General features: G+C 37.9%; 78 protein-coding genes, 1 tRNA gene, 2 rRNA genes and 2 pseudogenes. 43 read left to right on the plus strand and 40 right to left on the minus strand.

Annotated features, from left to right (window positions below; genetic code table 11):
- Both GWI68_RS12015 and rrf read left to right on the plus strand, forming a co-directional pair.
- Positions 1-1,169: ribosomal RNA gene (locus GWI68_RS12015) — 23S ribosomal RNA — on the plus strand; the annotation flags it as partial.
- A 119-nt stretch (positions 1,170-1,288) separates the two neighbouring features.
- A 5S ribosomal RNA gene (rrf, locus tag GWI68_RS12020) occupies positions 1,289-1,404 on the plus strand.
- A 377-nt stretch (positions 1,405-1,781) separates the two neighbouring features.
- Here the strand turns inward: rrf and GWI68_RS12025 are convergent.
- The 4 genes from GWI68_RS12025 to acs all read right to left on the minus strand — a co-directional run bounded on the left by GWI68_RS12025 (position 1,782) and on the right by acs (position 7,848).
- A complete protein-coding gene (locus GWI68_RS12025) occupies positions 1,782-3,365 on the minus strand; it encodes a phosphoethanolamine transferase (protein WP_166540429.1) in 1,584 nt (527 codons plus the stop codon).
- Between the two features lie 404 nt (positions 3,366-3,769).
- A complete protein-coding gene (locus GWI68_RS12030) occupies positions 3,770-5,425 on the minus strand; it encodes a cation acetate symporter (protein ID WP_166540430.1) in 1,656 nt (551 codons plus the stop codon).
- Complete coding sequence (locus GWI68_RS12035) at positions 5,422-5,733, minus strand: DUF485 domain-containing protein (RefSeq protein ID WP_109410228.1); 312 nt, start codon at positions 5,731-5,733, stop codon at positions 5,422-5,424. The genes GWI68_RS12030 and GWI68_RS12035 overlap by 4 nt, the downstream gene beginning before the upstream one ends.
- Before the next feature lie 156 nt (positions 5,734-5,889).
- The gene (gene acs / locus GWI68_RS12040) at positions 5,890-7,848 is read right to left on the minus strand and encodes an acetate--CoA ligase (protein WP_166540431.1); all 1,959 of its coding nucleotides are present in this window, start codon (positions 7,846-7,848) and stop codon (positions 5,890-5,892) included.
- A gap of 372 nt (positions 7,849-8,220) precedes the next feature.
- On the opposite strand from acs, the gene sodA reads away from it, so the two are divergent.
- Positions 8,221-8,844: a superoxide dismutase [Mn] gene (gene sodA / locus GWI68_RS12045; protein WP_166540432.1), complete on the plus strand. Its 624-nt coding sequence runs from the start codon at positions 8,221-8,223 to the stop codon at positions 8,842-8,844.
- Positions 8,845-8,952: 108 nt separating this feature from the next.
- Entirely contained in the window at positions 8,953-9,627 is a 675-nt protein-coding gene (yiiM, locus tag GWI68_RS12050) for a 6-hydroxyaminopurine reductase (protein WP_166540433.1), read from the plus strand.
- 54 nt (positions 9,628-9,681) lie between these two features.
- Here yiiM and trpS read toward each other — a convergent pair whose 3' ends face one another.
- The 11 genes from trpS to GWI68_RS12105 form a co-directional block, all read right to left on the minus strand.
- Positions 9,682-10,710: a tryptophan--tRNA ligase gene (gene trpS / locus GWI68_RS12055; RefSeq protein ID WP_166540434.1), complete on the minus strand. Its 1,029-nt coding sequence runs from the start codon at positions 10,708-10,710 to the stop codon at positions 9,682-9,684.
- 7 nt (positions 10,711-10,717) lie between these two features.
- Positions 10,718-11,422, minus strand: a complete 705-nt coding sequence (locus GWI68_RS12060; protein WP_109409936.1) for a phosphoglycolate phosphatase — start codon at positions 11,420-11,422, stop codon at positions 10,718-10,720.
- Entirely contained in the window at positions 11,422-12,093 is a 672-nt protein-coding gene (gene rpe, locus GWI68_RS12065; RefSeq protein WP_006534381.1) for a ribulose-phosphate 3-epimerase, read from the minus strand. The genes GWI68_RS12060 and rpe overlap by 1 nt, the downstream gene beginning before the upstream one ends.
- 44 nt (positions 12,094-12,137) lie before the next feature.
- A complete protein-coding gene (gene dam / locus GWI68_RS12070) occupies positions 12,138-12,953 on the minus strand; it encodes an adenine-specific DNA-methyltransferase (RefSeq protein ID WP_166540435.1) in 816 nt (271 codons plus the stop codon).
- Positions 12,954-13,035: 82 nt separating this feature from the next.
- Positions 13,036-13,977 carry an SPOR domain-containing protein gene (locus tag GWI68_RS12075; RefSeq protein ID WP_166540436.1) on the minus strand — a complete coding sequence of 314 codons (942 nt, stop codon included), beginning with the start codon at positions 13,975-13,977 and terminating at the stop codon, positions 13,036-13,038.
- Between the two features lie 170 nt (positions 13,978-14,147).
- Positions 14,148-15,242, minus strand: coding sequence for a 3-dehydroquinate synthase (gene aroB / locus GWI68_RS12080; RefSeq protein ID WP_166540437.1), 1,095 nt, complete (start codon positions 15,240-15,242; stop codon positions 14,148-14,150).
- Positions 15,243-15,292: 50 nt separating this feature from the next.
- Entirely contained in the window at positions 15,293-15,814 is a 522-nt protein-coding gene (gene aroK, locus GWI68_RS12085) for a shikimate kinase AroK (protein ID WP_036914409.1), read from the minus strand.
- Between the two features lie 580 nt (positions 15,815-16,394).
- Positions 16,395-17,501 carry a type IV pilus secretin PilQ gene (gene pilQ / locus GWI68_RS12090; RefSeq protein ID WP_166540438.1) on the minus strand — a complete coding sequence of 369 codons (1,107 nt, stop codon included), beginning with the start codon at positions 17,499-17,501 and terminating at the stop codon, positions 16,395-16,397.
- The gene (locus GWI68_RS12095) at positions 17,498-18,028 is read right to left on the minus strand and encodes a hypothetical protein (RefSeq protein WP_166540439.1); all 531 of its coding nucleotides are present in this window, start codon (positions 18,026-18,028) and stop codon (positions 17,498-17,500) included. The genes pilQ and GWI68_RS12095 overlap by 4 nt, the downstream gene beginning before the upstream one ends.
- Positions 18,025-18,597, minus strand: coding sequence for a fimbrial assembly protein (locus tag GWI68_RS12100; RefSeq protein WP_166540440.1), 573 nt, complete (start codon positions 18,595-18,597; stop codon positions 18,025-18,027). The genes GWI68_RS12095 and GWI68_RS12100 overlap by 4 nt, the downstream gene beginning before the upstream one ends.
- A complete protein-coding gene (locus GWI68_RS12105; protein WP_166540441.1) occupies positions 18,585-19,409 on the minus strand; it encodes a hypothetical protein in 825 nt (274 codons plus the stop codon). Before GWI68_RS12105 ends, GWI68_RS12100 begins: the two co-directional genes overlap by 13 nt.
- Positions 19,410-19,524: 115 nt before the next feature.
- Here GWI68_RS12105 and mrcA point away from each other — a divergent pair, with 115 nt between their 5' ends.
- Positions 19,525-22,059: a peptidoglycan glycosyltransferase/peptidoglycan DD-transpeptidase MrcA gene (gene mrcA, locus GWI68_RS12110; RefSeq protein ID WP_166540442.1), complete on the plus strand. Its 2,535-nt coding sequence runs from the start codon at positions 19,525-19,527 to the stop codon at positions 22,057-22,059.
- 46 nt (positions 22,060-22,105) lie between these two features.
- Here the strand turns inward: mrcA and nudE are convergent, their stop codons facing one another.
- Positions 22,106-22,654 carry an ADP compounds hydrolase NudE gene (nudE, locus tag GWI68_RS12115; RefSeq protein ID WP_166540443.1) on the minus strand — a complete coding sequence of 183 codons (549 nt, stop codon included), beginning with the start codon at positions 22,652-22,654 and terminating at the stop codon, positions 22,106-22,108.
- Between the two features lie 353 nt (positions 22,655-23,007).
- On the opposite strand from nudE, the gene umoB reads away from it, so the two are divergent.
- From umoB to pckA, 4 genes are all read left to right on the plus strand, one after another.
- A complete protein-coding gene (gene umoB / locus GWI68_RS12120; protein WP_166540444.1) occupies positions 23,008-25,116 on the plus strand; it encodes a flagellar biogenesis regulator UmoB in 2,109 nt (702 codons plus the stop codon).
- A 72-nt stretch (positions 25,117-25,188) separates the two neighbouring features.
- The gene (gene hslR / locus GWI68_RS12125) at positions 25,189-25,602 is read left to right on the plus strand and encodes a ribosome-associated heat shock protein Hsp15 (RefSeq protein ID WP_166540445.1); all 414 of its coding nucleotides are present in this window, start codon (positions 25,189-25,191) and stop codon (positions 25,600-25,602) included.
- 26 nt (positions 25,603-25,628) lie between these two features.
- Complete coding sequence (hslO, locus tag GWI68_RS12130; protein WP_166540446.1) at positions 25,629-26,513, plus strand: Hsp33 family molecular chaperone HslO; 885 nt, start codon at positions 25,629-25,631, stop codon at positions 26,511-26,513.
- 204 nt (positions 26,514-26,717) lie between these two features.
- Positions 26,718-28,337 (plus strand): phosphoenolpyruvate carboxykinase (ATP), encoded by a 1,620-nt coding sequence (pckA, locus tag GWI68_RS12135; protein ID WP_109409949.1) that lies wholly within the window; start codon positions 26,718-26,720, stop codon positions 28,335-28,337.
- A gap of 177 nt (positions 28,338-28,514) precedes the next feature.
- On the opposite strand, the gene GWI68_RS12140 is transcribed toward pckA, so the two are convergent.
- Both GWI68_RS12140 and GWI68_RS12145 read right to left on the minus strand, forming a co-directional pair.
- The gene (locus GWI68_RS12140; RefSeq protein WP_166540447.1) at positions 28,515-29,216 is read right to left on the minus strand and encodes a pirin family protein; all 702 of its coding nucleotides are present in this window, start codon (positions 29,214-29,216) and stop codon (positions 28,515-28,517) included.
- Between the two features lie 603 nt (positions 29,217-29,819).
- Positions 29,820-31,034 carry an NAD(P)/FAD-dependent oxidoreductase gene (locus tag GWI68_RS12145; protein WP_166540448.1) on the minus strand — a complete coding sequence of 405 codons (1,215 nt, stop codon included), beginning with the start codon at positions 31,032-31,034 and terminating at the stop codon, positions 29,820-29,822.
- A 309-nt stretch (positions 31,035-31,343) separates the two neighbouring features.
- Here GWI68_RS12145 and pitA point away from each other — a divergent pair, with 309 nt between their 5' ends.
- A complete protein-coding gene (pitA, locus tag GWI68_RS12150; protein WP_109409952.1) occupies positions 31,344-32,843 on the plus strand; it encodes an inorganic phosphate transporter PitA in 1,500 nt (499 codons plus the stop codon).
- Positions 32,844-32,912: 69 nt separating this feature from the next.
- Here pitA and uspB read toward each other — a convergent pair whose 3' ends face one another.
- Complete coding sequence (gene uspB / locus GWI68_RS12155) at positions 32,913-33,245, minus strand: universal stress protein UspB (protein ID WP_072068946.1); 333 nt, start codon at positions 33,243-33,245, stop codon at positions 32,913-32,915.
- A 405-nt stretch (positions 33,246-33,650) separates the two neighbouring features.
- On the opposite strand from uspB, the gene uspA reads away from it, so the two are divergent.
- Together uspA and gdhA are read left to right on the plus strand one after the other, a co-directional pair.
- Positions 33,651-34,085: a universal stress protein UspA gene (uspA, locus tag GWI68_RS12160; protein WP_072068945.1), complete on the plus strand. Its 435-nt coding sequence runs from the start codon at positions 33,651-33,653 to the stop codon at positions 34,083-34,085.
- Between the two features lie 252 nt (positions 34,086-34,337).
- Positions 34,338-35,678, plus strand: a complete 1,341-nt coding sequence (gdhA, locus tag GWI68_RS12165) for an NADP-specific glutamate dehydrogenase (RefSeq protein WP_166540449.1) — start codon at positions 34,338-34,340, stop codon at positions 35,676-35,678.
- Between the two features lie 74 nt (positions 35,679-35,752).
- On the opposite strand, the gene rsmJ is transcribed toward gdhA, so the two are convergent.
- Both rsmJ and prlC read right to left on the minus strand, forming a co-directional pair.
- Complete coding sequence (gene rsmJ, locus GWI68_RS12170) at positions 35,753-36,499, minus strand: 16S rRNA (guanine(1516)-N(2))-methyltransferase RsmJ (protein WP_166540450.1); 747 nt, start codon at positions 36,497-36,499, stop codon at positions 35,753-35,755.
- A 3-nt stretch (positions 36,500-36,502) separates the two neighbouring features.
- Entirely contained in the window at positions 36,503-38,545 is a 2,043-nt protein-coding gene (gene prlC, locus GWI68_RS12175) for an oligopeptidase A (RefSeq protein ID WP_166540451.1), read from the minus strand.
- Between the two features lie 241 nt (positions 38,546-38,786).
- Here prlC and GWI68_RS12180 point away from each other — a divergent pair.
- A tRNA-Sec gene (locus tag GWI68_RS12180) sits at positions 38,787-38,881 on the plus strand.
- 289 nt (positions 38,882-39,170) lie between these two features.
- Here GWI68_RS12180 and GWI68_RS12185 read toward each other — a convergent pair.
- Both GWI68_RS12185 and yajD read right to left on the minus strand, forming a co-directional pair.
- A complete protein-coding gene (locus GWI68_RS12185) occupies positions 39,171-39,542 on the minus strand; it encodes a YibL family ribosome-associated protein (protein WP_166540452.1) in 372 nt (123 codons plus the stop codon).
- A gap of 110 nt (positions 39,543-39,652) precedes the next feature.
- The gene (gene yajD, locus GWI68_RS12190; protein ID WP_006534437.1) at positions 39,653-40,000 is read right to left on the minus strand and encodes an HNH nuclease YajD; all 348 of its coding nucleotides are present in this window, start codon (positions 39,998-40,000) and stop codon (positions 39,653-39,655) included.
- Positions 40,001-40,275: 275 nt separating this feature from the next.
- Here yajD and GWI68_RS12195 point away from each other — a divergent pair, with 275 nt between their 5' ends.
- Together GWI68_RS12195 and GWI68_RS12200 are read left to right on the plus strand one after the other, a co-directional pair.
- Positions 40,276-40,809 carry a DUF2058 domain-containing protein gene (locus GWI68_RS12195; protein WP_166540453.1) on the plus strand — a complete coding sequence of 178 codons (534 nt, stop codon included), beginning with the start codon at positions 40,276-40,278 and terminating at the stop codon, positions 40,807-40,809.
- Between the two features lie 99 nt (positions 40,810-40,908).
- Positions 40,909-41,391, plus strand: coding sequence for a cold shock domain-containing protein (locus tag GWI68_RS12200; RefSeq protein ID WP_166540454.1), 483 nt, complete (start codon positions 40,909-40,911; stop codon positions 41,389-41,391).
- A gap of 10 nt (positions 41,392-41,401) precedes the next feature.
- Here the strand turns inward: GWI68_RS12200 and GWI68_RS12205 are convergent, their stop codons facing one another.
- Positions 41,402-42,118: an RluA family pseudouridine synthase gene (locus tag GWI68_RS12205; protein ID WP_166540455.1), complete on the minus strand. Its 717-nt coding sequence runs from the start codon at positions 42,116-42,118 to the stop codon at positions 41,402-41,404.
- A gap of 124 nt (positions 42,119-42,242) precedes the next feature.
- Between GWI68_RS12205 and GWI68_RS12210 the strand changes: the two genes are divergently transcribed.
- The 7 genes from GWI68_RS12210 to GWI68_RS12240 all read left to right on the plus strand — a co-directional run bounded on the left by GWI68_RS12210 (position 42,243) and on the right by GWI68_RS12240 (position 49,205).
- Positions 42,243-42,488 (plus strand): DUF2543 family protein, encoded by a 246-nt coding sequence (locus tag GWI68_RS12210; RefSeq protein ID WP_166540456.1) that lies wholly within the window; start codon positions 42,243-42,245, stop codon positions 42,486-42,488.
- A 197-nt stretch (positions 42,489-42,685) separates the two neighbouring features.
- Positions 42,686-43,426, plus strand: a complete 741-nt coding sequence (locus GWI68_RS12215; protein WP_166540457.1) for a MurR/RpiR family transcriptional regulator — start codon at positions 42,686-42,688, stop codon at positions 43,424-43,426.
- A gap of 328 nt (positions 43,427-43,754) precedes the next feature.
- A complete protein-coding gene (locus GWI68_RS12220; RefSeq protein WP_166540458.1) occupies positions 43,755-45,311 on the plus strand; it encodes a PTS transporter subunit EIIC in 1,557 nt (518 codons plus the stop codon).
- A gap of 11 nt (positions 45,312-45,322) precedes the next feature.
- Complete coding sequence (locus tag GWI68_RS12225) at positions 45,323-46,693, plus strand: adenylosuccinate lyase family protein (RefSeq protein WP_165126445.1); 1,371 nt, start codon at positions 45,323-45,325, stop codon at positions 46,691-46,693.
- A 251-nt stretch (positions 46,694-46,944) separates the two neighbouring features.
- Positions 46,945-47,781 carry a 5-dehydro-4-deoxy-D-glucuronate isomerase gene (gene kduI, locus GWI68_RS12230; protein WP_166540459.1) on the plus strand — a complete coding sequence of 279 codons (837 nt, stop codon included), beginning with the start codon at positions 46,945-46,947 and terminating at the stop codon, positions 47,779-47,781.
- A gap of 83 nt (positions 47,782-47,864) precedes the next feature.
- Positions 47,865-48,626 (plus strand): 2-dehydro-3-deoxy-D-gluconate 5-dehydrogenase KduD, encoded by a 762-nt coding sequence (gene kduD / locus GWI68_RS12235; protein ID WP_166540460.1) that lies wholly within the window; start codon positions 47,865-47,867, stop codon positions 48,624-48,626.
- A gap of 66 nt (positions 48,627-48,692) precedes the next feature.
- The gene (locus GWI68_RS12240) at positions 48,693-49,205 is read left to right on the plus strand and encodes a YgjV family protein (RefSeq protein ID WP_166540461.1); all 513 of its coding nucleotides are present in this window, start codon (positions 48,693-48,695) and stop codon (positions 49,203-49,205) included.
- Positions 49,206-49,320: 115 nt separating this feature from the next.
- Here the strand turns inward: GWI68_RS12240 and kdgR are convergent, their stop codons facing one another.
- Positions 49,321-50,142, minus strand: a complete 822-nt coding sequence (kdgR, locus tag GWI68_RS12245; protein WP_088494232.1) for a DNA-binding transcriptional regulator KdgR — start codon at positions 50,140-50,142, stop codon at positions 49,321-49,323.
- A 422-nt stretch (positions 50,143-50,564) separates the two neighbouring features.
- On the opposite strand from kdgR, the pseudogene GWI68_RS20440 reads away from it, so the two are divergent.
- The 6 genes and pseudogenes from GWI68_RS20440 to GWI68_RS12275 form a co-directional block, all read left to right on the plus strand.
- Positions 50,565-51,479 (plus strand): annotated as a pseudogene (locus GWI68_RS20440) (sugar kinase); the annotation flags it as partial.
- Between the two features lie 45 nt (positions 51,480-51,524).
- Positions 51,525-52,145 (plus strand): bifunctional 4-hydroxy-2-oxoglutarate aldolase/2-dehydro-3-deoxy-phosphogluconate aldolase, encoded by a 621-nt coding sequence (locus GWI68_RS20445; RefSeq protein WP_166540488.1) that lies wholly within the window; start codon positions 51,525-51,527, stop codon positions 52,143-52,145.
- Between the two features lie 34 nt (positions 52,146-52,179).
- Entirely contained in the window at positions 52,180-52,653 is a 474-nt protein-coding gene (locus GWI68_RS12260; RefSeq protein ID WP_166540462.1) for a YhcH/YjgK/YiaL family protein, read from the plus strand.
- A 340-nt stretch (positions 52,654-52,993) separates the two neighbouring features.
- A complete protein-coding gene (locus GWI68_RS12265) occupies positions 52,994-54,004 on the plus strand; it encodes a TRAP transporter substrate-binding protein (RefSeq protein WP_166540463.1) in 1,011 nt (336 codons plus the stop codon).
- A gap of 52 nt (positions 54,005-54,056) precedes the next feature.
- Complete coding sequence (locus GWI68_RS12270) at positions 54,057-54,617, plus strand: TRAP transporter small permease (RefSeq protein WP_166540464.1); 561 nt, start codon at positions 54,057-54,059, stop codon at positions 54,615-54,617.
- A 2-nt stretch (positions 54,618-54,619) separates the two neighbouring features.
- On the plus strand, positions 54,620-55,927 hold the full coding sequence (locus GWI68_RS12275) for a TRAP transporter large permease (RefSeq protein WP_166540465.1): 1,308 nt from the start codon (positions 54,620-54,622) through the stop codon (positions 55,925-55,927).
- A gap of 151 nt (positions 55,928-56,078) precedes the next feature.
- Here the strand turns inward: GWI68_RS12275 and GWI68_RS12280 are convergent, their stop codons facing one another.
- Positions 56,079-57,395 (minus strand): sodium-dependent transporter, encoded by a 1,317-nt coding sequence (locus tag GWI68_RS12280; RefSeq protein WP_166540466.1) that lies wholly within the window; start codon positions 57,393-57,395, stop codon positions 56,079-56,081.
- 617 nt (positions 57,396-58,012) lie between these two features.
- Here GWI68_RS12280 and fdhF point away from each other — a divergent pair.
- Positions 58,013-60,181 (plus strand): formate dehydrogenase subunit alpha, encoded by a 2,169-nt coding sequence (gene fdhF / locus GWI68_RS12285; protein ID WP_166540467.1) that lies wholly within the window; start codon positions 58,013-58,015, stop codon positions 60,179-60,181.
- An 86-nt stretch (positions 60,182-60,267) separates the two neighbouring features.
- On the opposite strand, the gene fdoI is transcribed toward fdhF, so the two are convergent.
- From fdoI to fdnG, 3 genes are read right to left on the minus strand one after another with little or no spacing between them, the layout of a single operon-like run.
- The gene (fdoI, locus tag GWI68_RS12290; RefSeq protein ID WP_166540489.1) at positions 60,268-60,927 is read right to left on the minus strand and encodes a formate dehydrogenase cytochrome b556 subunit; all 660 of its coding nucleotides are present in this window, start codon (positions 60,925-60,927) and stop codon (positions 60,268-60,270) included.
- The gene (gene fdxH / locus GWI68_RS12295) at positions 60,924-61,853 is read right to left on the minus strand and encodes a formate dehydrogenase subunit beta (RefSeq protein WP_166540468.1); all 930 of its coding nucleotides are present in this window, start codon (positions 61,851-61,853) and stop codon (positions 60,924-60,926) included. Before fdxH ends, fdoI begins: the two co-directional genes overlap by 4 nt.
- A 10-nt stretch (positions 61,854-61,863) precedes the next feature.
- Positions 61,864-64,911 (minus strand): formate dehydrogenase-N subunit alpha, encoded by a 3,048-nt coding sequence (fdnG, locus tag GWI68_RS12300; RefSeq protein ID WP_166540469.1) that lies wholly within the window; start codon positions 64,909-64,911, stop codon positions 61,864-61,866.
- 743 nt (positions 64,912-65,654) lie between these two features.
- On the opposite strand from fdnG, the gene vgrG reads away from it, so the two are divergent.
- From vgrG to GWI68_RS12340, 8 genes are all read left to right on the plus strand, one after another.
- Positions 65,655-68,375 carry a type VI secretion system tip protein VgrG gene (vgrG, locus tag GWI68_RS12305; protein WP_166540470.1) on the plus strand — a complete coding sequence of 907 codons (2,721 nt, stop codon included), beginning with the start codon at positions 65,655-65,657 and terminating at the stop codon, positions 68,373-68,375.
- Between the two features lie 13 nt (positions 68,376-68,388).
- Positions 68,389-70,191: a phospholipase D-like domain-containing protein gene (locus GWI68_RS12310; RefSeq protein ID WP_166540471.1), complete on the plus strand. Its 1,803-nt coding sequence runs from the start codon at positions 68,389-68,391 to the stop codon at positions 70,189-70,191.
- Positions 70,192-70,271: 80 nt separating this feature from the next.
- Positions 70,272-71,123, plus strand: coding sequence for a DUF6396 domain-containing protein (locus tag GWI68_RS12315; RefSeq protein WP_243733379.1), 852 nt, complete (start codon positions 70,272-70,274; stop codon positions 71,121-71,123).
- A gap of 2 nt (positions 71,124-71,125) precedes the next feature.
- A complete protein-coding gene (locus GWI68_RS12320; protein ID WP_208105184.1) occupies positions 71,126-72,088 on the plus strand; it encodes a DUF6396 domain-containing protein in 963 nt (320 codons plus the stop codon).
- 50 nt (positions 72,089-72,138) lie between these two features.
- Entirely contained in the window at positions 72,139-72,399 is a 261-nt protein-coding gene (locus GWI68_RS12325; RefSeq protein ID WP_166540473.1) for a PAAR domain-containing protein, read from the plus strand.
- Positions 72,400-73,542 (plus strand): hypothetical protein, encoded by a 1,143-nt coding sequence (locus GWI68_RS12330; protein WP_166540474.1) that lies wholly within the window; start codon positions 72,400-72,402, stop codon positions 73,540-73,542.
- Positions 73,543-73,644: 102 nt separating this feature from the next.
- The gene (locus tag GWI68_RS12335; protein ID WP_166540475.1) at positions 73,645-74,361 is read left to right on the plus strand and encodes a hypothetical protein; all 717 of its coding nucleotides are present in this window, start codon (positions 73,645-73,647) and stop codon (positions 74,359-74,361) included.
- Positions 74,362-74,463: 102 nt separating this feature from the next.
- Complete coding sequence (locus GWI68_RS12340; protein ID WP_166540476.1) at positions 74,464-76,443, plus strand: acyltransferase family protein; 1,980 nt, start codon at positions 74,464-74,466, stop codon at positions 76,441-76,443.
- Positions 76,444-76,567: 124 nt separating this feature from the next.
- Here the strand turns inward: GWI68_RS12340 and GWI68_RS12345 are convergent, their stop codons facing one another.
- Positions 76,568-76,744: a DNA cytosine methyltransferase gene (locus GWI68_RS12345; RefSeq protein ID WP_109395992.1), complete on the minus strand. Its 177-nt coding sequence runs from the start codon at positions 76,742-76,744 to the stop codon at positions 76,568-76,570.
- Between the two features lie 150 nt (positions 76,745-76,894).
- On the opposite strand from GWI68_RS12345, the pseudogene GWI68_RS20450 reads away from it, so the two are divergent.
- Positions 76,895-77,236: pseudogene (locus GWI68_RS20450) on the plus strand (DUF3427 domain-containing protein); the annotation flags it as partial.
- Between the two features lie 144 nt (positions 77,237-77,380).
- Positions 77,381-77,806, plus strand: coding sequence for a DUF3883 domain-containing protein (locus GWI68_RS20455; RefSeq protein WP_347877530.1), 426 nt, complete (start codon positions 77,381-77,383; stop codon positions 77,804-77,806).
- Positions 77,807-78,014: 208 nt separating this feature from the next.
- Here GWI68_RS20455 and GWI68_RS12355 read toward each other — a convergent pair whose 3' ends face one another.
- The 3 genes from GWI68_RS12355 to GWI68_RS12365 are packed head-to-tail and all read right to left on the minus strand — an operon-like array spanning position 78,015 to position 80,850.
- The gene (locus GWI68_RS12355; RefSeq protein WP_166540478.1) at positions 78,015-78,728 is read right to left on the minus strand and encodes an MgtC/SapB family protein; all 714 of its coding nucleotides are present in this window, start codon (positions 78,726-78,728) and stop codon (positions 78,015-78,017) included.
- 39 nt (positions 78,729-78,767) lie between these two features.
- Positions 78,768-80,015: an MFS transporter gene (locus GWI68_RS12360; protein WP_166540479.1), complete on the minus strand. Its 1,248-nt coding sequence runs from the start codon at positions 80,013-80,015 to the stop codon at positions 78,768-78,770.
- Positions 80,016-80,028: 13 nt separating this feature from the next.
- A complete protein-coding gene (locus GWI68_RS12365; protein ID WP_109409988.1) occupies positions 80,029-80,850 on the minus strand; it encodes an MBL fold metallo-hydrolase in 822 nt (273 codons plus the stop codon).
- Between the two features lie 345 nt (positions 80,851-81,195).
- On the opposite strand from GWI68_RS12365, the gene GWI68_RS12370 reads away from it, so the two are divergent.
- Positions 81,196-83,403 carry an extracellular solute-binding protein gene (locus tag GWI68_RS12370; RefSeq protein ID WP_166540480.1) on the plus strand — a complete coding sequence of 736 codons (2,208 nt, stop codon included), beginning with the start codon at positions 81,196-81,198 and terminating at the stop codon, positions 83,401-83,403.
- A 58-nt stretch (positions 83,404-83,461) separates the two neighbouring features.
- Here GWI68_RS12370 and ytfE read toward each other — a convergent pair whose 3' ends face one another.
- From ytfE to norV, 3 genes are all read right to left on the minus strand, one after another.
- Positions 83,462-84,124: an iron-sulfur cluster repair protein YtfE gene (gene ytfE / locus GWI68_RS12375; RefSeq protein WP_099659227.1), complete on the minus strand. Its 663-nt coding sequence runs from the start codon at positions 84,122-84,124 to the stop codon at positions 83,462-83,464.
- Positions 84,125-84,456: 332 nt separating this feature from the next.
- A complete protein-coding gene (norW, locus tag GWI68_RS12380; protein WP_166540481.1) occupies positions 84,457-85,611 on the minus strand; it encodes an NADH:flavorubredoxin reductase NorW in 1,155 nt (384 codons plus the stop codon).
- On the minus strand, positions 85,608-87,056 hold the full coding sequence (norV, locus tag GWI68_RS12385; RefSeq protein ID WP_166540482.1) for an anaerobic nitric oxide reductase flavorubredoxin: 1,449 nt from the start codon (positions 87,054-87,056) through the stop codon (positions 85,608-85,610). The genes norW and norV overlap by 4 nt, the downstream gene beginning before the upstream one ends.
- A 190-nt stretch (positions 87,057-87,246) precedes the next feature.
- Between norV and norR the strand changes: the two genes are divergently transcribed.
- Positions 87,247-88,761, plus strand: coding sequence for a nitric oxide reductase transcriptional regulator NorR (norR, locus tag GWI68_RS12390; protein ID WP_166540483.1), 1,515 nt, complete (start codon positions 87,247-87,249; stop codon positions 88,759-88,761).
- A gap of 102 nt (positions 88,762-88,863) precedes the next feature.
- Here the strand turns inward: norR and dmsD are convergent, their stop codons facing one another.
- The 4 genes from dmsD to GWI68_RS12410 all read right to left on the minus strand — a co-directional run bounded on the left by dmsD (position 88,864) and on the right by GWI68_RS12410 (position 93,468).
- On the minus strand, positions 88,864-89,433 hold the full coding sequence (gene dmsD / locus GWI68_RS12395; protein ID WP_109410213.1) for a Tat proofreading chaperone DmsD: 570 nt from the start codon (positions 89,431-89,433) through the stop codon (positions 88,864-88,866).
- 80 nt (positions 89,434-89,513) lie between these two features.
- Complete coding sequence (locus GWI68_RS12400; protein ID WP_166540484.1) at positions 89,514-90,413, minus strand: DmsC/YnfH family molybdoenzyme membrane anchor subunit; 900 nt, start codon at positions 90,411-90,413, stop codon at positions 89,514-89,516.
- Complete coding sequence (locus GWI68_RS12405; protein WP_166540485.1) at positions 90,410-91,051, minus strand: DMSO/selenate family reductase complex B subunit; 642 nt, start codon at positions 91,049-91,051, stop codon at positions 90,410-90,412. The genes GWI68_RS12400 and GWI68_RS12405 overlap by 4 nt, the downstream gene beginning before the upstream one ends.
- The gene (locus GWI68_RS12410; protein WP_166540486.1) at positions 91,048-93,468 is read right to left on the minus strand and encodes a DMSO/selenate family reductase complex A subunit; all 2,421 of its coding nucleotides are present in this window, start codon (positions 93,466-93,468) and stop codon (positions 91,048-91,050) included. Before GWI68_RS12410 ends, GWI68_RS12405 begins: the two co-directional genes overlap by 4 nt.
- 447 nt (positions 93,469-93,915) lie before the next feature.
- On the opposite strand from GWI68_RS12410, the gene GWI68_RS12415 reads away from it, so the two are divergent.
- Together GWI68_RS12415 and GWI68_RS12420 are read left to right on the plus strand one after the other, a co-directional pair.
- Positions 93,916-94,701 (plus strand): helix-turn-helix transcriptional regulator, encoded by a 786-nt coding sequence (locus tag GWI68_RS12415; RefSeq protein ID WP_088495979.1) that lies wholly within the window; start codon positions 93,916-93,918, stop codon positions 94,699-94,701.
- A 1,095-nt stretch (positions 94,702-95,796) separates the two neighbouring features.
- On the plus strand, positions 95,797-96,644 hold an 848-nt coding region (locus tag GWI68_RS12420; protein WP_166540487.1), incomplete at its 3' end, for a hypothetical protein.

The following is a 96,644-nucleotide window of genomic DNA, read 5'->3' on the forward strand; positions in this document are numbered from 1 at the left end:
GAGCCGAAGCCAGTCGAAGATACCAGCTGGCTGCAACTGTTTATTAAAAACACAGCACTGTGCAAACACGAAAGTGGACGTATACGGTGTGACGCCTGCCCGGTGCTGGAAGGTTAATTGATGGGGTTATCCTTAGGGAGAAGCTCTTGATCGAAGCCCCAGTAAACGGCGGCCGTAACTATAACGGTCCTAAGGTAGCGAAATTCCTTGTCGGGTAAGTTCCGACCTGCACGAATGGCGTAATGATGGCCAGGCTGTCTCCACCCGAGACTCAGTGAAATTGAACTCGCTGTGAAGATGCAGTGTACCCGCGGCAAGACGGAAAGACCCCGTGAACCTTTACTATAGCTTGACACTGAACATTGAGCCTTGATGTGTAGGATAGGTGGGAGACTATGAAATGTGGACGCCAGTCTGCATGGAGTCAACCTTGAAATACCACCCTTTAACGTTTGATGTTCTAACCTAGGTCCATAATCTGGATCGGGGACCGTGTCTGGTGGGTAGTTTGACTGGGGCGGTCTCCTCCTAAAGAGTAACGGAGGAGCACGAAGGTTGGCTAAGCATGGTCGGACATCATGCGGTTAGTGCAAAGGCATAAGCCAGCTTGACTGTGAGAGTGACGGCTCGAGCAGGTACGAAAGTAGGTCTTAGTGATCCGGTGGTTCTGAATGGAAGGGCCATCGCTCAACGGATAAAAGGTACTCCGGGGATAACAGGCTGATACCGCCCAAGAGTTCATATCGACGGCGGTGTTTGGCACCTCGATGTCGGCTCATCACATCCTGGGGCTGAAGTAGGTCCCAAGGGTATGGCTGTTCGCCATTTAAAGTGGTACGCGAGCTGGGTTTAGAACGTCGTGAGACAGTTCGGTCCCTATCTGCCGTGGGCGTTGGAAGATTGAGAGGGGTTGCTCCTAGTACGAGAGGACCGGAGTGAACGCACCACTGGTGTTCGGGTTGTCATGCCAATGGCATTGCCCGGTAGCTAAGTGCGGAAGAGATAACCGCTGAAAGCATCTAAGCGGGAAACTTGCCTCGAGATGAGTCTTCCCTGTCACCTTGAGTGACCTAAAGGAACGTTTAAGACTAAGACGTTGATAGGCTGGGTGTGTAAGCGTAGCGATACGTTGAGCTAACCAGTACTAATGAACCGTGAGGCTTAACCTGACAACACCGAAGGTGTTTTGTCTGAGAGACAAAGAGTAGATGAAGTAAGCTTGTTTAAGATTGAATATTGCTGGTTATTGCGTAGAGATACAAAATAACGGGTGATTAAACAGAATTTGCTTGGCGGCCATAGCGCAACGGTCCCACCTGATCCCATGCCGAACTCAGAAGTGAAACGTTGTAGCGCCGATGGTAGTGTGGGGTCTCCCCATGTGAGAGTAGGGAACTGCCAGGCATTAAATAAGACGAGAAAGCCAACCCAATGGGTTGGCTTTTTTGCGTTTGGAGTTTTTTATATAGCTTATATGCTAGTCGATAATTCATTGAATTTAATAATCGATATATAGAAAAAAATAAAGCTAAAAATGTTGTTACATTCCTCAATTGATCTTTAAAATAGCCACTCTTAACGCCATTAAATCCTATTTATGGCATTCAATTAGTAAGATCATCACCGTATCAAGCATCTAATATTACTTAATTTGATACCTAGAGTTATTCTTTTCTGTTTTTATTATCTCAAACAGATCTTATTAGAAATAGATAATGAAGGTATAAACACACTCTTTATTATTAAGTGTATTTCTTATTTAGATATTTTTGATGAGGATATTATTGAGGTTCCTGCTCTTCTGAACTTAATAAATCATAGTTTAAGAGGTTTTTATTCCCATCAATAACCATTATTGGTGATTTCGGCTGATAGCATTCTTTTAATGGTGAATAACATTTTTTTGGTGAGTTATGTTCTATACCAAGCCAACTACTTAATAGCCAATAGTTATTTACCGTCGAATAAGGCTCATTCAACGCTTCATCATTAATAACAGGTTTAATAGATGATGAGCTATACCAAATGAACAAAGGAATGTCGTAAGCTTCTTTACGCGGTGTATTTACACCATGATGATAACGAATCTCTCTATTCTTATCGAGGCGCTGTAAAGCATGATCTGCAAAGTAGAGAATAGATGCGGGTTTATCTTTTACTTTTTCAATAATGTTATTAATTAATTTATCTGTATAAGCGATAGAGCTGTCATAACAATTATCATCTTCTTGTTGTGTGAATTTTTTAAAATCTTGATTTGGAAATCGGTTACAAGCAGGTTCATGACTACCATAAGTATGCAAAATAATAAATTTTTTCTGTGTAGATGGTTCATTGAGTGCTTTATCTAAATAAGGAAGTAGTTCTTCATCATAACCAATAAAATCATTCCACTTTTTATTCTGTGCCATATTTGCAATGACCGAGATTACACTTGTTTTTTGATTCCCTTCCCCTTGGTTACTTAGCCAATAAGTTTTAAATCCAGCATGATTAGCAAGGGAAACAATATTATCAGCGTAATGATTTTTATCCTGTAACTGCTCTAACCCTATATTTGAGAGAGAAATTGGTACAGAAAGAATGGTTACTGGGGCTGGAGAGTAAACATTCTTAAAAAGAATTAGATTGTTTTTCTCTTTCATTAAATTTGGAGTTGTATCATGAGGATAACCATAAATACCTAAATGGTCACGCCGAACAGATTCCCCAATAATAAGAATATAAATATCTGTATTATTATCTTTTTTACTATATTGATAATTAACTTTTTGAGAAGCTATTCTTTTTATTTGACGATTTTCATGAAACGTTCTAACCAGTGCTGCTGCATTATAAAAAGGTGTATTTAAAAGAGTATATTCAGAGATTAATTTAGTATTGTTATCATTTCTTAATGCTAGGTTTTTATATATAGGAATAATTGCTATTAATATAACGATTGCAATAACACTATTTATTGTGGTTTTTAAATGAGAAAATCGAGCGCTTTTATGGATAAGAAAATAATAAATAGAGAAGCTACATATATAAAATAACACGTAATATTTATTATAAGAAAGCATACCAACAGTCTCACTGCCGTTAGTATTTATAAACGTTTCTGCGATAGAAGAGGAAAATGCAATGTCGTGTTCACGATAGAAAAATAGAGAAATAGACAGATTTAAAGACCATAGCGCGCTAATTATAAATGTTACTATTTTTCCCAGAATTGAACGATAAATTCCACTACACATCAGCATAAGTAGCCAACCAATGAGAACAATATAAATCTTTTGTTCTATATACAACGTTGAGCCACCAAGTATTGCTGGTGTTATAGATAAAAGAAATAAAAGTGTGTAATAAGTTAGTCGAGACATAATCTATTTAAAACTGTCACCTCTTCTTATGTAGAACAAAAAGTTAACCATTTACCTTTTGACAATACAAGGCTTGTTTGACTGAAATGTGTCTGAATTTGGTATTATTACGACTTTTCTAGCTTTTTTGTATTATAAATAAAGTTATAAAGTGAATAAATAATAATGATTTTATTTGTAATGTATTGATTTTATTTTGTTTTTATTTTCTTTTGTGATAAGGAGCTAATAAACAGCAAGTTATTAAAATAAACGTATAGATATGTATTTAAAAATTAGATTTATTCTAAATAAGTAAAGGGGATAAATATATTTGGATTGTATAGCAATAAAATAAAAGTGCCCTTCTTTATTATAAAAGAATGAGCACTTTTATCGTAAATTATCAGTGGGTTTTATGACTCTTAGTGATCTTTGCCTTGTTCAATTCCTAAGCCAATTTGAGAGCGAATAAATTGTGCTTGAAACTTCACTTTTTCTTGCTCACCTAAAGATGATTTATCTGTAATTGAAAAAAACCATGAAACAACAAAAGCAACTACCATTGAAAATAATGCTGGATATTCATAAGGATAGATAGGTTTTTCATGACCTAAAATGCTGACCCAAATTGTTGGCCCTAAGATCATTAATGTTACGGCTATTAATAAACCAGACCATCCCCCAGCTACAGCGCCACGTGTTGTTAGTCCTTTCCAATACATTGATAGCAAAATGATTGGGAAGTTACAGCTTGCGGCTATTGAGAAAGCGAGTCCTACCATAAAGGCAATGTTTTGCTTTTCAAATAGTATCCCTAAACCTATAGCGACTATCCCCAATATTACAACAGTTACTTTAGATACATTAAGCTCTTTACGTTCATCTGCATGACCATTTTTAATTACGTTAGCATAAAGATCATGAGAAACCGCGGAAGCACCAGCTAAAGTCAACCCTGCAACAACAGCTAATATAGTGGCAAAAGCAACCGCAGAGATAAAACCAAGGAAGAAATTACCCCCAACAGCATCAGCAAGATGAACTGCTGCCATGTTTGTGCCACCAATTAGAGCGCCAGCGGCATCTTTGAACACAGGATTAGGGCTAACGAGTAGGATAGCGCCGAAACCAATGATAAAAGTAAGAATATAGAAATAGCCGATAAAACCTGTTGCATAGAAGACACTCTTACGGGCTTCTTTGGCATCACTAACTGTAAAGAAGCGCATGATGATATGAGGGAGCCCTGCGGTACCAAACATTAATGCAAGACCTAAAGAAAGTGCAGAAATAGGATCAGAGACTAAGCCTCCTGGGCTCATAATTGAGGAGCCTTTTGAATGCACATTTACAGCTTCTTTAAATAAAGTGTTGAAATTAAAATCTACCGTTTTCATGACCATAACAGCCATAAAACTTGCACTAGCGAGTAATAAAATAGCTTTGATGATTTGTACCCAAGTCGTTGCTAACATGCCACCAAATAACACATACAACACCATGAGAATACCAACGAGTACCACAGCAATATGATAGTTCAAGCCAAAAAGTAGCTCGATTAGCTTTCCTGCGCCGACCATTTGTGCAATCAGATAAAGAGCCACCACTACTAAAGAGCCTATAGCAGAGAGTGTTCTAATCGGTTTAGGGCTTAATCGGTAAGAAACAACATCAGCAAAGGTATAACGTCCTAAATTACGTAAACGTTCAGCAATAATAAAAAGAATAATCGGCCAGCCGATGAGGAATCCTATTGAATAAATCAGACCATCGTAACCAGAAGTATAAACGAGAGCGGAAATCCCTAAAAAGGATGCTGCTGACATAAAATCGCCTGCAATAGCCATCCCATTTTGAAATCCTGTTATTTTTCCTCCAGCTGTATAATAGTCTGAACGTGAACGAGTACGTTTAGAGGCCCAATAAGTGATATAAAGTGTTAATCCAACAAATATCAGAAACATAATAATAGCCTGAATATTCATCGGTTGTTTCTCACCACCTTCTGTTATTGCAGCAGCATAAACAACGGTTGAAGAGAGGAGAAATAGGCTTATTGTGTAGAGTAATTTGCTCATTTTTCTACCTCTTCAATAATCTCGTTTGTCAGTTTGTCGAACACTGTATTGGCTTTTACAACGTAAATACCAGTTAATAAAAATGAAGCAATAATTAACCCGATGCCAATAGGAATACCTCGTGTAATGTAGCTACCCTCATACAAGGGAGTTCCTAGCCATTGTGGATAGAAGGCGATAAGTAAGATAAATGAAACATACATAACGAGTGTAATAATTGAAAGTGTCCATGAAAAACGACTACGTTTTTTAACCAGTTCTTTAAAGCGAGGGTTATTTTCTATCTCTTGATAAATATTGGCATTCATCAGAGTTCTCCTCTATATAATTGTTTGGTTGATCACTTGATTTAGAGGCTTAAATCCCCCGCATTCCATGATTTTCAGGTAAGAGAGCTTAGCAAAGGCATTTTCATGCCTTTGCATTGTCGTATCACGTTTTTAAATGACAGTTATATTGCTGTGTTAAGCAGTAAGTGATAGAGACTGTTTTTCTTCTAACAGTTTCTCTACAACACCTGGATCGGCGAGTGTTGAGGTATCTCCGAGGTTAGTTGTGTCACCAGAGGCAATTTTACGCAAGATACGGCGCATAATTTTCCCCGAGCGCGTTTTGGGTAAAGAATCTGTCCAGTGAAGAATATCTGGTGTTGCAATTGGTCCTATTTCTTTACGTACCCAGTTACGGACTTCTGTATAAAGCTCAGGCGTTGGCTCTTCACCATGATTTAACGTGACATAAGCATAAATAGCCTGTCCTTTAATATTATGAGGAATACCCACTACTGCGGCTTCCGCAATCTTAGGGTGAGCGACGAGGGCAGATTCTATTTCTGCTGTTCCTAAACGGTGGCCTGAAATATTCAAGACATCATCAACACGTCCTGTTATCCAGTAATCACCATCTTCATCACGGCGAGCACCATCACCAGAGAAATACATACCTTTAAAGGTTGAGAAGTAAGTTTGTTCAAACCGATCGTGATCACCAAAAAGTGTTCTTGCTTGACCTGGCCAAGAATCAGTAATCACTAAGTTACCTTCACAAGCTCCTTGTTGTACTTCTCCCATATTGTCGACAATAGCAGGTTGAACGCCGAAGAAAGGGCGTGTTGCTGAACCTGGTTTTAGATCCATAGCTCCCGGCAATGGAGTTATCATGAAACCACCGGTTTCTGTTTGCCACCATGTATCAACAATCGGGCATTGGCTACGTCCCATTTTCTGATAGAACCATTCCCAAGCTTCCGGATTAATAGGTTCACCTACAGAGCCAAGAATGCGTAGAGAGGTGCGTTGAGTACCTTCAATCGCTTTATCGCCTTCAGCCATTAACGCACGAATTGCGGTAGGGGCTGTGTAGAGAATATTGATTTGGTGCTTATCAACGATTTGAGCCATACGGTTAACTGCTGGGTAATTAGGTACACCTTCAAACATGACTGTTGTTGCACCATTTGATAGCGGGCCATACAGTAAGTAGCTATGCCCTGTTACCCAACCTACGTCAGCAGTACACCAATAAATATCACCTTCATGATAATCAAAGGTGTATTTAAACGTCATTGAAGCATAAACAAGATAGCCTCCAGTGGTATGTAACACACCTTTAGGTTTACCTGTTGAACCCGATGTGTACAGAATAAAGAGTGGATCTTCAGCATCCATAACTTCTACATCACACTCAGTACTTACACCTTGAATAATTTCATCCCACCAAATATCACGACCTTCAATCCATTGTTCTGTATTTCCTGTTCGGCGAAGTATAACAACATGATTAATCGGCGGAATATCCGCGTGATTTAATGCATCATCGACATTTTTCTTTAGAGGGATAGCACGGCCTGCGCGCAAGCCTTCATCAGCAGTGATAACTAATTTGGCTTTCGAATCAATGATACGACCAGCAACGGCTTCTGGTGAGAAACCACCAAAAATAACAGAGTGGATTGCACCAATACGAGTACAAGCGAGCATAGCAACTGCTGCTTCAGGTACCATCGGCATATAAATCGCCACAACATCGCCTTTTTTAATTCCTAGATTTTTTAATACATTAGCGAATTGGCAAACATCTTGGTGGAGTTGTCGGTAAGTGATTTTTTTCGACTCATTAGGTGAGTCACCTTCCCAAATAATTGCAGTTTGATCACCCCGTGTTTTAAGGTGGCGATCAAGGCAGTTTTGGCTGATGTTTAGCTGTCCATCTTCAAACCAGCGAATGCGTACGTGGCCTGGGTCAAATGAAGTGTTTTTTACCACAGTATATGGTTTTATCCAGTCAACAATCTTCCCTTTATCTGCCCAAAAGGCCTCAGGGTTTTTGATAGATAATTCATAGTCTTTTTGGTATTGCTCTTTATTGATCAGGGCATGTTCTGCAATGCTTGCAGGAATATGATGTTGGTTTATTTTTGTCATAATAGTTCTCCTCACTATTGTTAATACTATGTCAAAAAGTCGTTAACAAAAGAGGGGGGATTAAAATTGTTTCTTTTTTGCGCAGAAGATCACGAATTAATGGAAATGCTTTTCATGGAATGTTCAATTAGTGCTAAAGCAAGCTGTGCATTATTTAGCTGTATTTATCTTGTTTAATAGAATTATTATTTAATAAAAGGCTTTTAAATTAAAACAATATACTGTGAAAATTAATTAACGAGTGCTGAATAAAAAAACCACAAAAATAATATGGATATGATAATGATTTTCATTAACGTTTTTTTCACTATAATGAAATGAAAAGATAAATCACATGATGTGATCCAAGATAAAACAGCACTGGAGATTAATATGAGCTATACATTACCTGCACTGCCTTATGCTTATGATGCGTTAGAACCTCATTTTGATGAGCGTACAATGGAAATTCACCATACTAAGCATCATCAAACTTATGTAAATAATACCAATACTGCATTAGAAAAATTACCTGAACTTGCTGGCTTAGATATTGATGAGCTAGTTAAAAACCTTCATAAAGTGCCTGCAGATCAACGTACATTCTTACGTAATAATGCGGGTGGCCACTCAAATCACTCTTTATTTTGGAAAGGTTTAAAATTAGGAACTCAATTACAAGGTTCACTAAAAGAGGCGATTGAACGCGATTTTGGTAGTGTTGATGCTTTTAAAGAGTTATTTGAAAAAGCAGCAGCTAGCCGTTTTGGTTCAGGCTGGGCATGGCTGGTATTAAAAGAGGATGGTAAGTTAGCCGTTGTTTCTACAGCCAACCAAGATAGCCCATTAATGGGTGAAGAGTTAGCTGGTGCATCTGGCTATCCAATTGTTGGATTAGATGTGTGGGAACATGCTTATTATTTGAAATATCAAAACCGTCGCCCTGATTATATCAAAGCGTTCTGGTCAGTTGTGAACTGGGATGAAGCGCAAAAACGTTTTCAAAGCAAAGCATAATTGAATTGATAATTTCTGTTCTATTTTAAATGCCGACAATTGTCGGCATTGTTTATTTTGAACACTCTCTTTACTATGGGTCATTGTTTTCTGTTTAGGTAGTGAGCCATGCGTTATTTTCCTAGTGTTTTTATCGGCAACATCACAACAACATCTAATGGATTTACCAGTGCGATCACTAAAAGGCTGGTGGATGGTCATATCAAACTCACTTCGCTGGGATTAGAAGGTGATGAGCAAGCAGAAAAGAGTTTTCACGGTGGCCCTGATCGCGCACTTTGTCACTATCCTAAAGAACACTATCGTTATTGGGCTGAGCAATTCCCACAATTGACTGATTTTCTTCATGCTCCAGCATTTGGTGAAAATATCTCAACAACCGGCATGACTGAAGAAAATGTTTTTATTGGTGATATTTACCAATGGGGAAATGCTTTTATCCAAGTCACACAACCTCGCTCTCCTTGCTATAAACTTAATACAGTGACTGAAGTCAGTAACTTTTCGCAAATTATGCAAGATAGTGGCTATTGTGGTTGGTTATATCGTGTTGTGAGTACAGGAGAAACAGGTAGTCATCATCCTCTTGTCTTGGTTTCAAGAAACAGTGATGTCTCTGTTAAAGAGGCGATTTCAATTGCTTTTCATATGCCCTTTGATGAAGAACTTTATCGTCGTCTATTAAGTGCCGCAGGGTTATCTGCGAGTTGGAGTAAGACTATGCAGTTAAGAATGCAAAATCAAACCATTGAGAGTTTTAATCGGCGGTTATTTAAAGAATAAAAAAAAACACCTCTCTAAAAATAGGAGAGGTGTTTTTTATGTATTAAAAGAAAATCACGGATGAGCAATAAACCCGATTGCGTTATAAACCTTGTCTAAGGTTGCTTGAGCGCGAGCTTTAGCTTTATCTGCACCTTCTTTCATTATTTTATTAAGCAGAGCATCATCATTACGGAATGTGTTAAATCGTTCTTGAATGTTGGTTAGCATTTCAGAGACCGCATCTGCGACAGCGCCTTTTAGATGACCGTACATTTGGCCTTCAAATTCAGCTTCTAATTCAGGAATAGTTTTACCTGTTACACCCGCTAAAATATCCAATAAGTTAGATACACCCGCTTTATTTTCAAGATCGTAAATAACACGAGGTGGCTCTTCTGAGTCAGTCATTGCACGTTTGATTTTTTTAGCTGCCGCTTTTGGATCTTCAAGCAATGCGATAACGTTATTACGGTTATCATCAGACTTAGACATCTTTTTAGTTGGATCTTGTAATGCCATAACACGCGCACCACCTTTTGGAATAAAAGGATCTGGTACAGTGAAGATATCGCCATAAATAGCGTTAAAACGCTGAGCAATATCACGACTTAATTCAAGATGTTGTTTTTGGTCAATACCAACAGGAACTTGATTTGTTTGATAAATAAGAATATCTGCTGCCATTAATACAGGATAATCAAATAATCCGGCGTTAATATTTTCAGCATGACGGGCTGATTTATCTTTAAATTGAGTCATACGGCTCAATTCACCAAAATAGGTGTAACAATTGAGTGCCCAGCTTAATTGAGCATGTTGTGGAACATGTGACTGAACAAAAATGGTGCTTTTTTCTGGATCAATACCGCAAGCAAGATAGAGTGCCAGCGTATCTAGCGTTCTTTTTCTTAATTCTTTTGGATCTTGACGAACTGTAATGGCGTGCTGGTCAACGATACAGTAAATGCAGTCATAATCATCTTGCATTTGTACCCATTGACGTAATGCACCCATATAGTTTCCGATAGTTAACTCACCAGAAGGCTGTGCACCACTGAATACAATTGGTTTTTTTGCCTTTTTTTCTACTGAAGTCGTCATGTTAGTTCTATTCCACAGTTGTCATTGGCGTGATGTCGAGGATTGAAAGCAAATCAGCAAAATTATCAAGAGTATAATCAGGTTTGCTATCTGCGATAGATACGCCGTAGTTATAGCCATAGGTTAAACCTACGCAAGGGCATTGTGCCTCTTGTGCTGCAATAATATCGTTGCGAGAATCCCCAACAAAAAGGAGTTCTTCCTTTTTAACACCAAATGTACCCATTGTTAAATATAATGGTGCTGGATGCGGTTTTTTTTCTTTAACATCGTCTCCTCCTAGCACTAAGGAAAAATACTTATCAATTTCCAGTTGCTGTAATAGTGGAGCGATAAATGGTGACGGTTTATTGGTGACGATACCTAATGGAATATTATGTGAAGCTAATACTTCAAGCGTTTCTTTAACGTGCGGGAATAAATCACTGCCTGTTTTGACGGAAGTTGCATAATGTTCATCAAAAAGATCACGCATCTCTTTTAATAAGGTTTCAGTGACATCCTCAACGCCAGCATTATGCAAAGCACGCGTAAGTAGCATATCAACGCCATTACCCACCCAGATAGTGACGTTATGTTTTCCAGCAGGAGGAAAGCCTTTTGCTTTTAATGCGTAATCTGTTGCTTCTGTAAGCCCTACTGCGCTGTCGGTGAGTGTGCCATCGAGATCAAAGGCGATAGCACGGATACCTTTGAGTTTTTTATCTGTCATTACGATACCTTCTTTAATTCACGGCGCATATTGTCGATAACATGTTTATAGTCAGGCTGATTGAAAATAGCAGAGCCAGCAACAAACATATCTGCACCCGCTTGGGCAATTTCAGCAATATTATCGACTTTGACACCGCCATCAATTTCTAAACGAATGTCATAACCACCATCATCAATCATCTTACGAACTTGGCGTAATTTATCGAGAGTGTTAGGAATAAATGATTGGCCACCAAAACCTGGGTTAACAGACATCAGCAGGATAAGATCTAATTTATCCATAACATAGTCGAGATAGTTTAATGGGGTTGCTGGATTAAGCACTAAGCCTGCTTTACAACCACAATCTTTGATTAATTGAATGGTACGGTCAACGTGGTCACTGGCTTCTGCATGAAATGAAATATAAGTTGCGCCTGCTTCTGCAAAATCAGGGATGATGCGATCAACGGGCTTTACCATTAAATGAACATCAATAGGTGCAGTAATTCCATAGTTACGTAAGGCTTTGCATATCGGTGCGCCAAACGTCAGATTTGGAACATAATGGTTATCCATGACATCAAAGTGGACAACGTCAGCACCCGCAGCAAGTACTTTTTCAGTATCTTCACCAAGGCGTGCAAAATCAGCAGATAAAATAGAAGGGGCAATCAGAAAATCTTTCATCGCATTCTCCTGACAACACTCCCATTGTCGGGAGGTGTTAACGATTATTTATATAAGGCAAGTAATTCGTTCACTTTGCTACGACCAAGTGTGTTGCTACTGATTGTTCTTCTGACTTTCACACTGTGTAGCTCTTTTGCGTCTACATACCACTCTTTTGTTAACGCAGTCTCATGATTTGATATTAACACGGGTATCTGTCTCTCGTAAGCCAGCATTGAGGCAAGTTGAGCCAGATGTTCCTGCTCTTGAAAACTAAAGCTATTTGTATGGTATGACGTGAAATTTGCAGTTGGTGATAATGGCGCATAAGGCGGATCACAATAAATGACGGCACCTTTTTCTGCATTTGTCATGGTTGATGAATAGCTTTGGCAAACAAATTTAGCTTTTTGCGCTTTTTCAGAAAACCAAATTAACTCTGTTTCAGGAAAATAAGGTTTTTTGTAACGGCCAAAAGGGACGTTATATTCACCTTTGGAATTATAACGACATAACCCATTGTAGCAATGACGGTTAAGATAGAGAAATAGAACACTACGCTGATAAGGATCAGTTGAGCGATTAAACTCTTGTCGTAGTTGATAAAATTCCTCTGCGATATTCATTTGAGGGGTAAATAACAAGCGAGCATCCTTCATAAATTTTTCAGGATGTCGCTTTACCGTATTATAGAGATGAATTAGATCACTATTTATGTCGGCAAGAATATATGAATCGTATTCTGTATTTAAAAAAACAGAACCAGCACCCATAAAAGGTTCAATTAAACAGTTACCTTCAGGCAGATGACGTTTAATGTCATCTACCAAAGGATACTTACCACCAGCCCATTTTAGGAATGCGCGCTTTTTTTTCATGCCGTCCAAATTTCTCAATCGTTTCAGAGTCGCCGATTGTACTCTGTTTCAGACAGCATATCAGCGGTGAACCTCGTCTTAATTATTTTTTTAGATCCTGATGAACATGTTTCATCGGTCTAACCCAAGGTTGTTTCGCTTGTACCGGTGCAGGTAATGAAGAAACAGCCTGTTTAGCTTCGCTTATATTACGATAGTTACCATAGATGAGTACATACCAAGGGTTACCATTACGCTGAGTTTTATAGATAGCGTAGTTTCCATTGAGGTTCTTTTTAGCGAAAGCTTCTAAGGTATCTTGGCGACTTGCACCACTTAATTGCAATGTATAATTTGAAGCTGGAATAGAACTTAAATTGCCAGCAGATAATGAGCCTGAAACAACCGGTTTAGTAGCGGGTTTAGATTGTGTTGTTGCTGGAGGTGTTACCGGCTTTGTTGGCGGTGTTTTTACTTCAGCAGGTTTTTGTACTGGTTGCACTGGCTTGGTTGCTGGTGGCTGTGTCGCTGGCTGTACTGGTTTTGGTTGTTGTGAATTTAATTGCTGCTGTTGACCAGTCACTTGGTTTATACCTGCTTGTTGTTGATTTAAAGAATCAACAATATCACCAGGGATCTCAACACGTTGACCTTGTGAATCAATCATAGGTGGTAAATTTTGTGAAGGGGGTGTCACTGATTGGATTTCTTGTCCAGAAATAGCTTGAGGTGTTGATGGCTGACCATTTTCTGTAGGTGTAACGGATGACGGTTGTTGAGACAGATCGATATTTCTTTCTGTTCCAGTTGGTGACGTAGGTTCAGTTGTTTCTGGTGATTTTAATGCAGAGCTGATTGCAATAATTAACAGAATAAGCACTAGGACACCTACACCAATCATCATCTGTTGACGGGATACAGAGAAGCGTGCATTTTTTAATGGGTTGCTACGAGGTCGGTTGGTTCGACGTTCAGGTCTATCCGATGTATCAGGTTTGAGTGAATTATCACCCTTAATTTCATTATCAGGTTTGAACTCGTCCATTATGCCCTCCGTCAGAGCGTCAAAAAGCGAAAAATATTCTATTCAGCCTTAGCCATTACCTCATAGTATAAGGATGAAACGCTTTTTCTGAAACGTTGCATTTGACAATATTAACCAGAATTATCCTTAAGTAGGCATTCTGGTTTACTTCTAGTCAGGTAATGGGGAGCTTAATTTGCATTAATGCAAGATGTTATCGCTTTGTGGACTTGTTCGCGAGAAATATCCGCACGTAATTCAGATTGACCGATGCCTTTTGGTAAAACGAGGTGCAGTTTGCCACCAGAAACCTTTTTATCTCTCATCATATGAGGTAAATAGTCATCAGGTGTCATTTCTACAGGGCCATTGACGGGGAGATTTGCTTTCTCAAGTAATTGAATAACACGTTGTGTTTCTTCTTCGGTAAATTGACCAAGGGCTTGAGAGGTTCTTGCCGCCATTACCATACCTGCTGCAACCGCTTCACCATGCAACCAAACACCATATCCCATATGAGCTTCAATAGCGTGCCCATAAGTATGGCCTAGATTGAGTAATGCACGTAAGCCACTGGTTTCTTTTTCATCTGCGGCGACAACTTCAGCTTTTAGCTCACAGCAACGACGGATGCAAAAAGCCATAGCTTTAGGGTCAAGCGCCAAAAGTTTATCAATATTATTTTCAAGCCAGATAAAGAAGTCTTTATCTAAAATGATGCCATATTTTATAACTTCAGCTAAACCAGATGAAAGTTCACGAGGTGGTAATGTGGCAAGGCAATCGAGATCAATGATGACAGAAGCTGGTTGGTAAAAAGCACCAATCATATTCTTGCCAAGAGGGTGATTAACTGCTGTTTTTCCGCCAACAGATGAATCAACTTGTGATAACAACGTAGTAGGAACTTGGATAAAGCGAACACCACGTTGGTAACTTGCTGCCGCAAAACCAGTTAGATCACCAATAACACCTCCGCCTAATGCGATAAGTGTCGTATCTCGATTGTGATTTTTTTCTAATAATGCAGTAAAGACATCGTTCATGATTTCAAGCGATTTATATTGTTCGCCATCAGGTAAAATCACGCTATCAACCAAAACACCTTGTTTTTTTAAGGTGTTTGTTACCTTTTCTAAATAGAGAGGAGCAAGCGTTACATTCGTAACTATCATAACTTGCTGCCCTGATTTTAATGGTAAAAAGGTATCAGGTTGATGAAAAAGGCCAGAAGCAATGGTAATGGGATAGCTTCTTTCACCTAATGTGACAGTGATTTTTTCCATAACAGTGGCCTTCTTCTTATTGTCTTTACTTAACCTTATAAATAGTTGAATTAGTTTTGTTCTAATAATTCAATTATTTGATTGGCTACAATTTTTGCACTCTGATCATCAGTATGAATTGTGATGTCAGCAATCTCTTCATAAAGAGGATTACGTTCTTCAGCTAATGTCTCTAGGACATCACGCACAGGTTCAACACCTTGCAATAAAGGACGTTTTTTATCACGTTGGGTTCGAGCGAGTTGCTTTTCAATGTTTGTTTCTAAATAAACAACCACACCACGTGCAGATAGTCTGTTACGGGTTTCTCGCGATTTCACCGAACCGCCACCTGTAGCAAGTACAATGCCTTGCTTTTCAGTGAGTTCGTTGATTATTTTCTCTTCTCGTTGACGGAAGCCTTCTTCGCCTTCTACATCAAATACCCAACCTACATCCGCACCTGTACGCCGCTCAATTTCCTGATCGGAATCATAAAACTCCATACTAAGTTGTTGAGCTAACTGACGACCAATAGTGCTTTTGCCGGCACCCATAGGCCCAACCAGAAAGATATTACGTTTCTCTGCCATGTTTTTGGTATTACTAAGATATTCGTTAATGATAACCCGCCCCGCCAAATTCATTCAGCGACGGGACCTAAACTGAAATTTATGAGTGTTTATCTAATTCACACCTGATAACATTTGTTATCTACTCTCATAATAAGACTGAGTTCTTTCAGTAGATCGCTATAAAATAACCACATGCTGTTGCAAACAACAACATAGGATAAAAATCCCTTTGCCTACAGTACATAACAAAAACTACTAAAAAAAGTAATCATCTTTGTTGGCAACGCGAAGATTCTAACACAATTTAGTCGGAAAACCGCATCTGATAATATTGTCTTTTTCGTCATCAAGCGATCAATATTACATATAAAAAGCCCTACCTCCAAGAATAGAGGAAGTGCATAAAATGTATCCGTATTATCATTGTGATGTTTCAGGTCCACTCAAATTAGCTAACCCTTGTAAGCTAAATCGTCCTCATCGTCAAATCTATAAATACTGATTATAAGAAAAAACAATGAATAACTCTCAGTTTAATCCTAGTAATAAATGGGTAACTCTTTGTATTTTGATGAAAAAATTTTTATCACATAAAAAGTTAGATTAATTTGGGTGTAATAAAAATAACCAATTCATGGCGACTGTGCTGATCTCTTTTATGGCTAAAAAGTACCCCTAATAATGGGATAGATGATAATAAAGGGATTTTTGCTGTATGCTCTTGCTGCTTTTGTTGAAATATTCCTCCTAACATAATGGTTTCTCCATCATTAATCGTGACTTCTGTACTGATCTCTTGCTTGTCGATAGAAAGGTGTTCACTACCACCTTGAACAAGGGCGATACCAGGTGTGTTTTGACTGATTTTAAGTATTAACCTTATTTTTTTATTTCTCTGAATAATTGGGGTGACTTCCATCCCTAATACAGCCTCCTTAAATTGAACACGAGTGGTTTCATTATCTCGGCTGACATAGGGAATTTCCGTTCCTTGTTTTATTGAGGCCGTTTTCTCATGAGCCGCTGTTAGTCTTGGACTTGCAATAATTGATAGCTGTTTTTCTTGTTCTAATGCACTTAACTCAAGTTCTAATAGGCGACCATTAATCCTAGCGATATTAAAGGCAATATAGTGAAGTGGGTTTTTGGTATTTTGATGAAGTGATAATGCAGACAGTGAAGGTATTGATAAAGCAGAGTTAGGAGATGTCGGCGTAGTACTAGGTATTGTTGATATTGCTTCAGTATTTGTAGTTTTTAATGCTTGCAAGCCCCATTGGGTACCTAATTCATTTAACGCTTCTTGACTGCTGCTGACGATATGCGCCGTGATATGAACTTGTTGTTGTGGAGTATCTTTTAATTTTAGCCAATCTGCGATTTCAGAAAGTGCTTTGTCATTATCGACAATTGAAAGACTATTAGAGTCACTATCAGCAATAACCCGGCCTTGTTTACTCAATAATGGGATTGCATAAGTGCTAAGTTGCTTCGCTAATGTATCTGCATCAGCATAATTTAACGGATAAAGTCGATGGTGTAATTGTTCAGTTTGCTGTGTGTCTGTCCATGGTTCTTCAGTGGGTGTTGGTAGTGTCTTTTCATGATTAATGACATCAGGAACGTCAGGGAAGAATGGATCTCTCAAGTGAGCAAAAACACAAGTTGTCATGCATAGCATCATAAAGAAAACCAATATTTTCATGATATGCCACCTTGTTCTAATGAGAGTCCTTTTAGTGCCATCAATGTGATTTGAACAGAAAGTAACTCTGTTTTTATTGGAATAATATTGAGCGAGATAAGTAATAGTCCTGTTTGATTAAGGTGTTCGAGTAAAGTTAACAAGCGTGTATAAGACAAATTAAAAGTGAGCTTATATAACGAATTAGGGGCTTTTTCCCAAGTTTCAGGGATGAAATGATAAGTAATAAGTAGGTGTTGTAGTTGTTCAGGGGTTGATGGATTATTTAATGAAATATGATAATCAGCTTGTTGTGCAATAAGTGATTCAAGTGATGGTGGCGTCTCTAACATCTTTTGATAATGATGAATACGAGAGAGCCTTTGGGTTGTTTCCACTTGTTGTTGAGTTATTTCTTGCTGATAACCAGTATAAATAAAGAAGTAGTAAAGTAGAAAAATAGTAAAAGGGATTGTTAAGCTCAGTAATGTTATTTGCCACATTGCGAGAGAAACTACAAATTGTAACCATTGCACATTTATCTTCATGGTACTTCCTCGACATCTTTTTTATTCCACGGTTCGTCGATTTCCCATTTTCCTGTTAAATGCACTTCAGTATAGGACGGGGAGATTTTGCTTTGTTGTAAATAATCCAATGATAGGGTGGCAAGAATGGGATGGTGTTTAAAATGGGTTATAAAAGAGAGCGATTGTGTTTTGGGTAAAATAAGATCCAAAGAGTGGCGATTATCAGTATCAGAATAATGACTTATCCATACAGAAGCTGGGAGATAAGCTTCAATAGCCTGAAAAAAACGTATGTAATGTAAATAACGTAACCAATTTTTATAATAAAGCGAATAGCGCTGAGAGTATAAGTTGGTTTGTTTTTTCTGTTGTTGATAAATGTTGAATTGTTCGAACAAATCCTGTTCTTGTTGCTGTATTTGAATGTGTAATGCTGAGGTGGTATCTCGCTTTTGCACTAAGTGATAGGTGTAATAACCGCAAATTATCAGTGTGATAGTGATAAAAGCTAATGTTTGATAACCCCATATTGAGATTTTTTTTCTAAATAAATTGTGGCGCCAAGGTAGATAATTTACTTGATACATGATTTCTCCCAAGGGCGTAATGCTAAACCAAGAGCGATCAAAGAAAGTGTGTTTTCTCTTGTATTTGGTTGAAATAAATAATGGGAAAAGTCAGGCCAAAGAGGCATTGAATGGCTAAAATGTGTCGCATTATCGCCAGCAAAATAGCATTGTTCTTTAGACCAATTGTATTTCTCTATTAACTGATAAATAGCGGTTTGTTGTTCTTGCTGGTCTTGATAAGGAAGCGTGCCGTAATGGGGCATTTCATCATCAGATGAAACCCAAAATAGCGAGTTGTTTTTACAGTAAATAAGTTTGTTTTTAGGTGAGATATTAAGGTAAGTGGCTAAATAGCGTAGTGCACACGCGGGCAAATCTATCGCAGAGAGTGTTAAGTTTATTTGGGAAAATAAGGTTATGTACTTATCTAATACGATCTTATGACACAAATGAATAGCGAGTTTGCCGTTATTTTGCCGATAGTCAAAATTAACAGGGTTTTTTGTATTTTGTGTGTAAGATGTGGCTCGTAATTGTGCTAACCGATAACATGCTGCCGATGTAAGGGAAATAAGCAGTGGTAGTGGGATAGTCTGATAGCTTTCATAAATATCGGGTAATGAGAGAGTAATATTGTTAATAAAAGGGAGATCCTTGCGCCAGTTTATTAAGATATTTCTTAATTTTGTATCATCTGCATCGTCATTGAGAGGTAAAGGGAATTGCCAAAATGCGCTGATCTTCCATTGTTTATTCTGCTGAAATACCAAAACAGCATTGATATGATGAGTGTTAATTTCAATACCAATCTGGTAATTGTGTGTTTCCATAAATGATATCCATATCTATTGATGAGTAATTGCCTATTTTCAAAGAGGCGTTACCTTTATACTACGCACTGTTTGTTTATAAACCGCCCAATTCACACTACATGGGAAATTTAAGGTGAAGTTCTTAAAATATTTTTTCATCTTCGTTTTTGCTTGCATAATTTTGGGAGCAGCCTCGATATACGGTATGTATAAGTATGTTGAGCCTCAGTTACCCGATGTCGCGACATTAAAAGATGTTCGTTTACAAACCCCTATGCAGGTTTTGAGTGCAGACGGAGAATTAATCGCGCAATACGGCGAAAAACGTCGTTTACCGCTAACACTAGAGGAAATGCCTCCTCAATTAATTAATGCTTTTATCGCAACCGAAGATACCCGTTTTCGTGAGCATCACGGTATCGACCCCATTGGGATCTCGCGTGCGGTAGTTGTCGCATTAACATCAGGACAAGCTTCTCAAGGTGCAAGTACCATTACGCAACAGTTAGCACGAAATTTCTTTTTAACACCTGAGAAGAAATTAATGCGAAAAGTTAAAGAAGCCTTTTTGGCTATTCGCATTGAAAAAGAGTTAACCAAAGATGAAATTTTAGCACTGTATTTAAATAAAATTTATCTGGGTAACCGTGCTTATGGCGTGGGGGCTGCGGCTTATGTTTACTTTGGTAAAAGTGTGCATGATCTTAGCCTTAATGAAATGGCAGTCATTGCTGGTTTACCTAAAGCACCTTCTACACTAAATCCACTCTATTCTTACGATCGTGCCTTAAAACGCCGTAATGTTGTGTTACTGCGTATGTATGAAGAGAATTACATCACTCGTGCACAATATGAAAGTGCTAGAGCTGAGCCTATTGTGGCGAAATATCATGCACCTCAAATTGATTTTTCCGCCCCATACCTCACTGAAATGGTGAGAATGGAGATGTATGAGCGCTATGGTGAAAATGCTTATACTGATGGCTATAAAATTTACACTACTGTTATTCGTAAAGATCAATTAGCAGCAGAAAAAGCCTTACGCGACAATGTGATTGATTATGATATGCGCCATGGCTATCGCGGTGCTCAAGAAGTTCTTTGGAGTGAAGGGCAAACGCCTTGGGATAATGATGCGATCAGTAAGAAATTAAAAGAAATTCAAACTTATGGGCCATTGATTCCAGCCGTTGTGTTATCTGCAGATGCTAAAGAAGCGAAAGTGGTTTTAAAGAATGGCGATAACATTACCTTAGATTTAAAAGCAGTTCGTTGGGCTCGTAAGTTTATTTCAGATACTGCTCAAGGCGCGACACCAACAAAAGTTGATGCAGTAGTTAATGTTGGTGAGCAAATCTGGGTTCGTCAAAATAATGATAACAATTGGGTATTAGCGCAGCTTCCAGGTGTTAATGCAGCATTTGTTGCATTGAATCCTCTAAATGGTGGGATTATTGCCCTTGTCGGGGGATTTGATTTTGAAATCAGTAAATTTAATCGTGTTTCGCAATCATTACGCCAAGTAGGTTCGAATATTAAACCTTTCTTGTATGCTGCCGCATTAGATAAAGGCTTAACTTTGTCTACCTTACTTAATGACTTACCTATTAGTCGTTGGGATGCGGGGGCTGGTACTGATTGGCGACCTAAAAATTCACCACCAACTTACGCAGGTCCTATCCGTTTACGTCAAGGATTAGGTCAATCTAAAAACGTGGTGATGGTACGTGCAATGCGCGCAATGGGTGTGGATTATGCTGCTGATTATCTCTTACGTTTTGGTTTCCCTAATCAAAATATCGATAGAACAGAATCTTTAGCATTAGGATCACCATCATTTACACCAATGCAAATGGTACGTGGTTTTGCTGTAATGGCGAATGGTGGATATTTAATTGAACCTTACTATATCCAACGTATTGAAAATGCAGAAGGTGAAGTGCTGTTTACTGCAGAGCCAAAAGTAGCATGTCCAGACTGTACAGATATACCGGTTATTTACGGCGACACCATGCGTTCTATCGCTCTATCTGATGACTATATGGAAAACGTTGCTCAATCTAATAAATCACAGCCTGTGGATGCAGCTCCTGAAATTGAATTAGAACAAGCTCCGTTAGCAGAGACTGTTAAAGAAAGCCCTTACGCACCACACGTTATCAGCACACCACTGGCTTACTTAATGCATGATGCATTAAGAACAAACCTTGTGGGTGAGCCCGGATGGTCTGGTACAGGTTGGCGAGCCGTTCGTGATCTAAAACGCCAAGATATTGGTGGTAAAACAGGAACAACCAACAGTTCTAAAGATGCATGGTTCTCGGGTTATGGTGCGAATATTGTTGGTACCGCTTGGATTGGCTTTGATGATAGTAGCCGTAACTTAGGACGTACCGCGGCCAGTGGTGGTGAAGCAGGTGCTAAAACAGCGCAACCTATTTGGAATGACTTTATGAAAGTCGCACTTGATGGTGTGCCTGTGAATATGATGCCAGCACCAAAAGGTGTTGTTGCTGTTCAAATAGATAGAAGAACGGGCAAACTCGCCGGTGATGGTCCTTCAATGAAAGAGTATTTTATTGAGGGTACACAACCTACAGAAAGAGCAAAAAGCGAAGTGGGAACACAGATTTTTGAGGATAATGGCGAATCTAACGAATTATTCTAATTAATCGATAAAAACCGGATGTAAAAATCCGGTTTTTATTATCTATTTATTTACTCAGTAAATAGCGCTGCGCGAGAAAGAGGGCACTGACACTACGTGCTTCAGTAAAATCGGGATGATCCAGTAAGTCCATCATTTTAGCGATAGGCCAACGTACTTGAATTAGTGGTTCAGGTTCATCGCCTTCCAGTTGTTCAGGGTAAAGATCATGGGCAATGACGATATTCATTTTGCTGGAAAAATAAGAAGGAGCCATAGAAAGCTTTGCTATTTCTGTTAAAGAGTGGGCACCATAACCAATTTCTTCTTTGAGTTCTCGGTTTGCTGCTTGTAAAGCATTTTCGCCAGGATCAATGGCGCCTTTAGGAAAACCGAAGTCATAATTTTCGATACCGACAGCGTATTCACGAATAAGGATAAGGTTGTCATCAATGATCGGAACAATCATAACGGCTTCACGGTTTGCTGGTTTCATGCGTTCATAAATGCGTTTTTCCCCGTTACTGAACTCCAGATTAACGGATTGGATCTGAAATAATCGAGAACGGGCGATGTTATCAATGTTTAATATATTGGGTTTTTTAAGTTCTTTCATAACAGCCCCTGGCAGAATAGAGATTAACCTGAATTTAACACATTAATGACAAAATAAATCTAACAATTAGATTTAGCTTTTAAGTGAAAATTGAGTACACTCCGCTACTAAACCTAGTTATTTATTGATTTTTTGAGAATATTATTATTTATTGATCCGCTATTTTACCTGAAGATAGCGTTGTTAGTGGATATAAAATTGATAAGATAAATAAATTATAACGCGCCGACAAAAATATAATCTATTGTATTTAAATAAAAAATAGAACAAAAGAATAGGAATTGCCTTATGTTAGGCAGGGTTTTAAATTTGGTATTGTTACTACGCAGCATCAGTATAAGCATGGGGAAAAAATGAGATTATCAGTCATTATATTGGCTATCTTGATGATAAGCCTATTTATAATGGCCGCCTTTCTATTCTTTAAAAGAAGGCGGCTTGATGACTCACATCATCTCCCATCTCTTGCCAAACCAACGTATCGTAAGCTCACTTCAGATGACTATGGGCTTATTAGTGATTATTTATCTTATTTTGGTACGTCTGATTTTTCTTCTGGATATTCATTACAAAACTTCCCCGAAATGCCAATTAAAGGCGAAGTCGTTACGACATTAAGAAATATCGTTAACCGTTTTGCTGGCTCATCGGAAGGGTTAAATCATTGGCGTTACTATATTGATGCTGTAGAAATTCATATTCCCCCGCTGCTTGTTCCTTATCTTCAACAAGAAAATGTCCTCGATGTTGTGTGTACGCCATCTATCCCCATCGTAATTGGTGTTAATGGACATTTTTTAAAAGATGAAAAAATTCATTTTTCTGCGCTGAGTTTAAAGCAACTTTCTGAACCTATCTTGGCAAATGGTTCATCCACGATCCAAAAGAATGAAGGTGATGCTGCTCACCTCCTGCAAATTAGAGAAGAGACTAACGAAGAATACCGATTACATAACTCATCTGGCTTTTGGGATGGTTCTTTTGTTTGTATAGGGCTTACATTATGGTTAACGGCCCTAATGATGCCTCAGGTTTTTCTTCCTTGGATCTTAGCGATAGGAAGCTCATTTCTTGCCATCGGTATTTTCCTTATTCACAATCCTTTGATTAAACCTCGTAAGCAAGAAGTCCATTGTTTTAAAGGACGTTTAAAACGCTGGGGGCTTTTCGGCAATTTTGATCATGGGCAGGTGAAAAATGTTTCTTTAGGGGGTATTGATCTTATTTATCCACCTCATTGGGAGCCTTATATTCAAGGTGATATTGATAAAGTCACCTATTTAGAAATGTATCCTAGTCATCATGTTATAAAGCAAGGAAGTTATCTTTCATTACATGACGAAGAAAAAAATTATCCTTATAAACGGTACATTAAAAATATTATTTTCGTTTTTTGGAGCTTATTTATTATTGGCATGTTGTATCTTTATCAGCCACTTTCTCTTTCAATGAAACTCAGTTTTTCATGGCTTAAAGATACAGAACCTCATTTAGTCACTAATTTTACCGAATTGGAAACAACCGATTTGCATGTTGGAGATATTATTCAGGCGAAAGGGGTGGGTATGTGTTATATGCCACCTAATCTATCAAGTAAGAATAATAAAACCATTTTTGCACCTTTTGATTGTTCGGGCATTTACTGGAATAACAGCAATCCAATGCCAATGCCTGAGTCGAGCACAATCGAAAAAGCAGCTGCTTTATTACATATGGTTGAAGAGCAGCTTCATCCCGTTTCTAATAACCGAGTTAACCCAAGTTTAGGTCAAGCCATTACTAAATCAGGAATGAATCTTTTAGATAATTTCGATGGTATTGTGTTGAAAACACAGGATTTATGCCCACGAGAAAATGAATGTATCCGCTTGAAAATGGCGTTAGTTAACTTGAGTAACGTTAATGACTGGAGTGTATTAGTTCAACGTGCTGAGAGTGGTAAACTAACAGGCACCAATGTTTTATTACGTGCAGTAAGTGCGGAGGCCTTGGAAAAGCTTATCGACACCACCACATCTTCTTTTATCTATCGAGAAATAGATAAAGCCGCAATACTGTTAAATAGTCCGCCACCAGGTGGTGTGCTATTAATCAGTGATGAAAGAAAACAGCTCGTTGATTACGCGTCAAACTCAAACTCAGTGTTTGAACCCACGCCGTTAGAACAGTGGCGGGAGTTACAACGTTTATCCGATATTTTATTGCATACCCCTTTTGATACGGGTGGAGTAATAACAGGCATGGTTGTTGATGCTAATGGTACGTTACAGATATTTTTACATAGCCTACCTGATTCAATGACAATGTTATATTACATCGGTAATACGTTATTATTGTTTCTTGCTATCGGGTTCTTAGTATTGAACCTCTTTCTTATCATCCGGCGTCGGCGACAAAACAACCAACGCATGAATAAAATCAGTCTCTATTATGAGCACTGTTTTTATCGCCCTCCTCAGTAAGTCCCTTGTTGTGGAAGGCTATGTGTTTTCACTATCGCCTTCATAAAAGAAGTTGAAGTTAAGGAGAAAGGGATGAGTCAACCATCACCAGAAAGTGGTGTCCGCTTAGATAAATGGCTTTGGGCTGCGCGTTTTTATAAAACGCGTGCCATTGCTCGCACAATGATTGAAGGTGGCAAAGTTCATTACAATGGTGTGAGAGGCAAGCCAAGTAAAATCGTTGAAGAAGGCGCAGAAATACGTCTACGACAAGGTAATGATGAACGGACAGTAACCATTCTAATGGTAAGTTCACAGCGACAAGGTGCTACACAAGCACAAACACTCTATTGTGAAACACTAGAGAGTATTGTGAAAAGAGAAAAAATTGCTCTTGCGAGAAAAATGAATGCGTTAACAATGCCTCATCCAGAACGTCGCCCTGATAAAAAGGAAAGACGCACCTTACTTCGCTTCAAACAGACAAATTTACAAGAATCGGATTAACCGATTCCCTGAAATGAGAGAACGTTATGTCTAAAAAAGACTCTTTATCACGTTTTTTATTTGAAAAAAACGCGGTACGTGGTGAATTGGTCAATGTGACTGAAACCTATCAATCAATGCTTGAAAATCACCATTATCCTGAGCCAGTTCAATGTCTTCTAGGTGATTTGCTGGTGGCAACGAGTTTGTTAACAGCAACGCTTAAATTTGAAGGAGATATTACTGTTCAAATACAAGGCGATGGCCCAGTACGATTGGCTGTTATCAATGGTAATAACAATCAACAAATGCGCGGTGTTGCGCGTGTGGATGATGATGTAAAGGCTGGAAGTACATTAAAAGAGATGATCGGGAATGGTTTTATGGTCATCACAGTAACACCAGAGAAATGTGAACGTTATCAAGGTATTGTTGCCCTTGATGGTGAAACTATTGAAGCTTGTATTGATAACTATTTTAAGCAATCAGAACAGTTACCAACTCGCGTATTTATTCGTAGTGGTATGCAAGCGGGTAAGCCTGCGGCTGCAGGAATGTTATTACAAGTATTACCAGCATCAGAAGAGTTCACGGCAGAACATACGGCGGAACATTTTGAATTACTTACACAATTAACTCACACCATTAAGGCTGAAGAGTTATTTACGCTGGATACTAAAGAGATCTTACATCGTTTATATCACGAAGAAGATGTTACTCTTTATGAGCCTCAAGCTGTTGAATTTCATTGTACTTGTTCGCGTGAACGCTGTGAAAATACATTAGTAACATTGTCTAAAGAAGATGTGAACCACCTGTTGCAAGAACAGGGCAATATCGATATGGAATGTGAGTATTGTGGAACTCATTATATCTTTACAGAGAATGATATTAATAATATCAATAAGTTAAATGAATCAGAATTGCACTGATTCGATTTAGCAAGGTGACTTTATCAAAAGGACGCTATTTTGCGTCCTTTTTTATTCAACAATTTTTCTGTAGTTTTGTGCATTAGCTCTCGTTCTTAACATAAAAAAATTATAAATTTTCAAAATATTGATAACAATCGCTGTTAATTACTCGTAACACCCTAATATTGCTCGTAGAAAGGTCTATTTATCAGGAGCGAAACTATGAGCGTTAAAGGTCTTACCCCTAAGGATCTCCAGCAGTACGGTATTAAGGACACAAGTGAAATCATTTATAACCCAAGCTATGAGCTGTTATTTAATGAAGAAACCCAGCCTGGATTAACAGGTTATGAACGAGGCACATTAACCTCGTTAGGCGCTATTGCCGTTGATACAGGTATATTTACTGGACGTTCTCCGAAAGATAAATACATTGTTCGTGATGATGTTACTCGTGACACGGTATGGTGGGCTGATCAGGGAAAAGGTAAAAATGATAATAAGCCACTCTCACAAGAAGTGTGGTCTGACTTAAAATCATTGGTAACCAATCAGCTATCAGGCAAACGTTTGTTTGTTGTTGATGCATTTTGTGGTGCGAATGCGGACACTCGTTTAAAAGTACGTTTTATCACGGAAGTTGCTTGGCAAGCCCATTTTGTTAAAAATATGTTTATTCGTCCTGAACAAGAAGAGCTGGAAAATTTCACACCAGACTTCATTGTGATGAACGGAGCGAAATGTACAAATCCAAATTGGAAGGAACAAGGACTTAATTCTGAGAACTTCGTTGCTTTCAATTTAACTGAACGCATTCAGTTAATCGGGGGTACTTGGTACGGTGGCGAGATGAAGAAAGGTATGTTCTCTATGATGAACTACTTCCTTCCTCTTAAAGGTATGGCTTCTATGCACTGTTCCGCAAACGTTGGCGAAAGTGGTGATGTGGCTATTTTCTTTGGCTTATCCGGTACAGGTAAAACAACCCTTTCAACAGATCCTAAGCGTAAGCTAATTGGTGATGATGAGCATGGTTGGGACGATGACGGTGTGTTTAACTTTGAAGGGGGTTGTTATGCGAAAACGATCCACTTATCAAAAGAAGCAGAGCCTGATATCTATGGTGCAATTAAACGTGACGCACTATTAGAAAACGTGGTTGTGTTATCGGATGGTTCTGTTGATTTCGACGATGGCTCAAAAACAGAAAATACCCGTGTTTCTTACCCGATTTATCATATCGATAATATTGTTAAACCTGTTTCTAAAGCGGGTCACGCTAAGAAAGTGATTTTCTTAACAGCAGATGCTTTTGGTGTGTTACCTCCTGTTTCACGTTTAACGCCGGAACAAACGCAATATCACTTCTTATCTGGCTTTACCGCTAAGCTTGCAGGAACAGAACGTGGTGTAACAGAGCCAACACCTACATTCTCAGCTTGTTTTGGTGCGGCATTCTTATCTCTGCACCCAACACAATACGCTGAAGTATTAGTAAAACGTATGCAAGCATCTGGTGCAAAAGCCTATCTGGTTAATACCGGTTGGAACGGCACAGGTAAACGTATCTCAATTAAAGATACTCGCGCTATTATTGATGCGATCTTAAATGGTGACATTGATAAAGCACCAATGAAAACATTACCTGTGTTTGATTTGGAGATCCCAACAGCACTACCAGGCGTTAACAGTGAAATTTTAGATCCTCGTGATACTTATGCTGATAAAGCGCAATGGGATGTAAAAGCAGACGATCTCGCTGATCGTTTTGTGAAGAACTTCGATAAATATACAGATACTCCAGCAGGTCAAGCACTGACAAAAGTTGGACCAAAACGTTAATTTTTTAAAGCATTAATAAAAACACCAAATTCATAGGATATGATTTTGGTGTTTTTTTATTTGAGATATTAGAGATAAAAAAAATCCCTGAAATGCGAGAATATTTCAGGGAGTAAAAAGGAAATAAAGTGAAACTATCTATTAGAGAAAAAGTGGCTTTAGAGGGTGATAACCCAACTATGCTTTTACAGGAGGCAAATCAAACAATAAAACCTCACTGTCTTCATCACCAACAAAATGGATCATATCTTCATCAGCAATAGCTACACCATCACTGGTGGTCGCAATTATGTCATTAATGGCTATTTTTCCTTTTACAACTTGCAGCCAAATATTGCGTCCCGCTTCTACTTGATATTGTGCTTCTTCGCCTTTTTTCAGGTTCCAACGCCATAAGGTCATGTCTTGGAATACTTTTAAAGAGCCATCACGGGCATCTGGCGACAAAATAAGCTGTTTACTTACAGTTGTATCAAAACGACGTTGATCGTAACGTGGTGTGATACCGACAGTATTTGGCATAATCCAAATTTGGTAGAAATGCAGCCCTTGATCACTATTTGGATTATATTCTGAATGGGTGATCCCTGTACCTGCACTCATTATCTGAAACTCACCCGCAGGAACATTTTCTTTATTACCCATACTGTCTTTGTGCTCGATATTACCTTCAAGCACATAGGTTAAAATTTCCATGTCTTTATGAGGGTGGGTACCAAAGCCTTCACCAGGTATTACGCGATCTTCATTAATCACGCGTAATGCAGAAAATCCCATAAAATCACGATCGTAATAGTTTGCGAAAGAGAAGGTATGCCAGCTATCTAGCCAACCATGATTAGCGTGTCCTCTTTCATTTGCTTTGCGTAGATAAATCATTATGTGTTTCCTTCTCATCAGTTGTTGAACACAGTTTACGCAATAGCACAAAGTAGAAAAGCGGAGGAATTTAACCTGAAGATCCAAATAATTTGAATAAAGGGAAACAAAAACATCGAATAAGTTTTTGAAAAGAAAAAAGCCAGCACCCGGCTGGCTAAATAAAACACTGGAAGCAATGTGAGCAATGTCGTTCTTTCATATCACCCTGAAGGTGGTGCGTCTGAAAGTGTTATTGATGATAATAGTTCTCAGTATCATTTGTAAAGCCTTTTTTTTAAGCAATATCGAAAAAAGCAATGAAAAGCTTTTAACTTACTGATTAACGAATCGTTTTATTTTAATAATTTTTTAAAATAGTAATATAACCAAATAGTTAACAATATTTTTTATAAGGTTATTCATAGAAAAAAGAACAAGAAATGCGTTATAAAACCAGAGTAAAAGAAGGGATATGAATCATTTTGAGTCGCTATTAAGCGATAAAACAAAATCCAGCTATCATAGATTGATGATAACTGGGTTTTGTTATGTATGACTTATAAGTTTATAGAATTATAAAACCAATATTTATAACTTTAACATTGGCACGTTTATTTATTATCACTCAGCAAAAGTTGATTTCGGTGTTGAAATAAGGCTCTGAGCACAGGCATAGGCTGAGCTCCATGCCCATTGGAAGTTATATCCACCTAACCAACCTGTTACATCCACGACTTCACCAATGAAATAGAGTCCTTTTACTTTGGTGGCTTCCATCGTTTTAGAAGAAAGGGCTCGAGTATCTACGCCACCTAGAGTGACTTCCGCAGTACGATATCCTTCCGTGCCATTAGGCTGAACTTGCCATTCTTGTAGCAACACTACAATTTGAGTAATACGTTCGTTGCTAAGTTGAGTGAGGGAAATATCAGGTAACTGTTTATTTTCTATCATTATTTCAATAAAACGCTTTGGTAATAAGCGAGATAATGTATTTTTTAATGATTGATTTGGGTGTTCTTGGCGTTTTTCTTGTAGAAGGCTTTCAAGGTCAATATTTGGAAGTAAGTTAATACTTACATACTCTCCGGATTGCCAATAACTAGAGATTTGCAGAATAGCAGGGCCTGAAAGACCTCTATGAGTAAAAAGAATATTTTCTTTAAAACTTATTCCACTTTTTGCCGTCACAATAGCAGGTACAGCCACGCCGGATAGTTGACTAAATTGCTCAAGCTGAGGTTTATGTAGTGTAAAAGGCACTAAGCCCGCGCGAGTGGGTAATACCGGAAGGCCAAATTGTTCTGCGACTTTATAGCCAAAAGGAGTAGCACCTAAACCAGGCATAGAAAGCCCACCGCTGGCAATGACAACAGAAGGGGTAACAATCGCTTTCCCATCAACAAAAACAGTGAAACCTTCCTCTGTTTTCTCGATTAACGTTACCTCGCTACGTAAGCGAACACTTACTTTCCCTTTTTGACACTCAGCAAGTAATAAATCCACAATTTGCTGTGCTGAATCATCACAAAAGAGCTGGCCTAATGTTTTCTCATGATAGGCAATGTTATGTTTTTGCACTAATTCAAGAAAATCCCATTGTGTATAGCGAGCAAGTGCTGACTTACAAAAATGAGGATTCTCTGATAAATAGGCTGAAGGCTCAATATACATATTGGTAAAATTGCAACGACCGCCTCCTGACATAAGAATTTTTCGACCTGCTTTTTTACCGTTATCTAGCACTAAAACAGATAATCCTGCTTGTCCTGCTAAAGACGCACAAAAAAGCCCCGCGGCACCTGCACCTATAATTACTGTATCGTATGATCCCACAATGATGTCTCGTTCTTGGTTTTCTCTGACTATTTAATCAATGATTTTCGCGTAAGATCAGAGTATTTTTGTAAAATTATATGGAGAAATCTGCATTTTTCACCTAAATTCGTATTAGCAAGGAAAAAAATTGTCAGAAATTTACTTTTTTTTTATTTTTATTAATTAAATGATATATAAGGAATTATCTTAAAAAGACTCTAATTTTCTTGGTTATCAAATCAAAAAAAGGTTAAATTTCGCTTCCACCGTTCGCATTTGTCGCTGATAATGCGCCGCGTTCATGTCCAACTAACTGGCTTAACGTCTATGCTACATTTGTTTACTGACCTAGAATTTCATACAGGTTTAATGTTGGTTTTAGCACTGCTTTTTGTGCTATTTTATGAAGCTATTAACGGCTTCCATGATACCGCAAATGCGGTAGCAACTGTTATCTATACTCGTGCTATGCGTGCGCAATTTGCGGTCGTGATGGCGGGTGTATTTAACTTCCTTGGAGTTTTGCTCGGTGGTTTGAGTGTAGCTTATGCTATCGTTCACTTGTTACCGACAGATCTTCTGCTGAATGTGAGCTCAGGTCATGGCCTTGCTATGGTCTTCTCGTTGCTGTTAGCCGCTATTATCTGGAACTTAGGTACATGGTATTTCGGCATCCCAGCATCAAGTTCACATACGCTGATAGGTGCTATCATTGGTATTGGTTTAACAAATGCTATCGTGACAGATTCGTCTATCGTTGATGCGTTAAACATTCCAAAAATGATCAGTATCTTCCTATCTCTCATTCTTTCTCCGATTATCGGCTTGGTTATTGCAGGCGCGATGATTTTCTTACTACGCCGTTACTGGAGTGGTACGAAAAAACGTCGTCGTATTCACCTGACACCAGCTGAACGTGAAAAACAAGATGGTAAGCGTAAGCCACCATTTTGGACTCGTACTGCACTGATTTTATCTGCGGTTGGGGTTAGTTTTTCTCATGGTGCAAATGATGGGCAGAAAGGTATCGGTCTTATCATGTTGGTATTAATTGGCGTGGCGCCTGCGGGCTTTGTCGTCAATATGAGTGCTAGCGGATACGATATCACCAAAACACATGATGCCGTTGTGCACTTACAGCAGTATTATGAGAAGCATCAGCCAGCATTACAGCATGCTATCGAAAATACACCAGCAGTGTCAGCACAAACTGATCCTAGTGATACTGATTTCCATTGTAACAGCGCGAGAACGCCAATTGTTCTGAATCAAACAGAACAAATGCTGGCAAATATTAGTTCTTATGATGAACTAACAGCAGACCAGCGTGCTCAAATGCGTCGATTACTAATGTGTATCGCTGATACCGCAACAGAAGTGGCTAAATTACCTGAAACTAGCGCCCAAGATGCACGGTTCTTAAAAACATTGAGTCGTGACCTGCTAAACACTGTGGAATATGCACCGATTTGGATCATTGTTGCAGTGGCATTAGCGCTCTCTATTGGGACAATGGTAGGTTGGAAACGTGTTGCAGTAACGATTGGTGAGAAAATTGGTAAAAAAGGTATGACTTATGCTCAAGGGGTTTCTGCTCAGGTAACAGCAGCAGTGTCCATTGGTGTCGCAAGTTATACGGGTATGCCTGTATCAACAACACAAGTTTTGTCATCTGCAGTTGCAGGTACAATGATTGTTGATGGTGGAGGGGTTCAAACGAAGACGGTGAAAAATATTGCACTGGCTTGGATCTTAACATTACCAGTTAGCATTGGTTTATCAGGTTTACTTTATTGGATATCACTGACATTCATTGTGAATGGCTGATAAGCAATAAACTACCCAAGTTTGTTTATAAACGGTGACTAAAAGTCACCGTTTTTTTGTTTTTGTCACCTACCAAATAAGCATCGCAATTAAGCTTGCTACAGCCAAAATACAAAAACGGCTAACAAGATAAAATTGCCGATAAATTCGCTCACAACGCATAATCACTTCAGGATTATGATGGTTGGTATATTGGCGTTGGTTGATGTAGCGGATAAGTCGCAATTGTTTTGAAAATTGCCCATGCATAGTAAAAAATCCATTACCATCTACTGATTGATAGAGTAACGGATCAGATTGGCGCAGTATTGTGAGTAATACCCGAATAGATGAAAAATAACGCATCATATTAATCAGGCAAAGAATACAGAGCGCCCAAAAGATAACAATGACATTAAACATAATCCCCTCCCTAGAATAATAGATTCAGAGATGAGAAAACCTTTACCCATAGAGGTTATTTTTTCTCTTATTTAAGTTTAGGTGAAATTAAGCAATAAACAAAAGTGACGTGTTCAAGTTGTTTCCTTTTTCAAAAAAATGGATAAAAAATAACTCTAAAAGGGTGTTTTTGTTGTTTTTTATACTCAATTCTCATTATTATGATGATATTGTCGGTGAATGACATCGTGATAATCTAAAATGGTGTATATTGTTATTTATCGATAGATGCTTTCTTGATGAATTTGACATAAGTTGTGATCAAGGCGACATCTAACTTTCATCTTAAAACGTTATATTTAATACATAGGATTTAGGCTTAACCGCCTTTCCAACCGATTAATCAGCTTATGGAAGGAGTTCACGATGGCTTATAAGCATATTCTAGTGGCAGTTGATTTATCCCCTGAGAGTAACGTCTTAGTACAGAAAGCTGTATCTATGGCAAAACCCTATAATGCCAAAGTTTCCTTAATTCACGTTGATGTTAACTATTCTGATCTTTATACCGGTCTAATTGATGTCAACCTCGGTGATATGCAACAACGTATTACTGATGAAACCCGTAACGCGTTAAAAGACCTCTCAGATAAATCAGGTTATGAAATTCAGGAAACCTTGAGTGGTAGCGGTGATTTAGGCCAAGTTCTGGTTGATGCGATTAAAAAATACGATATGGATTTAGTTGTTTGCGGTCATCACCAAGACTTCTGGAGCAAATTGATGTCATCAGCACGTCAATTAATTAATACTGTGCATGTTGATATGTTAATTGTTCCTCTGAAAGATGATGAAGAATAATCGCTTGCTTGTTTAAGCAAAAAAAATGCCTGCTTATGCAGGTATTTTTTTACCTAAAATTCCTATTTTTCCTGCTGTTAAGTAGAGTCAACCTTTTTTTTTTGTCTAATTATGAAAAAAATGTCTTGAAGTGTGAATGTATTTTAATGATATATTCAAGAAGCAAAACAACATCAACCTCACAAAACCCAAAAATATTCCGAATAAATGAGGTTATGCCAACATCACATTACACAAAAAAGGAATAGCGGAATGAATATATCTGGCTCATTGTCTTCGTTTTTAGAAGGGGTAGAAAAATATAACGCTCATCAACCTGAGTATCATCAGGCGGTTCGTGAAGTTTTTACCACTTTGTGGCCTTTTTTAGAAAAAAATCCACAATATCGTGAACAATCATTACTTGAGCGCTTAGTTGAGCCTGAACGTATTATTCAGTTTCGCGTTTGTTGGTTAGATGATAAAGGGCAAGTGCAAGTTAACCGTGCATGGCGTATCCAATTTAACTCAGCTATCGGGCCTTACAAAGGTGGTATGCGTTTTCATCCTTCTGTGAATCTCTCTATCCTAAAATTCTTAGGTTTTGAACAAACATTTAAAAATGCCTTAACGACATTACCAATGGGTGGCGCGAAAGGTGGCTCTGACTTTAATCCTAAAGGTAAAAGTCATGGGGAAGTCATGCGTTTTTGTCAGGCTTTAATGACTGAACTTTATCGTCATTTAGGGGCTAACACAGATGTTCCAGCAGGAGATATTGGTGTAGGTGCGCGAGAAGTTGGCTTTATGGCAGGCATGATGAAAAAACTGTCTAATAGCAATGAATGTGTATTTACAGGAAAAGGTCTTTCATTCGGGGGCAGTTTAATCCGCCCAGAAGCCACTGGATATGGTTTAGTTTACTTTACTAATGCGATGCTTAAACGTCATGGTATGTCTCTTGAGGGGATGCGTGTGGCGGTTTCTGGCGCAGGTAATGTTGCACAATTTACTATCGAAAAATGTTTAGAATTAGGCGCTAAAGTCATAACTGCATCGGATTCAGGTGGTACTGTGGTTGATGAAGCCGGATTTACTACTGAAAAACTCACACGCCTAACTGAAATTAAAAATAATTACGGTCGTGTTGAAGAGTATGCCAAAGAGTTTGGTTTAACCTATCTTGAAGGGCAACAACCTTGGGCTATTCCTGTTGATATTGCTCTACCTTGTGCAACACAAAATGAATTAGATCTAGAGGCTGCAAAAGTCTTGATCAAAAATGGTGTTAAAGCCGTTGCTGAAGGTGCGAATATGCCCACAACGATTGCAGCAACAGATGCTTTTATCGAAGCAGGTGTCCTTTTTGCACCAGGTAAAGCAGCTAATGCGGGCGGTGTTGCAACCTCTGGTTTAGAGATGGCGCAGAATGCAGCACGTTTAAGCTGGAAAGCAGAAAAAGTGGATGCTCGTTTACATCACATCATGTTAGATATTCACCATGCTTGTGTGAATTACGGTGGTGAAGGTAAGCAGACTAATTATATTCAAGGTGCGAACATTGCGGGCTTTGTCAAAGTTGCGGATGCAATGCTGGCTCAAGGCGTGCTGTAAATCTTACTGATTCTGAACGGGTGTTTAACACCCGTCAGATTTCAAATCAATTTTTTACCCTTATATGTCAGTGTTTACACACAAGGGTAAATATCAAAACGGTGATTTTTTGTTGTTACATTGGCGTGTGCAGGCTGGTTATTTAATGGCTCAGCATAATCAGGACGTTTTACGACAACACGTTTTTTTGCCAAAGTGATTGCCGGTTCTAGTAGCGCATCTGCATCTTCATCTGCACCGACTAAAGATTGGAACACTCGCATCTCTTTTTTGACTAATGCACTTTTTGTTTTATGTGGGTACATCGGATCAAGATAGACAACATCAGGAGGAGGCGTGATCTCAGTGAGTGCTTGGGCAGAAGAGGCATGAATTAACGTCATTCTTTCTTGCATCCATTCACCAATGTCAGCATCAAGATAAGCACGTTTTAACCCATCTTCAAGTAATGCTGCAACTACGGGGTGACGCTCTACCATTCTGACTTTGCAACCAATAGATGCTAAAACAAATGCATCACGGCCAAGTCCTGCTGTTGCATCAACAACATCAGGCAGATAGTCTTTTTTGATCCCAACTGCTTTTGCCACCGCTTCACCTCGACCACCGCCAAATTTACGACGATGTGCCATGGTGCCTTCTACGAAATCCACATAGATGCCACCTAATTTAGGTTCATCTTGTTTGCGTAATTCAAGGTGAGTCGGCGTTAACACTAAAGCCATTGTTTGCGTTTCGTCGTGAACTAATCCCCAACGTTGCGCTAAATCTGATAAGGCGCTGTTATCAGCGCCTTCTTCACAAAGTAAACAGATATTCACATATCATCCTTTAATGCCGTAGCCTTTAAGCATAGCATCAAGTTTTGGCTCACGACCACGGAAGCGTTTAAACAGTTCCATTGGCTCTTCAGAACCGCCACGAGTTAAAATATTATCTAGGAATGATTGGCCTGTTTCGCGGTTAAAAATTCCTTCTTCGGAGAAACGAGAGAAGGCATCAGCTGCAAGCACATCAGCCCATAAATAGCTGTAATAACCTGCGGCATAACCACCTGCAAATATATGGCTAAAGGCATGAGGGAAACGAGCCCAAGGTGTTGAAGGAACAACAGATACTTGATCTTTCACACTGGTTAAGGTTTCCATTACACGAGCCCCTTTTGTGGGGTCATATTCTGCATGTAAACGGAAGTCAAATAGACCAAATTCTAGTTGGCGTAACACAAACATTGCGGACTGATAATTTTTTGCTTTAAGCATATTATCAAGCATTGCCTGTGGTAATGGTTCGCCAGTTTCATAATGGCCAGAAATAAAGGCTAATGCTTCAGGCTCCCAACACCAGTTTTCCATAAATTGGCTTGGTAATTCAACAGCATCCCATGGTACACCGTTAATGCCTGCAACATCGGCAGTATCAATTTGCGTTAACATATGATGTAAGCCATGGCCAAACTCATGGAAAAGTGTGGTGACTTCGTTATGAGTAAACAGTGCTGGTTTATCACCTACAGGCTTATTGAAGTTACAGGTGAGATAAGCAACAGGGTTTTGTAGCTTGCCATCGGCATGACGCATTCTTCCCATGCAGTCATCCATCCAAGCACCACCGCGTTTGTGTTCACGTGCATACAAATCAAGATAGAAGCTACCACGCAAGGTGTTACTGTCATCGTAAAGCTCAAAGAAACGAACATCATCATGCCAAGTGTCTATGTCGTTACGTTCTTTAGCTGTTAAACCATAGATACGATGAACAACTTCAAATAAGCCACTTAAAGCACGTTGTTCAGGGAGGTAAGGACGCAGTTGCTCATCATCGATTGAGAACAGATGTTGTTTCTGTTTTTCGCTATAGTAAGCCAAATCCCATGATTCTAATTTATCAACGCCATAGTGCTCTTTTGCAAATTGTGTGAGTTCAGCTAACTCTTCTTTACCTTGTGGGTGAGCGCGTTGTGCTAAGTCAGTTAAAAAACTAAGGACTTGTTCTGGAGACTCTGCCATTTTAGTGGCGAGTGACTTTTCAGCATAATTTTTGAAACCAAGGAGTTGAGCGAGTTCGTGGCGTAATGCAAGGATTTCAGCGATAATTTCGCTATTATCCCACTGACCTGCATTTGGGCCTTGATCGGAGGCTCGCGTACTATAAGCGATACTCATCTCTTTTCTTAGTTCACGATTATCAGCATATGTCATGACAGGCAGATAGCTTGGCATATCAAGCGTTAATAGGTAGCCTTCTTGCTCTTTGGCTTGTGCAATAGCTTTTGCAGCATCAATAGCACTTTGAGGCATACCGGATAAATCTTCTACATCAGTAATTAGTTTAGACCAACCCATTGTTGCATCTAATACATTATTTCCATATTTAGCGCCTAACTCAGACATACGCGCGCTGATTTCACCAAAACGCTGCTGTTTCTCTTTGGGTAAACCGATACCTGACAATTCAAAGTCACGTAATGCGTTTTCAATTGCTTTTTTTTGTGGTTGAGTTAATGCATTAAAATCAGCACTTTCTTTAATTGATTTATAAGCTTGATATAAGCCTTCATGTTGCCCCATCCACGTACTGAACTCAGACAGCAATGGTAAACTTTGTTCATACGCTTCACGTAGTTCAGTGCTATTTTTGACAGAATTCAAATGACTGACTGGAGACCAAACACGAGAAAGTTTATCGCCTGCTTCTGCTAATGGCTGACAAAGGTTATCCCAGTTAAATTGGGTATTTTCAGCCAGTAATCTTTCAACTGTTTCACGGTAAGTTGTTAATACTTCTTTTAATGCAGGAACAACATGTTCTGGTTTGATCTGGGAAAATGCAGGTAATCCCGTTGTGCTAAGTAATGGATTTGACATAAAAAACATCCTGTATTTTGGTTTGCAGTGACGTAAAACACACCACTGAGTTTATTCGTTATAGATAGTAAGATGAGGATGAAACTGTATAAGTTCAATAGTATCGCGGTAATTATCCGAAGTTTTACTCAAAAACGGGATTATTTTATTTGAAAGGAGTTTTATTGATTTGATGCACTTGGGATTAAAAATAATTCAGCGTATAATCATCTCGTTATTTCCTTTTGACCCATTCAAAAATGGAAGATCATCGTCCCCGGTGGGGCGGCTGGACTTCAAATCCAGATGGGGCCGCCAGCGGTCCTTGGCAGGTTCGACTCCTGTGATCTTCCGCCATCTTTGGTTTCATCACTTTCCAATAAATTATCTAATTAATGTTTTCTTTGAAGGAAAACTTGTACAAAACTCAACTTGTAAACCTTTCTTACAAGTTCGAAAAGAAGGCAATCGGCAGGTTAATCGTAATACTCTACATTACAACTTTTCAATGATTGCGAGGTATTACAATATACAGGGGGTAGTAAGAAAACTGCGGATAACTGACGGTTCATAACAACGAAAAGTATATTAAGAACCTTTCAGTATTAGTCGATCATTACAGGTTTTAGTTGGATTAATTATCTAACTAGAAATCAGTCTTAGAAAAACCGGTCATTCCCTCTAGCTCCATTTCACGGCCTAATGCCGTCATTGGATGGACAATAACCAAGCCTCGCACGGCTTTCTTTAGCTTACCAATATCAGCCTGTTCTTTCTTAGTGATGAGGCGTTTGAATGGCATATCCTCTAATTTCTGCGCTTCTTTACTTAGTTTATTGTTACGTACTGCTTTCAGATGAGCAATTTCAGCTTCCAGTTCTACTTTTTCTTTCTCAAACTCTGCGTATTTCTCCGCTTTTTCTACTTCATCTGACGGAGAGATATTTGCCATCTTGTGACGAATAAGGTCTAAACGGTCGCTAAGGAGTTTAATTTTTGCTTTTTCGATTTCTTTCATTATTAATTAACCATGAACAAATTTCTTGTTGGTAAGTATACACCATTGTGCATAGGAGCGTGAAAATAGGATAGATTGTCTGCTTTGCACTAAAGCAGACATTGCATTCACTATTTCTTCTTATTGAGCATCGACTTTAAATCAGCAAAAGGATTATAGGTTGCTGCACCGACATCGTCTTGCGCATCTTCACCAGCGACAACCGTTGTGCCGTATTGGTCTGCTTCTGTGTATTTAGAGTGTTCGTGATCATGGCAAAACAGACACAATAACTCCCAGTTACTACCGTCTTCTGGGTTATTGGTATGGTCGTGATCAATATGATGAACGGTTAGTTCACGTAAATTTGAATAAACAAACTCACGAGCACAACGTCCACATACCCACGGGTAGATTTTCAGTGCTTTTTCACGGTAGCCACTTTCCAACCGTGCATAGTTTTTTGGGATCAGAGCCATTGTTAGTATTACCTGTTATAAGAGAAAGTTTGATAATAGTTTTTCCAATATACTCTGAATGCAAGGATAGGTTCAAATGTTGCTAAAACTACTCATCATGTGATTGCGAATACTTAAATATTTTATATTTATTTTCAAATCGAAAATTAGATATAAATATTTTCTCAAGTAGCAGAATTTTTAAATCAGTTTTCTTCAACATCTTTCCAATCTAATGCACTCTTAGAAATTACAGGTATAATTTCAAAAATTATTTAGCAGATTTAGGCATAAAAATGGCAAAACTTACTTTACAAGAGCAAATGTTAAAAGCAGGGCTTGTGACCAGTAAAAAAATGGCAAAAGTCCAAAGAACGGCAAAAAAATCACGTGTTCAAGCGCGAGAAGCGAGAGAAGCCGTAGAAGAAAATAAAAAAGCTCAACTTGAGCGCGATAAACTGCTTAGTGAACAACAAAAACAAGCGACTTTATCTAAAGAATATAAAGCGCAAGTTAAGCAACTTATTGAGATGAATAGAATTATGCCAGCAAAAGGCGATATTGATTTTAATTTCACCGACAATAATGTGATTAAAAAAATTGTGGTGGATAAACTGACGCAATCTCAATTAATTAGTGGGCGTCTTGCTATTGCTCGTCTGGATAATGCAGATAAAACGGAATACGCGATTATTCCAGCCAGTGTTGCGGATAAAATCACACAAAGAGACGTGGACTGTATCTTGTTGAATAATGCACTGAGCGAGACAGAACAAGATGAAGACGATCCTTATGCTGATTTTAAAATTCCAGATGATTTGATGTGGTAATGCAAAGTAGCTTATTAGCTCAAAGGCATAGTCTGTATAAGCATTGTGCTTTATACTGTATCTGGAAATTTTTGTAGATAAACGATTAAGTAGGCGATAATGGCAATGAACGGAATAATCACAAAGTGGTTTGAAGATAAAGGTTTTGGATTTATTAAAGATGAAAACGGGGATAACCGTTATTTTCATGTGATTAAAGTTGCCAACCCTGCTTTGATAAAGACAGATGCAAATGTCACGTTTGAGCCGACCACCAATACCAAAGGTCTGTCTGCGTATGCGGTTAAAGTGATCCCAGATAGCAAATATGTTTATATTGCAGGTGAGCGAGTTAAACTGACATCTATTAAATCATTTCGAATTTATAGTGAAGATGTGCCTGCAGACACGCATATTAACAAAGAAAATACCGTACTTTCTGTTGGTACGTTAATGAATAGTATCAGACCAAAATCAGCGGATGGTGCTAATAATATGCGCCCGTTGAGAAAGCTTGCGATCACCACAATGCACGGAACTGAAATAATTTTCACTGAAGATGAACTTGATATCGATGAAACAGTAAAAGCACTTAAACTGTAAATATCGACATTTAAAACGGGCTCTTGCAGTGTGCTTTTATTGGCACTTGGCTAATAGGGTGAACAAAATGAAGTTCACTCGCATGAAGCATAAGTCGCGGAGTCCCTTCAGTTCTTACCATTCCTTCAATTAAGCCTCCCTCGTACCCACCATATAAATCACAACCTAAAATAGGATGCCCTATAAACTGGCTGTGAATACGAAGTTGATGCGTTCTTCCTGTTTCAGGCGTAAATTGTATCCGTGTTAAAGGTAACAACGTTCCATCTTCTAACGTATGATAAAAACGCTCAATAACGTGATAACCAGAGCGAGCCGGTTTACCATTAATAGGGCAAATCGACATGCGTGGAAACAGAGCGGGATCTTTTGCAATCGGTGCATCAATCACTCCTTCATTCTCTTTCAAATGACCACATAGTAGTGCGTTGTATACCTTGGTGACACTGCGCTGGCTAAATTGCTGACACAAAAGGGCATTGATTGCTTTATTACGCGCAATAACCATCAATCCAGATGTCCCAAAATCAAGTCGATGAACGAGAGTACATCCCGGAAATAGCTTCACTAATCGATAATGTACCGAGTCTATATTTTGTGGATTTTTTCCTGATAAACTCAATAGCCCTGTGGGTTTATTGATAAGGACTAAATGTTCGTCTTGATAGAGGATCTCGATTTCATCATGGCAAGGTGGGGCAATAAAAGTATCGATAATCGTAGACATCAGCTTATCCGCAAAAAAGAAGAAAGTGGATGATAGCGAATTTTAGGTTAACTGGCGAATGTAGAGATATACTCTTAGTCATTCGAATACGACGAGTATTAACGTTAATCCTTGGGGAGAATTTATGAACAATGAAATCCACTTTAAATATTATGACATGGTAGAAGAGTATTCACTGGAATCAACCGATCCTGTTGCTGAGACCGAAGAAGATGCGCTTGCTCTTTACTTCCAGTTATTACTCACTAAATTAATGAATAATGAAGAAATTAGCGAATCGGCACAGCAAGAGATGGCAAAAGAAGCGGGTATTGATAAAAAACGCATTGATGATATCGCCATGTTTCTTAATCGCTGGGGTAACGAATAACACCTATTGGGCTCATTAAAAGATGGGCTCAATATTATGCTAATTCACAAAATATCACTCTGATCCTACATAACTGTATGATTTAACGTATACTCGTTATCTATTTTATTGCACATAAGCGCGCGAAAAGAACGGGCGTGCTTTTGGGATGTTCGCTCCTTTATCGGGGGTTTTATATTCAATTGGTTGGGTGAGATATGCTGGATTTCCTAAAGAATTATGACAATTTAACCATCAGCGAAAAAAAAGTATTAAAATATCTCACCGATAATATTGCAGATATACCCTATTTAAATATTAATGATTTAGTTGCCAAAACGTTTGTGTCAAAAACGGTGATCATTAATTTATCGCAAAAGTTAGGATTTAGTGGATTTAAAGAGCTTAAATTCCAAATTAATAATTATATTTTGACTCAAAATAAAGTTGAGAAAACGAGCACAGCATCTTATAAAAAGCAATTAGAAAAAAATATTAATAAAACATTTACATTAATTAATGAAGAACAAATTCGAGAATGTGCGAAAACCTTACGTCATTCTAGGAATATTTTTATTGTGGCAAGGGGTACGAGTAAAGCAGTCGGTTATTACCTTGAACACCTTTTGTTTGCTTTAGGACTACATTGCTTTTTTATTAATGATTACAACTTATCTGACTCGTTTACTCGTCTTGTTAATGAAGACGACACAGTTATCTTTATTTCCCTTTCTGGTGGCACAAAAAAAATTATAGAAACAGCAAAAATTGTACAGTTAAAAGAAGCTAACATTATTAGCATGACAGCATTTAACACCAATGAATTAACCAGTTATGCAAGCCATGCCCTGTTTTGTTTTGCCGATAATCACGATACAAAAAAAGATGACACTAAATCACGCATTGGCTTTTTTATGCTGGTGGATTTACTGATAAATGAGCTAGAAATACTACTTTAAGTTCTAATAAACTAATAACCCTATTAATTAAATATTCTTTCTATTATTAATGTTTAAAAATCATTAATCTATCTGATTAAAATAATCATAAGCTATTATTTAAATAACCTTCTTTTTCAATATTAATATTAAATTATAGGGTCAATCTTCATTACTAAAATAAAAAATTGTTTATTATTATTAATTGAAGTATTCATTAAAAAGACCTAGGTCATAAAAAATGACTTGAGATAATATTTAAAACCGCCACGTCATTCATTTCCTATAATCCCTAAGCTAGAGTACCTCGGTAATTCTTTTATATTCGAGAAGTCATAAGGAAAAAAATATGGCCAGGAAAAAGTTCAGCGAATCTATTCAGCGCTTTGGTAGAACCCTACTTCTACCAATCGGTGTATTAGCACCTATCGGTATGATCTTGGGGATCAGTGGTGCTTTAGTTCAGTCTTATATGATTGCACGCTTTCCTTTCTTAGGAAATGAAACAGTCAATGCTTTATTAGTCAGTATCCGTTCTATTGCAGGTGTGGTGTTTGACAATATTCCACTTCTATTTGCAATGGGGGTGGCGTATGGAATGAGCCATAAAGATAAGGGGATCGCGGTCTTTGCCTCCGTAGTGGGCTATTTAACTTTGATAAGTACAATCAATATCTGGTTGGTATTGACTGGAAAACTGGCTGATCCTGCCATTATGACGCAGGTTGGGCAAATCAAGGTTTTGGGTATACAAACCATGAATATCAGTGCCGCAGGGGGGATTATCACAGGATTAATCGCTGCATGGGCTACCGATAAATTTTATAACCTTGAATTGCCAACGGCATTTGCCTTCTTCTCAGGAAAAAAATCTGTCGCCATTATTATGGTCGGATTAATGATTGGCGTAGGTGCATTGCTGCCATTTATTTGGGAAGTATTAGTCATGGGCTTAACTAAGCTCTCAGCTGTCTTCTTAAGTCCTGTTGGACCTTTCTTTACCGCAGGTGGTGAGCGTCTATTTATTCCATTTGGTTTACACCACGTCTGGAACGTTCTGTTTAGATTTACTGAAGCCGGTGGTTCTTATGTGATTGATGGGCAAACCTATGTGGGCGTTGTTCCAGCAATGACAGAAGTATTATTTAACCAAGGGCCAAGTAGTGAATATTGGGCAATGATGCCAAGTCTGACGCGTTTTATGGCTCAGCAACAAATGTTGGTTACGTTGTTCTTATTCCCTGCGATTGCATTAGCAATTTATAAAACCTCGAAAAAAGAGAACCGTGCTGAAGTTAAATCGATGCTGGTGACGATGGTCTTAACTGCAATGTTAGGTAACGTAACTGAACCTCTTGAATTCACCTTCGTCTTTATCGCACCACTACTCTATTTAATTTACGCGATTATCGTGGGTATTGGCGCGGTTCTGCTCTCTTTTGCTGGTGTTGCAATTGGTTATATCCGAGGCACCGTCTTTGACTTTACTATCTTTGGTTTACTGTACGAACACACTAACTGGATCTTCTTAGTGCTGATTGGGAGTGTGCTTGCGGTTGTGACCTACTTCATTTTCTACTGGGCTATCGTCAAATTTGATATCAAAACACCGGGTAGAGAAGAATCAAGCAATATGAAAAATACGTTAATCAAAGAAAAACGTTATGGCGAAATTGCAGAGATTTTAATCCAAGCGTTAGGTGGTAAACAAAATATTCGTAATGTTGATAACTGTATTACACGACTGCGTATCGACATTAATGAAATTAATCAAATAGATAAAGAATTAATGTTGGAGTCTGGATGTACAGCATTCTTCTTTCCAGCAGCAAACCATGTCCATGTCGTTTATGGCCCTAAAGTCGAATTTGTTCGCAATGCTGTTGATGAAGCAATGAAGAAATAAAAGGATACATGATGAGAGCGTTATACGATTCTAAAAGTAAAACAATTGACGATCGCGGTATTAAAAATCTGCTGTCCAATGAAGCTAAATACTCAACTTGGTTGATGTTTGAAGCAATGTTAGCGCAAGCACAAGCTGAATACGGTTTTATTCCACAGTCTGCCGCAGATGAAATTAAAGAAAAGGCGATTATAGAGAATATCGATTTTGAAGAGATGAACCGTATTTATCAAAAAATCGGTCATGGCTTTGTACCTTTCTTAAAAGTACTGGTGAATGCATGCTCTGAAGAGAGCGGTAAATATGTGCATTACGGTATTACTACACAAAACATACAGCAAAGTTCACAGCTGTATATGATGAAAACAGTACACGATAAGTTCATGTTATTGTTGAGCGAAATTATTGAAAATTTATCAAATCTCGCTGAAAAAACAAAACACATGGTAATGGCGGGGAGAACGCACGGTCGCCATGCTATTCCTATCACTTATGGGTATAAAGTTTCAGTGTGGATCAGCGATTTTATTGATTGCTACCAGCGCATGAAAGAGAGTGAGAAACGTGTATTCACCATTATGATGGGTGGCGCAGTAGGTGCTTTTAACTCAATGCCAGAAGTGGGGATGAAAGTACAAAAACGCGTTGCTGAATTAGTGGGTATGCAAGCAATGGAAGTACCATCACGTAATCTAAGTACGCATAAATTAGAGTACATGATGAACTTGGCACTGATGGCAAATATTTGCCATAAAATTGGTGAAGAAGTTTATAGCACTACATTAGAAGAAATTGCTGAGGTTTCTGAAGGATTTACAAAAGGTACTGTGGGTAGTAGCACGATGCCTCATAAAATTAATCCAAAATTAGCGAAAGGTATTATTGCTAACTCACAGAAACTGTACTCGTTACCTAATGTAGGGATGTACTCTGCGGTAAGACCTTATGAAGGTGATAGCAGTTCTTATATGCTATTCGATGGCTTAATTGAAGAAGCGTTAGAACTTACAACAGAAATTTTGTTAAGAACGGAAGAGCTTTCAAGAACCATCGTTCCTCATGAAGAGAGAATGCTACATAACGTGATGAGAAATAAGGGTTTAGATAATACCGAATACGTTATGATGAAAATGGCAGAAAAATTAGGTAAAGATAAAGCGCATTCACTGTTATATGAAGAAGCCATTAAAACGGCGGCAGATGGTGAAGATTTTTATACTAACCTAATGAAGAATGAAACTATTACAGCCGCTTTTAATGCAGATGAAATTAAGGCAATGCTTGATCCTCGCTCTTATATCGGTCTATCCGTTGAACTTGCTGAGAAAGAAGCGAAACGTGGATTAGCGATTTCTAAAGAAATTAAACAAAGCTATAAATAAAGTCATCAAGTATCCATAAATAAATCATTATCAGTTAAGTCGAGAGCCACTCATTTGAGTGGCTCTTTTTCGTTTAAGAAGTAAAAAAATGGTCTTTCTCTATAAAAAGAACGAGATGTTCAAAAAAATAAAACAATGTTTTATATTTTTATTGATGGTTGTGTTTTTTATTGATATCGTGTCCCTATAAAATTGATGCATTTTCACACATTATCATTAATGCCTATCAAGGCTAGGAATTGAGGTTCATTATGCAAACTCGTCAAAGCATTCATAGCGACCATGCCAAACAACTAGATACAGAAGGCCTGCGTCGCGAGTTTCTGATAGAAGAAGTTTTTAGCCCTAATAAACTGACGATGACTTATAGTCATATTGATCGAATTGTATTTGGCGGAATTATGCCGGTGGACTCTACACTCACTTTTTCTAATGAGTTAGGTAAGTCTTTTGGTGTCACCTATTTCCTAGAACGCCGTGAATTAGGCCTTATTAATATTGGTGGCGCAGGTGTGATCACAGTTGATGGCACAAATTATGAAGTAGGTAAAGCAGAAGCCCTTTATGTAGGAAAAGGCGCTCGTGATGTCAGCTTTAAGAGCGTTGACTCTGCTCATCCAGCTAAATTCTATTATAACAGCGCACCCGCACATACCACTTATCCAACACGTAAAATCACACAAGATCAGGCTTCTCCTGAAACATTAGGGGATGCAAGCACCAGCAATCGCCGTACTATTTATAAGTACTTAGTTCCTAACGTATTACCAACCTGCCAATTAGTAATGGGTATGACTCAGCTAGAGGAAGGAAGTCTTTGGAATACCATGCCTTGTCATACACATGAACGCCGTATGGAAGTCTATTTCTATTTCAATATGAAAGAAGATGCAGCGGTATTCCATATGATGGGTAAACCAGATGAAACTCGCCATTTATTAGTTCATAACGAACAAGCCATTATTTCACCAAGTTGGTCTATTCACGCTGGTGTTGGAACACAAGCTTATACCTTTATTTGGGGGATGGTGGGTGAGAATCAGGTCTTTAGCGATATGGACCACGTTGCGGTTCGCGATCTGCGCTAATCAGATAAATGTATTACTCATAATAAAGTAGCCATCAAGTATATGAATTGGTGGTACGTATTTCCTATATTCGAGGTAATAGTATGATCCTGAATGCATTTGATCTGAAAGGTAAAGTCGCCATTGTAACTGGCTGTAATACAGGTTTAGGGCAAGGTATGGCATTAGGGCTTGCTCAAGCTGGTTGCGATATTGTGGGGATTAACCTTGTTGAACCGACAGAGACTATTGCTGAAGTAGAAGCACTTGGTCGTCGTTTTTTAAGTTTACAAGCTGATGTGAGTAAAACAAATGAGTTGCCGGGGCTGGTGGATAAAGCCGCCGCTCATTTCGGACACGTTGATATTTTAGTCAACAATGCCGGTATCATTCGCCGAGAAGATGCGATTAATTTTACAGAGAAAGATTGGGATGATGTTATGGATCTCAATATTAAAAGTCTCTTTTTTATGTCTCAAGCGGTGGCTAGAAAATTTATCGCTCAAGGTACTGGCGGTAAAATTATTAATATTGCATCAATGCTCTCATTCCAAGGGGGCATACGTGTGCCGTCTTATACTGCATCTAAAAGTGGCGTTATGGGCGTAACCCGTTTGTTAGCAAACGAATGGGCAAGTAAAGGTATTAACGTTAATGCTATCGCTCCGGGCTATATGGCAACAAATAACACGGCAGCTCTACGTGCTGATGAAGAGCGTAATGCAGCTATTTTAGAGCGTATTCCAGCTGAGCGTTGGGGCGTTCCAAGTGACATGATGGGGCCTGTTGTTTTCTTAGCATCTTCGGCTTCTGATTATGTTAATGGCTATACCATCGCAGTTGATGGTGGTTGGTTAGCGCGTTAATACGCTATTGTTGAAGAAGGCGCCCAAAGGCGCCTTTTTTCGTTGCGCTGGGAATAAGGGGGTTGCATGTTTTTTGAAAATTATTGGTTTGCCCAAGGTATTGGTGTTCTGGGTTGCCTTATTGGTGCAACCGCATTTATGCAACGACAAGATAGCAAACTGAGATTTCAGCTCACGCTCAATGGTCTTTTGATGTCTATCCATTTTTTCTTGATAGGCTCAACAGTAGGAGCTATTAACTATTTACTCTGTGCGATCCGAAATTGGGTATCGGGCTATTCGCGTAATATTGGGATCATGTTGATCTTTATTGCTTTAGCATGGTTTTTAGTGATCCCCAAAATCATCCATCCAATACAATTCTTAACGTTATTCGCGACGACATTAACAACCTATGCATTATTTCGCTTTAACGGCATTGTGCTTAGATTATGTATGTTAACCAGTACGTTGTGTTGGTTAACGCATAATATTTGGGCAGGTTCAATTGGTGGAATAGTACAAGAAAGTCTTTTCTTAGTTGTGAATAGCCGAACTATTTTTAAGCTCTATAAGGCGAAATTACAGGGTTCGTTATGACAGAGGTAAATAAAAAAGCCACTTCAAACACCCCAAAGTTGGTGTCCAACTTTTGGGGTGTAGTTCATATATTATTAATGGATTTTTATTATAAACAAAGAATTAGATTTAATTTTTAAATATTTTCAGCCAAGACATTGGTGTCTGTGTAGCTAAAAGGGTAGTCGTGGAAACCTAATCCAGCAGAAATATTTGCTGCTGCTTCATGTAATTGCGCGATTAACGCAACTTTATTCTCTTCTTGGAAACGAATTAAAGGTAGAGATAAAGAGAGGCCAGCAATAATTCTGCCCATACGGCTATAAATAGGCACAGCAAAACAACGTAAGCCATGTTCCATTTCTTCTTTATCTTCTGCATAACCTTGTTTGCGAACTTGTTCTAATTCAACAAGTAAAGCATCGATATCTTTCAGTGTATATTTTGTAAAAGGTTCAAAAGTCACATTAGCCAAAATAGCGCGAATTTCTGTTTCTGGAAGCCAAGCCAGCATAATTTTACCTAGCCCAGTGCTATAAAGCGGACGGCGGCGACCAATGCGAGAATACATCTGTAAATTGTATTCAGAGTCTATTTTATGCAGATAGACAATACTGTCTTCGTCTAATGTACCGAGGTGGAGCGTTTCTTTGGTTAGTTTTCCAAGGCGATACATTTGCTCATCAGCAAGTTTAATCAAGTCTTGGTTTTCAAGTGCTTTTGCGCCTAACTCAAATAATTTTAAGTTAAGAGAATACTTATCTGTTTCACCTTCTTGGGAAACATACCCTAACGTTTTCATCGTTTGTAAAAAACGATAGACGGTGCTTTTAGACATCATGATCCGCAAGGATAACTCTGTCACACCAATCACTTTTTCCTCGCCAAGTGCTTGTAATATAGCGAATACTTTGAGTACAGAGGAAACTGAATCAGGAGTGTTTTCTATTTCAGACATTGTGAGTCCTAAAAAATGATTTATTGTTTCATTATATTTGAAATGCTACAAAAATTATAGCAATTAGCGATGATGATTCAATAAGATTAACGATTTTTCATCATGTAACGTGTTGCTAATCACAGTATTTTTAAATGAAAAATATCTAAATTTGATATTTTTTCTATGTGTATCACTTTGAATTTAAAGTAGATGGAGATAAATAGCTGTCATGGTTTTGTGTATGCTATTGGGTATCTGAGCACGCGATAACATGATGAGTACTTTATGGCTTTTTATGGATCTTCTTTAAACTTACTTTCTTATGCATTTTGAAAACAATAACAATGTCACAAAATTAATGAAATGTTGTTTTAAATCTTTTTAATTGAATCGATTTAAAATAAAATAACCTCACTGCTAATGTGAAAATGGAAAGCGCTATGGCTATCAATGTGGCTGTTATTGGCGAATGTATGATTGAACTATCCGAAAATCAGGCGAATATTGTACGCCATTTTGGAGGAGATACTCTTAATACTGCTGTTTATTTGACTCGCGCAAATCCTAATTTATCTGTTCATTATGTAAGTGCGTTAGGTACAGATTCAATGAGTAGTGCCATGTTAGAGCAATGGCAAAAAGAAGGCGTACATACTGAATTAGTCCAGAGATTAGACAATAAATTACCTGGACTTTATCTCATAAACACGGATAACCAAGGAGAGCGTACCTTCCATTATTGGCGTAACGATGCCGCCGCACGATATTGGTTACGATCACCAAAAGCCCCAATGATTTGCCAGCAACTGCTTGATTTTGATTATATCTATTTAAGCGGTATCAGCTTGGCGATTTTATCTCCGGAAGATAGAGAACTGCTTTTACAACAATTAGCTAAGTGTCGAGAAAAGGGGGTGAAAATCGCCTTTGATAATAATTACCGCCCAAGATTATGGGAAAGTCTCGATGCTACACAAAAAACCTATCAAGCTGTTTTGTCACTCACTGACTTGGCTTTTCTCACATTAGATGATGAATTTCTTCTTTGGGGGGATAGCGAAGAAGCACAATGTGTGTCTAGGACGATTGAATTTGGTGTTGGGGAAATCGTTATTAAAAAAGGCGCAGAACCTTGCCTCATTATACAGCAAGGACATTGTGATGAAGTTCCCGCCATAAAACTTGATAAGCAAAGTGTGATTGATACAACCGCCGCAGGTGATTCATTCAGTGCAGGTTATCTTGCTACGCGATTAGCGGGTGAGTCAGTTGTGATGTCTGCGCGTTATGCACACTTACTTGCAAGTACGGTTATTCAACATCGTGGTGCGATTATCTCAATAGTCGCGATGCCACATTCCTCAATAAAAGCGCCACTTATTCATTCAACGAGACACACTATGTCAACATTACTTGAACAACTTTCGGCACTAAAAATTATTCCTGTTATCGCAATTAAAAATGCAGATGATGTTGTCGCATTGGGTAAAGCATTAGTTGAAAACGGTATGCCCAGTGCTGAAATAACTTTTCGTACTCCTGCAGCTGCAGAAGCTATTCGACAGTTAAGAAATGAATTCCCGAAAATGATCATTTGTGCAGGCACAGTATTAACGAAAGCACAGGTTGATCAGGCAATTGAAGCCGGTGCGGATTTTATTGTGAGTCCGGGATTTAATCCTCGCATTGTGCAATATTGCCAGCAAAGAGGCATTCCTATTATTCCGGGTATTAACACGCCAAGTTTAGTTGAAGAGGCAATGGAACTAGGTATCAAGCTATTGAAGTTTTTCCCAGCAGAACTTTCAGGCGGTATTGGCATGCTCAAAGCGTTGAGTGCCGTTTATCCTGTCTCTTTTATGCCGACAGGCGGAGTTAATGCCAACAATGTGAAAGATTACCTCGCATTACCTCGAGTTGTTGCTTGCGGTGGTACATGGATGGTGCCTTCAGATCTCGTTGATAATCAAAAATGGGAAGAAATAGGCGCTCTTGCTAAAGAAGCAATGGCAGCTTTGTAATTAAATTTAAACACGGATTTAAGAGAGTAACCCGATGATCACTGGAAATTTAAAGCAACTCGATGCAACAATGCTGCCGCCCGCACTGTTAAAATTACTCACTCAAAAAGAGTTATCGTTAAACGCTTTGCAAGAGAAGAGTGAAGGGACATATAACATTATTAATAATGATGTTTTTTATATTATTTCCACACCGACTACCGATCGTGAAGAAAACTTAAAAAGTGAGTTTCATGACCATTATCTTGATATTCAAGTTGTGCTTAAAGGGCAAGAGATGATCTCTACTAGCACAACGATTACCTATCCTCATCAATACCAAGAAACAAAACCGGATCTGATTTTCTTAGATAACCCACCTATTACGACTCGTTTATTGCTCGATACTGGTGATTTTGCGATTTTTTATCCCGGAGAAGTTCATCGACCTACTTGTCAGGTAAATGCTTCGCAAAAAATTAAAAAGGTGGTTTTTAAAATCAGTAAAACATGGCTGGCAACCCAGTAATAACAACTAGGATCTTCATCCTATTATTCCCCATTCTAAATATGATTATCGGCTACTTTTCTGCTTAATAAGTAGCCGATAATTCAGCTTTTAAGCGAGTTTGTAGTTTATTCCAGAATATATATTTTCTATTTTTTTACTACTAAACTAACTTTTTTTGATAATTTAATGCTTTTTTATCAATATGTTACTATGTTTGTAAAATTGAAAATATAAAATTGGTAATCTATTTTCAAAAAATAGGAACGCCATTTCATTTTCTTGAATTCGATCACTGAAATATCGTCAAATTCAAGTAGCATTAACACTATCAAAATACGCAAACCCATAAGGGGTTCACATGCATACAATGAATGTTTTGCCTAAGTTATCTCTTATCAGCACCGTTGTAGTCGCTAGTCTTTTTTTAGCGGGATGTGGTGAAGATGACAAAACAGATAGTCCTGTTATTTTGAAAACGGCTTTTAACCAATCTGAAAAAAATCCTCAATACAAAGCATTGGAAGATTTTAGTCAAAAATTAGAAGCTGCTACGGGGGGTAAATATAAACTCGAAATTCATCCTAATGAATTATTGGGTGACCAACGTGCAGCCCTTGAATTAGTTCAATCAGGTGCCATTCAATTGGCCGTGGTTGCCAATCCCCTTGTTGAAAATTACAACAAAAACTTCTCTGTTCTGGCGATGCCTTACATCTATAACGACTCAGAACACCAAAGAAAAGTTTTTACAGGTGATATGTTAGATGGCCTATTTAGCTCAACCAAAGGAAATGGTTTCGAGGTACTTACTGCCTATACCGCAGGTGCTCGTAGTATGTATGTGAAAGGAACACCGGTTAAAACACCTGAAGATATGAAAGGAAGAAAGATCCGAGTCATGCAATCTGACACTATGGTGAAGATGTTGTCTTGTATGGGTGGAACTGGTGTTCCTATGGGACAGGGTGAGGTTTATTCCGCTATCCAACAAGGTGTTCTTGATGGCGCTGAGAATAATGAAATCACTTATGCTGACTTAAAGCAGTATGAAGTTGCACCGAATTTCTCTTATACCCGACATGTCATGGTTGCCGACTTACTTATCGCGAATGAAGCATTCTTAAATAAGATGAGCCCTGAAGATCAGGCGACTTTCCGTAAGTTAGCGAAAGAAAGTACGGTTACTGAGTTTAATTTATTTAACCAAGCGTTAGACACGGCTCGACAATCTGCTATTAGCCAAGGTGCAACATTTACTGAGGTTGATATCAAGCCATTCCAAGAGCGTTGTAAACCGCTGCAAGAATCGATGCTGACCACACCAGAACAGAAAGATATCTACAATAAGATCCGCGCATTAGTCAACTAATGCCGTTTGTTGCAAGGGGCTAAATTTTTAGCCCCTATTATAAGGATCAACCATGGAACCTTCAGAGAAATTACCCTCTTCAAACGACTCTAATACACCTGTTGCAAAAAAGGATTTTCATACTTTTTTAACAAGTATTAAGCTAAAAATAGATACCATCGTCGCTTATTTTTGTATTTTTCTTGTGGGTTTAATGACGATATTGGTGACTTACCAAGTTGTGACTCGTTACCTATTTAACGATCCTAGTGCAGTCAGTGAAGTGCTTTCTCGCTACCTCTTTATCTGGTTAATTTTAATTGGTAGTGCTTATGTATTTGGATTACGTGAACATATCGCGATTACGTTTATGCGTGATCGAATGCCCTATAAAGTTCGTATTAGCCTTGAAATTTTAGGTGAGTTTGCCACAACTGCTTTTGTGTTATTGGTACTCACTATTGGTGGTTACATCGGTATGAGCCGCCAAATGGGACAACTTGATTCGGCACTGCAAATCCCTATCGGGGTTATCTATGCAGCTATACCTATAAGCGGTGTTCTCTCTGTTTTCTATTGCTTATATAACCAATATGGATTGGTTAGACAACTTTCTTCAAAGCAAAAGGTGTAACCATGGATATTGCAATTGTTGTTGCCCTAGTCATGTTTATTGGTGCATTCCTTCTCTTATTTATTGGTACACCAATCAGCGTCAGTATTGGACTCTCTTCTTTCTTCGCCATGGCAATGATATTGCCTTTTGATGGCGCTATTTTAACGTCAGCTCAACGCGTGTTTGTGGGGTTAGACTCTTTCGCTCTGTTAGCCATTCCGTTCTTTATTCTGGCGGGTAACTTAATGAATAACGGCGGTATCGCTATTCGTTTAATTAACTGCGCTAAGTTAGTCAGTAACTTTTTACCGGGACCTTTAGCGCAAACTAACGTTGTTGCTAATATGCTATTTGGCTCAATTAGTGGCTCTGGTGTTGCTTCTGCGGCTGCGATTGGCGGTATTATGTCCCCAATCCAAAAGAAAGAAAATTACGATCCCGCTTTTAGTGCCGCAGTGAATATTGCATCAGCACCAACGGGTATGTTAATTCCACCAAGTAACACACTGATTGTTTATGCCACTGTTGCAGGGAGTGTTTCGATTACTGCGCTGTTTATGGGGGGCTATATTCCCGGTATTTTATGGGGACTGGGTGTGATGTTAGTGGCAGGTTTTATTGCTAAACGTCGCGGTTATGTGGCTGAAAAAAACACCATGAAAGGACAAGCATTTAAGCTCGTACTTGATGCTATTCCTAGCTTAATGATGATTGTGGTTGTTATCGGCGGGATCTTAGGTGGTATTTTTACTGCAACAGAAGCTTCAGCCATTGCGGTTGTGTACTCTTTAATCTTAGGTATGTGTTATAAAAATATCAAAATAAACCATTTGCCTACTATTTTCTTAGCCACAGCAAAAATGACGGCAATTGTTATTTTGATGCTTGCAACATCATCCATTATGTCTTGGGTAATGGCATTTACTAAAATACCTGCCATTATCGCATCAGGCTTACTCTCTTTTACCGATAGCTTCTTAGTTATCTTACTGATTATGAACTTGGTTTTACTGTTGGTTGGTACCTTTATGGACCCAACACCAGCAGTGTTAATCTTTACTCCAATCTTCCTACCGATTTGTGCTCAATTTGGTATGGACCCTGTTCAATTTGGTATCATGATGGTATTTAACCTTTCATTAGGTACGATAACACCGCCTGTAGGTCCTATTTTATTTACTGGTTGTAAGATAGGTGAAATTAAGATTGAAGGTGTAATTAGACCGCTATTACCTTTCTTTGCCGTGATTATTCTTGTGCTGTTATTAGTGACCTATATTCCTGCAATTTCTATGTTCTTGCCTCAAGCAATGGGATTGGTTGGGTAATATTGATAAAACTGCTAGGGGAAAAAAGTAATATAAAGTATCCAAAATAAAACAAGCCTGATCATAAAAAGGCTGTTATAAAACAAGAAAAAAGAGAGGGTCATTTGACCCTCTCTTTATGTTTAATAAGCTGTTTTTATCGGGGATCTGTTTAGCCAATCAATCCATGAATTAAAATAATTCCGATACAAATTGGACCAATATAACGCCAAACCAATAATAAGCATTGGCGTTTTACTCCTGAGATATTTTCAGGGATCAAGGCATTTGCTCTACGTGACCAACCAAAGATTAAACACATTGCGATACCGAACAGTGGCATCAAAATATTAGAAGTCAGGTAATCCAACAAATCAAAGACCGTTTTACCTGCGAATGTCACATCACTCATAGGGCCGAAAGATAATGAAACTGGAATACCCATCAGCATAATAGAGGCTGTAACCACTAACCCTGCACGACGACGAGTCCATTGAAAACGCATCTGTACATAAGCCACGATATGTTCAAGTAATGAAATTGCAGAGGTTAACGCCGCCATTAATAACAAGACAAAGAAAGTCACTGCTAAAATATTACCGCCGGGTAAGTTGGCAAAATAGACTGGCATAGTCATAAAGGTTAAACCAGGGCCAGCATTAGGCTCTAAGCCTGCGGCAGATAATGCAGGGAAAATCATTAATCCGGCAAGCACACACACCATACAAGATAAAATAACCACCCACATACTGGAGTTAGCAATACCTTTATTATCTGCTAAATAAGCACTGTAAGTGATATGAATGCCTAAACCGATAGACAGTGAGAAGAAGGCTAATCCTAATGCATCTAATACGCCTTGAGGGGTTAACTTACTAAAATCAGGGTATAAAAATAATTTTAAACCTTCAGAAGAACCGGGTAAGCTGATACCAACAATAATCAATAAAATCATAATGATAAATAACATTGGCATCATGATTTTGACGGCTTTTTCTAATCCACGTTGTACACCCGCTAAAACTACAAAACAGGTTAATCCAGCAAAGGCAAGGTGAGCCAAAATAGGCCATAAAGGATCACTAATAAAGCGGGTAAAAATACCCGTTAATTCAGCGCTATCTGTAATATTCAACTGGCCTGTTGCTGCCATAACGGTATAGCCAATTGTCCAACCACCTACAACACTATAAAAGCTATAAATACACCAAGAGCTGAATACACCAATAACGCCAATGATGACCCAATTGCGTCCCATCATTTTTTTAAAGGCATTAACGGCTTCTGCGTGTGTGCTACTGCCTAAGATATTCTCAGCCAGTAATACAGCAAGCCCAATAATGAAACTAAATAACAAAAAGACAATTAAAAATGCACCGCCACCATTATTGGCTGCGACATAAGAAAACTTCCAGATTGCGCCAATACCGATTGCCGATCCTGCGGCTGCTAAGATATGGCCGACTCTTGATGTCCATTGTTGACTCATTTTGCCCCCTGCTTCATTTGGTCTGTTATGGAAGGCATTGCCATACAATTGTTTATTGAGAAGACGTTGTCACTCATCATCCTTATGGTAAAACTCAACATCATAGAAACTCCCCTAAAAATAATTTCACCAGTAGGGGGCACAACAAAAAAGCCACCTGACTGGTGGCTTTTGCAAAAAAATGAACGCGCTTGGCCACCTAACGAAGGAGTAGTAGGTTTAGGCCTAGGAGTCGGTTATTGGTGTTCATATTCATCTTTTTGCTCTTTATTGAAATGGATATAATCGCAATGCAATATGAAATATTGTTTTTCAAAATGCGTATTTATTATTTATATCATAAATTCAAACTAAAGAAATAAATTTTATTAGAATCCAGTATTAATTTTTATTTCAAAGTGTTTCTCTGATGCTAATAACTGAAATCTGTAATGAATTATGATATTTAACTCTATTTGTGTAAGGTGAGCATCGGCAAAAATGTCGAAACAGTAATTAAATATTAATTTATTTTTGTATATTATTGATTAAATAGTAAAAATTAATTGGCATAATTCCTGCTTAGATAAAAGTTCTTTATGACTCTTTTACTCCCTAGTTAGGGGAAAGGATATCAAATGAACAAAATCAACTCCGTCTGTCCTTATTGTGGCGCTGGCTGCAAAATCAATCTCTGTGTCGAAAATGGTCGCATAATCAAAGCTGAAGGTGCCAATGGTGTCACCAATCAAGGAGAACTTTGCTTAAAAGGACTCTATGGTTGGGATTTTCTTAATGACAATAAACTGCTGACAGCCAGAATACATGAACCCATGATCCGCCGACAAAAAGGGGCTGATTTTGAAATTGTGAGTTGGAATGAAGCGATTCAATATACGGCAAAAAAATTACTGGAAATAAAAGAAAAATACGGTGCGAAATCCATCATGTGTACAGGATCTTCTCGTGGTACAGGGAATGAAACCAACTTTGTGATGCAGAAATTTGTTCGTGCAGTATTAGGTAATAATAATGTCGATTGTTGTGCTCGTGTGTGTCATGGGCCTTCTGTTGCTGGTTTACAAGAAACATTAGGCAATGGTGCCATGAGCAACTCTATTGCTGATATTGAAGATTCAGATTGCTTATTAGTCTTTGGTTATAACTGTGCAGACTCTCATCCCATTGTGGCGCGCCGTGTAGTTAAAGCAAAACAAAAGGGTGCTAAAATCATTGTTTGTGATCCTCGAAAAATAGAAACTGCCAAAATTGCTAACCAATATTTACCATTAAAAAATGGTACAAATATGGCGTTAGTGAATGCATTCGCATATACGCTAATTGATGAAGATCTTTATGATAAGGATTACGTCAGTCGCTATACCGAAGGTTTTGAAGAATATAAAAAACAACTCGCCGACTATAGCCCAGAAGCAGTACAAGATATTGTCGGTATCCCTGCAATTGAAATTCGTAAGGCAATGCGTACTTATGCGGACGCTAAAACAGCCACCATTATGTGGGGAATGGGCGTTACACAATTTGGCCAAGCAGTTGATGTGGTTAAAGGCTTATCTGGTCTTGCATTATTAACGGGTAATTTAGGTAAACCGCATGTTGGTGTTGCACCGGTTCGTGGGCAAAATAATGTTCAGGGTGCCTGTGACATGGGAGTTTTACCAAATATGTTTCCAGGATATCAATATGTCACTGATGAAAATGCGCGTGAAAAATTTGCCAAAGCCTGGAATATCCCTGTTGAACAACTTGACCCCGAAGTGGGATATCGTATTACCGAAGTACCGCATTTAGCCATTGAAGGCAAAGTAAAAGCGTACTACATCATGGGTGAAGATCCGCTTCAAACCGAAGCCGATTTAGGCCTAGTAAGAAAAGGCTTTGAAGCGCTCGATTTTGTCGTGGTTCAAGATATCTTTATGACTAAAACCGCCGAGCAAGCTGATGTGATTTTACCGTCAACCAGTTGGGGTGAACATGCAGGTATCTTTACCTGTGCAGATAGAGGTTTTCAGCGCTTTGAAAAAGCCATTGAGCCACGTGGCAATGTAAAACGAGATTGGGAAATCATTAGCTTACTCGCTACTGAAATGGGCTACCCGATGTCTTATGAAAATAATGAAGAGATCTGGAATGAAGTCCGAGCTTTATGTCCGCTATTTTTTGGTGTCACTTATGAAAAATTGGCGGGTTTAGCGCATATTCAATGGCCTTGTACTAATATCGAAGATGCAGGAACACCTTATTTATATTCAGGTAATCAATTCACCACACCATCAGGAAAAGGGCAGCTATTTGCTACACCATGGCGAGCACCGGCTGAATTGCCGGATGCAGACTATCCAATGATTTTATCTACAGTACGTGAAGTGGGGCATTACTCCTGTCGCTCAATGACAGGTAACTGTAAAGCATTGGCTTCACTTGCAGATGAACCCGGTTATGTTCAAGTTCACCCTGATGTTGCCAAAGAAGCGGGTATTCGTGATCAAGAGATTGTTTGGGTTGAATCTCGTCGAGGTAAGGTTATGTCTCGTTGTAATGTGAATGAGACAATCAATAAGCAAGCGATTTATATGACCTATCAATGGTGGATTGGGGCATGCAATGAGTTGACTCAAGATAATCTTGATCCTGTATCAAAAACACCTGAAACAAAATATTGTGCAGCTAAAGTGATTAAAATAGCCGATCAAAAATGGGCAGAAAGCCAAGTTTCTCAGCACTATCATACAATGCGAAGCCGTTTGATTAACTTAGTAGAGCAAGCAAAAACAGCAGCACATTAAATTGAGTGTTTATTCAAAATAGAAATGGAGACGATTAAGTCTCCATTTTTTTCTCACATCTATTTTATAAAAACAAAAGCAGTTGATTATTTTTGGTTTAATTTGCTTTCTGCTTCTTTTTTCTCTTCTTCTAAGATCTCACGATACCAACGTGGATGGTGCTTTTTCGCCCACCCCCGAGTTACCCAACCTTCAATCATGCTACGAATAGATCCTTTCACCCAGAATGCAGCATAAGCATGAACAAATACCGTTATGATAAGCAAAATAGCTGACAGTGAATGAGCCAGTAAGGCAATGCGAATAACCGGGATAGAGAAATAGTCCGCGAAATAAGGACGCCAAATCATCACACCACTGACTGTAAGCACAATAAGGCTGATACTTAATGTCCAGTAAATGCCTTTTTGACCTAAGTTGTAATGGCCAATATCACCAGCTTCTTCGTTTTGTAGCACTTTGTGGATATTTTTTGCCCATACTAAGTCGTCTTTATCAACAAAGTTATGTTTTAGATATCGAAAAAACATAAAGATAAAGAAGAACACCATCGCAACACCTGCAAAAGGATGCAGTAAGCGTGAAAGCTGTGGTGTACCTAAAATATTCATAAACCAGTTTAGAGATGGAAAGAAAAAGCCCAATCCGCTAAAGGTAGTAAAGATAAAGAAAATCGCCACAACCCAGTGATTAATACGTTCTGAGGCAGTATGACGAAGGATTTTATCGCTTTTCTTCTTCATTATTTCTGCTCCTCTTTATTCACTGAATTTTGTGATGCTTCCATCTCTTTTTGTGCCTCTTCTTCATCTTCTTCTGTGGTGTGGTTAGGGCCAATACCTAAGTAATGGAATATTGCACCTGCAAAGGTGGCTGCAAAACCAACTGCCGCTAATGGTTTCCAAATACCTTTCCAGAATTTAACCGTTGAGCTAATTTCTGGGTTTTCTGGTAAGCCATGATACAAATTAGGTCTATCCGCGTGATGAAGTACATACATAACGTGAGTTCCACCAACCCCTTGAGGGTCATATAAACCCGCATTGTCATAACCGCGTGTATTCAGCTCTGCGACTCGTTCGTTAGCAAGATGCGTCATTGCTTCTTTAGAACCAAAATGAATTGCCCCTGTTGGACAGGTTTTTACGCAAGCTGGCTCTTGACCGACTTCAACACGATCAACACACAGCGTGCATTTATAAGCGCGATTATCTTCTTCATTAATGCGAGGAACATCGAAAGGACAGCCCGCAATACAATAACCACAACCAATACAGTGCTCTGATTGGAAATCAACAATACCGTTAGCGTATTGAATGATGGCACCTTCTGCTGGGCAGGCTTTTAAACAACCCGGATCAGCGCAGTGCATACAGCCATCTTTACGAATTAGCCACTCTAATTTGCCGTTTTCTTCAACTTCAGAAAATCGCATCACGGTCCATGATTTAGCGGTTAAATCCATCGGGTTATCATAAACACCGACGTTAAGACCCACTTTATCGCGAATATCGTTCCATTCTGAACAGGCAACCTGACAGGCTTTACAGCCAATACAGGTAGTAACATCAATCAGTTTTGCCACTTCTTCTTTAAAATCACGTACCTGTGGTGCTGGCGTGAGGGAATTAGTAGCAGAACGACGAATAATATCTTGAGATTGCAATGACATCAGTTTCCCCTTATGCCTTTTCGATATTGACTAAAAACGCCTTATATTCAGGTGTGAATGAGTTTGCATCACCCACAGATGGCGTTAATGTATTGGCAAGGAAACCTTTACGTGTTGCTCCCTCAAAGCCCCAGTGACAAGGAATACCGATAGTATCAACAACTTTGCCATTTATCGTTAGAGGTCTAATACGCTTAGTCACCACGGCTTTAGCTTTGATATAGCCACGCTTAGCGCTGACTTTAACTTCATCACCTTGAACAATGCCTTTACGTGAAGCAAGTTGTTCACCAATTTCAATAAATTGATCCGGTTGTGCAATGGCATTAATTAATGAGTGTTTTGTCCAGTGACGGAACAACTCAGTAATTGAGTAGGTTGTTGCCACATAAGGGAATTCATCTGCTTTACCTAAATGTTCAGCATCGTAGCTGTATAAGCGAGCAACAGGGTTACGAGAAACTTTCGGGTGCAGAATATTATCTTCTGTTGGCGATTCAAACGGTTCGTAGAATTCAGGGAATGGACCATCAGCCATTTTATCAACCGCAAACAAGCGTCCCATACCTTCGGGTTGCATAATAAAGGGACCTACACCACTATTAGGCGCGGCATTACTATAATCTGGTACATCAGGGCCAACCCATTGATTACCATTCCATTTGATAAGCTGACGTTTTTCATCCCAAGGCTGACCTTGTGGATCAACCGATGCGCGGTTATATAACACTCGACGGTTTTGTGGCCATGCAAAAGCCCAACCCGGGGTACAACCTAATCCGGATGGATCAGCGTTATCGCGGTTCGCCATTTGGTTGCCTTTTTCGGTCCAGCAACCGGAATAAACCCAACAGAAACTTGCCGTTGAGCCGTCTGATTTCAGTTGATGGAAACCATCAAGTTGTTGTCCTTTTTTAAACAACAATTTGCCTGTTTCATCATAGATATCTTGCAGAGCTTGACCATTTGCTTCTTTCGCCACTTCTTCTGGCTGTGGATCGTAAGGGTCAACGTAGTTCCAAGAGAGATTCATGATAGGCTCAGGACATACGCCACCTTCTTCACGATAAAGCTCGCGCAGACGCATTAATAAATGCCCTAAAATTTTACCATCATGCCATGCTTGTGCAGGTGGTTTAGCACCAGCCCAGTGCCATTGTAGCCAGCGGCCTGAGTTTGCAATCGAGCCATTTTCTTCAGCAAAACATGAAGAAGGTAAACGGAAAATTTCAGTTTGAATATCTTTTGATGAAACTTCATTCATTTCGCCGTGATTTTGCCAAAAATTAGAAGATTCAGTCACGAGTGGATCAATGACAACCATATATTTCAGCTTGGCTAATGCGGCACTACATTTATTCTTGTCGGCAAAAGCGGCTAATGGGTTAAAGCCTTGAACGATATAACCATTCATTTTGCCATCAATCATTAATTGGGTTTGTGCCATGATGTCATAGCTTTTATCCCATTTTGGTAACCAGTGATAACCCCACTCGTTTTGTGCTGTTGCATGTTCACCCCAGAAGCTTTTTAGCAAGCTAATAAAGAAATCAGGCGTTCTTTTCCAATAGTTAACTTGGTCTGCAACCACGGCTTTTGGTGTGACTTGGGATAAATAAGTTTCTAATGATGTCTGTTTTTCATTAGGAAGAGGCATATAACCTGGTAGGTTTAATGATAATAAGCCCAGATCACTATAACCTTGAATATTCGAGTGCCCACGTAACGCATTCACACCACCACCCGGCATACCCACGTTACCTAATAATAACTGGATCATACCTGCTGCACGGATAGTTTGAGCGCCACCTGTATGGTGTGTCCAACCTAGGGCATACAAAATAGTTGAGGTTCTGTCTTTTACACTGGTAGACGCAAGCGCTTCACAGATATAGGTGAAATCTTCTAAAGGTGTGCCACAAAGAGTGGTAACAATCTCAGGGGTATAACGTGAAACGTGCTGTTTTAAAAGATTCCACACACAACGAGGATGTTGCAGTGAATTATCTCTTAATGCTAAACCATTCTCATCAAGTTCATAGTGCCATGAGGTTTTATCATAGTTTTGATTTTCTTTATCAAACCCACTGAAAAGGCCTTCATCAAAGCTAAAATCTTCACGCACAATTAAAGAAGCATTGGTATAGGCTTTCACATATTCATGCTGAATTTTATTGTGTTCGATAAGGTAATGAATAACACCTAATAAGAATGCAGTATCAGAGCCAGCGCGAATAGGAGAGTAAAGATCGGCAACGGCAGCACTGCGGTTAAAACGGGGATCGACAACGATAACCTTCGCATTGTTCTTAATTTTAGCTTCGATAACCCATTTAAAACCGACAGGGTGCGCTTCAGCAGGGTTACCGCCCATGATCAGTACAACGTTAGCGTTTTTAATATCAACCCAGTTATTGGTCATTGCGCCACGACCAAAAGTTGGCGCTAATGCTGCGACGGTTGGCGCATGGCAAAGTCTTGCCTGACAATCGATAGCAATCATGCCTAATGAACGGGAAAATTTATTATCTAAAATTCCAGTTTCGTTACTGGCAGCAGAAGAACAAAGCATACCGGTTGTCAGCCAGCGGTTAACTTCCTGCCCTTTTTCATTATGGGTAACAAAGTTTTCATCACGATCTTTTTTCATCAGACGGGCGATTTTATCAATCGCTTCATTCCATGAAATGCGCTCCCACTTATCAGAGCCAGGTCTACGATATTCAGGATATTTCAGGCGATTTTCACTATGGATATAATCGACAAGCCCAGCACCTTTCGGGCATAAAGAGCCACGGCTAACAGGATGATCAGGGTCGCCTTCAATGTGATAAATACTTTTATCGACATTCTTTGCGCCATCCCCAAGGCTATACATCAAAATACCGCAACCTACAGAGCAATAAGTGCAGTTATTACGAGTCTCGACTGAACGTAATAATTTATATTGGCGAGCATTCGCAATAGATACTTCAGGTGCCAAGCCGAGTAATGCAGCAGATGTGCCTGCCATACCGCCAGCACAGATCTTAAAGAAAGACCTACGACTGATTTGCATCAGTGTCTCCTTGATAAATTGATAAATAACATCCGTCCCGGGCGTTTAAAAAACGTCCAGTAAAGATACGATTTCATTTTTCAATCATTCAAGACAGACCTGAGTATCGTTTTGTGAACTCAATGTGATGAACTACTACTTAAAATGACGAGGAAATTATAACGAGTAAAAAAAATAAATCCATAGTAACAATATGGATAAATAATTGTATAAAAAATAACAAGATGAGGTGAAATTACCGAAGAACCATAACCTTTGATTCTTTTATGTACAGATTATCTGAAATGGGATTTTTATATAAAAAATAAGGTACTTCTAATGTGGATTAATTGGCTATTTTATTTTGCACCTTTATTGACTAAATAATAACTAAAATTAAATATTTTTTGTTTTATCTATCTTTATTTGAGCTTCTAAATAAAAACACATATACGGCATCGCTTTCTCACTAAGAATAATTACTTAAAATAAATTTACTTATTTTAAGTGTAATTAATAAGATGATATTGCCGTTTGTCACTAATTTAATGATTACTTCTCAATGTTATTTATTTGGTCTTTAATATAACTAATTGATATTATTAAATTAATATTAATCTCGCCTTTGAGTGGTAACGATAAGGACATTTATTTTTAAGAAAAATGACATTGATTAATTTAAATACTAATATTAAATTTAATTAAACAAACTTAGCGGGATATTAGAAAGACTTTTATTATTGAGCTTTATAAAGGGAATATTTATGAGCGTAATAGATATAGCAAAAGTAAATTTATCACATAATCGCTATCAGCTAGCCATAAAAGGCAATAATATTCCTATGGATGTGGAGTATTTTTTTGGCGATGAAGCAATTAGTGAAATTTACTCTTATCATGTTACTTTTACTTGCCAAGAACATGATTTACAGCCCTTAAATTTATTACGCAAAAGTACAACGCTTACTTTTTTACCTCCTCTTAACATAGACATTAGCACACTAACTCAATCACCTTTTTCCAAACGTATTCATGGTGTAATAACAGACTTTCAGCGTTTATCAGGCTCTAAAGACGAAGCGCGATATCAGTTAATTATTCAGCCTCGGTTTTCTTTATTGCGCCATCAAATTAGAACTCATCGCTTTTTTATTAATCTTTCAATACCAGACGTGATTAAAAAAATTCTTGAAGAACATGGTTTTGAAAACTGGGAATATGAATTTGCTCTTAAGCATGAATATCCTAAGCGTGAGCAAATAAATCAAATTAACGAAAGCGACTTACAATTTATTGAGCGATTATTAAGTGAGATTGGTGTTTTTTATACTTTTCAACTTCATGAAGAAACGCAAACGGAAGTGATTCACTTTGGGGATAAACAAAGCCAATATCAATTTGAAAAACAACTTCCTCTTAATAGCCCCTCAGGGATGAGTGATAGTGGTGTTGAAAGTGTTTGGGGATTATCTTTACGCCATCAAGTGGTTGAACACAGCGTAATAACCAAAGACTACAACCCTCGTTTATCACAAGATACGTTACTTTCTGCTGTTAGTGATATGACAAGAGGCGAAGGTGATGGGAGTAACTATGGTGATGTCTATCATTATCGTGCGCGTCATTTAACGCGAGGGGATAAGCTTATTCCTGAAGCTGAAACTGCCAACTTTTGGGCGCGTTTAGATCATGAACGTTTTTTATCGCAACAGATACAATTAAAAGGTAAAAGTAGTGCATCAGATTTATCACCATTACTGGTGCTAAATATTAAAGACAATCAACAACCCTCAACACTTCCTCTGATATTTCAATCATCTATTTTATTAACTCAACTGCATTTTGCTGGTGGGCGTGATAAAGCCTTACAAGTCTCTTTTGATGCAGTACCTTACAGTGAAACCTTGTGTTGGCGTCCCAAACTCAAACCTCGTCCTGTGATCGCGGGCACTATGATGGCTCGGGTATCAAGTGCGAAAGACAATGATATTTATGCCCATCAAAACGAGGATGGATATTATTGGGTTTGCTTCGATGCTGACCGTGATAATCATGAAAAGAAAACAGGCTATGAAAGTATGCCCGTTCGTTTGGCGAAACCTTATGCTGGTGATACCTATGGAATACATTTCCCTTTAATTCAAGGCACTGAGGTTGCCATTGCTTTCCATGAAGGTGATCCCGATCGTCCTTATATTGCCCATGCATTACACGACTCTCGTCATCCTGATCATATTACTGATAAAAATAACACTCGAAATATTATTCGCACGCCAACAAATAACAAATTGCGAATGGAAGATAAACGGGGTGAAGAACATATTAAATTAAGTACAGAATATGGTGGAAAAACTCAACTTAATTTAGGTCATCTTGTTAATAGTGGACGTGAAAAACGGGGTGATGGTTTTGAGCTACGTACAGATAGTTGGGGCGCAATCCGTGCAGGTAAAGGGTTGTTTATTAGTACAGATTTGCGGGCTAAAGCTTCATCAGAGCAACTTGATATTCGTGAAGCACAGCAGCAATTAGAAGATGCGTTACATTTAGTTTCGTCCTTAAAAGAAGCTGCTGAAATTGCTAAAGCGGAATTAGCCGATCTTGCGGCACAGCAAAAATTATTAAGCCAGTCGATTGATGAAATGAAGCAAGCGGCGATGGTATTAAGCTCACCTATGGGTATTGCACTTACATCACCCAAAACGGTGCAATTAAGCAGTAATGAAAATATTACGATATCAGCACAAAGGCAGACAGATATTTCTGTTGGTAAAAAAATTACTTTAGCAGCAGGTGAGGTGATTAGCTTATTTGCCCAACGAATGGGCATTAAGGCTTTTGCGGCACAAGGGAAAGTCGAGTTACAAGCGCAAGGGGATGAGATGCATTTATCTTCCTTAAAAGATATGACTGTGACAAGTCACGCAGGTAAAACCATTATTGCGGCAAAAGAAGAGTTATTATTGACCTGTGGTGGTGCATTTATTCGTTTAAAAGGAGGGCAAATTGAATACGGTAGCCCGGGTAATCAAACCGTTAAAGCGAGTAATTGGATTGTTGATGGCCCCGACCGTATGGATATTAATCACCCTAATTTTCCTCAATCGATACCCAAACAATCCCTTCGTTTCCAATTAAGTTCTTCACCATTAAGCCCAACTAAAGTCCGTGCATTCGAGCCTTATACGCTCTATGCCAATGGTGCGTTATTAACCAAAGGGCTAACGGATAAAAACGGTAATATTTTTATTGAACATGAAATTACCACTGAAAAATACCGTATTGAATTAATTGATGGCGAATGCTTTGACATCAATATCGTTAATGATGGGGAAGAGCGTGAACAAGATGAAATCTCAAAACAAGGATTTAGAACCCTAGCGCCATCCTCTCAGATGATAGATAAGCAATATGCGGGCAGCACACATCAAAATATATTTCATCAATTACTCAATGAACTCCGATCAGGGAAGAGTAAAAAATAATTAAGGTGATGATATGACAAAAGAGACTACGCCACTAAAAACACCACAAATCATTAATTTGGTACCTTCTCAAGGTGCTAGCTCTGTTATTACAAATGAATGGTTTATTCGCGAAGGATATCCCCCTGTGGCAGCAGGATTTGCGCCTCTTATTAATGGTGAAAGAACTTTTAAAGCATTAGCCAATGCGATTAAGGAAGCCAATAAAAGTATTAATATTGCTATATGGGGATTTCAAGCCTCAATGTGTTTTACCCGAGTAGGAACAAAAAAAGGTTCTGAACGAATTGGAGAACTACTGAAAGATGCAGCCGAACGTGGGGTAACTGTGCGACTTTTAGTCTGGTTTAGTGAACTAGGAAACCGATTTGATCCTCAATTCCCTGGTTGGGACGCATACAGTACAACTCGCACGGATAAAAATATTTTTGGTGAGTATGTTGATGGTTATGGCGCACAAGGAAAACGAGTTTCTTATGAAACTAAAAAAGATTATGAATATGATAAAAAATGGCATTTTGACGTCAAACACCAAAATATAGGTTTAGATAAAAAAACAGGTCAGAAAAAACTATTTGTTGAACGTCGAGCTTTTAATTGGGGGAATGATAGGGCATCAGCTCAAGCCCAATTAGAAGAAAACTCGTTTAAAACATCAGGAATACATGAGTTTTTACTTTCTAATTTTCCTACGCATCACCAAAAGTTCGTTATTATTGATTATGAAGAAGCTGAAAATGCCGTTGGTTTTATTCTGGGGCACAATATGGTCTCAGGCTATTGGGATAATGATGCGCATGATGGTGTACGCAAAGAAGCATATGTAGGGCGAGATGGAGATAGACCGTGGCAAGATACATCATCGTGTGTTTGTGGCGGGGTGCTTGCTCATCTTTATCATAGTTTTGAGCACGCATGGATAAAAGATGTTGGTGCTGATTATGACTTAATGCAAGGTTCTGCAATTACAGCAGAAGATCATCAATTGAATTTGGCTCGAATGGAGGTGCTAAATAAAAAATTAGAATTAGACAGCCAATTTCCATTACAACCCACCATGGGACAAATATCCCGCACTCAACCTCAGTATCAAATATTTGAAGTTGAAGAAGTTTATAATAACGCTGTAGCTTTAGCGCGAAATTATATTTATATGGAAAACCAATATTTTCGTTATCCCCCTTTGGCTAAGAAACTAAAAAAAGCGGTTGAAGAAAGGCGAACGGCTGGCTGTAAAGATACTCTTTATTTATTTGTGGTTACTAATACGACAGCCCTAAAAGAAATGGAAGTGGGAAGTTTTAATACTTACCGAATGCTAGATGAGTTAGAACGACCCGATTTAACGCCTAATTTCCATAGAAAAAGTAAAGGTCTTTCTAAAAAAGCTGAAGTAAAAGCAAAAAAAATAGAAGGATTAGAAACGGTGATTTGTACATTGGTTTCACCCAATCCAGATATAACACAAACATCTCTTTGGCAACCGACTTATGTTCATAGCAAAGTCTTAATGGTAGACGATGTTTTTATGACAATCGGTTCAAGCAATATTAATTATCGCAGTATGCGATTTGATAGTGAATTAAATATTAATTTACAAGATACCGATTCAGTCGGATTTATTAAATCAATGCGGGAGTTTTTATGGCAACTCCATTCTGGAGGTATATTTGATAATATAAAAAGAGAGTTTACAAAGTGGAATTTAATTATTTCAAGAAATAAACTAGATAAAAAAACCGAGTCATATATAAAACCATTTCAGCCATTAATTCAATTTTTAGATGAGAATAGATCATGGTCAAAGAAAGAATAATAAATCATTATCAGTTTATTTTTATGTTAATAATTACTCTAAGTTTATTATTTATTTCTGGCTGTGGAGCGAAAAATAAAATGCATGAAAACCTGAAAAATTTCCAATTTACGTGTCTCCATGAGGCAGATGTTTTTCCGCCATTAGATCCTGAAGCCGATACATGGTTTAAACAAGCCGTACAACTAAGCCGACAAGATAATCCCGATTTAAAACGTATTGCTCAACTCTATCGCCAAGCCGCGGAAAAAGATCACTATATAGCGATAGGTAATTTACAGGTAATGATTTCCGAAGGCGATGCAGAGCCGGTTGCAGGTAAATTACCACAAGAAGAAGTCATTGATTTAGTAGAACGTTTAATCAACATGGAGATCCCTTTTGGTTACTACATTATGGGGACCTATTTACAAGAGGGATATGGGGTCGAACAAGATGAAAATGCGGCATTTAGTTATATGTTAAAAGCCGCCATTATGGGTAATCCTGAAGGACAATATGTGATTGGAGATAAATTTATGGATGCCCAAGTACCTGAGCTTTATCGCTTAGATTTAGGGCGAGCAATGCTAGATTGCGCTTCCAAGCAAGGATTTAGTAAAGCTTCTTTTGAGTTAGGATTACACTATGTAGCTGCCGAAAATAATTATACCAAAGCATTATTTTATTTACAGGAAGGTGCTAAACAAGGAAACACATTGAGTTTGTTTTTATTATCACAGTCTTTTAAAACTACAGATATAAATAATAGGCTCTATTATTTAGGACAAAAAATTGATTTAGAACGTGTAAGACGTTATGACCTAATTAGTGATGAAATAGATAATAATCCCCGCGCTAAATTCCCTGATATCGATAAAATTGTTCCTTTACCTCCTGCGCCTTTACCGGAATGGAATGGCACCTTTGAATATAAAAAACAGGCGCAATAATCATGAAGAGTAATGGGCTAAATATAAACAGGACGCAGAAGAGAATAAATAAAATTATCATCGTTAGTGTGGCCTTTTTATTTAGCCTTTTATTATTTGGTTGCCAGTCTGTTCATCAGAACCTTAAAAATTTCCAATTTACTTGCCTTCATGAAGCGGATATTTTCCCGCCATTAGATCCTGAAGCCGATACATGGTTTAAACAAGCTGTACAACTGGATAGACAAGATAATCCTGATTTAATACGTATTGCTCAACTCTATCGCCAAGCCGCGGCAAAAGATCACTATAAAGCTATAGGCAACTTGCAACTGATGGTGTCAATTGGTAAGGCTGAGCCTGTTGCAGGCAAGTTACCACAAGAGGAAGTGATTGATTTAGTAGAACGTTTAATCAACATGGAAATTCCTTTTGGTTACTACATTATGGGGACCTATTTACAAGAAGGCTATGGGGTCGAACAAGATGAAAGTGCCGCATTTAGCTATATGTTAAAGGCTGCCGTGATGGGTAACCCTGAGGGGCAATATGTGATTGGAGATAAATTTATGGATGCCCAAGTACCTGAGCTTTATCGTTTAGATTTAGGGCGAGCAATGCTAGATTGCGCTTCCAAGCAAGGGTTTAGTAAAGCTTCTTTTGAATTAGGTCTCAATTATGCGTTGGCTGAAGGCAATTATACAAGAGCTTTATTTTATTTACAGGAAGGTGTTAAACAAGGGCATACATTAAGTTCATTTCGATTATCTCAAGCTTTTAGAACTCAAGATATTAATGATCGAGCCAATTATTTAGGGCAGCAACTAGATTTAGAACGTGTTAGACGTTATGATTTAATTAGTGATGAAATAGATAATAATCCCCGCGCTAAATTCCCTGATATCGATAAAATTGTTCCTTTACCTCCTGCGCCTTTACCGGAATGGGATGGCACCTTTGAATATAAAAAACAGGCTCAGAAATAAGTAAAAATATGTTGTTTGATTAGTGTTTGATTATTATTGAGGATAAACATATGCGAGCATTTATACGATTAGGCGATAAAACATCACATGGTGGTGAAGTTATTTCGGCATCAGGTTCTGTTGTGTATGGTAAGGCAGTAGCTTTAGTCGGTGATAAAGTTAATTGCCCTAAAACAGGACACGGTATAAATGCTATCTTGCCGGGTAAGACAAGAATAACGATGATTGGTAGAGAAGTTGCATTAGATGGATTTATCACTGAATGTGGTTGTCGGTTAATTTCAAGTCTATCCTCTGCAGGAGAAAAATAGATGATAAGCTGGAATGTACCCAAAATAGAGTATCCCGAAGAGCCTAAAATGCTCAATATTTTATTATGGATATTAATCTGTGGTATTGTCGCATGTAGTGGTTTTTTTATCGGAATTTCTTTATCTACAAATGGCTATTTAGATCCATCTTGGGACAATATTAAACTTATTCTTCTATTCTCTATTATCCCCATGTTCTTTGTGGTACTTATTCGACTACTTGTTCATTTTATTGTTTTATTTAAATATCAATCTATCTGTGAAGAGTTAAATAACTGTTTTTATCAATGGACGGTTTGGGCTGAGAAAAATATTATTTTACTGACATCATCGAGAGTTTCAGAAATTGATGAACAAAATAAAAATATTATTCTTTCTAAATTAACACCAAATAAAAATAATCAATTATTACCTGAACTTCTTAAATCTCGCCCTTTATGGGAAAAAAGTGAAGAAATTACTAAAGCATTATTAACGCCTATATCCAAATATTACCAAGAACATCGTCTCTCAACTCCTATTAATATTCTTTGGCATGTAAATACAGAAAATAGTGATGTTATTGAAATAGATTGGGCTCACGTTATTCAAGAACAAGTCGCCAATTTAGCGTTTAATGTTGCTAAAGTTGAACCATTACCTCAAACACATCTAACTAAATGGCTATCCACTTTATATGATGAGGCGCTAACTGATGAACTCTATATTGTTTTATCCATTCAGTTTGATGTGAACAACGCCAGTGAAGAGGCTTGTTGTTTATTATTATCTTCTCCTTCATTTCCAGAATTAAAAGAGATCTCAAGATATAGTAAATTACTTCGCCCAATTGTATGTGATACAGGTTCTTTATCAGAAGCTTTAGAGACACAATCTGAATTGCAGTTTAAGGGTAAGAATGCACAAGCATTATGGTGCTGCGATTTAAATGAAAAGAATAAAGAAGAAGTCATCATCAATTTTATTAAGCAGAATACAGATTTCTCATTAGAGAGAATTTTTGATACAGAAATGATGTTAGGTAATGCAGGTGTGGCACGATATGCCATGGCAATTTCTTTATCATCACTTGATTTACCTGATCGGCTTTTAGTTTCTCAGTTAGGGAGTAAACTCTATCTTCAGCGGATCAGTTCAAAGTAATCGTGGCGCTATTTATTCAGATAATCTGAGGTACTGTTGTTATCTTAATAGCTAAATGGCGATAATAAATAATGAGAGTTTAAAGACTTTAAGAGGGGCGGAGTGAGTTATTCTTTCTTAACACAAGCAACACTCAAAAAACTGGCAACGGGCAAAATTTGGCAACGACAAGTTAATGATGAAAGTATTATTGATGTCAGCTTAAATGCAGGGAAATTAATGATTTCTCAGCCTGAAATTGAGGAAAGCTTTATTCCTTTTAGTCAAAAACTAATAGTTTATTGTGAACAGCTTGCGCTTAAATTTCCATTTATTGAATTGACTCAACCACAAGAATTTCATTCCACATTATTAACAATTTTTAATCAACAAAATGAGCAGTTTAAACTGCAACGACCCGTATTATTATCGTGGTGTCATGAGATTGCAAAAATCTTTAATCAAATAAAAAGTATCGAAATTTTATTTAATAATGTTGTACTCACATCCAATGGCAGTTTGATATTAACGGGTATCTCAGAGGAATTAACACTTTTTAGGCAGCAAATTTATCAGCAAATCCCAATTGAGAGTGTGCTTCATAAAGACATTATTCATATCACGCTTGGGCGATTATGTGAAAATACGTCATCAGCAGAGATGAAGCAGCTTTATGATGAGCTAGAGCAAAACCGATCATCATTAATACATCATGCGATTAATACCCCAATTATTATTCGACATCCAAAATTTGTGGTAAGTAAAGGTTCGCTTTCATCTGAAGTGCAATTGGGTTTAACGATGGAATTTAATCAGTTATGGCCATTTCGGTGCTATTAATATTAAGTATTAAATGGCTATCCATCTTTTTGTGACTAAAGCGATATGGTTAATTAGTATATAATCCAGCGATTCTTTTTATTCGGATTATGTGTTTGGATTATGAATGTAAAATATCGTGCTGATGTAGATGGTTTAAGAGCGGTCGCTGTTATTCTGGTTATCCTTTTTCATTTGGATAATCGCTTAATTCCATCAGGGTTTATTGGTGTTGATATTTTCTTTGTGATCTCTGGTTTTTTGATTTCACTGATAATTAAAACTTCATTGTCACAAGGTAATTTTTCATTTCGTGATTTTTATAATCGTCGATTATGGCGATTACAACCACTTTATCTTGTTGTATTAATTTCAGTTCTAGTGATTTCTGGGCTTTTTTACCTACCTAGTGATTATTTAGATATTACAAATAGCGAGAAATATGCCTCCGCCTTTCTCTCTAATAAATATTTTGCGAGAGCGACAACCAGCTATGCTGCGCAAGATGCACTCTTTTTACCGTTATTGCATACATGGTCTTTAGCGATAGAGTGGCAATGGTATCTTTTTTTACCTTTTGCACTTTATTTTCTACATAAAATCAATGCAAAAGAAAGGGTTAATCATTTTTATCCGGTGGTGTTAGTCACAGCTATTTCATTTGTTCTGGTGTTTTATTACCAAAAAGATCAACCGAAAAATTACTATTATTTTAGTACGCGGATCTTCGAATTTATGTTGGGAGCTTGTGTTGCCTACTTCCCAATAAAGATAAAACTTAATCGAAGAATAAATGATGTTATTAGCTTAATTGCGCTAGGTGTTATTCTTTGGATCGCATTCCAAAACGATATTATTGCAGGTTATCCGAACCTTAATACGCTGTATGTTTGTCTTGGTGCGGCACTAATTATTTATACCGGACAACATGGAAGTATTATTGAAAAAATACTCTCGTTAAAGCCAATTGTGATCGTTGGGTTATTATCTTACTCACTCTATTTATGGCACTGGCCATTATTTGCTGTTGCACGCTATGTTGGTGTGTTTAATACAGAACTGCAAAAGGGATCGATGTTAGCATTAACCTTATTGCTATCGATTAGCTCTTATTTTCTGATTGAAAAACCGTTTAGAAGAAAGCGTTTAACCTTTAAATATTCCATCACTTTCTTGTTAATTGTTCCTATTTTATTCGCTTTAGGGCTAAATGTATTGAATGAAAGATACCAAGGTATTGGAGCAAGGCTTGGTCAAAATTACGTTAATTTAGAAGCTAAGTTGAATCAGTTTGATTATCCCAATCGAACTAAATGTATGAATTTTGAAGCCACTGATCCAGATAAAATGTGCCATATTGGTGAAGTAGGAAGTCAGAAAAAAGCCTTTTTATTTGGTGATTCTCATGCAAATCATTATTGGGGCTTTATGGATATTTTGGGTAAAGACGCCAAGATAGATGTATATGCACAAGCAACTTCATCGTGTATTACGCTTCCTAATATTTATCTTTATGACTGGTCTAATCATAAAAATACAGTTTATCAACGTTGTTACGATCAAACGGCGAAATATTATCAACTTATCAAGAATAGCCACTTCGATTATGTAATATTTGGGCAAGTTTGGAATAATTACGCGTCAAATCATGTCATTAATAAGATAGGTGATGTTAGAACCGTTGAAGAGTCTCGCAAACGCGTTGAGAAAGCGATGCGTGAAGCGCTTGATATAATTATTGCCACAGGAGCTAAGCCTGTTTTTATTAAAACAGTTAATTCTATGCCAAGTGGTTTTATGACCTGTTTTTATGAAAATGCAAAATTAAGAAAGGATTTTGCAGATAATAACTGTAACCCAAAAAACTATAAAGGTGAGGGAAACACATGGATGAATCAGTTATTTGTTAAGTTAAAAAAGGATTATCCAACTTTAATTATCATCGATCCTAAAGATGTGCAGTGTGATAAAAATATCTGTCTAACCGATATAGAAGGTGTGCCAGTGTATCGTGATGTGGGACATATTACAGACTATGCTTCAACAATTTTTGGCATGATGTATTTAGAACGTTTTGGTAATCCGTTAAAATATAAAGAGTAATAACTAAATTTCTGTTAAGGCAATGCCCGATAAAATAAACGATTTTATCAGGCGTTGCCTTATGATCATGATAATAGGTTTAGAAAATTGAGATATGGTATTTAAATTTCAATATTATTAGCTTTTATCCAAGCGCTAGTTTTATTTGTTGTGCAATGCGTTCAATTACAGGTACTACAACACTATTCCCTGCTTGTTTATATAAATTAGCATTACTCATATCTTTGGGTAATTTATAGTCAGCAGGGTAACCTTGAAAGTTAAAGCACTCTCTTGGTGTGAGCTTTCTGATGGTGTTCAAGTCACAATATGTATGAATTTTTTATATATTTCGCTATCTTATTTTGATAATTGATGAATTATGGCTAATATAATTAGCCATGTGAATTAACTAATCAGGTTTTATGATGCAGCGAAAAGATGAAGTATTTGATTACATAAATCTAATCTAGTTGTTGGAAATGCATATAGTAAAAATGAAGCTCTAGTAACAGCTAATGTAAGACCTCTGAATAAAAAAAATAATAAAGAAATAACAGGAGTTACTAATTTTAATAATTGTATTGTTCTGTTTGTTACTTTGGATAAAAGAAGTAAAGAAAATAGTCATAAATATAATGATATATTTCTTGATAATGGAAAGAAGCTTCATTGGGAATCACAGAATACAAACACCATCACAACACCTCATATGAAAAGAATTTTCTCGGGTGAAAACGTTATTTTATTTGTTCGGATACATGAAAAAATAAAAAGTAGTAGTCAGCCTTTTATTTATATTGGTCGCCTATCTTATATAGAACATTATGGGAACAAGCCAGTTCAGGTTTTGTATAATGTTCTCGATTATCAGGAAAAACCAAATAAGGCGTTAAGTGCTATTTATGCTTGGGAAAAGATAGACACTTTAGATATTGATACTGAATTACCTCAGATATTGAAAAAAGAAAAGTCAAGCTATCAGGGGCGAGTTACTGACATTAAAAAGAAAAAGACAATTGAGCTTTATGCAATGAATAAAGCAAAAGAAGATTACCAACAGCAGGGATTTGAGGTATTAGATACATCTTCTAATAGCCCTTATGATTTAGAATGCCATAAAAATGGTATCTTTAGGCGTGTTGAAGTTAAAGGTACAACGACAGAAGGTAACGCAGTTTATGTTACTAGTAATGAAGTGGTATCAGCACATTCAGATGAGTGTGAAACAGATTTATATATTGTAAATAATATAAATATTTTTTTACAAGAAGATGGTAATTACTATGCTGATGGTGGTTTAGTTAATATCATTGAAAACTGGAAACCAGAAGAAAAATGTTTAGAAGCTACAGTCTATCGTTATCATCTTAATAAAAAATAATCCCATAGTTTATGACACAATAAATAGTAAGAAAATTAGCTATAGATGAAATGTAATTATAACCGAGTAATGGTAAGAATCTTATCAAGATTATACTAATTAATTGACAATTTATGTGTTTTTGTTTTGTGGTGTTTGAGTTGGCGTCCAACTAATAAAAAAGTGCGCAGTTATCTTAGATAAAGCGCACTTTTAATTTTTGAATATATTAATGATCCAAAGAAACAGAATGAACATGTTCAAGCTGTTTTAATGAGCAATAAAATTCGGGTAAGGTAATTTTTTGCCGAACTAACAGTTTCAAGTTCACTTCAACGCGCTCTTTTTTAATATCGCGAATAGTTAGGTTTTCAATCACATCTTTATGGCTTTTTAAATACTCAATTAAAAGTGGAACACCGCTTTCATGAGTAAATAACATGCGCACTTTAATCTTACCTAAGCGTTGGTTTTTCATCTGAAATAGCACCACTTGTGGGCTAAGTTGAATAGCCATAAAAAAGAGAACAGTCACAATCATGGCATGCCAATAAAAACCTGATCCACAAGCAATACCAACACCGGCAGAAGCCCATACGATAGCTGCGGTCGTCAGACCTGAAATTGCATCATCACGTCGATGCAATATAACACCAGCACCAAGAAAGCCGACACCACTGATAATTTGTGCCGCTAATCTCATTGGATCACTACGAATATTATCGGAGATATTGGCGTAATATTCTGCAGATTGAATAGAAACAATAGTTAATAAACAACTGGCAACGGCAATAATGACACAAGTTTTAAAACCGACAGGTTTTCCCTTTGATTCACGCTCTAAGCCAATAAAGCCGCCCAAAATAAAGGCGGCCAGTAATTTAGCGATACTTGATAGTGATAAAGGGCCAATGCTGTCAACAAACTGAATTAATGCGTCCATGGTTTGCTCCTAACGTTGGCTTATTCCTTTACTTTCAGACTATGGTGTTGCAATGCCTTCCTGGGCTTTTTTATCTTCATTATTTTTCTTTTTCGTTACATCATCTTTAAAGAAGAAGATAAAGAATATGGTTACAACGGCAGCGACGATTGCTGGATATATCCAGAATGTTGACCACTGTGGTAATGCAGCATCACCTGTTTCTGTTACGGTTGAATTAAAGATTTGACCACAAATAGTGGAAGCAAATAATAGGCCGAAACCATTAGAGACAATAAAGCGTAAGCCTTGTGCTTGAGCACGAATTTCCGGTTTGGCTTTGCGGTCAACATAGATATCACCAGCAGTAAAGAAGAAGTCCCAACATAATCCCTGCAACATTAATCCGATAACGATAAAATAAAACTCTGTATTTACCGCGGCATAAGAGAAGAATATTGAGCGAATGATCCAGCTAACAGCACCTAAAAGTAATGTAATTTTGAAGCCAAACTTCATTAAGAAGAATGACAATACGAACATAAACAGAACTTCACAGGCTATACCTATTTGCATAATAGACGCTGCGTTATTAAAACCTAACGCTTTAATAAAAACAGGAATATAAGCGGAATAAGCTGTTTTTGGGATCATTAAAATAAAAATACTAAACATTAAGATAGCGAAATATCGATCTTTAAATAATGAAAGCGCATCTAAACATAAAATATCACGAGCAGAGAATGGTTTACCTTTCGCTTTAGGTGGCGTATTAGGTAAGGTAAAACAGTAGAAACCAAGTAAAACACCCACAGCAGAAGCGATATACCAAGTCATCGTACTACCAGAGAAGCCCATTTCACCTAATATAAATCCGATAGCCATAAAACCAAACGTACCGAATACACGAATAATAGGGAAATATTTCACACCATTAATATGAGAGAAACTAATACTATTTGAAAGCGCAGTTGTTGGATAAAACAATAATCCAATAATGAAAATTAAGAATAATGTCATGCCACTGTTTTGTGCTTCAATAAATTGAGGAACACAAATAATGACTGCCGCATTAATTAAATGAAGGATGCCCATGACTTTTTGCGAAGCAAAGAAACGGTCAGCCACCATACCTATAAATAATGGGGAGATAATTGTTGCGACGCCTAATAAAGCGTAGGCATTACCAATAATGCTTGCCATACCATAGCTACTTAATACCAGTCCCATGGTCATATTCCACGCACCTTGCATGAAATATTGCACAAACATCATAATCAGTAAGCGAGAGGTTATTTTCATATCCATCATTATTCTCCTCTTAATTTGTTTCTAACGTTAATCCGTCGTAGGCAACACGGATATTGTGAGGAGCACAAACAGCTTCTAATTCGTGGTGAAGCAATTTACCACTATGTGAAATATGCGAAACGGCAATTTGTGTATTTTGATGTAAACAACCTTGTTGTTGCAGTTTTTCTTTTGCTGCAAATACAGTTTCTAGGCTCATATGATTGTCGGTACGATCTTTACCATTGAGTCCATAAGTACATTCAAAAACAACGATATCTAGTGGTTTGTTCTCTAGCCATTTCCACGTTAATTCAGGGAACCAACCAGAATCATGACCATAGAAAATAACCTTGCCATCTTTCTCAATATGATAAACATAGCAAAGTTCCCATTTCGCATGATTAGCGAGTAATGGCGTAATTTTATAACCGTTTCTTTCGACGGTAACAAAAGGAATTAAGCAGTGAAAAGCAAAACGCTCTTTGCTGTAACCAGGTAAAACTTCGATACAGCCATTAATTGCGCGATCATTACCAAAAATATGAAGGGGATGGTTAATTTCAAAACCATAACCTTCCATTCGGCTAAACAGATCGCCAACATTGAAATGATCAGGATGAGTGTGAGTGAATAGAAGACTTTCAAAATTGGTAGCATCCATTCCATCACGCATTAGCTGGTAGCTAAATGTAGGTGATACGTCGATTAACATAATGTCATCGACAATAGCAGAAGAGTGAGTTCTGATATCTTTCCCACCAAGTTCTCTTGCTTTCAGACAGTGTTCACAGCGGCAAAAGGGATTGGGTATACCTTCGGAGGCTGCCGTCCCTAAAAAATGAAGTTTCATAAGAAATCCCCTTATCCTATTGTTTTATTATGATTTTATTAATTATCTGGTGTTGTCTATCTATAAATCATAGATTAATTTGAACGTTCCAATGATAAAATGATGATAGTCATTTGCCAATAAATGAAGATCAGATCAGTGATCTCATTCAAATTAAATTTTCTATCTAATTGATTAATATGACCATATGTTTTTATTGATATTGATAATCATTTATTTGTGATAAAAGGTATTAGATTGTTTTATAAGCTATTTTAAAATGGAACGTTCAAATCAATTATCAGTAGTCGCGATAAATAATTCAGGTATGCTAGTGAAAGCGGAAATTGAGATGGAAAAAGGCCGATGGCAACGATTAAAGATATTGCAAAACTAGCAGGTGTTTCTCATGGGACGGTTTCTAACGTACTGAATAAACGTGGAAATGTGAGTGTTGAGAAAATTGAAGCTGTGTATCAAGCCGCCAAACAAATGGGCTATCAATTAAATACGCAGGCTCAACTGTTAAGAACCAATAAAAGCCATAAAATTGCCATACTTTTACCTCAATTAGTTTCTGAAAAATATGCGGTTTTATTTAACTCCTTAAGACAGTCTATTGCTCATTTTCCTGAGGTCACTTACGATCTTTTTTTAACAGATGATCTGGAAACCACAGAATTAGAGGCATTACAGAAAATTGCAGCGGGTAGCTATAAACAAGTGATCACTGTAAGTTGTCTCAAAGATGCAAATATTTATTTTGACACGTTAAAATTACCGCCTTCTCAAGTTGCATTTATTTATCGCCAGCCACTTAATACTCAACGATTTTTCACGCTCGATTTTGCTCAAGCAGCAGAAGCTATTTGCCAACAGATTGCAAAAACCACAGGTAAATTAGTGGGCATCTTTATGGGGAGTAGCGACTATTTAAATAATCAAAACTTCGCCAATGAATTACAAAATCGACTTTTAGAGTATGGGCCCAATAAAAAAAATGTGGTGCTTTGTGCATCAGATGAAGAGAGCTATAAAATTGCGTTTGATTTCTTTTCTATGGAGCAAATCCCAGACATATTTATTGCCCAAGATATCGAAAAGGCTCGCTATTTAACACAAGCCAGTTATTTCGGTAGTCATAATGATTGCCCGCCTATTTTTGCATTGAGCGACAATATTCCGCCTGTATTAAAAGGGTTGTATTACTTTCCAATGAATTACGCTCAACTTGGATTGGAAGTCATGGATGCATTAATGCAAGAAGAGGATGAAAGTGAAATAACTGAAAAGAATGTGATTTGTGTACGTAATCAAAGTGACCATCTTTATACTTTAACTCCGGCGGTTATCAGTGAAGATAAAGCGGATATCAGTCTTAATTTACTGATTTTACCTAGCCCTTCAACCAGTGCATTAAAAAAGCTGTTACCCCATTTTTATCGTCAAACAGGGATTAAAGTTAATTTAGCAATTCACCCTTACGATGAAGTGTATCAAATATTAAGTCAGTTACATTTACACCCATATTATGATTTATTGCGTATCGATATGGCCTGTTTTCCTTGGTTTGCAGAAAGAATATTACAGCCATTAGATAAAATCGGTAATGGATTAACAGACTTATTAAATAATTTTTCACTACCTACTCAGCAGAAATTTAGTGTAGTGAATAATGTTGCTTATGCCATGCCTTTTGATGCTAGTGCTCAACTCCTATTTTATCGCAAAGACTTGTTTGAAGATCCTATTCTAAAAAGAATGTATTACGAAAAAACAGGTAATGAATTAACTGTACCGACAACATTTGAAGAATACGATAATGTGACGCAGTTTTTTACTGAGCAACATGAAGAAGGGCAATTAAATTGCCCTATGGGGGCATCAACAACATTGGGTAGCGCGGGGCTGATCGCAACAGAGTATCTATTACGTTATTACGCCAAAGGTGGATGTTTAATAGGAAGTCATAACATTCCTAGATTAGAAATGCCTTTAGCAGGTGAAATATTAGAAGAATATTTAAAACAGTTGTCGATCACGGAGAATATTCATAATAAGTGGTGGAGTGAGTCGGTTAGACAATTTGAGCAAGGGCATCTTGCTATGCTGATCGCTTATATGAATTTATTTAACGATGTCGCACATAGCAATATTTTACCTAAAACAGGTTTTGCACCTGTACCCGGTGGTATTCCACAATTAGGCGGTGGTGTATTAGGGGTTTCACGTTATAGCCAAAAATCACAATATGCAGAGCAATTTTATCGTTGGCTTTATTCCCCAATGGTTATGGATCACCTTATTTTATTAGGTGGAAACAGTAATCATAAAAATTTCAGCCATAATCAAGAAATTAGCCATCGTTACCCATGGATGACGTTGGCTTATCAAGAAATTAATAAGGGAATACGAGAATCTTCGGTGCCTAATGGTAAGTTATTTAATTTACGACAAGCTGAAATTATTATCGGGCAAGGTATTACTAATGTCGTTAATAATATTATGACGATAGACGAGACTATCGAATATATAAATCAGCGTTTGTTAATAGATACTCAAGGTGAGCGGTAAGATTTACTGATTGTTATAAAAATAGCAGGGGATGATGAAATCCCCTGTGTGTACATTATTACTCGCCCGCTAATGCTCTTGGAAATAATAAGTTGTTTTCTAAGCTAATATGATTCATTAAATCGTCAATAAACTCATTAATACCATTATAAAGTACTCTCCATGTGGTGCAGGCTTCAGGTGGTGGTGTGACGTTTTTGGTAATAAATTTAATCACTTCAACAATTTCACCCGCATCATCATGTTCGTGTTCCATAACACTAATGGGTGCTCCAGCTTGGCTTCCCAATCCATTTTTTATCATAGGAAAGAGAATGCGTTCCTCTTTCATCATATGGCTTGTCAGCTCATCTAATAATAGTGTTAATTGGCGAGCTAATCCTTTAGGGACAGTCGGTTTTGCTTCATGGACTCGTTCTACTTTTTCTGCTTGTAGAATAAGTTCCGGTAATTGTGCTCTGTGTTTGTCGTGGTAGCGAACAATAATAAAATCAATAATTTCACTTAATGGCGCTTGTCGCCAATCTTTTTCTAATGGTTGTTCTGAAAGAGCAATTAATTTACTTTCAATTTCATCAATGTTGAGTCCTGCTTTCTCTGCAGATTTGCTTAATGTTCTTTTTCCTCCACAGCAGAAGTCGAGATTATATTGGCGGAATATGGCACTGGCGCCGGAAATGGATAGGGCCAGTTGGCCTAGTGGTTGATCTCGTAAGTTCATAGTTTCACCTGTTTATACTCGTCATACTTCAAGTTGTAGCGTTGTTGACTGCGTTCATTCGCACTAGTCACATACTTATGTATGCTCCTAGCGACTCATTTACTTGTCGCCTAGCTACACCTCGAATTATTTAGAGTATCTGTTTGTACCTATTCAAGTTGTAGAGTATCTGTTTGTATCTATTTAAGTTGTAGCGTTGTTGGCTTTGTTTAGGGATATCACTATTAAAATTAAGTAGGCAGCGCTCTTAATAATGCAACATTTAGAGTATCTATTTGCGTCTATTTAAGTTATAGCGTTGCTGATTTTGTTTAGCGATATCACTGTTTAAATTAAGCGGATAGTGCTCTTAATAATGCAAAAGCTTCTTTTACTTGTTCTTCCGTTACCACAAAGGCGCGTAATACGTTGTTATCATCAAAGCCTTTGGCGATAACGCCCGATTGTGTTGTATTAATATTCCACGTTAAGTCATTACGTGCGGTTTCACCGGCAAGATGTAGAGGCATTAACGGTGTTTTCACCCGAATAATCATTGGTGGTAAATTCAGTGGAGTATTATTTTCACCTACGAGTGATTTGGCTAAATGCATCGCACTTAATTGTATTGGCTGTAAAAAGGGTAATAAGTTACCGTTGATTTGTGCACAATCCCCTAAGGCATAAATATCATTATTACTGCTTTGCAGATATTCATTTACCATAATTCCACGATCGGTATGTAAACCCGCAAGGTGAGCTAATTCCATATTGGGTACGAGTCCTGTAGCGGCAATAACGCAATCAACCGTTAATTGATGATGTTGATTAAATGTCGCTAAAATACCGTTATCGGTTTGTGTTAATGACTGTAATGGTGATTTCAGCATTAAGCGTACACCTATTTCAGTAAGGCTTGATTGCAAACGGCCACTGAGATCGGAGGGGATCAAAGAAGATAATAATTGTCCTGAAATATCTGCAAGGATCACCTCTTTACCTGCCCGACTAAAGTCCATCGCTAATTCAGTGCCAATTAAACCCGCGCCTAAAATTAATACGCGCTTAGCTTGGTGAATTTGTGCTTCATAAGTTCGATACTCTTGTTGGCTATTAAGCGTAAACATTAACTCATGGCCCGAAATAGCAGGGCAATAAGTTTTAGCGCCAGTCGCTAATACCAATTTATCGTAATACCATTGCTCACCTTGAGTGCTCTGAATACGTTTTTCATCCGTATTAATATCAACAACTTGCGTATAAGGATAAATGGCTAGTTGATATTGTTGTGCAAACTCTTGGGCTGTTTGTTTGGTTAGATCATCCGCATTTTGAGCCTGACTAATAACATGGCTTAAATCCGGCTTGTTATATTCATCAATGCTATCTGAGGCAATGAGGGTAATGGGAATATCTGCATTAAATTTGCGAATATTTTTAACTAATTGGCGCGCAGCGAAGCCCGCACCAATAATAACAATCCCATTATTGAGAAGATCTGTACTCATTTTGCCTCCTTTGCAAGCGCATCAAAGACATCCTTTCCTAATGAGCATTCAGGGCATAAGAAGCTATCAGGAACTTCACTCCATGGTGTATTAGGTTGAACGTTTTGCATTGGTTCACCTACTGCCGGATCGTAAATCCATTGGCACACACTGCATTGCATACGTGGACCTAAATCGATAGCTTCAACACTTGTGGTAATTTCAGGTTGTGATGAGGCAGTGCAACAAGATTGAGTCGCAGGAAGTGGCGCTAAAGCCCATTGGCGTGCAAGTTCACGGCCATATTCACGACAAATTTCTTGTGCTTGCATATCTGGGCGCCATTTGGTTTTTAGCGCTAGTGCGGTTTCAAATCCAGCATCCATTAAGCGGGTTTGAATACGGTCAACGGCACCACCATTCCAACCATAACTCCCGAAAGCAGCCGCTTTTTTATTACGAAAACGTAAGCCAGTCATCTCTTCAAGCATGGCGGCAATTTTTGGCATCATCACATTATTCATCGTTGATGAACCAACAAGCACGCCCTTAGAACGAAACGCACTGGTGATAATGTCATTTTTATCACTTTTGGCGACGTTATAGCTTTTTACAAACACGTTAGGATCAATTTCATTGATACCTTGTGCAATGGCATCTGCCATCATACGGGTATTGTTAGACATGGTGTCATAGAAAATAGTGATACGATCTTCTTGATAGTCTGCCGCCCATTTTAGATATAATTCAACAATTTGTGTTGGATTATCACGCCATACCACACCGTGAGAGGTGGCAATCATATCGACAGGTAAATTAAAGCCTAAGATTTCATTAATTTTCGGTGTTACAAGGCGGCTAAATGGCGTCAAAATATTAGCGTAATAACGTTGGCATTGTTCAAATAATTCGTTTTGATCAACTTCATCGTTAAACAACCGTTCATCACAATAGTGCTGACCAAAGGCATCATTACTAAATAAAATCGCATCACCAGTCAAATAGGTCATCATACTGTCAGGCCAATGTAGCATTGGCGTTTCAACAAAAATTAGTTGCTTGCCATTACCAATATCTAGGCTATCGCCTGTTTTAACGATATTAAAATTCCATTCAGGGTGATGATGATGCCCATTGATTGAATCAATGGCGTTTGCTGTGCAATAAATCGGGGTATTAGGAATAAAAGACATCAACTCAGTGAGTGCACCCGCGTGATCCTCTTCTGCATGATTAATAATAATGTAATCAATCTCTTCCAGATTAATTTGTGTTCGTAAATTTTGTACAAATTCACGACTGAATTTATGGTCAACGGTATCAATAAGCACATTTTTTTCTTCACGTATTAGGTAGCTGTTATAGCTACTACCTAATAATGTTTTGTATTCAGTGCCATGAAAATCACGAACTTCCCAGTCACGTTGTCCAACCCAATTAACATTATTTTTAACATGAATAGCCATTTTGTGTTGTTCCTTCTCATTAATCTTTTCATCGGGATATGTATTGATATAATCAAGAAGCATGCCAGTTTTTATCTTATTGTTTTAAAACAGTTTTTATTTTCATGGCTATTTATATATTGTCAATATGACTATCTTTATCATGTCAAAATGACCATAATAGCGGTCATAATGACTATGAGGTGTTTTTATGGGTTTTTCTGTTGATGTGTTGGCTAAAATTGCCATTGAATTACAAAAAGATGTTGGTCACCAAGATAGATTTCAGCGACTGGTGACCACACTTCGGCAAGTGCTAAATTGCGATGCCGCGGCATTGCTTCGTTATGAGCCTCATCAGTTTATCCCATTAGCCATAGATGGCCTTGTGCCTGATGTATTAGGGCGTCGTTTTTTACTAGAAGGGCATCCTCGTCTTGAAACTATAGCGCGAGCAGGGGATGTGGTGCGTTTTCCCGCGGACAGTGATTTACCCGATCCTTATGATGGCCTTATTCCAGATAGAGAGCATTTAAAAGTTCATGCTTGTGTGGGATTACCATTATTTGCTGGGCAAGATTTAATTGGTACGTTAACACTTGATGGAATGGACCCTCATCAGTTCGATACTTTTAGTGATGAAGAATTACGTTTAATTGCAGCATTAACTTCTGGTGCATTAAATAATGCATTATTGATTGAGCAACTCGAAAATCAAAATATGTTATTTACGCCAACCAATACGTTTAAGCCCACAGTAAAAACAGAAATTATTGGTTTATCGCCTTCGATGATGCAACTGAAAAAAGAAATAGAAATTGTTGCACCCGCAGATATGAATATTTTGGTGAGTGGTGAAACGGGAACGGGTAAAGAGCTGGTGGTCAAAGCTATTCATGAAATGTCTAATCGTGCAGATAATCCGTTAGTCTATTTAAATTGTGCAGCACTTCCTGAGAGTGTGGCAGAAAGTGAATTATTTGGGCATGTGAAAGGGGCTTTTACCGGCGCAATTAGCCATCGTAGTGGTAAATTTGAAATGGCGGATAATGGAACGTTATTCCTTGATGAAATTGGGGAGTTATCATTATCACTCCAAGCAAAATTACTGCGTGTTTTACAATATGGCGATATTCAACGTATTGGTGACGATCGTAATTTGCGCGTTAATGTACGTGTATTAGCGGCAACGAATCGTGATTTATGGGAGGAAGTATTAGCGGGCAATTTCCGTGCCGATCTTTTCCATCGTTTAAGTATTTTTCCTTTGCATGTTCCGCCATTACGAGAGAGAGACGAAGATATTTTGCTATTAGTGGGTTATTTTTGCGAGCAATATCGTCAGCGTTTTAATCTTACGCAAGTGATTATTAGTCCTGAATTGCGCCTTTATTTATTGCATTATTCTTGGCCGGGTAATGTGCGTGAATTAGAACATACCATTCACCGAGCAATTGTCTTAGCAAGAGCTGGAAATAAAACCGATAGCCTTATTTTACAAATTAGCCATTTTGCTTTAGGGGCTGAAAATCCAGTTCACTCTGCCTCTCAAACATTACCTTCTGAAGAAAAGAATTTAAAAGAAGCAACGGATGAATTTCAGCGGGATTTAATTAAACAAGCATTATTACGTAATAACCAAAATTGGGCGGCAACGGCACGAGAATTATCGCTTGATCCGGCTAACTTACGTCGTTTGACAAAACGCTTAGGGCTAAAATCATAATAATTTTAAAAAGGAATGACCTAAACGAAAAAAGGTAATCTGGGTGCGTGGTCCAAATTACCTTAAATAATTATGTTAGGATGATAAGTTGTTAATAAATTTCTATTTTCTGAATGCGTTCACCGTGATGGTTACCAGTTCTGTTAACGTGCTATAAAATTGGCTATACCCACTCATTTTTAATTTATTTAAATAGTGAGGTAGCCATGTAGTCAAATGAAGGGAAAGTAATTCATTAACCGCGTCTTCTCTTTTTTCTGATGCCAATACCGCCGCTTGAAATAACATCAAACCGATATGATCAACAGGCTCTGGAAAAGGCGTATTTACTTTTAAACGTTCCCGTTTTAAAAACTCACTCAATGCAAGGGTAGAATCCCCTTGTAATAAACCTTCAGGATCTAAATAGACCGACCCCCAAGGAGGGGCTGGTAAAGCATTAGGGCCAACAAAAAGATTTTGCCATTGAGTTTTTAATTGTTCTGTATCGATAGAAGCAGAATTCATTAAACGTTCACACAGACGGCTTTCAATTTTACAAGGCCACTGCGCTGCAAAATCCCCAGTTTTAAAAAAGTTGAGTGCAGTTTTATTGGTGTCATCATCAGGTGGGAATAAATAACAAATTCCCAATAAATTAAATGCAGCCGCATAATAAGAGAGTCTGCTCATAATTTTTGATACTTCCTTAAAACAAACCCCTATCAATGAGGTTTGTTTTTTTATTATTTAAACGACTTGCTCAATGACTACTAGTGAATTGAGTAGAAAACATAACGCAACATAAAGTCAGCGATAATTGCGATAACACAGCCAAGTACAAAAATAGACTCAGTTGATTTACCTTGATTTTTAGGGGCTAAAAATTTCACTAAACTATAGCCACAAGCCAATACTGCAAAGGTTGCTAAGATCCAGCATGTAGTGCGTAACGAACCAATGGCGTAATACACTTGAATAGGCGATAACGGAAATGTCACCGATTTTTGGCTATATAACGTGCTAGTTAAATATTGCTCATAAAAAGGTTGATACAGTAATCGACCAATTAAGCTAAATGCCATTATTCCCCATAACTGCCATTTCCAGCGTATTGGGAAAGAGTCTTGCGGTATTTCAATACCTAATTTACTTCCTACACGTTGTAATACTTTGATCAGCAAAAAGAAAATAGCAGCACCAAGCGTTAACATAGCTCCAAAGAACATCACGTAAGTGTTAGGATCCATCCATGTCAAAATGGAGGTATGGCGATAAATCGACGCCATGCAGTAAATATCAAATAACCCAATCAGAATACTGGTACTTAATAACAGCATTGAGAGTTTGCGAGTGCGCCAGAGCCATAAAAAAGTTAATCCTAAGCAACCGACAAAAATAGCAGTGACGGCGACTTCACGACTTAGCCAAGCAGAAAAAACATTTCTAATGGCATTAGGGGCATTTAATGGCACACCTAAGTGAGTAATTGAAGCGATAGAGCCTAAACCAGCTAACCCACAAATCACAAATAAGGCTAACAACATAAAGCGATAGTAGCTTTCTGCATTGAGATAATGAGAAAGGCGACGAGCAAAAAGTCCTGTTGTTAGTGCAAGACCAATAGTCGCATTCATCATAAATGTGAAGATTAACAATGACCATTCATTCATTTTCTTTCTCCCTTATTATTAATTCCGTCATTATTGGCACCCTGATGTGGGTTAATAACAAGGTTTGGATGCGTTATTTCAGGAGAAGGTAAACCGGTGACATAATCTAAATCGCCATAGCGTTCACGTAGTTCATCAATAGGACCAAATTGGATTGCACCTAAAGGACAAGTTGCAACACAAACCGGTTGTTCACCTTTTTGCTGTAAATCGATACAAAAGTCGCATTTCGACATCTGTTTGGTTTCTGGATTCATTTGTGGTGCGCCATAAGGGCAAGACCACGCACAAGCACCGCAACCGACACATTTGTCTGTATCTACCATGACAATGCCATCACCTTCACGCTTATGCATTGCTGTTGTTGGGCAGTTTTTAACACAAATAGGGTCGTCACAATGGTTACAAGAGATAGACAACGTGTAAGCAAAGACATTATTGACTAGCGCGCCTTTAGGATTGCGAGTATAACCGCCTCCAGTGATTTCATAGACACGACGAAATTTGCGTCCAACATCAAGATTGTTTTTATCTTTACACGCAACCTGACACGCCTTACAACCTGAACAGCGAGCGCTGTCGATATAAAACCCTAGCTGTTTGTTGCTTATAGCGGGATAAACGATAAATTTACTCATGCTTTTGCTACCTCGACCAATAATGTTTGGTGAGCATTGCCGTGTGCCATTGCGGTGCTACGGGATGATGTTAATACGTTGGCACATCCACCTTGATCTATGCCTTTTGCATCAGGTTGCCACCAAGCACCTGCTTGCAAGGCGACGACACCAGGCATAATTCGTTGTGTTAATTTGACGGGAACCATCGTGATCCCACGTTCGTTATATACTTTGACTTTTTCGCCCTCTTTAATGTTTCTATCTTGGGCATCTAATGGGTTTATCCAAAGTTCTTGGCGCTGTACTTCTTGTAACCAAGGGTTGGCAAATTGCGTTGAGTTTGCGCGATTACGTCCTTTCCATGTAATAAGTTGTAGCGGGAATTTATCCGTCAACGTATCTTCAGGACCTTCAATGGCAGGCACATAATGAGAAAGCGCAGGGATATCGACATTATTCATGTCATATAAACGTTTAGAGAAAATCTCAATTTTGCCTGATGGCGTTGGGAATGGATTATTCTCGATATCTTGGATATTTTTCTCAAACGCCACATTTTGAGTATGAGGACGATGTTTTAAGAGATGACGACGTTTAACTAATAGCTCTTTAAAAGTTGGAATACCGTCTTCGGGACGTTTAACACTGGCATCATCAACTAAGTATTCAATCCAATCGCGATCAGTCTCTTTACCTTCACTAAATTGTTCGCCCACACCTAATTTATCGGCAACTTCACGTAACCAATCATAGTCAGTACGACGTTCAAATTCAGGCTCGATGACTTTTTCAGAAAGAATAATGTAGTCGCCATAACTCCATGTACCACCGATGTTCCAGCGTTCTAAGAAGCTGGTTTCTGGAAGTAAGATATCAGCGTATTTTGCACTTGGGGTTAGATAGAGATCACTACAAACGATAAATTCTACTTTCGATTCATCTTCAAGTACTTTAGCTGCATGAAGAATATCGGTATTTTGGTTTGTCATGTAGTTACCCGCCATTGAGAAAATCATCTTGATTTCAGTATCAAGTTTCTCGGCGTTCAGTAACCCATTTTGTGGTGTGACTAAATTTTTGTCTTCACACGCTTGTACCCAGTTGGTGATATTGATTTTTGCTTTTACTGGGTTGGTTAATAGGCTTGGCCCTGCGATGGTTTTACGCAGTTCAGAGTTTAAAGCCATACCATAGCCAGCAGCCCAACCACCACGAACACCCACATTACCAGTGATAGTGGCAAGTAATGTCGCACCACGTGCCGTCCGTTCACCACAAATATGGCGCTGAGGCCCCCAACCTTGCATCAATGCTGCTGGTTTTGTGGATGCATATTCGCGAGCTAATTGTTTAATAGTATCTGCTGGCACTTTAGTGATGGTTTCAGCCCATTCTGGGGTTTTCTTAATGCCATCTTTTTTACCCATTAAATAGGCAACTAAAGACTCATTTTCACCCACACCTTCAGGCATTTGGTGTTCATCAAAGCCGACAGTGTATTTATCGATAAAGGCTTGATCGTGCAGGTTTTCGCTTACGATGACATACATCATTGCATCCATCATGGCGTTATCCGTTGTTGGCAGTAACGGGATCCATTGATCAGCTAAAGAAGAGGCAGTATCAGAATAACGTGGATCAACGACAATAAATTTAGTGCCGTTTTTCTTCATTTTTTGGAAGAAATGGTTTGAATGACCAAAAATAGTTTCGTTAGGGTTATGACCCCATAAAATGACAAGAGGGGTATTTTCTAACGTATCGAGTGTGCTACCACTAGCGGCAGTGCCATAAGTGTAAGGAGTGACAGCAAGGGTATTTCCGTTACTGACCGAGTGATAGTTTTCCAGAAAACCACCCGTAATATTAAACAGGCGACGTAACATATTCGCGCCAGAGAAAATACCGCCAGTAACCCCTGTGCTTAAGCTGACAAAGCGTGATGCAGGACCATATTGCTGGTTAATGCGCTGCATATTTTGTGCAATAAGGGTGGTTGCTTCTTCCCAAGTGATGCGTTCGAATTTACCTTCGCCTCGTTTGCCAACGCGTTTCATCGGGTATTTTAAACGGTCTGGATGATAGACAAATTTACGATAACCACGGCCTCGTACACAGGCACGCATAATTGGCATCTCTTCATCTAGATCAGCATCTGGGCGTGTACTAATACGAGTGACTTTGCCATCTTTTACATGGGCTCGAATATCACATTTACCGCCACAGTCGAAACTACTGCAAGTTGAAACAACGCGTTCGCCATCTTCAGTTTTTATTGGTTTTACTGGAATAGCGTTGTCTGTTGTCGCAGCAAAAGAGTTTGATGCGAGAAAAGGAAGTGTGACTAATGCTGAGCTCGCTTGAATAAAGTGACGGCGGCTAACATCGTTGAGAATGCTCTTTGTATCACTATCGTGATCGGACTGATTGCTCATAATGAACTCTACCTTAAACATAATAGGCGGATCCCGATATACCCGATACTTGATATAAAGAATGTGCGTGATTTTTCTAGGCTATGGATAAAGGGAATGTCTGGTATCCGCTGCATTATTATTGAATGCATAGATAATTGCAGAATGCTTGAATTAACATCTGCGAGAGGGATAGTAGTTGATTAATCTTTTGCCAACATTCTAAAACCAGACAATGACATTCGAATTTCAGCCTATTTACGATGGGTGTTAAAAGCTCGTTTTTTGATTGTTAATAGGGTTTGTTAAATAGATATCAAGAAGGTTGAAATTTCACATAAGGTTATTTCGTTGTTTATTTAAATATATAACGATTTTAATTATATAGACCATTATTTGCCAGTGTGTAGAGTGTGGGATTACTGCTATATTAAAAAGGACGAAAATAAAAAGAGAGTGGTCTAAACTGTGAGAAATGTACCGTTAAAAAGCGTCGATTCACTTGACCGAGATGTTATTGCGCTGGGTACAGACTATTTGCCCAATACGTTATTAGAAACGCATCAACATCGTCGAGCCCAATTTTTATACCCTGCAACGGGTTTAATTGAAGTAAGTACAGATGATGGTGAGTGGGTTATTCCGCCGTCTTGTGGTGTATGGATCCCTCCAGAAACTGGGCATGAAACTCGCATGTTAGATGTGAGTACTCGAAGCTTATATATCGAGCCTTCTGCAGCACCTCGACATAGCAAACAATGTGAAGTTGTCAGTGTTTCCCCTCTTTTTCGCCAACTCTTGCTTGAAGCCGTAGACGTACCCGCAGAATATGATAAAAAAGGGCGAGATGGTCTTTTAATGCAGTTAATCTTATGTGAATTAGCGAAAGCAAAACCGTTACCATTTTTTGCACCTATTCCACAAGACAGTAAATTAGCTAAATTATGTCGTGATTTTATTCGTAACCCAAAAATAGACTCTTTACCGCAACAGTGGGCAGATAAATTACATAAAAGTGAGCGCTCTTTTAGCCGTTTTTTTCGCCAACAAACAGGAATGTCATTTTCACAATGGCGACAACAAGTCTGTTTATTGAATTCATTAACACAAATCTTATCTGGACGCGGTATTACTGAAATTGCCTTTGACTTGGGTTATAACAGTGCCGGTTCATTCTCGACAATGTTCAAAAAACAGATGGGGCAATCGCCTTCTCATTTTAGTATGGATGCGCTGGATATCGATAGGTTTTAGTTGATATCTATAGCAAATATCTAAAATTTGGTTATCAAATGATCTGTGCTCAGTCTTTTATCTGAGTATTTGACATCTCTCTTATTGGCAAAATTCTAGTAATGTAATGCTGAAAAAAGACGAATAAATCAAGGGATCCTTGTATAAGGAGGCTTTTTGTATATCAAAAAAAGAGTAAATCGAATAATAGATATCTTCTATTAAAAATACATTTGAAAGATAAGGCGATACATACTTAAACAGAATAAAAAGTTAAAGTTTTTAATTTAATAGTGAATTATAAAATATAAATTGGAGTGAATGCGGATAAAAACGAGTAAATATACTATCACATTTATTTTTCTTAAGCGTTTTGTTAATTAAATGTTTCTTTTTTGTTGCTTGATTTTGGCGCTTAAAAATAGGGAGGATTTCTCTTTTTTAATTAAACTTGATCAATGATTTAGTTTTAACTTTTTGAATTAGTTGATCGTTTTTAACTGGTACAATCTCTTAACCTGTTTTTTATCTTTTTTTAAAAAGAAATCACTAAGTATATTTAAATGATAATTTAATATTCTAGGTTTCCATGTATTTATATGGCTAAAAATAGCTCTTCTTATAAAATTTTATTTTTAATCGTATTTTTATACTAAATAAGATTATCTGTTTATGATTATGTGAGGAGTATATAAATAGGTTTTTTTGAAGAGTAAAACATATAAATAAGGTATTAAATTAACAAAAAATATATTTCATTATTTAAAATTATTTGAAATAGCATTAATTGTGAAAACAAATAATTATATCTATATATACGGCTTGGGTTTTACCTCTAAATTAACATCACCTATCTTTTAAAGACTTTAATTAAATAATATTGCTTATATGATACCGATAAGGTTATTTATATGCCTGCTTTCATTTGTTTTTATTAAATTTATAAAAGGATTTCCTTTGTTTTTTTAAAGACAATGTAGGTTAATTTCATATTTAAATATGAAGTTAAGATTACTTAAATATGCATAAGGTGTGTATTTTCATAATCTTATATAAATATAACCAATCCTAAAAATGTAATCCAAAAAAGATTGATTATTAACGGTGAGATTATTTATGAACAATCAGACTGGAAATGAAATAAATATAGAGAAAGGCCAAGTTATAAAAATAAGTCGATCGGAAATAAAAACAATCATTAAAGACGATAATAACCTTATTATTGTTAAAAATAACGGTGAGAAATTAGTTATTAATGATTTTTTTAATACATCTGAAAATTACTTTATTGTAGAAATGGATGGTGTTCAATACAAAGCATCCTTAACACCTAATTCAGATAAATTAGAGCTTATTTTTAATAAATTAGATGATGCAACAGATAGTGAAAATTTATTAGGTTTAACTGGTGGCGAATGGTTTTCTATCGCTATTGGTGCTGCCGTTCTTGGTGCAGGGATTGCAATAGCCTCTTCTTCAAGTAGCAGTAGTGGTGGTTCATCAGATCATGTGACGCCACCACAGCCAACTGAAAAAGAGTTAGCTGAAAAACTGATTGTCGATAAATCATTAGATTTGAAGAAAATCATTGATGCTGCAAAAAGCCTTGTTGATAAAGCTGCAGAAGCAACTGAAAAAGCACAAAAAACAGGTGATGAGAAAGATCTAGATTTAGCGTTAGAAGCTCATAAAGATGCAACCACAGCACTTGCTCTAATTGATAAATTAAAAACTGAATTAAATGAATTAATTGAGCAAGGCGAAAAGCTTAATGTTGATTCAAAAATTATAGATCAAGCCAAAGAGCTATTAACAACGAATACTGAGTCTCTCGGTAAAACATTAGATGAGTTAGGTAAGTTATTAGAGAAACTGCAATTAGAGTTAGAGCAGAAAAAGGCGATTGATGACACTGATACGGCGATCGACGATCTGCCGGATGATGCGTCTGACAAAGAAAAAGC

It is taken from the genome of Proteus sp. G2669, assembly GCF_009915245.1.
Classification (GTDB): domain Bacteria; phylum Pseudomonadota; class Gammaproteobacteria; order Enterobacterales; family Enterobacteriaceae; genus Proteus.

Coding starts and splice junctions, on each gene's coding strand:
- GWI68_RS12025 (WP_166540429.1), bottom strand. CDS start 3,365: ATGTCTCGACTAACTTATTACACACTTTTATTTCTTTTATCTATAACA.
- GWI68_RS12030 (WP_166540430.1), bottom strand. CDS start 5,425: ATGAGCAAATTACTCTACACAATAAGCCTATTTCTCCTCTCTTCAACC.
- GWI68_RS12035 (WP_109410228.1), bottom strand. CDS start 5,733: ATGAATGCCAATATTTATCAAGAGATAGAAAATAACCCTCGCTTTAAA.
- acs (WP_166540431.1), bottom strand. CDS start 7,848: ATGACAAAAATAAACCAACATCATATTCCTGCAAGCATTGCAGAACAT.
- sodA (WP_166540432.1), top strand. CDS start 8,221: ATGAGCTATACATTACCTGCACTGCCTTATGCTTATGATGCGTTAGAA.
- yiiM (WP_166540433.1), top strand. CDS start 8,953: ATGCGTTATTTTCCTAGTGTTTTTATCGGCAACATCACAACAACATCT.
- trpS (WP_166540434.1), bottom strand. CDS start 10,710: ATGACGACTTCAGTAGAAAAAAAGGCAAAAAAACCAATTGTATTCAGT.
- GWI68_RS12060 (WP_109409936.1), bottom strand. CDS start 11,422: ATGACAGATAAAAAACTCAAAGGTATCCGTGCTATCGCCTTTGATCTC.
- rpe (WP_006534381.1), bottom strand. CDS start 12,093: ATGAAAGATTTTCTGATTGCCCCTTCTATTTTATCTGCTGATTTTGCA.
- dam (WP_166540435.1), bottom strand. CDS start 12,953: ATGAAAAAAAAGCGCGCATTCCTAAAATGGGCTGGTGGTAAGTATCCT.
- GWI68_RS12075 (WP_166540436.1), bottom strand. CDS start 13,977: ATGGACGAGTTCAAACCTGATAATGAAATTAAGGGTGATAATTCACTC.
- aroB (WP_166540437.1), bottom strand. CDS start 15,242: ATGGAAAAAATCACTGTCACATTAGGTGAAAGAAGCTATCCCATTACC.
- aroK (WP_036914409.1), bottom strand. CDS start 15,814: ATGGCAGAGAAACGTAATATCTTTCTGGTTGGGCCTATGGGTGCCGGC.
- pilQ (WP_166540438.1), bottom strand. CDS start 17,501: ATGAAAATATTGGTTTTCTTTATGATGCTATGCATGACAACTTGTGTT.
- GWI68_RS12095 (WP_166540439.1), bottom strand. CDS start 18,028: ATGAAGATAAATGTGCAATGGTTACAATTTGTAGTTTCTCTCGCAATG.
- GWI68_RS12100 (WP_166540440.1), bottom strand. CDS start 18,597: ATGTATCAAGTAAATTATCTACCTTGGCGCCACAATTTATTTAGAAAA.
- GWI68_RS12105 (WP_166540441.1), bottom strand. CDS start 19,409: ATGGAAACACACAATTACCAGATTGGTATTGAAATTAACACTCATCAT.
- nudE (WP_166540443.1), bottom strand. CDS start 22,654: ATGAAAGAACTTAAAAAACCCAATATATTAAACATTGATAACATCGCC.
- umoB (WP_166540444.1), top strand. CDS start 23,008: ATGAGATTATCAGTCATTATATTGGCTATCTTGATGATAAGCCTATTT.
- hslR (WP_166540445.1), top strand. CDS start 25,189: ATGAGTCAACCATCACCAGAAAGTGGTGTCCGCTTAGATAAATGGCTT.
- hslO (WP_166540446.1), top strand. CDS start 25,629: ATGTCTAAAAAAGACTCTTTATCACGTTTTTTATTTGAAAAAAACGCG.
- pckA (WP_109409949.1), top strand. CDS start 26,718: ATGAGCGTTAAAGGTCTTACCCCTAAGGATCTCCAGCAGTACGGTATT.
- GWI68_RS12140 (WP_166540447.1), bottom strand. CDS start 29,216: ATGATTTATCTACGCAAAGCAAATGAAAGAGGACACGCTAATCATGGT.
- pitA (WP_109409952.1), top strand. CDS start 31,344: ATGCTACATTTGTTTACTGACCTAGAATTTCATACAGGTTTAATGTTG.
- uspB (WP_072068946.1), bottom strand. CDS start 33,245: ATGTTTAATGTCATTGTTATCTTTTGGGCGCTCTGTATTCTTTGCCTG.
- uspA (WP_072068945.1), top strand. CDS start 33,651: ATGGCTTATAAGCATATTCTAGTGGCAGTTGATTTATCCCCTGAGAGT.
- gdhA (WP_166540449.1), top strand. CDS start 34,338: ATGAATATATCTGGCTCATTGTCTTCGTTTTTAGAAGGGGTAGAAAAA.
- prlC (WP_166540451.1), bottom strand. CDS start 38,545: ATGTCAAATCCATTACTTAGCACAACGGGATTACCTGCATTTTCCCAG.
- GWI68_RS12185 (WP_166540452.1), bottom strand. CDS start 39,542: ATGAAAGAAATCGAAAAAGCAAAAATTAAACTCCTTAGCGACCGTTTA.
- yajD (WP_006534437.1), bottom strand. CDS start 40,000: ATGGCTCTGATCCCAAAAAACTATGCACGGTTGGAAAGTGGCTACCGT.
- GWI68_RS12195 (WP_166540453.1), top strand. CDS start 40,276: ATGGCAAAACTTACTTTACAAGAGCAAATGTTAAAAGCAGGGCTTGTG.
- GWI68_RS12200 (WP_166540454.1), top strand. CDS start 40,909: ATGGCAATGAACGGAATAATCACAAAGTGGTTTGAAGATAAAGGTTTT.
- GWI68_RS12205 (WP_166540455.1), bottom strand. CDS start 42,118: ATGTCTACGATTATCGATACTTTTATTGCCCCACCTTGCCATGATGAA.
- GWI68_RS12210 (WP_166540456.1), top strand. CDS start 42,243: ATGAACAATGAAATCCACTTTAAATATTATGACATGGTAGAAGAGTAT.
- GWI68_RS12215 (WP_166540457.1), top strand. CDS start 42,686: ATGCTGGATTTCCTAAAGAATTATGACAATTTAACCATCAGCGAAAAA.
- GWI68_RS12220 (WP_166540458.1), top strand. CDS start 43,755: ATGGCCAGGAAAAAGTTCAGCGAATCTATTCAGCGCTTTGGTAGAACC.
- GWI68_RS12225 (WP_165126445.1), top strand. CDS start 45,323: ATGAGAGCGTTATACGATTCTAAAAGTAAAACAATTGACGATCGCGGT.
- kduI (WP_166540459.1), top strand. CDS start 46,945: ATGCAAACTCGTCAAAGCATTCATAGCGACCATGCCAAACAACTAGAT.
- kduD (WP_166540460.1), top strand. CDS start 47,865: ATGATCCTGAATGCATTTGATCTGAAAGGTAAAGTCGCCATTGTAACT.
- GWI68_RS12240 (WP_166540461.1), top strand. CDS start 48,693: ATGTTTTTTGAAAATTATTGGTTTGCCCAAGGTATTGGTGTTCTGGGT.
- kdgR (WP_088494232.1), bottom strand. CDS start 50,142: ATGTCTGAAATAGAAAACACTCCTGATTCAGTTTCCTCTGTACTCAAA.
- GWI68_RS20445 (WP_166540488.1), top strand. CDS start 51,525: ATGTCAACATTACTTGAACAACTTTCGGCACTAAAAATTATTCCTGTT.
- GWI68_RS12260 (WP_166540462.1), top strand. CDS start 52,180: ATGATCACTGGAAATTTAAAGCAACTCGATGCAACAATGCTGCCGCCC.
- GWI68_RS12265 (WP_166540463.1), top strand. CDS start 52,994: ATGCATACAATGAATGTTTTGCCTAAGTTATCTCTTATCAGCACCGTT.
- GWI68_RS12270 (WP_166540464.1), top strand. CDS start 54,057: ATGGAACCTTCAGAGAAATTACCCTCTTCAAACGACTCTAATACACCT.
- GWI68_RS12275 (WP_166540465.1), top strand. CDS start 54,620: ATGGATATTGCAATTGTTGTTGCCCTAGTCATGTTTATTGGTGCATTC.
- GWI68_RS12280 (WP_166540466.1), bottom strand. CDS start 57,395: ATGAGTCAACAATGGACATCAAGAGTCGGCCATATCTTAGCAGCCGCA.
- fdhF (WP_166540467.1), top strand. CDS start 58,013: ATGAACAAAATCAACTCCGTCTGTCCTTATTGTGGCGCTGGCTGCAAA.
- fdxH (WP_166540468.1), bottom strand. CDS start 61,853: ATGTCATTGCAATCTCAAGATATTATTCGTCGTTCTGCTACTAATTCC.
- fdnG (WP_166540469.1), bottom strand. CDS start 64,911: ATGCAAATCAGTCGTAGGTCTTTCTTTAAGATCTGTGCTGGCGGTATG.
- vgrG (WP_166540470.1), top strand. CDS start 65,655: ATGAGCGTAATAGATATAGCAAAAGTAAATTTATCACATAATCGCTAT.
- GWI68_RS12310 (WP_166540471.1), top strand. CDS start 68,389: ATGACAAAAGAGACTACGCCACTAAAAACACCACAAATCATTAATTTG.
- GWI68_RS12315 (WP_243733379.1), top strand. CDS start 70,272: ATGCATGAAAACCTGAAAAATTTCCAATTTACGTGTCTCCATGAGGCA.
- GWI68_RS12320 (WP_208105184.1), top strand. CDS start 71,126: ATGAAGAGTAATGGGCTAAATATAAACAGGACGCAGAAGAGAATAAAT.
- GWI68_RS12325 (WP_166540473.1), top strand. CDS start 72,139: ATGCGAGCATTTATACGATTAGGCGATAAAACATCACATGGTGGTGAA.
- GWI68_RS12330 (WP_166540474.1), top strand. CDS start 72,400: ATGATAAGCTGGAATGTACCCAAAATAGAGTATCCCGAAGAGCCTAAA.
- GWI68_RS12340 (WP_166540476.1), top strand. CDS start 74,464: ATGAATGTAAAATATCGTGCTGATGTAGATGGTTTAAGAGCGGTCGCT.
- GWI68_RS12355 (WP_166540478.1), bottom strand. CDS start 78,728: ATGGACGCATTAATTCAGTTTGTTGACAGCATTGGCCCTTTATCACTA.
- GWI68_RS12360 (WP_166540479.1), bottom strand. CDS start 80,015: ATGGATATGAAAATAACCTCTCGCTTACTGATTATGATGTTTGTGCAA.
- GWI68_RS12365 (WP_109409988.1), bottom strand. CDS start 80,850: ATGAAACTTCATTTTTTAGGGACGGCAGCCTCCGAAGGTATACCCAAT.
- GWI68_RS12370 (WP_166540480.1), top strand. CDS start 81,196: ATGGCAACGATTAAAGATATTGCAAAACTAGCAGGTGTTTCTCATGGG.
- ytfE (WP_099659227.1), bottom strand. CDS start 84,124: ATGAACTTACGAGATCAACCACTAGGCCAACTGGCCCTATCCATTTCC.
- norW (WP_166540481.1), bottom strand. CDS start 85,611: ATGAGTACAGATCTTCTCAATAATGGGATTGTTATTATTGGTGCGGGC.
- norV (WP_166540482.1), bottom strand. CDS start 87,056: ATGGCTATTCATGTTAAAAATAATGTTAATTGGGTTGGACAACGTGAC.
- norR (WP_166540483.1), top strand. CDS start 87,247: ATGGGTTTTTCTGTTGATGTGTTGGCTAAAATTGCCATTGAATTACAA.
- dmsD (WP_109410213.1), bottom strand. CDS start 89,433: ATGAGCAGACTCTCTTATTATGCGGCTGCATTTAATTTATTGGGAATT.
- GWI68_RS12400 (WP_166540484.1), bottom strand. CDS start 90,413: ATGAATGAATGGTCATTGTTAATCTTCACATTTATGATGAATGCGACT.
- GWI68_RS12405 (WP_166540485.1), bottom strand. CDS start 91,051: ATGAGTAAATTTATCGTTTATCCCGCTATAAGCAACAAACAGCTAGGG.
- GWI68_RS12410 (WP_166540486.1), bottom strand. CDS start 93,468: ATGAGCAATCAGTCCGATCACGATAGTGATACAAAGAGCATTCTCAAC.